This window comes from Rathayibacter sp. AY1C1 (assembly GCF_002932105.1).
Classification (GTDB): Bacteria; Actinomycetota; Actinomycetes; order Actinomycetales; family Microbacteriaceae; genus Rathayibacter.
This window is the reverse complement of record NZ_PSWH01000003.1, coordinates 57,056-169,956: the sequence shown is the minus strand read 5'-3', so window position 1 is coordinate 169,956 and position 112,901 is coordinate 57,056. Positions and strand designations below refer to the sequence as shown.

Sequence of the window (112,901 nt, the reverse complement as noted above, 5' to 3'; positions counted from 1 at the left end):
CGCCGAGCTCCTCGAGTGCGCCATCCGGATCGACCCCTCGGACCACGGCCGTCCGGCCTCCCCGGCATAGCCCGCCGATGCGTCACCCCCCGTTAAGCCCGCGCGCCCCGCTTCCTCTGGCACTGCCGTCACCCCGCCCGTAACCTGCGGATCGCCTGAGAATCGAAAGCTCGATTCGCCCGCACTCGAAGAGGGGTGGCGGGCCGGGGCGGATCCCCTCGGGCGATATCACGAGGGCCGATCCGCGCGCCAGCCCTCGCAGAGAGGGCAGACGGGGCGCTGAGAGGAACGCTATCCCGTGCGGCGCCGGAGCGCACGCACCACTTCGTTCGAGTGCTCTCAGGTCCAGTCGAGAGCGGAGCGCTCGGCCCAGTAGCGGACCGGATCCACGGCGAGCGCCGGGAGGTCCGGGAGCTCCCGGGGCTGCGCGCGCAGGTTGGCCCGCAGCTGCTCCGGAGTCGCCGCGCCGCTCAGCACGACGTCGGCCCAGGGCTGCGCGAGGACGGCCCCCAGGGCGACGGCGTCCGGCGCGGCGCCGGCGTGCTCGATCGGGTGCGCCACGAGCCTCCCGTTGGCGAGGGCCTCCTTGACCACCACCAGCCAGCCGTCGTCGTGCGCGGCGGCGAGCGCCCGGCCCGCGGACTGCTCGAGCGGGTTCCAGGTGCTCTGGACCGCGCTGAACGGCGACTCCGGGATCGCGCGGGCGAGCTCGATCACGCGCGCCTGCTCGGGTCCGCTGGTGGAGAGGCCGACGCGCACTCCGGAGCCGGCGAGGCCGCGCAGTCGGTCCAGCAGCGGGCGGTCGGTGAGGGCCGGGCTCTCGGGAGTGATCGAGTGGACGAGGTAGGAGTCGGGCGCCGAGCCGAGCGCGTCGAGCGTGAGCGGCCACTGGCGGTCGAGCATCGCGACCGAGTGCTCCTTGCGCTCGTGGACCGGCGCATCCATCGCCCACCCGCCGACGTACTCGTAGCCCCACTTCGACTCGATCGTGAGCGCCGCCCGCCGCTCCGGATGCCGGGCGAGCCAGCCGCCGAGGAACTCCTCCGCCCGCCCGTAGGAGCGCGCGGCGTCGAGGAAGCGGACGCCGGCGTCCCACGCCGCGTCGAGCAGCAGGTGCGTGCGCTCGCGCAGCGCGTCGACGCTCCGCTCGGCCGCGGGGCCGAGGTCGTCGTCGCGCCCTGCCGTGATGTACGCCGGCCGGCCCACGGCCGCCAGCCCGATCCCGAAGCGCTGCATCCCGCCCACGGTACGCCCGTCCCGGAGCTGCGGCAGCCGCTAGCGTCGAGCGGTGACCTCCGCCCTCGACCGCAGCATCCTCCGGCTCGCCGTCCCGGCGCTGGGCTCGCTGGTCGCCGAGCCGCTGTTCCTGCTCACCGACTCCGCCCTGGTCGGCCATCTCGGCGCCGTCCCGCTCGCCGGGCTCGCGCTGGGCGGCACGGTGCTGCAGACGATCGTCGGCCTGATGGTCTTCCTCGCGTACAGCACCACTCCGCGGGTCGGCCGGGCCCTCGGCGAGGGCGACGAGCGGAGGGCCGTGGCGGCCGGGATCGACGGCGGCTGGCTGGCCCTGCTCCTCGGCGCCGGCATCGCCGTGGTGGGCGCGCTGACCGCTCCGGCCGTCGTGGCGCTCTTCGGCGCGGAGCCGGCTGTGGCCGAGGCGGGCGTGCGGTACCTGGCGGTGAGCATGGCCGGGATCCCCGCCATGCTCGGCGTCTTCGCGCTCACCGGGCTCCTCCGCGGCTTCCAGGACACCCGCACTCCGCTGGTGATCGCCGCCGGCGGATTCGCTCTCAACGCCGCTCTCAACGCCGTGCTGATCTACCCGGCCGGCCTGGGGATAACCGGCTCCGCACTGGGGACGGTGATCGCGCAGTGGGCCATGCTCGCGGCCTACGCGGGAGTCGCGCTGCGGCTCGCCCGGAGGGTCGGCGCGCCGCTGCGGCCGCACCTCGCGGGCCTGGCCTCCTCCGCGGGATCCGGCGGCTGGATGCTGCTGCGCACAGCGAGCCTCCGCGCGGCGATCCTGCTCGCGGTCGCGACCGCCACCTCGCTCGGGGTGGAGGAGCTGGGCGCCTTCCAGGTGGCGATGACGCTGTTCTCGACGGTCGCCTTCGCCCTCGACGCGGTGGCGATCGCCGCGCAGGCGCTGCTGGGCCGCCTCCTCGGCGCGGGCGACGCCGAGCAGGCCCGAGCCGTCACGAAACGCTGTGTGACCTGGGGAATCGGTGCGGGTGTAGTGCTCGGAGCGCTGGTCACCGGTCTGAGCGGTGTCCTGCCGTACGTCTTCTCGAGCGACCCGGAGGTGCTGCGGCTGCTGCCCGCGGCGATCGCCGTCGTGGGCCTCACCGCTCCGCTCGGCGGCTACGTCTTCGTGCTCGACGGCGTGCTGATCGGCGCCGGCGACGGCCGCTACCTGGCGCTCAGCGGCCTCGCGAACCTCGCCGTCTTCGTCCCGCTCGCCCTGCTCGCCCCCGCCGCGCCCGCCGAATGGCGCCTCCTCGCGCTCTGGCTCGCCTTCGCCGTCGGCTTCCTCGGCGCCCGCGCGGTCACCCTCGGGCTCCGGGTCCGCAGCGACGTCTGGCTCCGCTGACCGCACTCCTCCCCTGTGGAGAAGCCTGTGGACAACTCCGGTCAGCGCGGCGGTGCGCTGGTGTTCCCGCGGTGGAAGACGGCGTGGAAGCAGACCGCCTCCGCCTCCTCGTCGGCCAGGAGCGCGACCGCGGCCCGTCCCGCCGCACGGCCCTTCTCGACCGCGGGCTGGGCCATCGTCGTGAGGTCGTACTCGGCCGCGAGACCGGGCACCTGCACGCCGTCGAAGCCGACCACCGAGAGGTCCTCGGGCACGCGCAGCCCGCGCTCCTCCGCCGCGAGGATCACGCCCGCGGCCAGCAGATCGCTCTGCGCGACGACCGCGGTCGGCGGCTCCGCCCCCTCGAGCAGCGTGCGGCCCGCGGCGACGCCCTCGTCGACGGAGCTCGCCGCGGCGGCGACGACCGACGCCTCCGGGAAGACGTCCTGCACGCCGAGGAGGCGGTCGACCGGAGTGATGCTGGGGCTCGAGCGCCAGCCGGCCGGGATCGCGCCGCGGCGGCGGTCCTTCGCGAACGGGAGCGCGACCACCGCGACCCGCTCGTGGCCGAGCTCGCGCAGGTGCTCCGCGAGGGTCCGGCTGGCCTCGCGGTTGTCGAGCGAGATCACGGCGCCGCCCAGCTCCGAGAGGCCCTCGACCACGACGACCGGCACCCCCCGGCGGCGCAGCACGGCGACGGAGTCGTCGACCGACGGGCTGCAGCCGACCAGGATCATCGCGTCGACCGGGGCCGTCGCCAGCAGGCCCGCGCCGTCGCCGGTCTCGGTGAGCAGCAGGATCCCGGCGTCGACCCCGCCGAGCACGTCGGCGATCCCGTCGAGCATGGCGATCTTGATCGGGTCGCGGAACGCGTGCAGCATCCGCTCGTCCACGACGACCCCCACGATCCCCGAGCGGCCGCGGCGGAGCGAGCGCGCCCGCGGGTCGGGGCCGGCGTAGTCGAGCTCGGACGCCGCGCGCAGCACCCGCTCCTTCGTGGCCTCCGAGACGGGGCCGGAGCCGCTGAAGACCAGCGAGGCGGTGGAGGGGGACACTCCGGCCCGGCTCGCGACGCGGGCGAGCGTCGGCCGGGGGCTCTTGCGGGGTTCCACGTTCCTCCTCGTGGGGGCGGCGCGCTCGTCGTCGGTTGACCGTCCCCGGGGTTCCGGATAGCTTAGACCGGCTCGCTTCGAATCGATTCGACCGTGCCTCTCGATCCGGTGTCCGGATCCCGCCCGCACCAGGAGAACCGCCATGACCTCGACGTCCGCGCTCACGCGCCCGCAGCTGGTCGCCTGGCGCAACGCCGTCTTCACGATCTTCGTCCTCAGCGGGATCTCGATCGCCACCTGGGTCTCGCGCACCCCCGCCATCCGCGACGAGCTCCAGCTCTCGACCGCCGGAGTGGGCCTGCTGATCCTCTCGATGTCGATCGGCGCGATCGTCGGACTCGCGTTCTCGACGCCGGTCATGGGCGCGATCGGCGCCCGGCGCGGCATGGCGCTCGGCCTCACCGTCTCGGCGGCGGGGCTCGCGGTGCTGGGCGTCTCGGCCGACGTCATCGGCGTCCTCCCCGCGGCCTTCGCCGGCATGGCGATGCTCGGCTTCGGCAACGGAGCGGTCGACGTGATGATGAACGTCGAGGGAGCGGCCAACGAGAAGGCCTTCGGCAAGACGCTCCTGCCGCTGTTCCACGCCTTCTTCAGCCTCGGCACCGTGGCCGGCGCGCTGATCGGCGCGGGCGCCTCCGCCCTGGCCGTGCCCGTCGCCGTCCACCTCGGCGCGATCGCCGTGGTGATCGCGGTGACCGCGGTGATCGCGATCCGCTTCGTCCCGGTCCGCGAGGAGCTCGACACCTCCGGCGCGGCGACCACCGTGAAGCCGCCGGTCCGCGAGCGCGTCGCCGCCTCCCTCGGCGTCTGGCGCGACGGCCGCCTCGTCCTCATCGGCCTGATCATGCTGGGCATGGCCTTCGCCGAGGGCTCCGCGAACGACTGGCTGACCCTGGCGATGGTCGACGGCCACGGCACCGACAAGACGACCGCCGCCGTCGTGTTCGGCGTGTTCGTCGCCGCCATGACCGTCGGACGCGTGATCGGCGGGCCCGTGCTCGACCGCTTCGGCCGCGTCCCGGTGCTGCGCGCCTCCGCCGGGCTCGCGATCGTCGGCATCCTGCTGTTCATCCTCGCCCCGGTCGACGCGCTCGTCGTCGTCGGCGCGGTCGCCTGGGGTCTGGGCTGCTCGCTCGGCTTCCCGGTGGGCATGTCGGCCGCGGCGGAGGGGCCGCACTCGGCCGCCCGCGTCAGCGCGGTGGCGATGCTCGGCTACGTCGCGTTCCTGGTCGGACCGCCGGCCATCGGCTTCCTCGGCGAGCACTACGGCCTGCTGAACGCCCTCTTCCTGGTGCTGGCCCTGGTGGTCGTCGCCGGGCTCGCCTCCCCCGCCGCCCGCAGCCGACGGAGCTGACCGCCCCGCTCCACGCGCCTCCGCAAGCCCCCGTGGGGCCCGGGCGCCCCGGCGCGCCTCCCCCTAGGCTTCCCAGGACGGCGGCGGAGGGGGAGCGGATGCGGTACCGAGCGCGCGACGGCGCCCTGCTCCACGTCGACGAGCACGGAGCCGGTCAGGGGCGGCCCCTGGTGGTCGTCCCCGGTGAGCCGGAGCGCCACCCCTCCTACCTCGGCTCGTTCGCCTCGATCGCCTGCACGCGCCGCGTCCTCGTGCTGCACCCGCGCGGAGTGGGCGGCTCCGCGGAGCTGCCTCCCGCTCCCCCGGCCACGACGGCCGCCGACGTGGAGGACCTGCGCCGCCACCTCGGCGTCGACGAGCTCGATCTCGCCGCGCACGACTCCGGCTGCCGCGCCGTCCTGCTCGCCGCCGTGGACGCGCCCGAGCGCGTCGCCCACCTGCTCCTGATCGCCCCCGGCACCGCCTGGCTCGGGATCGACGACCGGGCTGCCGGTCACACGACTCCCGCCGGCTCCGACGACACCGCGGCGATCCGCGACGCTCTGCAGCGCCTCGACTGCCCCGCGGTCGTCCTCGGCGGCGAGGACGATCCGGTGACGGGCGTCGCCGCTCTGGAGGCGCTCACCGCGCTCCTGCCGCAGGCGAGCCTGGCCGTCATCGAGTCGAGCGGCCACCACCCGTGGGCGGAGGCGCCGGCCGAGTTCGCGGTCGCGCTGCGCGCCTCGCTCTCGGTGCCGCCGCCCGCTCCTCCGCTCGGCCGCCGGCCTCCCGTCGCCGCGCGCTGAGCCGGGAGCCCGCCGGAGCCGCGCCGTCTATCCTCGACGGGTGCGTCTCGTCATCGCGCGCTGCTCCGTCGACTACACCGGCCGTCTCAGCGCCCACCTCCCGCTCGCCACCCGCCTCCTGCTCGTCAAGGCCGACGGGAGCGTCCTCATCCACTCCGACGGCGGCTCCTACAAGCCGCTGAACTGGATGAGCCCGCCCTGCACGCTGATCACGGGCGAGCCCGACGAGGAGGCGCGCGCCGCGGGAGTGACGCAGCAGTGGACCGTCGCGCACCGCAAGACCGGCGACGCTCTCGTCGTCTCGATCCACGAGGTGCTGCACGATTCGGCGCACGAGCTCGGCGTCGATCCGGGACTCGTGAAGGACGGAGTGGAGTCGCATCTCCAGCGCCTTCTCGCTGAGCAGATCGGCCTCCTCGGAGAGGGGCACACTCTCGTCCGGCGCGAGTACATGACCGCGATCGGCCCGGTCGACATCCTCGCCCGCGATTCCTCGGGAGCCGCCGTCGCCGTCGAGATCAAGCGCCGCGGCGAGATCGACGGAGTGGAGCAGCTCACCCGCTATCTCGAGCTGATGAATCGCGATCCGCACCTCTTCCCGGTGACGGGAGTCTTCGCCGCTCAGGAGATCAAGCCGCAGGCGCGGACTCTCGCCGAGGACCGCGGAATCCGCTGCGTGGTGCTCGACTACGAGGCCATGCGCGGCACCGACGACTCCCACACGCGCCTGTTCTGACAGACACGGCGACAGGCACGGCGAAGGCCCCCGCGATCGGATCACGGGGGCCTTCCGCTCACCGGGCGCGAGGCCCGGGAATGCGGCGTCTCACCGGGCCGAGAGCCCGGCGGCCGCTACTTGTGGGCGGCCTGGTAGGCGGCCTGGACCTCGGAGGGGATGCGTCCGCGGTCGGAGACGGGGTGGCCGTTGGCGTTCGCCCACTCGCGGATGGCCTTGAGCTGCTTGGGGTCGCTCTTGGAGGCGGTCGCGACGCTCGTGGCGGCCGCGGGGCGCGAGCCGACGCGGCGGGCGCTCGAGACGAACTTCTCGAGCGCCGAGTGGAGCTCGGCGATGTTGTCGGGGCCGAGATCGATCTCGTAGTTGGCGCCCTCGATGCTGAAGCGGACGGTACCGCCGTCACCGGAATCGATAAGGGTTCCGTCGATATCGTCGACAAGCGTGATCTTCTGGGCCACTTTTCCTCCTGGAGTTCGCGGGACCGGACTGTCTCGACCCGGACCGGAAGAGACATTACCCCCTTTCACAATCGAGTGCGCCATGAATGGCGCCATTCGTCCCTTTCTCGCGCCATGTCGAGGGGAATGTTCAGGATAAGCGGAGGCAATCAGGGCGGAATCGAGCTGTTCGCCACCAGCCGTCGAATAGAGGACACGGTGTCCGCAGACGGCCGTAACGATTCCGGACACCGATCGCGCGCATTCCCGGGAACCGGACCCGGCGATTCCGATCACGCCCCGGTCTTCGTTAGCGTGGAGTCATGGCACGACGAGGCGGACCCCCTGCACGCCCGGCGCGACCCGGTCCGTACCGCAATGCGGAGGCTCGGGAAGCACTGGAGGCGCTCGTCGCCGCTCCCACCGCCGAGGCCGTCGACCGGCTGCTCGAGGCCTGCCTCGACGGCTCCCTCGTGGTCGACGTCACGGGCTCCCAGCCCGGAGGCGTGCCGCACGTCCGCACCGTCGCGACGACCACCGGGGAGCAGGTCCTGCCGCTGTTCACCTCCACGGACGAGGTGCGCACCGCGGTCCCCCGGCAGCAGCATCCGCAGGTGCAGATGCTGGTCCTCCCCGGACGCGAGGCCTTCGCGCTGATCCGCACCGCCGACTTCGTCGCCGTGCAGCTCGACCCCGGCTCGATCGCCCAGGTCGTCACCCGTTCGTTCGTCGAACGGGCTCTGGACGCCGAACGGCCGTAGAGTGTGGCCCCCGGCGGGGCAGCGCCGGCGTCACCCCGTCCTCCGAGGTCAGGAGCCCGCCATGTCCGACACGACCCTCGCCGCCACCGGCCTCGACGCGCGCGCCGGCACCTGGTCCTGCATCCTCTTCGACCTCGACGGCACGATCACCGACTCGGCCCCCGGCATCACCGGCACCCTCGTCGAGACCTTCGTCGAGCTGGGCCGCCCCGTGCCCGCTCCGGCCGAGCTGCTGGCCTACGTCGGCCCTCCGCTGCTCGAGGCGTTCCGCGAGCTCGGCGGGATGACCGTCGAGGAGGCGCAGGCGGCGCTCGTGGTCTACCGCCGCCGCTACAACGCGGGCGGACTGTTCGACTCCTCGGTCTACCCGGGGCTGCCCGAGGTGCTCGCGCGCATCGCCGAGGCCGGCGTGCCGCTCTCGCTCGCGACCTCCAAGCCGGAGTCGGCGGCCACGCGCATCCTCGAGCACTACGGCCTGGCGCAGTACTTCACGGTGATCTGCGGCGCCTCCGAGGACGAGGTCCGCAGCGCCAAGGCCGACGTCGTGGAGGAGGCGCTGCGCCGGCTCCGCGAGCTCGGCGTCGACCTCTCGGCGCCGGTGATGGTGGGCGACCGCGAGCACGATGTGCAGGGCGCCGCCGCCCACGGCGTGCCGACGATCATGGTCGAGTGGGGCTACGGATCGCCGCTCGAGGCGGTCGGGACGATCGCGCTCGTGTCCGGTGCCGAGGAGCTCGCGGACCTCCTGCTCCCGTGACCTGCGTACGATGAGGGCATGACTGGTCTGGGCGTCGTCCTCTCGTTCGTGCTGTTCCTCGGCGGGATCCTCGTTCTCGGCAACTCGTTCCTGCTGCCCGACATCGCCGGATTCCTCTTCGTCGGCGGCATCCTGATGATCTCGGGATCGCTGGCCGTCGCGTTCCACGTCCTGCCGAAGTCGCAGTAGCCGGGTCGCTCCGGGCGACCGCCTCCGCGGCTCGCCGCTCCGCTCAGCCCAGCGTGCTCGCGTCGAGGTTGATGACTGCATTGATGTAGACCGCCTCGCCGGCTCCGGCGATCGTCGGGTTCATCCGGAGCAGCTGCTGCACCGGGATCCCGAAGCGCTGCGCGATGTCGAAGAACGTGTCGCCCTGCACCACGGTGTAGCTCACGATGTCCCCCTCCCCATCGCGGGTCGGCTCGCCGTTCGCCCCGGGGACCGCGCCGTTGTCGACCGCGAAGGCGGTCTCGGGGATGTCCGGCGTCGCGTTCGGCGTGAAGGTGACCGTCGCCTCGGGGACCGGTGCGAAGACCGTGGCCGTCGCCTGCGGGAGCGCCGCCGTGACGGTCGGGTCCGGCACCGGAGTCGGCGTCGCCGTGGCGAACACGGTGACCGTGACCGTCGGAGCCGGAGCGGGCGCCGAGCACCCCGCGAGCGCGAGCACCCCGGCCAGTGCCGTCGCTCCGATGACCGTCCTGCGCATGTCCCCCGCCCTCCGCACGCCCCGCGGCGCCCGCTCCACCCTAGGAGACGGGGCGGCCGGGGGCACGTGCGCTGTCGCAGGAGGCCGGTGCTGCGGATCCACCGTCGTGCAGGAAGCTCCGCGGTCGTCCGGGCCGGGTCGGCCTCACCGGGACCGGGTCAGGACGGGGGCTCGGGGAGCAGGCGCAGCCCGCCGCCGCTGTTCGCCGCGTCCATCAGGAGCTCGACCCAGGTCGGGTTGATCGTCGGCTGCCGGCTCCCCGCGAAGTGGAACTGCAGGGCGATGTTCGGGTTCATCCAGAAGGAGTGGCGGCCGCGCGCGCCCTCGGGCATCGAGTCGAGGGTGAGGCTGAAGCGCTCGTCGCGGCGGAACTTCGCGTAGATCACGATCTGGAGGTGGGCCAGGGTCCGGTCCTCGATCTCGATGACGGCGGGAGGAGTGCCGTAGAGGAATTGACCCATGCCGCCAGACTATAGGCCCCTCGGCTTATTACTAGTCCGTCTAGCTATTTCGCTGCGGAGGGTTCCGCGTCGTCCGCTTCGTCCGTATCGTGCCCGTCGCCGTGCTCCGCGTCGATCTCGTCGACGGCCGCGCTCATCCGGCGGAGGAAGTTGACGACGACCTCGGCCTCGGGGGCGTCCAGGTCCTCGGCGATCTCGAGCATCCGGCGGTGCATCTCCTGGAGCGTGGCGCGCACCTCGTCGTCGCTGTCGACGGTCGCCTCCACGACGATCCCGCGCCGGTCGGTCGGGTTGGGCTTGCGCACGAGGTGGCCGCTGCGGACCAGGCGGTCGATGAGGACCGTGGTCGACGCGGACGAGATGGAGAGGTGCGAGGCCAGGTCCTTGCCGGTCACCAGCTCGCCCTTGCGCTGCTGGCGGAGCAGGTACTGGATGGCGATCAGGTCCGTCTCGCCCATCGCCATCCGCTCGCGCGTGCGGCGGCGCATGGAGACCTCGGAGACGCGGTACGTGCGCATGGCGCTCAGCACCTCGACCGCACGCCGGGTGGACGACTCGTCCGGGTACCAGTACCCGGCGCCGCTCCGCAGGCTCGTGTCGCTCATCCGCACATCCTAGACCGGCTGATCACCAGGCCGTCTAGCGAGTCGCCCGCGCCTACGCTGGACCGGTGACCGCCACCCTCGTCGCCAAGGGCCTCTCCGGAGGCTATGCGCACCGCACCCTGTTCGACGGACTCGACCTGACGGTCGCCCCCGGGGACGTGGTGGGCGTCGTGGGGGCGAACGGAGCCGGCAAGTCGACTCTCCTGCGCATCCTCGCGGGCGAGACGGCTCCACTCGAGGGCTCCGTCGTGCTCGCGCCGGGCGACGCCTTCGTCGGCTGGCTGCCGCAGGAGCACGAGCGCCGCGAGGGCGAGACCGTGGCCGGCTACATCGCGCGCCGCACCGGCTGCGCCGAGGCCTCCGCCGAGCTCGACGCCGCCGCCTCCGCCCTGGCCGACCCCGATCCCGACGGCTCGATTGCCGACCGCTACGCCCTCGCGCTCGACCGCTGGCTCGCGAGCGGCGCGGCCGACCTCGACGAGCGCACCCCGGTCGTCCTGGCCGACCTGGGCCTGTCGCTCGGAGCCGCGGCCGCCTCCTCGACGATGACATCCCTCTCCGGCGGGCAGGCGGCGCGGGTGGGCCTCGCGGCACTGCTGCTCTCGCGCTTCGACGTGGTGCTGCTCGACGAGCCGACCAACGACCTCGACCTCGACGGCCTGGAGCGCCTGGAGGCCTTCGTCCGCGGACTCCGCGGCGGCGCGGTCCTCGTGAGCCACGACCGCGAGTTCCTCGCCCGCAGCGTCACCCGCGTGCTCGAGCTCGATCTCGCGCAGGGCACCAACCGGGTCTACGGAGGCGGCTACGACGCGTTCCTGGAGGAGCGCGAGACCGCGCGGCGCCAGCGCCGAGAGAAGTACGAGGACTTCGCCGAGCAGAAGGCCGACCTGGTCTCCCGCGCCCGCACCCAGCGGGAGTGGTCGAGCCAGGGCGTGCGCAACGCGATGAAGAAGGCCCCCGACAACGACAAGATCCGCCGCAAGGCCTCGGCGGAGTCGAGCGAGAAGCAGGCGCAGAAGGTGCGCCAGATGGAGAGCCGGATCGCGCGGCTCGAGGAGGTCGAGGAGCCGCGCAAGGAGTGGCAGCTCGCCTTCACGATCGGCAGCGCCCCGCGCTCGAGCTCGGTCGTCTCGACGCTGAACGGCGCGGTCGCCCGCCGCGGCGCCTTCACGCTCGGGCCGGTGTCGCTCCAGGTCGACGCGGGCGACCGGATCGGCATCACCGGGCCCAACGGCGCCGGCAAGTCGACGCTGCTGTCGCTCCTCCTCGGCCGCGCCGAGCCGGAGGAGGGCGGCGCCTCTCTCGGAGCGAGCGTGGCGATCGGCGAGATCGATCAGGCCCGCGGGATGCTCGCCGCCGACGTGCCGCTCGCGGACGCGTTCGAGGCGCTGGTGCCCGAGTGGCCGACCGCCGAGGTCCGCACGCTGCTGGCGAAGTTCGGGCTGAAGGCCGACCACGTCGGCCGCCGCGTCGGCGAGCTCTCGCCGGGCGAGCGGACCCGGGCCGCCCTGGCGCTCCTCCAGGCCCGCGGCACGAATCTCCTGGTGCTCGACGAGCCGACCAACCACCTCGACCTCGTCGCCATCGAGCAGCTGGAGGAGGCGCTCGAGGCGTACGAGGGCACCCTGCTGCTGGTCACCCACGACCGGCGGATGCTCGAGACGGTGCAGCTGACGCGGCACTGGCACGTCGAGGCGGGCGTCGTCACGGAGGCGTGACGCCCGCCGCCGCGTCAGTCCCCGGAGGCGCGCGCCGCCTCGTCCTCGCGCCAGCCGGCCTCCTTCTGCACGTACTCGTTGTCGGCGAACTCCGCGAAGTCGCTCTCGTCGGTGATCCGGCGCACTTCGAGGCGGTTGCCGGGCACCAGCGGGCAGCGCAGCGCCCACTCGCGGGCCTGCTCCTTGGAGTCGACCCCGATGATCCAGAAGCCGTTGAAGAGCGACTCGGTCGGGCCGTAGGCGCCGTCGACGACGGTCGGCGGCTCGGAGGAGAAGTCGACCACGAAGCCGGAGGAGGCGACGTCGTCGGCCAGGCCGTCGCCCGAGAGCAGCACGCCCGCCTCGATCATCGCCTCGTTGTACTGCCCCATCCGGGTGATGATCTCGTCGAACGGGATCGAGGCGTAGGCCTCCTTCGCCGCATCGGTCGCGCGCATGATCAGCATGTACTTCATCGGGTCTCCCTGGGGTCGGTGCGCGGGGGCGCAGGGCCTACTCTGGCCCATCCGGGGTGCCGGCGGAACGGTGGGTCCCGAGCGTCTGCGCCACGGGGGCGAGCGCGGAGCGACGGACCTTGCCCGCGTCGCTCCGAACGGGCTCGTGCACGATCCGGAGGGCCCGGAGGCGCCGCTCAGCGCCCAGCTCGGCGTTCGCCCGAGCGAGCAGACCGGCCGGGTCCACGCCCGCGTCGCCCACGTCGACGACTGCCTCCACCGCCTGCCCCAGCTCCGTGTCCGGCACGCCGAAGGCGACCGCCCCGCGGACTCCGGGCAGGGCCTCCAGCACCCGCTCGACCTCGGCCGGCCAGACGCTCACTCCGCCCCGGAGGATCAGATCGTCGGCGCGGTCGACCACCCAGAGCCACCCGTCCCCGTCGACGCGGCCGACGTCGCCGAGGGTGTCCCAGCCCTCCTCCGTCCGCCGCGAGCCCGCGCCGAGGTAGCGGTAGGCGGGGGCCTCGCCGCGGTGCAGCCAGATGCGGCCGAGCTCGCCGGTCGGAGCCTCCGTGCCGTCCTCCCGCAGGATGCGCAGGGTCGTCCCGCTGATCGGCCGTCCGACACTGCCCGGGTGCTCCAGCCACTCCCGGCCCGTGATCATCGTCAGTCCGTTCGACTCGCTGCCCGCATAGACCTCGACCACCCGCTCCGGGCCGAGCCAGCCGATCAGCGCCCGCTTGTCGGCGGGCGCGCAGGGCGCTCCGAGGTGCAGCACCGTCGCGAGCGAGGACACGTCCGCCCCCGACCGCTCGGGCGCAGCCAGCAGGCGGCGGATCGTGGTCGGGACGAGCAGGGTCCAGGTGACGCAGTGCTCCTCGATCGCCGCGAGGACCCGGGCGGCGTCGAACCGCGGCAGCAGCACCAGGCGCTGCCCGGTCATCAGCCCGCGGAAGGCGTAGGTGAAGGTCGCCGAGTGCATCAGCGGGCCGCTCACCAGCTGCACGCCCTCGCGCGGCAGGAACGGCGCGACCGGCGCGTCCGGATCCAGCAGCGCCGGGCCCGCGGCCAGCACCACCTTCGGCCGCCCCGTGCTGCCGGAGGAGGTGGGCGCCTTCCAGGACGAGGCCCACCGGTCCTCGAGCGAGCCGGCCGGCACCTCCGGCCCGGGCCGCCAGTCGCCCGCGCGCCACGGGACAGCGGAGGAGGAGGGCGCGCCGATGACGAGCGCCGGCCGCGCGATCCGCTCCACCTCGGCGCGCTCCGCCGCCGACAGCCCGGTCGAGACCGGCTGCGGCACGGCGCCCGCCTTCCAGACCGCCGCGCAGACGACGAGCGCGTCCAGCGAGTTCGAGAGCGAGACGGTGACGAGGTCGTCGGTCCGGACGCCGAGATCGCGGTAGGCGCGGGCGAGGCGGGTGCTCTCGCGGTCGAGCTCCCCCGCCGTCAGCGCGCCCTCGTCGGCCACGGCGACGATCCGGTCGGGATCGGCGTCGGCGAGACCGGTGACGATGCGCGAGATCGACCGGCGGGTCACCGGCGGCGCCCGATCGTGTCCAGGCGGCAGGACGGAGTCATCCGGGCACGCCTGCTCGCGCGGATCCCGGCCCGTCCGGAGGAGTTCCTCCTGAGCTCTGAACCGAGCCGTCGAGCACCCGCTCGTAGAACCGCAGATGCGCGGCCGCGACGTCGTCCCAGGAGTGCGAGGCGGCCAGGGCCCGGCCGTCCGGCGAGGGCAGCGTCAGGGCCTCCTCCAGCGCGTCGGCGAAGGAGGCGGGGTCCCGCCCGTAGCGGACCGCGTCCCCGAACACCTCGTGGATCACCGGCAGCTCCCGCGCCACGACCGGCACCCCCGCGGCGAGCGCCTCCATCGCCGCCAGCCCGAACCCCTCCTTCACCGAGACGAAGCCCAGCGCGGAGGCGCCGGCGACGAGCGGAGCGAGCCTCTCCTCCAAAACGGTGCCGAGGATCACCGGAGCGATCCCGAGCTCGGCCGCCCTCCGGTCGAAGGCAGCCCGGTACTCGCGGTAGTCGAACAGGGTCTCGCCGCCGCCGAACACCAGCGCGACGTCGTGGCCGCGCTCGCGCAGCAGAGCCCACGCCTCGAGCAGCTCGATGCTGCCCTTCCGCGGCTCGATGCCGCCGAGGGCGAGGAGGTACGGGCCGAGCTCGGCCCGCCACCCCCCGGTCAGCGGATCGTCGACGGCGGCCGCGAACCGCGCCGCGTCGACACCGTTCGGGATCACGTCGGGCAGCAGCCCCCAGCCGGCGCGCACCTCCTCGGCGACCGCAGCGGACACGCACAGCCGGGTCAGGGGGAGCCGGACGGCGCGGTCGTGGCAGGCGCGCAGCTCCGGGGTGGTGAAGTCGTCCAGGTGGTGGATCGTGCGGATCGGCGCGAGTCCGGCGGCGAGCGCCGCGTTGGCCGAGATGCAGTCCTGCGCGTGGACGACCGGGGCGTCCTCGCCCCGCAGGGCCTCGGCCATCGCGGCGATGGACCGGACGATGCGGGCGCCGACCGGCTCGCCCTCGCGGTGCGGAAAGGGCACCACCCGCACGGTCACGCACGGATCGACGGGGCGGAAGAAGGAGTCGTCGCCGCCCCGGGCGAGCGTGCGCACCGTGACGTCGTGTCCGGCGCGCGCGAGCGCCTCGGCGAGGGCGAGGGTGTGCACCACCCCGCCGCGCGGCCGGGTGGAGTAGGTCAGCAGGCAGATCCGCATCTCAGCTCCGGTAGGCGTGCTCCGCGCGGTCGCGGAGGTGGTGCATCGTGCGGCGGGCGCGGGCGACGGAGCCGGCGACGTCAGCGGAGGCGAGCGCGAGCCCGCCCTTCGCCCAGGTCTTCGCGATGATCTCTCCCGCCGGATCCACGACCTTCGCCTGCCCGAGGAACCGCAGGCCGCCGAGCACGCCGGTCTGGTTCGAGGAGACGAGGTAGACCTGGTTCTCGGCGGCGCGGGCGCAGTCGTAGAGATCGAACAGGTGGGCCTGGCGGTCGTTGCGGATCCGATCGGAGCGGTCGGTCACGCTCGCGGGCCACGCGCTGAGGCAGGCCAGCACCTCCGCGCCGTCGAGGGCCAGCGAGCGCGAGGACTCCGGGAAGGTCTTGTCGAAGTCGATCAGCATCCCCATCCTCCCGATCGGCGAGTCGAAGGCGGCGAAGCCGCGACCCGGCAGGTACGCCTCGGACTCGCCCAGCGGCAGGTGGACCTTGCGGTGCGTGCCGATCACGCGCCCGCCGTGCACGCAGACCGCGGTGTCGTAGCGGACCTCGCGACCGCCCTCGAGCGCGCGCTCCGCGATCCCGAAGCACACGGTGAGATCGCCCGCCAGCTCGGCCACGCGGGCGACCTCCGGCCCATCGAGCTCGAGGCTCGGCGGCAGGTCCGGCCCGGGGTGCTGGAGGTCGAGCAGGTAGCCGCCGAGGGTCGCGTCCGGGAGCACGAGCAGGTCGACCGAGCGCTCGCGGGCGTGAGCGATGATGCCGGCGAGCTTGGCGAGGGTGCGGTCGATGTCGCGACCGAAGTGCGCTGCGACCGCACCCATCACCGTCTCCGTCATGCGAGGAGGCTATCCGGCGAGATCCGGCTCGCGCTCCCGAGCGAAGCGCCCCGCCTCGCGCACTCGCCGGACCTCCTCCGCCAGGTGCCCCGCATCGCGGGCGATCGCCTCGAAGCGGCCGGACCCCCAGGTGTGCAGCCACGGCAGCCCGAGGAACGACAGGCCCGGCACGCTCGTCACTCCGCGCTGGTGGGTGGGATGGCCGGCGCCGTCGAACACGCCGATCTCGACCCAGCGATAGTCGGAGCGGAACCCGACCGCCCAGACGACGCTGCCGATGCGCGCGAGGTCAAGCCCGGTCGCCTCGGACTCCGGCCGCCAGACCGGACGGCAGCGGTCCTCCTCGGGAGCGTCGATGCCGTGCGCCGCGATGTAGCGGTCGATGTCGTCCTTGATCGACTCCGCGACCGAGTCCGCGTAGTCGAGCGACGCCTCCGCCGTGGGGGCGAAGCGCAGCCGGGACCCCTCCACCCCGGCCAGTCGGCCGTAGAGGTGCATCCCGTCGCGGGCGAAGGCGCGCAGGTCGATGTCCCGCCCGCCCCCGCGCCCCGTCACGTAGTGGTTGGTCGACTCCCGCTTGGTGAGCCCGCCGACCTGCGCGTGGACGGGCACGTCGTACACGCCCATGTCCTGGAGCCAGGCGACGCAGTCGCGGCCCCGGTAGAAGCGCGCCACCCGCGGCGCGCTGCCGAGGGCGAGGTGGACCTCGCGCCCGGCGAGGAAGAGGTCCTCGGCGATCTGCGCGCCCGACTGCCCGGAGCCGACGACGAGCACGCCGCCGGGCGGGAGCGCCTCCGGCGAGCGGTAGTCGGCGGAGTGGAGCTGCAGCACGTCCGACGGCAGCCGCGCGGCGACGGCGGGGAGGACCGGGCGGTGGTAGCCGCCGGTCGCCACGACGACCTGGTCGGCCGTGATCGCGCCCGCGCTCGTGATCAGCTCGAAACCTCCCCCGGCGCGCTCGCGGAGCCGGCTCACCTCCACGCCCTCGACCACGGGGGCGTCGAAGCTCTGCGCGTAGCGGCGCACCCACGCGTGCACCTCGTCGCGCGTCATGAATCCGTCCGGGTCCGGCCCGTCGTAGGGGTACCCGGGGAGGCGGCACTGCCAGTTCGGCGTGACGAGGGTGAAGGCGTCCCAGCGGCGGTCGATCCAGTCGTGGCCGATGGTCGCGCGCTCGAGCACGACGTGCTCGATGCCGTCGTCGACCAGGTGCCGGCTGATCGAGAGCCCGGCCTGCCCGCCTCCGACCACCGCGACCTCGACGTGGCGCCCGGGCTCGATAGCGGCGCTCACGGCCGCACCCGCTGCCCGGCCGGAGCGGGCGGCTCCATCGCGAGCACCCTGACCGTGCCGCCCTCGAAGCGCTGCGCCGTGCGGAGGATGTCGGACTCCTGCTGCATCGCGGAGGTGCAGGCGAACCCGAACCGCTCCCGCACCCGGTCCGACGCGATGCGCAGCGCCTCACTCGAACGGGCGACGAAGTCCTCGAGCGAGTAGGCGGTCCCGGTCCCGAGGAACTCGTGCACGACCAGGCTCGGCGAGTAGCAGCGCTCCTCCGAGCCGTCCGGCCAGCGGACGTGGAAGGTCATCTCAGGCATGGACGAGTCCTCCGTTCCAGACCCGGTCGATGTCGTAGGCGTCGGGCCGCCGGTCGCGCAGGTGGAACATCCCGCCGCGCATCGCCTCGAAGGCGCCGCGCACGTCGATGTCGGCGACGGCCATGCCTGCTCCGAGCAGCGTCGTCGCGAGCACGTTGCCGCCGGGATCGACGACCTTCGCGTTCCCGACGTAGCGGAGCGAGCCGAAGGTCCCCGACTGGTTCGAGGCGAGCCAGAACACCTGATTGTCGAGGGCGCGGGCGATGTCGAACTGATTGAACCGGTACGTCCAGCGGTCCTCCTGCAGGTTCTCGGCCGTCGCCGTCCGAGCGGCCGGCCACGCCGAGAGCGAGGCGATGATCTCGGCGCCGTCCAGCGCCATCGACCGCGCCGCCTCGGGGAACGCCTTGTCGTAGCAGATCTGCAGGCCCACCCGGCCGACCGGCGTCTCGAAGGTGCCGTAGCCCGGGCCCGGCGAGTACGAGAGGTGCTCGCCCAGCGGCTGGTGCACCTTCCGGTAGCTGCCGTAGACCTGCCCGCCGTCCAGGAGCGCGGCCGCGTTGTAGCGGGTCTCGCCGTCGTCGTCGAGCTCGCAGAAGCCGATCGCCACCACCAGGTCGCCGACGATCTCCTGCACCCGCCGCAGCTCCGGCCCGTCCAGGCGCACCGCCGGCGGGAGGGAGCGGCGGGTGGTGGCGACCGTGTCGCCGTGGTTGCCGAGCGAGGAGAGGTAGCCGCCGATCGCGGCCTCGGGGAGCACCAGGAAGCGCACTCCCCTCTCGCGGGCCTCCTCGGCCAGGGAGGCGATGAGCGCGTAGTTCTGATCCAGGTCGCGGGTGAAGTTCGCCGCGACCGATCCGACGAGGGTCATCGCGATCGCCTACAGGTTGTAGGTGGAGTTGATGATCGCGCCCTTGCGGGCGTAGTGGATGAGCGCGTCCTGCACGTCGAGCGGGTGGCAGGGGATGCAGCCCTCGATCAGGTCCTCCTCGCGGAGGCCGTGGAGCGCCATGCCGAACCGGCAGACGAAGACGCGGTTCCCCTCCTGGATGAAGGTCTCGATGGCGTTGTTGAGGTTCTGCTCGCCGGGGAATCCGGAGTCGCCGACCGTCGGGAAGCCGCGGGTGGCCATCGCGTTGATGGTGCCGGGCCCGTAGAAGTAGAGCGCGGACTCGTAGCCCTTCCGCGCCGCGCGGGTGGCCTGGAGCACTGCGACGAAGCTGACCGAGGACTCGTGGGCGATGCCGTGCACGAGGGTCAGGTACGACTCCCCGGGCTCGGCCTGGTAGTCGGGGAAGACCTTGGTGGAGCCGTAGAGGTTGCTGCCCTTCGGGAGCGCCGGGTGGGCGATCTCGGAGCGCGACATCTCGATGTTGGCGCTGACCTGGTCTTCGATCTCCTGGGAGACGGACATGGTTCCTCCTGGTGTCGGTCCGCCGAAGCGGCGTGCGAGTGCATGGCTCCGGCGGGATGCGCTGAGACGACGCGGGACGACGTCCGCCGGGGTGGAGCAGTGGTGCGGAGTGGAACGCGTCCAGTCAACGGCCGGGATGTTTCGGAGTGGTTTCCACCGGAAGAAGCTCCCGTGACGGCGGATCCGTAACGAGACCGCGTTCCTCCCGTCACGAGGGCGAAACACGAGGCGCCTTGACTGGGGGGTGAGACGACCGCACCGACATCCCGGCCGCCGCTGTGCGCGGCCCGTCCGGCCCGCTCCGCGGTGCCACGAAGGAGTCCTCGTGACCGATCTCCGCAGTCCCTCCCCCGCGTCCTCGCCGCCGGCAACCGGTGCGGCGCACCCGGCCGCCGGCCCGCACCCGGTCGGCGGGGCGCACTCCCCGGGCGGGGCGCACTCGACCGGGATCCGCCGCACCGGCCCCTCCGCCCTCCGCACTCGCGTCGACATCGCCCTGCAGGGCATCCGCGTCGAGGCACCGGTGCACCGCGAGGCCGGCGCCGGCCCGAGCGACGACGGGCACGTGATGCTCGGCGGCCTGGGCGCCGCGATCCCGGTGAACCCCGACAGCCCCTACGTGGTGAGCGGGAACCGCCTCCTGCTCGAGGGCGCCGACATCGGCCTGGACGTGACTCCCGTCCGCCGCCCGCGCTTCTACGATCTCGACACCGCCGACGGCGTCTCCTACGAGAAGATCGCCCGGCTGCACGGCCGTGACATCCTCGCGACCACCGTCGTCCAGACCTGCATGCGCTATGACGAGGCGGAGCGCTGCCGCTTCTGCGCGATCGAGGCCTCGCTCGAAGCCGGTGCGACCATCGCGGTCAAGACCCCGGCCCAGCTCGCCGAGGTCGCGGAGGCGGCGGTCCGCCTCGACGGCGTGCGCCAGATGGTGATGACCACCGGCACCTCCAAGGGCCGCGACCGCGGAGCGGCCCACCTCGCGCGCTGCGTCCGCGCGGTGCTCGCGGCGGTCCCCGGGCTGCCGATCCAGGTGCAGTGCGAGCCGCCCTCCGACGTCTCGGCGCTGCAGGCGCTGAAGGACGCGGGCGCCGTCTCGATCGGCATCCACGTGGAGTCGATGGACGACGCGGTGCGGCAGCGCTGGACCCCGGGCAAGGCGCGGGTCAGCCTGGACGAGTACCGCTGGGCGTGGCGCGAGGCAGTGCGGATCTTCGGCCGCAACCAGGTCTCGACCTACCTCCTGGTGGGCCTCGGCGAGGACCCGGACGAGCTGGTCACGAGCGCCCGCGAGCTGATCGGGATGGGGGTCTACCCCTTCGTGGTGCCCTTCCGTCCGCTGCGCGGGACCCTGGCGACCGAGGTCGACCACGTGCTCCCGCCGGCCGGGTCACTGCTGGAGCGGGTCAGCGCCGAGGTCGCCGCGCTCCTGATCGAGGCCGGGATGCTGAGCAGCGGGCAGAGTGCGGGCTGCGCGGCGTGCGGGGCCTGCGGCGTCCTGAAGACGGCCGGCGCCTGATGGTGGAGCTCTCGATCCTCGAGGGTGTTCGGGTCGCGCCTGCGTTCACGGTGGTGCGGGCGGAGGAGCGCGAGCTCGCCGCGCACCGGGCCCTGCGGCGCGAGGTCTTCGTCGCCGAGCAGGGGCTGTTCGCGGGCGACGACCACGACGACGCCGACGACGATCCGCGCTCGGTGGTGCTCGTCGCGGTGGCTCCGGACGGCGCGGTGCTCGGCGGGGTCCGGATCGCGCCTGTCGGCGGCGGACGCGATCTGGGCTGGTGGACCGGCAGCCGCCTGGTGGTGGCGCGCGAGGCGCGGGGCGGCTCCGGGATCGGTGCCGCCCTCGTGCGCGCGGCCTGCGCGGAGGCGGAGGCGCGCGGGGTGCTCCGCTTCGAGGCCTCGGTGCAGCTGCGCAACGAGGTGCTGTTCCGGCGGCTCGGCTGGCGGAGGATCGGCACGAGCACCGTCGCCCGAGTCGAGCACGCCCGGATGCGCTGGCCGGTCGACCGGCTCGACCGGGCGGCCACCGCGGCCAAGGCGGCCCTCGGCGCCCTTCTGGCTCCGCTGGCGGCCGAGGGGGGCCTCGGTGGGGCCGGCTTCGTCGGCGACGACGGAGCACCGGTCCCGGGCAGCGACCTGATCGCCGTCTGCGACGCGATCGTCCCGTCCATGGTGGAGCGCCACCCGGAGTGGGCGGGGTGGTGCTCGGTGCTGGTCAACGTCAACGACCTCACCGCGATGGGCGCGACCGGCATCGGGCTGATGGACGCGATCGGCGCTCGCGACGCGGCCGCCGCCGCGCGCATCGTGAGCGGTCTGCGGGCCGCCTCCGCCGCCTGGGGCGTCCCCGTGCTCGGCGGGCACACCCAGCTCGGAGTGCCGGCGGCCCTGAGCGTCACCGGTCTCGGCCGTACCGCGGCGCCGGTGCCGGGCGCGGCCGCTCCGGGCGACGAGCTCTCGCTGACGGCCGACCTCGGCGGCGGCTGGCGGCCCGGCTTCGCGGGCGCCCAGTGGGACTCGACGTCGTCCCGGCGCGCGGAGGAGCTCCGGGCGATGGCCGCCTCCGTCGGACTCGCGCGGCCGAGGGCGGCGAAGGACGTGAGCATGGCCGGGCTGGTGGGGACGGTCGGCATGCTCGCCGAGGCCAGCGGAGGAGGAGCGGTGATCGACCTCGCGGCGGTCCCCGTCCCCGAGGCGGCCGGCACCGCCGACTGGCTCGGCTGCTTCCCCGGCTTCGCGATGATCACCGCCGACCGGCGGGGGGAGTCGAGGATGGGCACACCCTGGACCGCGACGGCCGCGGTGGGGAGCGTCGTCACGGAGCCGGGCGTGCGGCTGCGCTGGCCGGACGGCGAGGAGACGACGGCGATCGCCGGTGCGGTGACGGGGCTCGGCGCAGCGGGCTGACGGGCCGGGCCGGAGGCGCATCGTCCTCGGCGCGGCCGTGAGACGCAACCCCGCGCAGATCCTCGCCGAGCGGCGGAGACTGGCGGCGGCCCGTTGCTCGACGGGCGCTCATCGACGGAAGGAACGACCCCATGGTGGATCTCGGAGGACTCGCGGACAAGGCGAAGAACGCCGTGAACAGCGACAAGGGCGAGGAGCTGACCGACAAGGGACTCGACAAGGCGGGCGACGCCGCCGACTCCGCGACCGGCGGGAAGTTCGCCGGCCAGGTCGACAAGGCCCAGGAGGCCGGCGACCAGCACGTCGGCAACGACTGACCGCCGGGCGGCCCTTCCGCGCTGTCGCGGAGGGCCGCCCGTCCGTCAGTCCCGGTCGCCGAGCCCGCGCAGCAGCGCCCGCACCACGGCGACGGAGCGATCGGCCGCGTCGTCGACGTGCGCCTCGAACTCGCCGGGGGCGCAGAGGTCCGAGATCCCGCGGACCGAGACGAACGGCAGCCCGTGCACGTGCGCCGTCTGCGCGAGGGAGACGGATTCCATGTCGGTGGCGAGCGCGCCGGGGAAGTCGTTCCGCACGCGGTCCACGTGGGCGCTCGAGACGAAGACGTCGCTCGAGACGATCAGGCCGCGGCGCACCGGCGGCCCCTCCAGCAGCTCGAGCTCCGCGGCGAGCGCCGCGTCGTCCCCGGAGTAACGGGCGGGCATCCCCGGGACCTGCCCGAGCGCGTAGCCGAACGCCCGCGCATCGGCGTCGGTCTGCACGTACTCGGCGCCGATCACGACCTCGCCCACGCGGACGTCGGCGCCCAGGCCGCCGGCGGTCCCCGCGCTCACCACGAGCGGCCGGGAGCCGCCCTCCTGCAGGATCGCTGCGGTGAGACCGCCGGCCGCGTTGACGAGGCCGATGCCGGTGCGGACGAGCAGCACCGCGCGGGAGTCGAGCTCGAGCTCCCACTGCAGCGCGTTGCCGACGGCGCGCGGCTCGGAGGCGCTGGACGCGGCGGCGAGGAACGGCGCGGCCTCCTCGTCCATCGCGACCAGGACGATCGCCGTGCTCACGCGGTGACCGTCTCCCACTCCGAGCGGTGCGCGAGGAACGTGCGCGCCGCCTCCTGCGCCCCCTCGAGGGAGTGGTTGGCGCCCCAGCCGCACTGGGTCTCGTTGGCGGCCGGGACCTCGTCGGCCTCGGTGATGTCCTGGAGCGTCGCCTCGACCAGGCCGAGCACCTCGGAGAGCTCGGGCTCGCCCGAGAGGAGCAGGTAGAAGCCGGTCTGGCAGCCCATCGGCGAGAAGTCGATCACGCGGTCGGAGTGGTTGCGGGACTTCTCGGCGAACAGGTGCTCGAGCGAGTGCACGGTGGGCATTTCGAGGTGCCCGCGGTTGGGCTGGGTGAAGCGCACGTCGTACTTGACGAGGTGGTCGCCTCCGGGCAGCGTCTTCGCGTCGGCGAGGCGCACGTACGGCGCTGCGACGGTGCGGTGGTCGAGGTTGAACGACTCGACGTTCATGCGCGGCTGATCCACGGTGGTCTCCTTCGCTGGGGGTCCCTCCATTGTCCTCCGCTCCGCGGAGCGGAGGCGGACCCCGGCGGATCCGGCTGCTTCTTCTCCGGGGCTGCGCCCGGATGCGAAGAGCTCCTCGCCGGCCACGACGAGGTACGCCGTGTCGAGCGCGATGATCACCAGGACCGCCCTGAACAGGCGCGCGGAGACCGTGCGGTCGTCCAGCGGGACCCCGCCGCCCAGACCCGCACGGAGGCGTGGAGCACCCCGGACAGCACCAGCGCGACGAGCGCCGTCACGCCGAGCACACTGTCCGGAACGACCACCGCCACCACCTCCTCCGTCGACGGGTCGAGCATGCCGTCGCGCCCGACGCGGCGGGGACCCGGGCCCCTGAGCGGTGGAGAACGGGCCGCTCCGATCCCTGGGGAGGAGCCTCGGCCGCTCCTCAGAACAGGTCCGAGAAGCCCATCGCGACGAGGTTCGCGTGCGAGGTCCGCAGGCAGTCGAGCGCGCTCCGCCCGTAGCGCTCGTCCTGCTCGACGAGGAGGTGGTCGACGCCGAGCGCGAGGCTCGTCCCGATGATCCCCGGGAAGTCGAGGTTTCCCTCCCCCACCTCGGCGAACTGCACGTTCGAGGTGAAGGCGTGCACGGACCACCCGCCGGACATGTCGGCGGGCGGCCCGACCCGGTAGTCCTTCAGGTGCACCAGGGCGACGCGCTCCCCGTACCGGCGCAGCGTCGTCACGGGATCGAGCCCGCCCCGCTGCACCCAGTGCACGTCGAGCTCGAGCCCCAGCAGCGGAGCCCGGTCGGCGACGACGTCGAGCAGGAGGCGGCCGCCGTGCCGCGCGAACTCGTGGTGGTGGTTGTGGAGCAGCAGCCGCAGCCCGTCGTCGCGGAGCCTCGCCGCGGCGGCCTGGCAGCGGTCGGCGAAGTCGAGCAGAGCGGCCGGCGAGGCCGCCGCGGAGGCGGGCAGCATGCCGATCCGGACCGTGCGCGTGCCGAGCGCGCGGGCGTCGGAGACGATCCCGGCGAGCCCGCCCTCGAGCGCGGCGCCCGGGGAGTCCCCCGGTGCCAGGCCCGCCGAGATCGCCGCGATCTCGACGCCGAGCTCGTCCCGCGCCCGCTGCAGCTCGGCCACGGTGGCCGCCGTCAGCGGGATCTGCGAGATCTCCACCGACCGGTAGCCGATCGCTCGGACCTCCCGGAGCGTCGCGAAGGCGCCCGCCGAGGCGAACGCGTCCTTCAGCATCATCGCCTGCACGCCGATCCTGGTCACGGCAGTCCTCCCGGTCGCGGTGGGGGCCGGCGTCTCCGCGGCCCGGAACGCCCCCGACGGTAGAGGCGCGCCTCCGCTCTTGTCAATCGGTTGCCAATACGCGTATGGTCGTGGCACGGCGGCGCTCCTGCCCGCCGGTTCCCGACGACGAGAACGAGGCACGCACCGTGACCACCGCACCCGCGACGACCGCATCCGAGAACCCCGCGCCCTGGACCCTCTCCGGCTTCGGCGACGAGATCGACCCCGACCCTGTCGTCCAGGTCGCCGTCCTCCGAGCGCTCGGCGCGCACAGCATCGAGGTGCGCAGCGCCTGGGGCCGGAACGTCGTCGACCTCGACGACGAGCGCCTCGCCCGCCTCGCCGCCGTGCTCGAGCGCGGCGGCCAGTCCGTCTCGGCCGTCGCCTCGCCCATCGGCAAGGTCGACGTCGCCCTCGACCCCGAGCTCGAGGTCGCGCGCCTCGACCGCGTCATCCACGTCGCGCACACCCTCGGCACACCGAGCATCCGCGTCTTCTCGTTCTACCGGGGCGAGGGAGTGCCGGTCGAGAGCATCCGCGACGACGTCCTGCTGCGCATGCGCAGGCTCGCCGATCGCGCCGAGCGCGAGGGCGTGGTGCTGCTGCACGAGAACGAGAAGGACATCTACGGCGACGTCCCCGCGCGGATCCTCGACCTGGTCGAGTCCGTCGGCTCGCCCGCCCTGCGCCTCGCCTGGGACAACGCGAACTTCGTGCAGTGCGGGGTGCGGCCCTTCGACGACGGCTGGACGGCGCTGCGGCCCTACGTCGACTACCTGCAGGTGAAGGACGCGGTGGCCGCGACCGGCACCGTGGTGCCCGCCGGCGAGGGCGACGGCCAGCTGCGCGAGACGCTCACCGCCCTGCGCGACGACGGCTGGACGGGCGTCGCCTCGCTGGAGCCGCACCTCGCGATCACGGACGCCCTCGGCGGATTCTCCGGCCCCGAGTCGTTCGGAGTGGCCGCTCGGGCCTTCCGGGGGCTCGCCTCCTCGCTCGGGATCGACCTGCGATGACCGTCCGCGCGGCGGTGATCGGCTGCGGCGACATCTCCTCCGTCCACCTCGCGGCGATCGGCACCGCACCCGGCGCGGAGCTGGTGGCGGTCTGCGACACCGACCCGGGCCGGCTCGCCGCGGCCGCCGAGAGGCACGCGGTGCCGGGCTTCCCCGAGGCGGTCCGGATGCTCGACTCCGTCCGCCCCGACGTCGTGCACGTCTGCACTCCGCACAGCACGCACGCCGCGCTGGCGGTCGCGGCCCTGGACCGCGGCGTCGCGGTGCTCCTCGAGAAGCCGCTCGCCTCCTCCGTCGCCGAGGGCGAGCAGGTGATCGCCGCGGCCGAGCGGGGCGGGGCGCGCATCGGCGTCTGCTTCCAGAACCGCTACAACCCGCCCGTGCAGCGCCTCCGCGAGCTGCTGGCGTCCGGCTCCCTGGGTGCCGTGACAGGTGCGGCCGCGACCGTGCTCTGGCACCGCGCTCCCGGCTACTACCTCGACCGCCCCTGGCGCGGGATGCGGGCCGAGGGCGGCGGCGGGATGCTGATGAACCAGGCGATCCACACCGTCGACCTCCTGCAGTGGCTCCTCGGCGAGGTGGTCGCGGTGAGCGGCTCCGCCTCCACGCGCCTGCTTCCGATCGAGGTCGAGGACACCGCCGACCTGGTGCTCACCCACGCCTCCGGCGCGCGCAGCGTCCTCTACGCGACCGTGGCGAACGCGTGGGACGAGCCGGTCGAGCTCCGCCTGCGCACCGAGCGCGCCACCGTCTCGTTGCGCGGTGCCCTCACCGTGCGGCGCGACGACGGATCCGTCGAGGTCGTCCCGGACACGGAGCGCCGATCCGGCGGGCGCTCGTACTGGGGCGCCTCGCACGAGGTGCTCGTGCACGACTTCTACGCCCGCCTCGGCGAGGACGAGCCCTTCTGGATCTCGCCCCGCGAGGCGGCGAGGTCGCTCGCGATCGTCCAGGCCGCCTACGCCCCGAGCGCGCCCGCGCGGATCCCCCACTCCACCCCGAACGAAGGACTCCTCCCATGACCACCGTCCGCCTCGGCATCATCGGATTCGGCGCCCAGGGCTCCTCCTACGCCCGCTTCCTCGCCGACGGCAGAGTGCGCGACCTCGTCGTCACCGCCGTCGCCGACGTCGACCCCGCCCGGGAGGCGGCGGCCGCCGCGCTCGCACCCGGAGCGTCCTTCCACGCCGACCACCGCTCCCTCCTCGCGAGCGGGGAGGTCGACGCCGTCGTCGTCTGCACTCCGCACTACCTCCACCCCGGGATCGGCATCGACGCTCTCGAGCACGGGCTGCACGTGCTGGTCGACAAGCCGGCGGGCGTCTACGCCGCGCAGGTCGCGGAGCTGAACGAGGCCGCCGCCGCCCGTCCCGGTCAGCGCTTCGCGATCATGTTCAACCAGCGGGCGAACCCGCTCTACCGCCGGCTCAAGGAGGTCGTCGACGAGGGCGGGATCGGCCGGATCCTGCGCTCGAACTGGATCATCACGACCTGGTGGCGGCCGCAGGCCTACTTCGACCAGAGCGCGTGGCGCGCGACCTGGGGAGGCGAGGGCGGAGGCGTCCTGGTCAACCAGGCGCCCCACCAGCTCGACCTGTGGCAGTGGCTGTGCGGAGTGCCGGAGTCGGTGGTCGCCAAGGCCGGCTACGGGCGGTGCCGCGACATCGCGGTGGAGGACGAGGTGACGGTGCTCGCCGACTTCGGCGGGGGCACGACCGGTGTGCTGGTCACCACGACGCACGACCCGATCGGCACCGACCGCCTCGAGATCATCGGCGACCGCGGCCGGATCGTCGTCGACGACTCCCGGGTCGCGACGATCACCCGGCTGAAAGCCCCCGAGCGCGAGGTCAGCGCCGCCCTCAGCGCCGAGGACGTGGGCCTCCTGCTCAGCGGTCGCTACGACACCGCGGGCCTCTCCACGACGGAGCGGATCGAGTCGGCGTCGGTCTGGGGCGAGCAGCACACGGCCGTCCTGCAGGACTTCGCGGACAGCATCCTGCACGGCACGCCGCTGCTCGCACCCGGGGCGGAGGGGATCCTCGGGGTCCGGCTCGCCAACGCCATCCACTACTCGAGCTGGACGGGACGCGAGGTACCGCTCGACCTCGACGAGGGCCTGTTCCTGGCGGCGCTCAACGAGCGCATCCGCGAGGAGGGGGCCTTCCCGGAGCGGAGCTGACGGGGCGGAGCCGCGCTGGACAGGACCGGAGCGGTGGGCGGCCGGCCGGCGACGGCGGCCTCCCGGAGCGCGGGCTCCCCGATCCGGCGCGACCCGGACGCGAGCGACGGGCCGGGCGGGCTTCTCGGCCCTGTGGCAGCATGGGCGGCGGACGGCGCCCCGTCCGCCGCCGTGCCCCTCGAGAGAAGACCGCGATCGTGCCCAGCGAAGACGCGCCCACCGGCCCCTCCGCCGGGAGACGCCGCGGCCGCTCCGCGACGACGATCTACGACGTCGCCCGACTCGCCGGCGTCGCCCCCTCCACCGTCTCCCGCGGGCTGAGCACGCCCGGACGGCTGAACGCCGCGACCGAGCAGCGGATCCGCGCCGCCGCGAAGGAGCTGGGCTACCGGCTCAACCCGATGGCGCGCGCGCTGCCGACGGGCCGCACCTCGACCCTCGGGCTGCTGGTGGCCGACATCACCAACCCGGCCTTCTTCCCCGCCGTGCGCGGAGCGGAGCGGGCGGCGTCGCTCCGCGGCTTCACGATGATCCTCGCCGAGTCGCAGGAGTCCGGGGAGCGCGAGGCCGAGGCGGCCGACCGCATCGCCGCCTCCACCGACGGGCTCGTCCTCGTCAGCACCCGCCTCAGCGACGAGGAGATCATCGCGCTGGCCGGGCGCATCCCGGTCGTCGTCCTCAACCGCGTGGTCCCCGGCGTCGCGGGGATCGTGCCCGATCTCGCCCCCGGGATCGACGCCGCGCTCGACCACCTCGCGGCCCTCGGCCACCGCTCCCTCGCCTTCATCGCCGGTCCGCCCGACTCGTGGATGAGCGCCGCGCGATGGGAGCTCCTCCTCGACCGCGCTCCGCAGCGGGGCATGACGGTCGTCGAGATCGGGCCGGGCGTCTCGACCCTCGAGGGCGGGAGGAGCGCGCTCGCGAGGGTGACCGCCTCCGGCGTCGGCGCGGTGATCGCCTACAACGACCTGGTCGCCATCGGACTGATGCGCGCGGCTCAGGAGTCGGGCGTCGCGATCCCGGAGCAGCTCAGCATCATCGGCTTCGACGACATCTTCGGCAGCGACTTCACCTCGCCGCCGCTGTCGACCATCAGCGCACCGCTGGGCCGGATGGGCGAGCGGGCGGTCCGCCGGGTGCTCGGCGACGAGGAGGCTCCGGAGCGGGCCGACGACCTGCCGACGGAGTTCGTCCCGCGCGCCTCGACGGGACCCCGCCGCGACTCCTGACCCCGGTCCGCGCTCCGGCGCGCCAACCGGTGCGACAGTCTTGGCAATCGGTTGACACTCCTCGGCACCCATACTTGGATGGCCCCGTGCCGACGAAGCTGCTGAACGATCCCGACCGACTCCTGCCGATCGACCCGACGACCCGGGCGATCGCCCGCGATCTCCACGCGAGCGTCGCCAACCTGCCGATCCTCTCCCCGCACGGGCACGTGGATCCGCGCCTCCTGCTCGAGGACCGCCCCTTCGCCGACGCGTCCGAGCTCTTCCTCCGGCACGACCACTACGTCACCCGGCTGCTCCACTCCGCCGGGATCGACCTCGGCGATCTCGGCATCCCCGGAGGCGAGCGCCTCGCCGGCCCGGAGGAGGTGTGGCGCACGTTCTGCGCGCACTGGCGGATCTTCGCGGGAACCGCCTCGGGCTACTGGCTCCAGTCGATCCTCGCCGAGCAGTTCGGCATCACCGAGCAGCCCGACGCCTCCACCGCCGACGCCCTCTTCGCGGCGATCGGGGCCCGGCTGTCGTCCGCCGCCTTCCGCCCGCGGGCGCTCTTCGAGCGGTTCGGGATCGAGGTGCTGGCGACGACCGACGATCCGCTGGACGACCTGGCCGTCCATCGGGCTCTGGCGGAGGATCCGGCGTTCCCGGGCCGCGTGCTGCCGACCTTCCGCCCCGACGCCTACCTCGATCCCTCCGCCCCCGGCTGGCCCGAGCGCGTCGCCGCCCTGGCCGCCGCCACCGGAACGAAGGAGTCCAGCTTCCCCGGATTCCTCGAGGCCCTCCGCGCCCGGCGCCGGCACTTCCTCGACCACGGCGCCGTCTCCGCCGACCACGGAGTGCTGGAGCCGCTGACCGTCGACCTCGACCCCGCCGAGGCGCAGTCCCTCTTCGCCCGCGCCCGCGCCGGCACGATCGACGCCGAGGGCAGCCGCGTCCTCGCCGCCCACCTGCTGCTGCAGTCCGCCCGCATGAGCGTCGACGACGGCCTGGTGATGACCGTCCACGCCGGCGTGCTGCGCAACCACGATCGGCCGACCTTCGAGCGCTTCGGTCCCGACACCGGCCACGACATCCCCGTCGCGACCCGGTTCGCCGAGCCCCTCCGCCCGCTGCTGCAGGAGCTCGGCAACGCACCGGGCTTCCACCTCGTCCTCTTCGGGATCGACGAGAGCACCCACTCGCGCGAGCTCGCTCCCCTCGCCGGCTACTACCCGTCGGTGTTCCTCGGAGCGCCGTGGTGGTTCCTCGACGCGCCCGACGCGGTGCTGCGCTTCCGCGCCGCCGTGACGGAGACCGCCGGCTTCTCGCGGAGCTCCGGCTTCATCGACGACACCCGCGCGTTCCTCTCCATCCCGGCCCGTCACGACATGGCTCGGAGGCTGGACGCCGCGTTCCTCGCGCGCCTGGTCGCCGAGGGGCGGATCGACTCCGAGACGGCGAGCGCCGTCATCCTGGACCTCGTCGACTCCCAGCCGCGGAAGGTCTTCAAGCTGTGAGCGGGCACGGCGGAGGAGGCGGTCTCGATCGCGCATCGACGGGCCTGCCGGCGGCTCCCGTCCGCATCGTCCACCTCGGCCTCGGCGCCTTCCACCGAGCGCATCAGGCCTGGTACACGCACGCCGTCGACGACGACCACGAGTGGGGCATCGCCGCATTCACCGGCCGGAGCCCCCGCGCGGCCGAGGAGCTCGCCGCGCAGGACGGCCTGTTCACGCTGATCGAGCGCGGACCGGAGGGCGACTCGGCGACGGTCGTGGGCAGCATCGTCGAGGCGGTCGACGGCGCGGACGTCGCGCGTCTCGTCGAGCTCGTCGCGGCTCCGGCGACGGCGATCGTCACGCTGACGATCACGGAGGCCGGGTACCGTCTCGCCGCGGACGGCGGCCCCGACCTGGACGGCCCCGCCGTCCGGAGCGACCTCGACGCCCTCCGATCGGGAGGAGCGCCGGCGACCGCACTCGGCCGCCTCCTCCTCGGCCTCGCGGCCCGGCGCGACGCGGGCTCCGGCCCGCTCGCCGTCGTCCCCTGCGACAACCTCTCCGGCAACGGCCCTCTCGTGCGCCGTGGACTGCTCCTGCTCGCCGAGCGGCTCGACCCGTCGCTCGCCGACTGGATCGACCGCACCGTCTCGTTCGTGTCGACCTCCGTCGACCGGATCACCCCGGCGACCACGGCGGCGGACCGGGAGGCGGCGGCCGAGCTCACCGGCATCAGCGACGCCGCGTCCGTCGTGACCGAGCCTTTCCGCGACTGGGTCCTCTGCGGCGGGTTCCCCGCCGGCCGACCCGCCTGGGAGCGCGCCGGAGCCCGCTTCGTGGACGACATCGAGCCCTTCGAGCGGCGCAAGCTGCGACTCCTCAACGGCGCGCACACGCTCCTCGCCGCCACCGGCCGCCGGCGGGGCCTCGCCACCGTCGCGGAGGCGATCGCCGACCCCGCCTGCCGGAGCGCCGTCGAGGCGTTCTGGGCGGAGGCGGCGGCCGGCCTCCCCGCCGGTCTCGACGCGGACGCCTACTGCGCCGCCCTCCTCGAGCGCTTCGGCAACCCCCGGATCGAGCACCGGCTCGAGCAGATCGGCGCCGACGCGACCGCCAAGCTCCGCATCCGGATCGTGCCCGTGCTCCTCGCCGAGCGCGCGGGCGGACACGGCGGAGCCGCCTCCCTCCGTGCCGTCGCCGACTGGATCGCACTGCTGCTCCAGGGCGACCGCCTGCCCGACGCGCAGCGCCCCGCCCTCGACCGCGCCCTCGGCTCCGCCCGGCCCCTCGAGGCGCTGCTGCGGCTCGTCGACCCGCGCCTCGTCGACGACCCGGCCCTCGTCGCCGCGGTCGCCGCTCAGGCGGCCTAGACCTCCACCCCGCCTCTCCGCGCGGTGCCTTCCGGCACCGTCGGCAACCGATTGCCACCTTCGCACCGTCTCGATGCGGCGCGGATCCCCGACGGGTCCGCGCCCGGATAAAGGAGCCCGCATGACCCCCCGCACCACCGCGCCCGGAGCGCCCGCCGCTGAGAAGCTCTCCAAGCTGAGCATCGTGGGCTACGGCGCCGGCGACACGGCGAACAACCTCGCCTTCACCACCGCCACGATGTTCCTGCTCGTCTACTACACCGACGTCGCCGGGATCTCCGCGGCCGCGGCGGGCACGCTGCTGCTCGTCGTGCGGATCTTCGACGCGTTCGCCGACGTCTTCGCCGGCCGGGTCGTGGACCGCACCTACAGCAGGCGCTTCGGCAAGTTCCGGCCCTTCCTGATGTTCGGGTCGGTTCCGCTCCTGCTGCTCTCGGCCGCGACCTTCTCCGTCCCGCAGATCGGCGAGAGCGGAACCCTGCTCTACGCCTACCTGAGCTATGCCGCGCTCGGCCTCGCCTACAGCCTCGTCAACATCCCCTACGGCTCACTCGCCGGAGCGATGACGCAGGTCGGCACCGAGCGCGCGAAGCTCGCCAGCGCCCGCGCCATCGGCGGCGCGATCGTGGGGGCCGGGCTCGGCACCTTCATGGCCCCGCTGGTCGTCCCCGGCGCCGATCTGCAGTCGCTCTTCTCGATCGTCACGCTGAGCTTCGTCGTCGTCGGCTCCGCGCTCTACCTCTTCACGATCCTGACCGCGAAGGAGCGCGTCCAGCGCGACGTCGCGCACGTCACGTTCCGTCAGAGCATGACGACCCTCCGCTCCAACCGGCCGCTGCTCTTCCTCTGCCTCAGCTCGTTCCTGTTCCTCACCGGGACGCTCGCGCTCCAGACCGTGCAGCTCTACTACCTGCGCGACGTGCTCGGATCGGTCCAGCTCTACGCCGCGATGTCGCTGATCCAGCTCGCCCTGACCTTCGGCCTGGCCGCCCTCGTCCCGACGATCGTGCGGCGGTTCGGCAAGCGCAACGCCTATATGGCCGGAGTCGGGGTCCTGATCAGCGGCGGAACGGTCGTCTTCCTCGCCCCGGGCGACGCGGTGGCGGTCGGCTTCGGCGGACTGGTCCTCGCCTACGTCGGCATCCAGCTCGTCAACATGCTCGTCTGGGCGATCGAGGCGGACACCGTCGAGTACGGGGAGTGGAAGACCGGCATCCGCTCCGAGGGCACGATCTACGCCCTGTTCTCCTTCACCCGCAAGACCGGCCAGGCGGTCGGAGGCGCCCTCGCCGCGTACGCGCTGGCCTGGGGCGGCTACGTGGCCGGGGCCGCAGAGCAGAGCGAGCACGCCGAGTGGGGCATCCGCGCCGCCGCCGGCCTCATCCCGGCCGTCGCGGCCCTGCTCGCGGTGCTGATCATGGCGTTCTACCCGCTGACCGACCGCCGGCACGCGCAGATCGTCGCCGAGATAGCCGAGCGCCGCGAGAGCACGGGACAGGCCGCGCCCGTGGCGCCCGGCCTCTCGACCGCCGCGTTCTCGATGGACCGCGCTCCCGGCCGGAACCCCTGACCCGATCCCCCACCACGAAAGGCACCCCATGAAGATCGACAAGGCCGAGGTCGTCGTCACCAGTCCCGACCGCAACTTCGTCACCCTCAAGCTCACGACCGACGACGGGCTGACCGGCCTCGGCGACGCGACCCTCAACGGCCGCGAGCTCGCCGTGGTCTCCTATCTCGCCGACCACGTCGTGCCGCTGCTCCTCGGCCGCGACGCCTCGCGCATCGAGGACACCTGGCAGTTCCTCTACCGGTCGTCCTACTGGCGCCGCGGGCCGGTCACGATGGCGGCGATCGCGGCGGTCGACACCGCCCTCTGGGACATCAAGGGCAAGGCCGCGGGCATGCCGCTCTACCAGCTGCTCGGAGGCGCGTCCCGCACCGGCCTGCTCGCCTACGGCCACGCGTCCGGGCGGACGGACGCGGAGCTGTTCGACAGCATCCGCGAGCACCAGGAGCAGGGGTACCGCGCGATCCGCGTGCAGACCGCGGTGCCGGGACTGACCTCGATCTACGGCATCGCCTCCAACGCCGTCCTCGAGGGCAACGCCGGTGTGCGCTACGACCACGAGCCGGCGCAGCGCGGCGGCCTGCCGACCGAGGAGGACTGGGACACCCGCGCCTACCTGCGCCACGTCCCCCGCGTCTTCGAGGCCGTCCGCAACGAGTTCGGACCGGGGCTCCCCCTCCTCCACGACGGCCACCACCGGATGACGCCGATCCAGGCCGCGGCCCTCGGCAAGTCCCTCGAGCCGTACGACCTCTTCTGGCTCGAGGACTGCACGCCCGCCGAGAACCAGGAGGCCCTCCGCCTCGTCCGGCAGCACACCACGACGCCCCTGGCGATCGGCGAGGTCTTCAACACCGTCTGGGACTACCAGCTCCTGATCCGCGAGCAGCTGATCGACTACATCCGCAGCGCGGTCACGCACACCGGAGGCGTCTCCCACCTCCGGAGGATCCTCGACCACGCCGCGCAGTACCAGATCAAGTCCGGGATGCACGGACCCACCGACGTCTCCCCGGTGGGCATGGCGGCCGCGATGCACCTGGGCCTGGCGATCCACAACTTCGGGATCCAGGAGTACATGAAGCACGGCGAGCGGACCGACAGCGTCTTCCAGCAGTCGTTCACCTGGAGCGAGGGACGGCTGCACCCGGGCGACGCCCCCGGTCTGGGCGTGGAGCTCGACGTCGACGCCGCCGGGAAGTACCCCTACGTGCGCGCGTACCTGCCCTTCAACCGACTCGCCGACGGCACCGTCCACGACTGGTGACCTGCCCCCCTCCGCCGAGGCGATCCCGGCCCGTCGAGGGAGCCACGGCCAGCGGGCCCCCTCGACGGTCCGGGGTTCCCCCGCTGAGCAGAGGCCGGTCAGGGCACGAAGCGGTAGCCCATGCCCGCCTCGGTCAGCAGGTGGCGCGGATGCGCGGGGTCGGGCTCGAGCTTCTTGCGCAGCTGCGCGAGGTAGAGGCGCAGGTAGCCGGTGTCGGTGACGTGCGCGGGGCCCCAGATCTCGGCCAGCAGCGAGCGACGGGTGACCAGCTTGCCGGCGTTGCGGATGAGGATCTCGAGCACCTGCCACTCCGTCGGAGTCAGCCGCACGGAGACGCCGTCCCGCGTCGCGCTCTTGGCCACCAGGTCCACGGTCACCTCGCCGATCACGACCAGCGGCTCGCCGTCGGCCGGCTGCACCCGCCGCGAGAGGGCCCGGATGCGCGCGAGCACCTCGTCCATCGAGAACGGCTTGGTGACGTAGTCGTCCGCGCCGGCGTCGAGCGCGCCCACCTTGTCGGCCGCGCCCGTCCGCCCCGACACCACCAGGATCGGCGCGCTCGTCCAGCCGCGCAGTCCGTGGATGACCTCCACCCCGTCGAGCCGGGGCATGCCGAGGTCGATCATGTAGAGGTCCGGATGCTCGTCCACCGCGCGGTTGATCGCCTCCGTGCCGTCGCCGGCCGTCACCACGTCGTATCCGCGGGCGGTGAGGGTGATGCGCAGGGCGCGCAGGATCTGCGGGTCGTCGTCGGCGATCAGGATCTTCATGCGGCTCCTCCGGAGTCCTCGTGCGGGGCGGCGCCCGACCCGCCGTCGTGCGGGACGGCAGGAGCGACGTGAGCCGCAGGAGCAGCGGCAGCAGTCTCCTTCGCCAGCGGCAGCGTCACCACCATCGTCAGCCCGCCCCCCGGAGTGTCCTCCGTCTCGAGCGTGCCGCCCATCCCCTCCGTGAACCCCTTGGAGAGCGCGAGGCCGAGGCCCAGGCCCGTGAGGTTGTCGTCGTCGCCGAGCCGCTGGAACGGCACGAAGATCTCGGCGCGCCGCTCCTCGGGCACCCCGGGGCCGTGGTCGACGATCCGCAGCTGCGCGCTCCCGCCGAAGGCGCTGGCGGCCACGCGCACCCGGGTGCCGGACGGCGCGTAGCGGACGGCGTTCGCGAGCAGGTTGACCACGACGCGCTGCAGCAGAACCGCGTCGGCGAGCAGCGCCGGGCCCTCCGGATCGAGGTCGAGGTCGACCTCGCCGGGACCGAGCCCGAGCTCGTCGAGCGCGGGGAGCACCACGTCGGCGGCGTCGAGCGGAGCGAGCGCCACGGCGAGCGCCCCCGCCTCCAGCCGCGTCACGTCGAGCAGGTCGGTGACCAGCGCGGCCAGCACGGTGAGGCTCTCGTCGGCGGTGGCGAGCAGCTCCTCCCGGTCGCGCTCGCTCCAGACCACCTCGGGCGAGCGCAGTCCGCTGACGGCCGCGGTGGCCGCGGCGAGGGGCCGGCGCAGGTCGTGGCTGACGGCCGAGAGCAGGGCGCTGCGCACCCGGTCGGTCTCGGCCAGCGGAGCGAGGGAGCTGGCCGTCTCGCTGAGGGCCGCGTTCTCGAGCACCGAGTCCAGCTGGGCGGCGACGACCTGGAGCAGCCGTCGCTCGCTCCCCTCCAGCTCGCGGCCGTGCAGCTCGAGCACGGCGCGCTCGCCCACCGCGATCCGCGCGGGATCGCCCTCCGGCTGCGGCTCGCCGTCGGCCGCGACGAGCTCGCCGCCGCGCAGCAGCCGCACGCCGGTCAGCCCGAACGCCTCGCGCGAGCGCTCGAGGATCGCCTGCAGCGCCCCCTGCCCGCGGATCACGCCGCCCGCGATCGTCGCCAGCAGCTCCGACTCCGCCCCCGACCGCTTGGCGGCCCGCGCCCGCCGGGCCGCGCGATCGACCACGGCGCTGACGAGCGCCGCGTTGAGCACGTAGAGCACCAGCGCCAGCGCGTGCAGAGGCTCGTCGACGGTGATCGTGTAGAGCGGATCGACGAAGAAGAAGTCGAGGGTCAGCCCCGAGAGCACGGCCGCGAAGAGGGCCGGCCAGAGCCCGCCGACCAGCGCGACCACCACCACCAGCAGCTGGTACGAGAGCACGTCGCTCGTGATCGACTCGTCGCTGCGGAGGCTCGAGAGCAGCCAGGTCACCAGCGGGCCGCCCACGAGGGCGAGTGCCAGTCCCAGGAGGCGGCGCCGCAGCGTCAGGGCGCCGTCGAGCCTCGGCAGCACCGCGGTGCGCCCGGCGGCGGAGTGGCTGACGATGTGCACGTCGATGTTGCCGGACTCGCGGATCACCGTCGACGCGGTGCCGGGCGTCAGCGCCGAGGCGAGGCGGCTCCGCCTGCTCACGCCGATCACCAGCTGCGTCGCGTTGACCGAGCGGGCGAACTCGACCAGCGTCCGCGGCACGTCCTCGCCGACCACCTGGTGGTAGCTGCCGCCGAGCTTCTCGACCAGCACCCGCTGCGCCTCGAGCACGTGCGGGCGCGGGGTGCGGAGGCCGTCGGGGGTCACCACGTGCACGGCGAGCAGGTCGCCCCCGGAGGCGCGGGCCGCGATCCGCGCGCCGCGCCGCAGCAGGGTCTCCCCCTCCGGCCCGCCGGTGAGGGTCACGACCACGCGCTCGCGCGCCTCCCAGGTGCTGTCGATGCCGTGCTCGACGCGGTAGTCGCGGAGCGCGCTGTCGACCTCGTCGGCGAGCCAGAGCAGCGCGAGCTCGCGCAGGGCGGTCAGGTTGCCGAGCCGGAAGTAGTTGGACAGCGCCGCGTCGATGCGCTCGGGCGGGTAGACCCGGCCGTCGGCGAGGCGGTCGCGCAGCGCCTGGGGCGCCAGGTCGACGACCTCGATCTGATCGGCGGCGCGGAGGACCGCGTCCGGGATCGTCTCGCGCTGCGGCGCTCCGGTGATCGCGTGCACCACGTCGTTGAGCGACTCGATGTGCTGGATGTTCACGGTCGAGAAGACGGTGATGCCGGCGTCGAGGAGCGTCCTGACGTCCTCCCAGCGCTTCTCGTGCCGGGAGCCGGGGGCGTTGGTGTGCGCGAGCTCGTCGACCAGCGCGACGTCGGGCCGGCGGGCGAGCACCGCGTCGAGGTCCATCTCGTCGAGCAGCACACCGCGGTGCTCGACGGCCCTCCTCGGCACGACCTCCAGCCCCTCGACCATCGCGGCGGTGGCGGAGCGGCCGTGCGTCTCGACCACGGCCACCACGACGTCGCGGCCCTCGGCGGCGAGCCGGCGGCCCTCCTCGAGCATCGTGTAGGTCTTGCCCACTCCGGGCGCGGCTCCGAGGAGCACGCGCAGGCGGCCCTTCGTCATGCTCGCGGCCTCCCCTCGTGCTCGCGGCTCCGGGGCGCCCCGGGCTCGCGGGACCGGCGTCGATCCGCTCGATCGGACGGTCGCGACGAGCCGATCGCGATTCTACGAGCCGGAGGCGCCACCGGAGCGGTCACAGCCGCGCGAGAGCGGCGTTGAGCTCGAGCACGTCCACCGTCGGCTCGCCGAGGTACCCGAGCTCGCGGCCGGCGGTGTGCTCCTCGACCAGCGCGCGCACGGCGCTCACGTCGAGCCCGCGGGCGGCGGCGACGCGGGGCGCCTGCAGCTGCGCGTAGGCGGGGCTGATCGCGGCGTCGAGCCCCGAGGCGGAGGCGGTCAACGCATCGGCCGGCACCGCGGCCGGGTCGACGCCCTCGAAGGCCGCGATCGCGGCCCGGCGCTCCTCGACGGACGCGACCAGGTCGGCGTTCTCGGGGCCGAGGTTGCTGCCGGTCGAGGCCGCGGCGTCGTAGCCCGCGGCGGAGGGACGCGACTGGAACCACTCCGGCAGGGGCGCTCCCTCGGCGTCCGTGAACGACTGGCCGATCAGCGACGAGCCGATCACCGCGCCGTCCTGGCGCAGCAGCGAGCCGTTCGCCTGGGCGGGCAGGGCGAGCTGCCCGATCCCGAGCACCGCGAGCGGGTACGCCGCTCCCAGCAGCACGGTGAGCACGATCATCGCGCGCAGCGCGACACCGTAGGGACGGAACATGGTCTCTTCTCTCTGTCTTCGGTGGTCGGGACGGGCGGGTCAGAAGCCGGGGATCGCAGCGACGATCAGGTCGACGAGCTTGATCCCGAGGAACGGAGCGATCACTCCGCCCAGCCCGTAGACCAGGAGGTTGCGGCTGAGGATGCGCGAGGCGGCGACCGGGCGGTACGCCACTCCCCGCAGCGCGAGCGGGATCAGCACGACGATCACCAGCGCGTTGAACACGATCGCCGAGAGGATCGCCGAGGCCGGCGAGTGCAGCTGCATCACGTTCAGCACCGCGAGCCCGGGGAAGACCCCCGCGAACATCGCCGGGATGATCGCGAAGTACTTCGCCACGTCGTTCGCGATCGAGAACGTGGTGAGCGCGCCGCGGGTGATCAGCAGCTGCTTGCCGATCCGCACGATGTCGATGAGCTTGGTGGGGTCGGAGTCGAGGTCGACCATGTTGCCCGCCTCCTTCGCCGCCGAGGTGCCGGTGTTCATCGCCACGCCCACGTCGGCCTGCGCGAGGGCCGGGGCGTCGTTGGTGCCGTCGCCGGTCATCGCGACCAGCGCGCCGCCCTTCTGCTCGCGCCGGATCAGGGCGAGCTTGTCCTCGGGGGTCGCCTCGGCGAGGTAGTCGTCGACTCCCGCCTCCGCCGCGATCGCCTTCGCGGTCAGCGGGTTGTCGCCCGTGATCATCACGGTGCGGATGCCCATCGCGCGCAGCTCCGAGAAGCGCTCGGCGAGCCCGTCCTTCACCACGTCCTTCAGGTGCACGACGCCGAGCAGGCGGGCGCCGTGGGCGTCCTTCACCGCGACGACCAGGGGCGTGCCGCCGCTCTCCGAGACACCGTCGACGAGCACCGTGAGGCGCGCCGCGACCGCAGACGGCAGCGGCCCCTCCTCCTCCACCCAGGCGCGCACGGCCGAGCCGGCGCCCTTGCGGATGGAGGAGCCGTCGGGGAGGTCGAGCCCGCTCATCCGGGTCTGCGCGGTGAACGGCACCACGGCGGCCTGAGCGGGCTCGACGGCGGGACGGCCCGAGTCGCCCGCGAGGTCGACGATCGACTTCCCCTCGGGTGTCGGGTCGCTGAGCGAGGAGGAGGCGGCCGCGTCGACGAGGGCGGCCTGCGCCACTCCGTCGAGCGGGAGGAACGCCACCGCGCGGCGGTTGCCGTAGGTGATGGTCCCCGTCTTGTCGAGCAGGAGCGTCGTGACGTCGCCCGCCGCCTCCACCGCCCGGCCGGACATCGCGAGCACGTTGCGCTGCACGAGCCGGTCCATGCCGGCGATGCCGATGGCCGAGAGGAGGGCGCCGATGGTGGTCGGGATGAGGCAGACGAGCAGGGCGACCAGCACCGGGACGCTCACGGAGGCTCCTGCGAACGAGGCGATCGGGTTCAGGGTCAGCACGACCACGACGAACACGATCGAGAGGCTCGCCAGGAGGATGTCGAGCGCGATCTCGTTCGGCGTCTTCTGCCGCGACGCGCCCTCGACCAGGCCGATCATCCGGTCGACGAAGGTCTCGCCCGGCCGCGAGGTGATGCGCACCACGATCCGGTCCGAGAGCACTCGCGTGCCGCCCGTCACCGCGCTGCGGTCGCCCCCGCTCTCGCGGACGACCGGCGCCGACTCGCCCGTGATCGCCGACTCGTCGATGGAGGCGATGCCCCAGACGATGTCGCCGTCGCCGGGGACGAGGTCGCCCGCCTCCGCCACGACCACGTCGCCCAGCTGCAGCTCGGCCGAGGAGACCTCGACCAGGCGGGCCGACAGGGCGGAGGGGTCCGCGGGGTCGTAGTCCGTCACGCGCCGGGCCGGAGTGCTGGTGCGGGTGGCGCGCAGGCTCTCGGCCTGCGCCTTGCCGCGGCCCTCGGCCACCGACTCCGCGAGGTTCGCGAACACCACGGTGAGCCAGAGCCAGATCGCGATGCCGGCCGTGAAGGTGCCGGGCACCGTCGATCCGCCCGACTCCTCCGGCCCGCCGAGGAACGGCTCGGCGATCGCCAGCACCGTGGTCAGCGCGGCGCCGACCTCGACGATGAACATCACGGGGTTGCGCCACATCAGGCGCGGATCGAGCTTGCGCAGCGCTCCGGGGAGGGCGGAGGCGAGCTGGCGCGGCCCGAGGGCGGCGCGGGTGGGGCGCGCGGGTTCCGCGGGGGCCTCGGTGAGTGCAGTGGTCATCGGAGTCGCAGTCCTTCCGCCAGGGGGCCCAGCGCGAGTACGGGGAAGTAGGTGAGCGCGGTCACGACGACCGTGACGCCCACGAGGAGGCCGACGAACTGCGGCCGGTGGGTGGGCAGCGTGCCGGCGCTGGAGGGCACCGGCGACTGCGCCGCGAGCGAGCCGGCCAGGGCGAGCACCAGCAGGATCGGGAGGAAGCGGCCGAGGAGCATCGCGACGCCGAGCGCCGTGTTGAGCCAGGGCGTGTTCGCCGTCAGCCCCGCGAACGCCGAGCCGTTGTTGTTGGACGCGGAGGTGAAGGCGTAGAGCACCTCCGAGAGCCCGTGCAGCCCGGGGTTCAGGATCGACGTGCTCTCCACGTCCTCCCGCACCGCCGGGATCGCGAAGCTCAGGGCCGTGCCGGCCAGCACGAGCGTCGGCGTCACGAGGATGTAGAGGCTCGCGAGCTTGATCTCGCGCGGGCCGAGCTTCTTTCCCAGGTACTCGGGCGTCCGGCCGACCAGCAGCCCGCCGACGAACACGGCCAGCACCGCGAGCACGAGCATCCCGTAGAGGCCCGAGCCGACGCCGCCGGGGGCGACCTCGCCGAGCATCATGTTGAGCATCGGCAGCATGCCGCCGAGCGCGGTGAAGGAGTCGTGCATCGCGTTGACGGCGCCGGTCGAGGTGAGCGTCGAGGCGGTCGCGTAGAGGGCGGAGCCGGCGATGCCGAAGCGCGTCTCCTTGCCCTCCATCGCAGCTCCGGCGGCCTGTGCCGCGGATCCGCCGCCCGCCGCCTCCAGCGCGGTGAGGGCCGCGAGCGACACGACGAAGATCGTCGCCATCGCCGCGAGGATCGCGCGGCCCTGCCGCACGTCGCCGACCATCCGGCCGAAGGTGCGCGGCAGCGAGAACGGGATCGCGAGGATCAGCACGATCTGCAGCAGCGACACCCACGCCGAGGGGTTCTCGAACGGGTGCGCGGAGTTGGCGTTGAAGTAGCCGCCGCCGTTGGTGCCGAGCAGCTTGATCGCCTCCTGCGAGGCCACCGCGCCGCCCGGGATGCTCTGCTCGCCGCCGGTGAGCGTGGTCACCGTCAGCGGGCCGTTCAGGTTCTGGATCACGCCGCCCGCGATCATCACGACCGCCGCCACCACCGCGAGGGGCAGCAGGAGGCGCAGCGTGCCGCGCACGAGGTCGACCCAGAAGTTGCCGAGCGTTCCGGAGGAGCGGCGCGCGAATCCGCGGATCAGCGCCACCGCCACGGCCAGGCCCACGGCCGCCGAGACGAAGTTCTGCACGGCGAGGCCGCCGAGCTGCACCGCGAAGCCGAGGGTCGCCTCCGGGGAGTAGGACTGCCAGTTGGTGTTGGTGACGAACGAGACGGCGGTGTTGAACGCCAGCCCCTCCGGCACCGCGGGCAGGCCGAGGGAGCCGGGCAGGACCGCCTGGAGGCGCTGCATCCCGTAGAGCAGGAGCACGCCGACGAGCGAGAAGGCCAGCACGGCCCGGAGGTAGGCGCGCCAGCTCTGCTCGCCCGCGGAGTCGACGCCGATGAGGCGGTAGACGCCGCGCTCGAGGGCGAGGTCGCGCGTCGAGGTGTAGACGCGGAACATGTGGTCGCCGAGGGGGCGGTGGAGGAGGGCGACGGCCAGGCCGACGGTCGCGACCTGGAGGACGGCGAGGAGCGGATCCATCAGAAGCGCTCCGGTCGGATCAGGGCCGCGACGAGGTAGACGACGGCGGCGAGCGCCAGCACGGCCGCCAGGGCGTCGAAGACGATCACCGGCCCGCCTCCTTCCCGCGGGTCCCGCGGGTCGCCGAGGGGGGCGGTCCGCCCAGCCGCTCGACCCCCTTCGCGGCGAGAGCGATGAGCGAGAAGAGGGCGAGCACGCCGAGGAGGTAGGCGAGGTCGAGCACGGAGGACTCCATCCGGGGAGCGGACGACGCCCGGGACCGGACGCCTGCCGGGAAGCGGCACAGGAAGCGATGCAACACCTCGCGGGGGCCCCTCGGAGCGGTCCTCACGGTTCCCCTACGGCCCGGCCCGGAGTCCTCGCGTTTCCCTCACGCGGACGGCGGCGGGCGCCCGGCGGAGGAGCGCGAGCCGGGCGGGAGCCGAGCGGTGAGAGCGTTCTCCCCCAGCAACGGCGGGGGTCGACGTCCCGAAGATCACATTTCGGCATCGCCTGGACAAATTCGCCGCCCGCGCTTTACTCGCCCCGATCGAAGGAATATGTTCTCTCCGTGGACAAAGCCCCTCGGGGCTCTCCCGCCCTCCCGGGCGACGACACGACGACGTGCGCCACACGTGCACGCCTCTTGTCGTCCTCTCCCTCGGACACTGCTTTCAGAGAGGAATGCACTCCATGAAGTTCTCCCGCGGCATCACCACGCTGGCCGCCGCCGGCATCATCTCCCTCGGCCTCGCGGCCTGTTCCGCGAGCCCCGCCAACTCCGGAGGCGCCGCTGCCGGCGCCGGCGCGGAAGGCGACTGCACCGTCGGCATCTCGATGCCCACGCGCAGCCTCGAGCGCTGGATCAACGACGGCGAAGGCCTCCAGTCGCAGCTCGAGGGCGACGGCTGCACCGTCGACCTCCAGTACGCCGACAACAAGACCGATCAGCAGATCTCGCAGATCCAGAACCAGATCGCCGGCGGCTCCAAGATCCTGGTCATCGCCGCGATCGACGGCGAGGCGCTCGCGCCCGTCCTCGCCGAGGCGAAGAAGCAGAACGCCACCGTCATCGCCTACGACCGTCTCATCAACGGCACCGCGGACGTCGACTACTACGCGACCTTCGACAACTACAAGGTCGGCCAGCTCCAGGGCCAGTACATCGAGTCGACCCTCGACCTGAAGAACGCCGCGGGTCCCTTCACCCTCGAGCCCTTCGCCGGCAGCCCCGACGACAACAACGCGAAGTTCTTCTTCTCCGGCGCGTGGGACGTCCTGCAGCCCTACATCGAGAGCGGCAAGCTCACCGTCCCCTCGGGCAAGTCGCCCGCGTCGGACGACGACTGGGCCTCGATCGGCATCCAGGGCTGGGCCTCCGACAAGGCGCAGTCCGAGATGGACAACCGCCTCTCGTCCTTCTACACCGGCGGCCAGAAGGTCGACGTCGTGCTCTCCCCCAACGACAGCCTGGCCATCGGCATCGAGGCCTCGCTGAAGTCGGCCGGCTACACCCCCGGCGCCGACTACCCGGTCATCACCGGCCAGGACGCCGACAAGGCCAACGTCAAGGCGATCCTCGCCGACGAGCAGTCCATGACGGTCTGGAAGGACACCCGCACCCTCGGCGACCGCGTCTTCCAGATGGTGCAGTCGATCGTCGCGGGCGAGGAGCCCGAGGTCAACGACACCGAGACCTACGACAACGGCGAGAAGGTCGTCCCGTCCTACCTGCTGGAGCCGCAGGTCGTCACGAAGGACGACGTGCAGTCGGTCCTCGTCGACTCCGGCTTCCTCAAGGCCGGCGACGTCGGACTCTGATCCGTCGGGCGGGGGCGGGGAGGAGCGATCCTCCCCGCCCCCGCCTCCCCGTCCGCACACCACTCCCCCCCAACGAAGTGAGGCCCTGTTGGCCAGTCCCATCCTCATCATGCGCGACATCGTCAAGGAGTTCGGCGGCGGCGTCCGCGCCCTCGACGGCGTCTCGCTCTCGGTCCAGCCCGGCGAGGTCCACGCCATCTGCGGCGAGAACGGCGCCGGCAAGTCGACCCTGATGAAAGTCCTCTCCGGCGTGTACCCGTACGGCAGCTTCGAGGGCACCATCGAGTTCGAGGGCGAGGAGGCGCAGTACCGGTCGATCAACGACAGCGAGGCCGACGGCATCGTGATCATCCACCAGGAGCTCGCCCTCAGCCCCTACCTCTCCATCGCCGAGAACATCTTCCTCGGCAACGAGAAGTCGACCCGCGGCGTCATCAACTGGAACGCGACCAACGCGGAGGCGGCCAAGCTGCTCGCCCGCGTCGGCCTCGCCGAGAGCCCCGCGACCAAGATCCTCGAGCTCGGCGTCGGCAAGCAGCAGCTCGTCGAGATCGCCAAGGCCCTCGCCAAGGAGGTGAAGCTCCTCATCCTCGACGAGCCCACCGCCGCCCTCAACGACGAGGACAGCGACCACCTGCTCGGCCTGATCGACCAGCTCCGCAAGCAGGGCATCACCTGCATCATCATCAGCCACAAGCTGAAGGAGATCCGCGCCATCGCGGACACCGTCACGATCATCCGCGACGGCCGCACCATCGAGAGCTTCCCGATGGCCGGCGAGGAGGCGTCCGAGAGCCGGATCATCCGCGCGATGGTCGGCCGCGACCTCAACAGCATGTTCCCGCCGCGCGACCCGCAGATCGGCGAGGAGAAGCTGCGCGTCGAGAACTGGACGGTCCACCACCCGGTCGACATCAACCGCGTGGTCGTCGACGACGCCTCCTTCACCGTCCGCGCCGGCGAGATCGTCGGCTTCGCGGGCCTGATGGGTGCCGGACGCACCGAGCTCGCGATGAGCATCTTCGGGAGGAGCTACGGCACCGGCATCTCCGGCCGCGTCTACAAGGACGGCAAGGAGATCCAGACCCGCACCGTCGACGAGGCGATCCGCAACGGCCTCGCCTACGCGACCGAGGACCGCAAGCGCTACGGGCTCAACCTCATCGGCGACATCACCGTCAACGTCTCGGCCGCCGCGCTCTCGCGCCTGGCCCGGCTCGGCGTGATCGACAAGCACCGCGAGTACAAGGTCGCCGACTCGTACCGATCGAAGATGAACATCAAGGCGCCGACCGTCTCGGCCGTCACGGGGAAGCTCTCCGGCGGCAACCAGCAGAAGGTCGTCCTCTCGAAGTGGATCTTCTCCGGTCCCGACGTGCTGATCCTCGACGAGCCCACCCGCGGCATCGACGTGGGAGCCAAGTACGAGATCTACGGGATCATCAACGAGCTCGCGGCCCAGGGCAAGGCGGTCGTCGTCATCTCGTCCGAGCTGCCCGAGCTGATCGGCCTCGCCGACCGCATCTACACCATCTCCGAGGGACGGATCACCGGCGAGATCGATCGCGCCGACGCCACCCAGGAGCACCTCATGCACTACATGACCGCCGGAAAGGAACAGGCCCGATGAGCGCCACGACCACCACAGCGCCGGCGGACACGCCCGCCAACACGCCCTCCACCCCGCCCAAGCGCTCGCGCCGGCTGAACATCAACCTCCGGCAGTACGGCATCCTCGCCGCGCTGGCCATCATCGTCCTGCTCTTCCAGGTGCTGACCGGCGGGCGCCTGCTCCTGCCCGGCAACGTCAACAACCTGATCCAGCAGAACGCCTACGTGCTGATCCTCGCGATCGGCATGGTGATGGTCATCATCGCCGGCCACATCGACCTCTCGGTCGGCTCGGTCGTGGCGATGGTCGGCGCCATCTCGGCGATCGCGATGAACAACTGGGGCCTGCCCTGGTGGGCGGCCGTCGTCGTCGCCCTCGTCACCGGCGCCGCCGTCGGAGCATGGCAGGGCTTCTGGGTCGCCTTCGTCGGCATACCGGCGTTCATCGTGACCCTCGCGGGCATGCTGATCTTCCGCGGCTTCACCCTCGTCCTCCTCACCGGCGGAACGATCAACGGCCTCCCCACCGAGTTCACCGCGATCGGCGCCGGCTGGCTGCCGGGCGTCCTCGGCGGCATCGCCGGGCGCGACGCGCTCACCCTGGTCCTCGGCCTGATCGTCTGCGTCGTCCTCGTGGCCCAGCAGCTCCGCAGCCGCGCGACCCTCCGCCGCCTCGAGCTGCCCCGCGAGCCCATCGGCTCGCTGGTCGCGAAGTCGGCCATCGCCGTCATCGCGATCATGGCCCTCTCCTGGCTGCTCGCCGGCTACAGCGGAACCCCGATCATCCTGATCGTGCTCGCCGTGCTGATCCTCGCCTACAGCTTCGTGCTGGGCCGGACGGTCTTCGGCCGCCACATCTACGCGATGGGCGGCAACCTGTTCGCCGCGATGATGTCCGGCGTCAAGACGAAGTGGGTCAACTTCTTCATCTTCGTCAACATGGGCGCACTGGCCGGAGTCGCGGGCATCGTCAGCACCGCCCGCGCCGGCGGTGCGGTCGCCTCGGCCGGACAGAACTACGAGCTGGACGCGATCGCCGCGGTCTTCATCGGCGGCGCCGCCGTCCAGGGAGGCGTGGGCACCGTCGTCGGAGCCGTCATCGGCGGACTCGTGATGGGCGTGCTCAACATGGGCCTGTCCATCCTCTCGGTCGACGCGGCCTGGCAGATGGCGATCAAGGGCTTCGTGCTCCTGCTCGCGGTGGCGTTCGACATCTTCAACAAGCGCCGCGCCGGCGGCCGCTAGACGAACGCCGGGCGCCGCCCAGCGGCGCTCCTCGTCCTTCTCTTCTACAGTTCTCGGGCGCGGCTTCTCCTCGGGGGAGCCGCGCCCGAGTGCATCCGAGACCCGTCGGGGTCCAGCGACAGGCAGGCGATCATGGCAGGAGCAGTCGGAGCCTCCAGCAACGCGCTGCTGCGCCGCACGAACCTCGCGAGCCTCGCGACCCTGGTGCACCGCTCCGGTCCCACCAGCCGCGCCGAGCTCGGCCGCCTCACCGGGCTGAACCGCTCCGCCGTCGCGAACCTCGTCGGCGAGCTGAGCGAGCTCGGCTGGGTGGCGGAGGAGACCACCGCGCCCGACGGCCGCATCGGCCGCCCCAGCGCCACCGTCGTCCCCGGCGACCGGTTCGCGGCCGTGGGCGTCCACCTCGACACCGACGCGATCATCGTCGGCCTGGTCGGGCTGCACGGCGAGCTGCTCCGCCGCGTCCGCTTCGACACCCCCAAGCCCGCGAGCCCGGCCACGGTGGTCCGCGTCGTCACCGGCATCGTCGAGGGCTTCCGCTCCGAGCGGGAGTCGCTCCGCACGCTGGTCGGCGCGGGCGTCGCCGTCCCCGGCCTCGTCCAGGCCGACTCCGGCTTCGTCCACCGCGCCCCGCACCTGGGCTGGCGCGACGTCGACCTCGCCACCCAGCTGAGCCGCGCCCTCGACCTCCCGGTCGCCGTCGGCAACGACGCGACCCTCGGCGCCATCGGCGAGTCCCTCTTCGGAGCCGCGCACGGCGTGGCCGACGTCGTCTACGTCACCGGCGGCGCGGGCGGCATCGGCGGAGGAGTCATCATCGGCGGCGTCCCGCTCCAGGGCTCCTCGGGGTTCGCGGCCGAGCTGGGCCACACCCTCGTCGCCACGAACGGCCGCCTCTGCGGCTGCGGCCGGCGCGGCTGCCTCGAGGCCGAGGTCCGGATGCGCTCCCTCCTCGACGTCCTCGGCGCCCGCGTCCTCGACCAGGACGAGCTCGACATCGCCCTGGGCACCTCCCGCGACCCCGCCGTCCTCGGCGAGGTCGCCCGCCAGGTCGACCTGCTCTCGGAGGGCCTGTCCACCTACATCAACCTCTTCAACCCCACCGCGGTCGTGCTCGGCGGCTTCCTCGGCTCGCTGCTCACCGTCGACCGCGAGCGCCTCGCCGCCCGCGTCTCCGCCCGGGCTCTGAGCGACCTCGCACGCGGCGTGCGGATCGAGCGGGCCGCCCTGCGCTCGAGGCTGGAACTCGTCGGCGCCGCGGAGCTACCCTGGCGGCGGGCGCTGGCGGATCCCGCCGCCGTCACCGCGGGCGCACAGCCGCCGGGTGGGAGCAGCAGCCGCGAGGACGCTCTGGGCGCCCGCGCCTGACCCCGGCACTCGAGTGCCGGCACCGCGTCGAGGAGGACGAGCATGGCCGACTGGAACGACACGATCATCGAGGAGTTCCGCGCGAACGGCGGGACCGTGACCACGGGCGGCTTCGGGAGGAGCCTCGTGCTGGTGCACCACCGCGGCGCCCGCTCCGGTGAGGAGCGCGTGACTCCGCTGATGGCGCTGCACCCCTCCGAGGACGTCTGGCTGCTCGCCGCGTCCGCGGCCGGTGCGCCGAAGCACCCCGCCTGGTTCCACAACACGATCGCCCACCCGGACCTGGCGATCGAGACCCCCGACGACGGCACCGTCGACGTCCGGGCGCGCGTCCTCGCCGGGGAGGAGCGCGACGCCGGCTGGGCCCGCTTCACCACCGCCTCCGCCGGCTTCCTCGACTACGAGAAGCGCACCACCCGCATCATCCCGGTCGTGGAGCTCACCCGCCGCTGACCGCGGCTCGTCAGCGCAGCAGCACGGGCACCGTGTCCGGCGTGCTCCAGCTCAGCGCGATCCGCTCGCGGAAGCCGCCGCTGCGCAGCTCCGCCTCGAGCGCGTCGATCACCACGGGGAGCAGCGCGCGCCGCTCGATCAGCAGGTCGAGCACGAGCCGGTCGCCGGCCGTCAGCAGCACCGGGCCCGATCCGGGCAGCACCGCGATCCACTGGCACTCCCCCACCTGCACGCTCCGGTGCCGGCGGAGGCGTCGGAGCAGCTCGGGCAGCGCCTGCGGATCGAGGGCGGACACGTCGGCACGGAGGGCGATCACCCCGCGAGCGTGCCCGCGCCGGACGACCTCGCGCCGACCTCCCGGTGAACACCGCCCCTCCGCGGGACGCCGTCCGCGAGAACGACACGACAGGAGCCCGCCCCGCGGCGCACCGCACCCGGGAACGGGAGAAGCCCCCGACCGGACATCCGATCGGGGGCTTCTCCTCTGGTTCTCTCGAACCCGGTTCTCTCGAACTCCGGTTCTCGTGAACTCTGGTGCGCGAGGGGGGAGTTGAACCCCCACGCCCTTTCGGGCACACGGACCTGAACCGTGCGCGTCTGCCTATTCCGCCACTCGCGCTCACCAGCGGCACCGAAGCGCCGACGAGAAATCGTAGCATCCCCCGGCCCCCGAGCCGAACCGGCGCTCACCGTCCCGGGCCGCCGCTCCCCCGGGAGCCGCCGCCGAGCCGCCCCGGTGAGAGCGCGCACACGGCAGTCCGGCCGCGAAACCACTGCGGAGGATCGCGCATCCAGACCATCCCAGTAACATGCCCGTAGCCGTGCGCGGCGCAGACCAAGAAGAGGAAGCGGCGACGGGCGCGCAGACATCTCGATCCGTGCGCGACCGCCGAGAAGGCGAAGAACCGGAAGATCGGAAGACTGTGGGCATACTGGACAACTTCGAGAAGGGACTCGAGCGCGTCGTCAACGGCGCGTTCGCGCGGACCTTCAAGTCGGGTCTGCAGCCGGTCGAGCTCGCCTCCGCCCTCCGCCGGGAGCTCGACACCTCCGCCGCCGTGGTCAGCCGCGACCGCATCCTCGTCCCCAACAGCCTCGTCCTGCGGATGTCCGCGACCGACCTCGACCGGATGCAGCGCCTCGGCGCCACGCTGATCGACGAGCTCACCACGGTCGCCACCGAGCACGCCACCAAGCAGGGCTTCCGCTTCCCCGGCCCGATCGACATCTCCCTCGCCGTCGATCCGGCGCTCAGCGACGGCATGGTCGAGGTCGACTCCCGCAGCGTGAAGGGCACCGTCGCCTACACGCCCGTCCTCGACATCGACGGCCGGCGCCACCCGATCACGAAGGCGCGCACCGTCATCGGCCGCGGCAGCGACGCCGACATCACCGTCGACGACTCGGGCACGTCCCGCAAGCACGTCGAGATCCTCTGGGACGGCTCCCGCGCCCAGGTGCACGACCTCGGGTCCACGAACGGCTCCAAGCTCGACGGCCGGCCCGTCACGCAGGCGCCCCTGGCCCCCGAGCAGACCATCACGATCGGGCGCACCTCGATCGTCTACCGCGTCGTGCAGGGCTCCGCGCCCGCACGCACCGACCGCCCGTCGTCCGGCAGGGCAGCCGGACGCGGTTCCGAGGGATTCTGGGACGACCGGCTATGAGCGAGCTCACTCTCTTCCTCCTGCGCATCGCGTTCCTCGCGCTGCTGTGGTTCTTCGTGTTCGGCATCGTCTACGCGCTGCGCTCCGACCTGTTCGGGCAGCGCGTGCGCAAGCTGCCGCCCGGCGCGCAGGCCGCGTCCCCCGAGGCCCCGTTCGTGACGGCGGCCCAGCCCGTGGTCGCCGCGGCCGCCGCGGCTCCCACGCCCGCGCAGCCCGCCTCTCCGTCGGCCCCCTCGGCCCGGAGGAGCCGAGAGGCCGCCGCCGAGCGCGCCGAGCAGGGAGGCGCCGCCACGGTCCACACGGCGCAGCGCCTCGTGATCACCTCGGGCCCCAAGCGGGGCACCGAGCTCGAGCTGACCGGCGACCCGCTGACGATCGGCCGCTCCGCGGAGTCGACGCTGGTCATCCGCGACGACTACACCTCGACCCACCACGCGCGCCTGCTCCTCTGGAACGACGAGTGGATGATCCAGGACCTCGACTCCACCAACGGCACCTTCCTCGACGGCCGCCGCGTCGGCGCGCCCACCAAGGTGCCGCTGGACACGCCCGTGAAGGTCGGCACCACCACCTTCGAACTGCGGCGGTCGTAGCGCGTGGCCCCCACTCCGGAGAGCGGCTCCGGCCACGGCGCGGTGCGCGAGAGCGCCGCCGTCTCGCACGTCGGCAGGATCCGCTCGAACAACCAGGACTCCGGCTACGCGGGCCGGCAGCTCTTCGTCGTCGCCGACGGCATGGGCGGTCACGCGGGCGGCGACGTCGCCTCCTCCATCGCGATCAAGCGCATCGCGGAGGCGGACCGCGTCTACGCCTCCACCTACGAGGCCGAGGACGAGCTCAAGCGCACCCTGCTGGCGGCCAACACCCTGCTGGCCGACGCCGTGGTCGACCACCCCGAGCTCACCGGCATGGGCACCACCGTCAGCGCGATCGCCCGCGTCGGCGAGTCGGTGGCGATCGCGCACATCGGCGACTCCCGCATCTACGTCCTCCGCGACGGCCGGCTCGAGCAGGTCACGACGGACCACACCTTCGTGCAGCGCCTCGTCGACTCCGGCCGCATCACGGAGGAGGAGGCGATGACGCATCCGCGCCGCTCCGTCCTGATGCGGGTCCTCGGCGACGTGCACACCAACCCCGAGATCGACACGCTCACGCTCGAGACCGAGCCGCACGACCGCTGGCTGATCTGCTCCGACGGCCTCTCCGGCGTCGTCCCGCACGACGAGATCCTCAAGGAGCTCAGCCGCGACGAGACCGCCCAGCAGGTGGCCGACCGCCTGATCCGCGACAGCCTCTCGCACGGCGCCCCGGACAACGTCACCGTCGTCGTCCTCGACATCCCCGGGGCGGGCGACACCGCGCGCATCCTCGCCCCCGTGGAGGAGCCGGTGGTCGTCGGATCCGCCGCCGCGCCCACGCCCTTCAGCACCGACGACTCGCAGAACCGCGTCCGGATCCCCGGCCTCCGCCTGCACACCCGGGCTCCCGCCGCGCAGGGCCCCACCCACTTCGAGCCCGCGTCCGAGGACTACCTCGACGAGCTGATCGAGGAGGACCGCCGCCGGCACCTGCGCCGCCGCATCACCTGGCTCGTCGGCCTGTCCCTCGTGCTCATCATCGGATTCCTCGGGATCCTCTTCGCCTACGACTGGACGCAGTCGCGCTTCTACGTCGGCACCGACGGGGACACCGTGATCATCTACCAGGGCATCCAGCAGTCGGTCGGCCCGCTCTCGCTCTCGGAGGTGAAGGAGGACACGGGAATCCCGCTCGACTCCCTCCGCGCCTACGACGTCGAGCAGCTGGAGCAGACGATCAGCGCCGACTCCTACGCCGGCGCGGTCGACATCGTCGAGCGCCTCACGGACGCGAACGGAGCACCATGACGGACGCCGCCACGGCCACCGCCCGCCCCGCCCCCGAGCGGCAGGGCTTCTTCCGCCAGAAGCTGCGCAATCTCGAGCTCCTGCTCCTGATCGGCGCATGCCTCATCGACGCCGGCGCGATCGTGCTCGTGCAGCTCGGCGCCCTCGGCTCGATCGACACCACGCTGGTCTCGCTGGGCGCCGGCCTCTCGGCGCTCGTGCTCGCCGTGCACGTCGTGCTGCGCTTCGCGGCCCCGGCGGCCGACCCCTTCCTCCTCCCGATCGCCACCGTGCTGAACGGCCTGGGCGTCGCCGAGATCTACCGGATCGACATCGCCGACGGCGCGACCGGCTGGGAGTCGGTGGCGGTGCGGCAGATCTTCTGGAGCGCCCTGGCCGTCGTGGCGGCGATCGTGGTGCTGCTGGTCATCCGCAACCACCGCGTGCTGTTCCGCTACACCTACGTCGCCGGGTTCGCGGCGATCGTGCTGCTCCTGCTGCCGCTCCTGCCCTTCATCGGCCGCGAGGTCAGCGGCGCGCGTGTGTGGATCGGGATCGGCGACGTGGCGAGCTTCCAGCCCGGCGAGATCGCCAAGATCGCCCTCGCGGTCTTCTTCGCCGGCTACCTCGTGCGCAACCGCGACTCCCTCTCGATGGTGGGCCGCACCGTCCTCGGGATGCGCTTCCCGCGCCTGCGCGACCTCGGCCCGATCCTGGTGGTCTGGGCGGTCACGATGGGCGTCATCGTCTTCCAGCGCGACCTGGGGACGGCGCTGCTCTACTTCGGCCTGTTCCTGGTCATGCTCTACGTCGCGACCGGCCGCACCAGCTGGGTCCTCATCGGCGTCGGCCTGTTCCTCGGCGGCGCGCTGCTGGCGAGCCAGACGCTCGACTACGTGGGCAACCGCTTCGCCAACTGGCTCGAGCCCTTCAGCGCCGAGCGCTACGGGGCGGATCCGGGCGGCAGCTACCAGCTCGTGCAGGGCCTCTTCGGCCTCGCGCACGGCGGGCTGCTCGGCACGGGCCTCGGCCAGGGGATGCCGGATCTCACGCCGGTCCCGCAGTCCGACTACATCATCGCCAGCCTCGGCGAGGAGCTGGGCCTCGCCGGGCTCTTCGCGATCTTCGGCCTCTACCTCCTGCTGGTCTCGCGCGGGTTCCGCATCGGCTTCGCCGGGCAGGACGACTTCGGGCGCCTCCTGGGAGTCGGCCTCTCGTTCGTGATCGCCCTGCAGTGCTTCATCGTCATCGGAGGCGTCACCCGTGTCATCCCGCTGACCGGCCTGACCACGCCGTTCCTCGCCGCCGGCGGCTCCTCCCTCGTGGCGAACTGGATGATCGTGGCGGTGCTGCTGCGCCTGTCCGACACAGTCCGCAGTCAGCCTCGTCTGGTGGTGTGATCCGTCGATGAACCGAGAACTCAAACGGGTGAGCCTCGTCGTGCTGACGATGTTCGTGGCCCTCTTCCTCTCCACGACCACCATCCAGGTGATCCAGGCCGACTCCCTCGACGAGGACGGCCGCAACACGCGGACCCTCTACGAGAGCTTCTCGACCGAGCGCGGCGCGATCCTCGCCGGCGGTCAGCCGATCGCCTCCTCGACGCCGTCGGACGACCTCTACAAGTTCCAGCGGCAGTACGCGAACGGCCCGCTCTACTCCGCCGTGACCGGCTACTTCACTCTGAACCAGGGCACCACCGGCATCGAGCGCACGCTCAACGACTACCTCTCGGGCACCTCGAACTCGCAGTTCTTCGACGAGATCAACAACCTCGTCACGGGCCAGGACCCGAAGGGAGCGTCGGTCGAGCTCTCGATCGACCCGGTCGCCCAGCAGGCCGCCTTCGACGCGCTCGGCGACTACACGGGGGCCGTCGTCGTGACCGAGCCGGCCACCGGCCGCATCCTCGCGATGGTCTCGAAGCCCACCTTCGACCCCACCGCGCTCGCCTCCCACGACACCGACGACGTCCTCGCCGCCTACCGGGCGCTGAACGACGACTCCTCCGAGCCCCTCGTGAACCGTGCGATCGGCGGCTCGCTCAACCCGCCCGGCTCCGTCTTCAAGCTCGTCGTGGCCTCGGCCGCCCTCGAGTCCGGCCGCTTCACCGCCGACTCGAGCTTCCCCAACGTCGAGTCGTACACGCTGCCCGGCTCCTCGTCGCAGGTGATCAACTCCGGAGGCGGTCTCTGCGGCTCCGGAGAGACGGTCACGCTGGCCACCGCCGTCTCGCTCTCCTGCAACGTCCCGATGGCCGAGATGGGCGTGCAGCTCGGAGCAGACGCGATCCGCTCGCAGGCCGAGAAGTTCGGCTTCGACACCGAGCTCGAGATCCCGATGTCGGTCGAGGCGAGCACCTACCCGACGAAGACGGACGACGCCCAGACGGCCCTCACCGCCTTCGGGCAGTACGAGGTGCGCGCGACGCCGCTGCAGATCGCCATGGTCTCCGCGGCGATCGCGAACGGCGGCGAGGTGATGCAGCCGAACCTGGTCGACTCGATCCGCTCGCAGGACCTCAGCGTGCTGCAGCAGTTCCAGGAGAAGTCGCTCGGCCGGGCGGTGAGCACGCAGACCGCGGACGCCGTCAAGGCGATGATGGTCGCCAGCGTCCAGGGCGGCGCGGCGACGAATGCAACAATAGGGGGCGTCACTGTGGCCGGTAAGACCGGTACCGCCGAGAACGGCGGGGACGACCCGTACACCCTCTGGTTCACCGGCTTCGCGCCTGCGGACGACCCGCAGTACGCCATCACCGTGCTCGTGGAGAACGGTGGAGGGCTCGGCCAGACCGGGTACGGCAACCTGATCGCCGCACCCATCGGACAACAGGTACTAGAGGCGGTGCTGAACAAATGAGACCCACGACAGGCCTCACCTTCGGGGGACGCTACGAGCTGCAGTCCCGGATCGCCATCGGCGGCATGGGAGAGGTGTGGCAGGCGACCGATCTGGTCATCGGCCGCACCATCGCGATCAAGATCCTGAAGGACGAGTACCTCGGCGACCCCGGCTTCCTCGAGCGCTTCCGCGCCGAGGCCCGCCACGCGGCGCTGGTCAACCACGAGGGCATCGCCAACGTCTACGACTACGGCGAGGAGGACGGCTCGGCCTACCTGGTCATGGAGCTCGTCCCCGGCGAGGCGCTCTCGACCGTCCTCGAGCGCGAGCGCGTCCTCTCGACCGACAAGGTCCTCGACATCGTCGCGCAGACCGCGCTCGCCCTGCACGCCGCGCACGCCGCGGGCCTCGTGCACCGCGATGTGAAGCCGGGCAACCTGCTCATCACGCCGGACGGCCGCGTCAAGATCACCGACTTCGGCATCGCGCGCATCGCCGACCAGGTCCCGCTGACGGCGACAGGGCAGGTCATGGGCACGGTCCAGTACCTGTCCCCGGAGCAGGCGAGCGGCCAGCCCGCCTCCCCCGCCACCGACATCTACTCGCTGGGCATCGTCGCCTACGAGTGCCTGGCCGGGCGCCGCCCCTTCACAGGCGAGTCGCAGGTCGCCATCGCGATGGCGCAGATCAACGACACCCCGCCGGAGCTGCCGGTCACGGTCGCGGAGCCGGTGCGCAATCTCGTCTACTCCTGCATCGCCAAGAAGCCGGCCGACCGCCCCGCCACCGCCGCGCACCTCGCACGGGCGGCCCAGGCGCTGCGCTCGGGCGACGTGCGCGGAGCGGCGCTGGCCGTCCCCGCGGTCCTCAGCGACCTGCCCGCGACGCAGGCGACCACGGTCCTCCCCTCCAACCAGGGCGCGACGCAGGCGACCACGGTGCTCCCCTCCGGCGCGCCCGCGGCCGCGGCCGCCGCTCCGTTCGTGCCGATCGAGGAGCCGCTCGAGGCCTCCGAGGAGCCGCGCAGGCGCAGCCCCTGGACCTGGCCGCTGATCGCCCTCATCGTGATCCTCGCCGTCGTCATCGCGGGCACGATCTTCGCCCTGACGACCGGCGGGAGCAGCGACCCGGCCGCCTCCCCCACCGCGACGACCAGCACTGCCCCGTCGCCGACGCCGTCCGAGACTCCGAGTCCCACGCCGACGCCGACCTCGAACACGGTCGTCATCGACAAGGCCGACTACGTCGGGCGCTCCTTCGACGACGTCGAGACCGAGCTCGAGGCCCTGGGCATGGGCGTCCGCCGCGCGGACGGTCCGAGCGCCCCCACCGCCGAGCAGGTCGGACTCGTCGAGGACGTGAACCCCACCGCGAACGTGGTGAAGGGCACGACCATCGAGGTCTCCGTCTTCACCGAGGTCGCGACCCCGGACGCACCGACCGCCGTGCCGACCGTCACCCCCGCCGCCTCCAGCGTCGAGGCGGGCGCGACGTTCAACGTCACCTGGAGCAACTACAACCAGTGCCCGAGCGGAACCTCCGTGAGCGGTTACCGGGTGACCGCGACCGGTGAGGGCGCGAGCGTGACGAGCACCAACCCGTCGAACTCGACGACCGCGACGATCCAGGCCGGCACCACGGCGGGCACGATCGACGTCACGTACACCGTGCTCTGCGGCGAGTCGGAGTCGGCGGCCTCGCCCACCCTCTCCGTCACCGTCGAGGAACCGGCTCCGACCCCGGCGCCGACCCCCACCTCGAAGGCCACCTCGACGCCCACCCCCTCCGAGTAGCGGCGGCGCGCCGGGCCGGGGCACCGCTCCGGCCCGGCGCCTCGCGGCCGTCGCGTCGCGCCCCCGCCCGGAACACCAGGGGCCCATAGGTACACTTGCCGTGGCTCCTCGGGGCCGCACCACACGGAAGTACAGGGCGGGAGCGTGCGCGTGACGGATGAGGGTCGCCTGATCGCGGGACGGTACCAGGTCGGGCCCCGGCTCGGCCGCGGCGGGATGTCCGAGGTGTACCTCGGCACCGACACCCGGCTCGGCCGCACCGTCGCCATCAAGGAGCTGAAGCTCTCCCTCTCCTCCGACTCCGCCTTCCGCCTGCGGTTCCGCCAGGAGGCGCAGTCCGCGTCGCGCATGTCGCATCCCACGATCGTCCGGGTCTTCGACGCGGGCGAGGAGGTCTCGCTCGACGACAACGGCGCCGAATCGCGCCGGCCCTTCATCGTCATGGAGCACATCGAGGGCCGCCTCCTCAAGGACCTGATCGCCGAGGGCCCCCTCGACGTGGACGAGGCCGTCCGCATCACGGAGGGCATCCTCACCGCCCTCGAGTACTCGCACCGCGCAGGCGTCGTCCACCGCGACATCAAGCCCGGCAACATCATGCTGACCCCGTCGGGCCAGGTGAAGGTGATGGACTTCGGGATCGCCCGCGCCGTCTCCGACTCCGCCGCCACGGTCGCTCAGACCACGGCGATCCTCGGCACCGCGGCCTACTTCTCCCCCGAGCAGGCGAAGGGCGAGCAGGTCGACGCCCGCAGCGACCTCTACTCCGCCGGCATCGTGCTCTTCGAGCTCCTCACCGGCCGTGCGCCCTTCCGCGGCGACACCCCGGTGGCCGTCGCCTACCAGCACGTCAGCGAGACGCCGCCGGCGCCGAGCTCCATCAACCCGGCCGTCACCCCCGCACTCGACGCGGTCGTCGCCCGAGCACTCTCGAAGGACCGCTACGAGCGCTTCCAGGGAGCTGCGGAGTTCCGCGACGACCTGCGCGACGCCGCCGCCGGACGCCTCCCCGACCACCGCCCGATCGACGAGCTGACCACCTCGCTCTTCGCGGCCCGCAGCCAGGGTGGAGTCAACGACTCCGAGCTCGCCCTCCGCCAGCTGGCCGAGGACAACTCGATCGTCCGCACCCAGCGCCGCCCGCCGGTCCTCTGGATCTGGTCCTCGATCGTCGTGCTGGCCGTGATCGTCGCCGCACTCGTGATCTGGGTGCTGACGCTCCAGCCCGCGTCCACGCTGCCGTCGCAGTCGCGCGAGGTCCCCACCCTCACCGAGACCACCTACGACAGCGCCCAGTCGACCCTGACCGAGCTCGATCTCGTGCCGAGCCAGGTCGCGGAGTACAGCTCGACCGTCCCCGAGGGCGAGGTGATCCGCACGGATCCGGGCTCGGGCACGATCGTCGCACCCGAGACGGTCATCCGCATCGTCGTGTCCCAGGGCCCGCAGCCCGTCGCCGTGCCGGACACCGTCGGGCAGAGCCTCGCCGAGGCCATCGACGCGCTCACCGCCGTCGGCTTCGTCGAGGGCTCCCAGACCCGCGAGAACTCGCCGACCGTCCCGGGCGACGTCGTGCTCTCCGCCTCCCCCGGAGCGGGACAGCAGGTCGCCCCGGGCACGCCGGTCGACCTCACCGTCTCCTCCGGCCAGGTCACGCTCCCCGACCTCGTCGGGACGTCCCTCAGCAGCGCACTGGCCACCCTCGCCTCCGAGAAGCTGCAGCTCGTGGGGGTCGAGGTCCCGGACGAGACCTGCGACGCGACCCGGGCGAACCCGCCCATCACGACCCAGTCCCTGGCTCCGGGCGACGTCCCGCAGGGATCGACCGTCCAGCTCGGATACTGCGCGGGCTGACCCGCCCTGCAGCCCGCTGCGGCTGCGGCGTCGGCCGACGGTGCCCGGTGGAGGCCGGGTCGCTGCTCTGCGCGCCGAGAAGGGCTCGTCCGGACGTTGCTCGTCGGGTTCGATGCTCCACGGGGGCCGACGGCCCCGAGCTGAACGGCTAGGCCCTGCGCGCGTCGGCGAGCGGGGGCTGGAGCCGCACGACCTCGCCGGCTGCCGATCCATCGGCGGGGCGCGCGATCCTGCCGCGGATGTCGCTCGGGGTGAGCCCCTCGCGGCGCTTGAGCGCACGGCGGAGGTGGTCCGCCGAGGAGAATCCGGACGCGGCGGCGATCGCCTCGAGCGGGACCTCCCGCGGGCGGCGGCGCAGGAGCTCCACGGCGCTGGCGACCCGGGATCGCTCGATCTCGCTCGCGACCGTGGTGCCCGCATCCTCGAAGAGCCGCTGGAGGGAGCGGGTGGACACGTTGACCGCGTCGGCCACCGCCTCCGGAGTGCAGCGCGGCGTGCGGTGCGTCCGGTCGATGACCGTGCGCGCGCGCCCGAGCGTGGCGGCTCGCACGCTCGTGGTGCCGGGCTGCGAGCTCGCCGCCGCGAGGAACGCGCTGGTGAGGAGCTGCTTGACCACGTGGGCGAAGCCGGTGACCTCGCCCTCGCCGGGCAGCCCCGTCCCCGACTCCGCCGCGAGGGCGAAGGCGGTCGTGAAGGCGTACGCGGCGCGGGTGGACCGGGCGTCGGGGTCGAGCGCGTAGACCGGGGCCGACGTGTCGAAGCCGTAGCGGCGCATCTCGTCGGCGCGCAGCGAGAGGTGGAGGATCGTGGCCGGAGTCGTCGACTCGGTCGTGAACGTCGTCGTCCCCTGCTGGTACGAGATCGAGCCCGGACGCAGCAGCACCGTTCGGTCCGGGGCGACCATGCGCACGAAGCCGTCGATGAGGAAGCTGAAAGTGAGGAAGGAGGTGTCGTCGGCCGGCCACGTCCCGCGGAGGACGCGCAGCGGCGAGACCGTCATCAGCACGACGCTCAGATCGGCGGTGCCGAATCCCGAACCGGTGATGCTCGGAACGGTGCCGGGTTTGACGACGATGCGCGGTCCGAGATTCTCGAGCTCTCGGATTCCCGAGAAAGCCCAGGAGATCGATGCGACCATCTGGTCCCCCCGGACTTCTCTTGTGGCGCCGACCCCCTGTCGACGCCCTCTGATTATGCAGCGAAAAGGGGCCGCATCCTCCGCCGGGAGCCCGTCAAATCCCGCCACCTGATCGGGGGGTGCGCAAGGGGGTGGACAAGGTCACGCTCATACCCTGTCGCGGCGTTCTCCTCCGCCCGCCGTCATTTAGCCGTCAGATGGCGGATTTCTACGTGAGAACGCACTCAGGGCGGCATCCCCGTTCGGGGGACGGTGGTCGCTGATCATTCTCAATGCTCTCGACTCGATAACGAGCCCGATAAGCCCGGCGAATTCCAATTCATCGAGCCGGGATCGAGAGTCCGGGCGTGTCGTCGGCCGATACGGACGCTCCGCCCGGCCTCACCTCGCGCAGCCAGTTCTCGAGAAGGCGCCGCCCGTCCTCGGTGAGGACCGACTCCGGATGGAACTGCACGCCCACGAGCGGAGCACTCCGGTGCCGGACGGCCATGACCACTCCCTCAGGTGTCCGCGCCGTCACCCGCAGCTCCTCGGGAAGGCTCTCACCGTCGACCGCGAGCGAGTGGTACCGCATCGCGGCGAATCCGGAGGGCAGGCCGTCGAAGAGCGGATCTCCGTCGTGGAGGACCGCGGACGTCCGGCCGTGCAGCAGCTCCGGCGCCTCCGTGACGCGGGCGCCGAGAGCGTGGGCGAGCACCTGGTGGCCGAGGCAGACTCCGAGCAGCGGCCGCCCGGTCGCCTCCGCCCGCTGCACGAGCGCCGTCGACGCGGGGACGTCCCCGGGACGGCCCGGCCCGGGTGAGACCAGGACTCCGTCCGCCTCCTCCGCGCGAGCCAGGAGCGCCGTCGTGCCGAGGTCGTCGCCCTCGACCACGTCGACCTCGGCACCGAGCTCGCGGAGATACGAGACGAGCGTGAAGACGAAGCTGTCGTGGTGGTCGACGACCAGGATCCGCGGGGCCGCGCCGCCGGTCACGAGCCGACGGTCACGTTCCGGTCGAGCACGAGCGACTGCACCCAGGGGAACACCCACTCGTCGAGCGCGACCAGGACCGCCGCGACGAGGACGAGGACGATCAGGAGCCGGACCCACCACGGCCCGGGCAGAAGCCGCCACAGCGCTGCGTACACGGTCAGCCCTCCTGAGCCAGCGAGGCGGCGATCTCGGCGGGGGCGCCCGCGGACCGCGGCTGGAACGAGTCGAAGACGCCGTACGCGATGATCCGCTCGGCCGTCGAGTAGAGCGGGTTGCAGCTCGTCAGCGTGATCAGGCGGTCGGTCGGAGCCGCGTCCGGAGTCCACGGGACCGGGTCGATCACCTGGACGTCGGAGGGCTGGACGTACTCGAGGTTGCGGAAGCGGTAGGTGTACCAGCCGTCCGCCGTCTCGATGTAGATCGGGTCGCCGAGCTGGAGCTCGTCGATCAAGTGCATGCCTCCGCCGTACGCGCTGCGGTGCGCGGCGAGCGCGAAGTTGCCGGCCTGGCCGGGCATCTGCGTCCCGGGGTAGTGGCCGATGCTCCCCTCGTCGAGCACGTTCTCGGCGTCGATGCCCTCGGCGATCGTGCGCACCCACCCCTCGCCGTAGCGGGGGATGTAGAGGTTGCCGAAGGAGGTGTCGAGGGCGGCGACCGACGCGACGACCGGCTCCGCCGGGGCGGCCTCGGTCGGCTGCGGGGCCGGAGAGGAGTCGCCCCAGGTCTCGCGGAGCTCCGCCGCCTGCGTCGTCTGCCGGCCCGCGATCACCGCGTCGTTCCACCAGAGCTGCCAGGCCAGGAAGAGCAGGACCAGGACGCCGGCGGTCATCAGGAGCTCGCCGACGACTCCGAAGAACGAGAGTCGTCGGACCGGGCGGGCCCTCCGTCGCTTCGCTCGCGGCCGCAGAGCCGCCCCGTCGGGGTTCTGGGCGGTCATGCGACGAGTCTAGGCGCGAGCCGTGACCGGCTGTGGCGCATGATCCGGACCTGTGGAGAGCCCTCCCGAGTCGCCGCCTGAGGAGGGCCGATGGGACCACTCGAGCGCCTGCACCGGCCGCTCCGCGAGTCCGCACAGCACCCGCGCAGCCCCAGTGCTCCCGGCCCGGAGCCTCCGCCAGGTACAGTGGTCGGCATGGCACGAGCGACGAAGAGCCCGAAGCCCGAGCGCGACGAGGCCCGGACCGGCGAGAACGCACCGAATCCGGTCTGGTTCAAGCCGGTGATGTTCGGCTTCATGCTGCTCGGACTCGCCTGGATCATCGTCTTCTACGTGAGCCAGGGCACCCTGCCGATCCCCGATCTCGGCAACCTCAACATCCTGATCGGCTTCGGCATCGCGTTCATCGGCTTCCTGATGACGACGCGCTGGCGCTGAGCCTCCCCCAGTCGTGAACGACGCCCCGTCCGGTCCGCCGACGGGGCGTTCGTCGTCGGTGGAGCGTCTGCGCACCGCCGGCTGCGTCTTCGCCGAGGAGGAGGCGGGCCTGCTCGAGGAGGCCGCCGACTCCTCCTCCGACCTCGAGCTGCTGCTCCGCCGCCGCGAGACGGGCGAGCCCCTCGAGCAGATCCTCGGCTGGGTCGCCTTCCGCGGCCTGCGCGTCCCCGTCGCACCCGGCGTCTTCGTGCCCCGCGTGCGCACCGAGTGGCTGGTCGACTGCGCCCTGGAGATCCTCCCGGAGGGCGCCGTGGTGCTCGACCTCTGCTGCGGATCCGGCGCCCTCGCCCGGTCGATCTCCGAGGAGCGGCCGGACGTCCGCCTGCTCGCGGCCGACCTCTCCCCCGCCGCCGTCGCCTGCGCGCGCCGCACGCTCGCAGGCCGCGCCGACGTCCACGAGGGCGACCTCTTCGACGCGCTCCCCGGGAGTGAGCGCGGGCGGATCGACGTCGTCGTCGTCAACGCCCCCTACGTCCCCACCGCCGCGATCGCGCTCATGCCGCCGGAGGCCCGGGTGCACGAGCCGATGCTCACGCTCGACGGCGGGTCGGACGGGCTCGCCCTGCACCGCCGCATCGCTCAGGAGGCGGGAGCGTGGCTCGCACCCCACGGCGTCGTCGTGATCGAGGTCGCCGCGGATCAGGCCGCGGCGAGTGCCTCCGCGTTCCAGGCGGCCGGGTTCGCCACCTCGGTGCACCGCGACGACGACCGTGAGGCGACCGCCCTGGTGGCCGTCCGCCGAAGAACTACACCGCTGTAATTATCCCCAGCTGTGGAATCTCCTGTGGAGAACTCCGCGGTCCCCTCCGCGCTGGCCTGCTCGAGGCGAGGAGGGCCCCGATCGGCACCAGTCCGCCGGTCCTCGGACGCGCCGCCGTCCCGGGATCGTCCTCCCGAGGAGGACACCCGGGACGTTCTCCCCAGTGTTAACAACTCTGTGGATAACTTCCTCCCCACCTGTTGAGAGCACCTGTGGACAGCGGTGGAGACGGTCGCCGCGGGAACGACGAAGCGGCGGGCCCGGGAGTGCGCGAGGCACTGCCGGACCCGCCGCTGCGGGAGGGGACGGGATCAGCCGAGGACGTAGGCGCCCGCGGTGATCGCCACCAGTCCGACTCCGATGAGCCCGACGAGGAGGTTCTGCGTGCGCCGCTGGGCGCGCTGCCGGGTCTTCGTGAAGACCAGCCCGATGAGCGCGCCGGCCACCAGACCGCCGACGTGCGCCTGCCACGCCACGTTCATCCCGGGCAGGAAGCCGATGACGAGGTTCAGTCCGACCAGCACCAGCAGCTGCGACGCCTGACCGCCCAGGTGCCGGAGGATCACCAGGTACGCGCCCATCAGCCCGAAGATCGCACCGGAGGCGCCGATCACCGGGGTCAGCGGGTTCGCGAGGAGCAGGACGCCCACCGACCCGGCGAAACCGCTCAGGAGGAAGAGGGTGAGGTACCGCCCGCGGCCCAGCATCCGCTCGAGCACCATGCCGAACACCCACAGCGTGTACATGTTCAGCACCAGGTGGAACGGGATGACGATGAAGAGCGACGTGCTGTGGAGGAACACCGAGGTGAGCATCCGCCACGGCTCGAAGCCGGCGCCGAAGCCGGGGAGCGTGTAGGCGGGGGCGTACAGGAGCGCGTTGACCGCCGGCCCGCCGACGAAGGGAAGGATCTCGACGATCCACAGCACGATGCAGAGCGCGATGATCGCGTAGGTCACCGTCGGCTGGTCGGCACGGGTCATGGCCCGCACGCGGGAGAGGAGGGGACCGCGGGTGCGCGGTGCGGTGGCGCGCTGCTGCGCCATGTCGTCCGGGCAGATCACGCCGACCGGAGCCGGCGTCTGGCACTCGCCGCAGATGGTGCGGCCGCACCGCTGGCAGCGCACGAAGCTCTGCCGGTCGGGGTGTCGGTAGCAGGAGTAGGTGCTGCTCGGCGGGACCTGGGTCACGGACGTGCCTCCGGGGAGAACGAGGGCCGGGCCCTGACGGACCCGGCCCTCGAATGAGTGGTGGATGAGGCGATCAGACCTCGGTGATCTCGACGCTCTCGATCACGACGTCCTCGAGCGGCTTGTCACGGCCGTCGGTGGGAACAGCCGAGAGCGACTGCACGAGCTTCTTCGACTCCTCGTCGGCGACGGCGCCGAAGATGGTGTGCTTGCCCTGGAGCCAGGTGGTCGGCGCCACGGTGATGAAGAACTGCGAGCCGTTGGTGCCGCGGCCCGCCTGCTTGCCGGCGTTCGCCATCGCGAGGATGTAGGGCTGGGTGAAGTCGAGCTCCGAGTTGATCTCGTCGTCGAACTGGTACCCCGGGCCGCCGATGCCCTGACCGAGCGGGTCGCCGCCCTGGAGCATGAAGTCGGGGATGATGCGGTGGAAGACGGTGCCGTTGTAGAGCGGCTCCTTCGTCTTCGCACCCGTGGCGGGGTGGGTCCACTCGATGTCGCCGGTCGCGAGACCGACGAAGTTGCGGACCGTCTTGGGAGCGTGGTTCCCGTAGAGGTTGACGACGATGTCGCCCTTGTTGGTGTGGAACGTCGCGACTGCGGTGTGCAAAGGCATGCTCGGATTCTCGCACAGCGCGTCTGTAGGCCCCTGCAACGCCCGGTGTCAATGCGCTGGGTGCGCGATGCGGACGCCGATCGATGAGTGGCAGTATTGAGGCGTTCGCTGCTCGTAGCCGATGGAGGACCAACATGGGTCTGTCACGTAAGCACAAGAAGGACCTCAAGCGTCTTCGCAAGAACGCCGAGGCGGTCTGGGGCGAGCAGCAGGAGGTGCTGGCGCACGCGGCCTCCGTGCTCGAGAAGAGCCGCCGCCACGCGTCGAAGTACGCCAAGAAGGAGCTCGTCCCCTTCGTCAAGGACACGTACGACTCGCGCGTCAAGCCGGTCTACGACAACGGCGTCTCGGCCGTCGAGGGCACGTACTCCTCGGCCCGCCACGCCTACAAGCACAAGGTCGTCCCGACCTTCGCCGCTGTGGGCGGCACGGCCGCCGCCGCCTTCGAGGCCGCCAAGGACTCGAAGAACCGCGCGAAGCTCGCCGAGATCTCGAAGGCGCGCTGGGAGGAGCTCACCACTCCCCCGAAGAAGAAGAGCAAGGTCGGCACGGTCTTCGCGATCGGCGCCGCGCTGGTTGCCGTCGGCGGCATCGGCTACGCCGTCTGGCAGACGTTCCGCGCCGACGACGAGCTGTGGGTCGCCGAGGACGAGCCGCAGAGCGCCGCGCAGAACGCGGCCTCGACCGCTTCCTGACGTTCTCGTCGCTGGAGCCGGGCCCCTCAAGGGGTCCGGCTCCTTCGCATGCCCGGGTTAGGCTTCTGCGGTGGACATCCGGGTCGCCGCGTACGGCGTGATCATCGACGGTGAGCGGATGCTGCTCGCGCACTGGAGCCAGGGCCCCTGGTCGGCCTGGACGCTTCCGGGCGGCGGGATCGACGAGGGCGAGTCGCCCGCCGACGCCGCGGTCCGCGAGATCTTCGAGGAGACGGGCTACCGTGCCGAGCTCGAGGCCCTCATCGGCGTGGACTCGCACGTGATCCCCGCGCACCGCCGCAGCGACCCCGAGGCCGGCCCCCTGCACGCCATCCGCGTCGTGTACCGCGCCCGCATCGTGGGCGGGGAGCTCACGCACGAGGTGGACGGCTCCACGGACGCCGCCGCCTGGTTCCCCCTGAGCGACGTCGAGGAGCTGGAGCGCGTCGAGCTCGTCGACGCGGCCCTCACCATGAACGAGGCCTGGCTCCTCCGCTGACGGTGCCCGGGAATCCCCGGCCGCGCCCCGGCGTTCCCTTCGTCGTGATCGTCGAGCTCTACACCTCCGCCTTCTGCGGCGCCTGCCATGCCGCGCGCTCGGTGCTGGAGCGCGCCGCGGAGCTCGTCCCCGCCGCCGAGATCCGCGAGCGCGACGTGGCCTTCCACCCCGTCGAGGCCGAGGCCGCCGGCATCCGCTCGACCCCCACGGTCGTCGTGCGGGACACGGCCGGAGAGGTGGTCTTCCGAGCGGAGGGCGCTCCCTCCCTTCCGCAGGCTCTCGCCGCTCTGGCCCTCGCCCTGCCCGCGTAGGGTGGCCGCGGGAGGACCCATGCACCGTCGCGCCGCGCTCGCGAGCACCGTCGTTCTGCTCGGCAACCTCGCGCTCTCGGGGTGCGCCTCCGAGGAGCCGGTGACCACGGCCGCGGTCGGGCTCGGACGGGGCGGCGAGCGAGGCGAGGTCCTCGGGGTCGTCGTCGTGTGCTCGGGGTCCGTCGACGGCCTCGACCTCGCCGCCTCCGACTCCGCCCCCCTGACCATCGGCGACGGGCTGCGGAGGGTCACCCGCTGGGTCTCCCCGTCCCCGGTCACGCAGCTGGGCGCGACCGACCTCTCCGGATCCACGGTCTGGCCGGCCGACACGGTGATCGAGCGGTTCCCGCTCGGCGTCGACCTCGCGCTGGGCGCCTACGCGACCGACCGCTCCGTGCTCGCCCGCCCGGTCGTCTTCACGGCCGAGCAGTTCGACACGCTCTCCGTCGGTGAGATCATCGTCGGCGACATCCGCGACGGCACGTCCGAGACCCTCTCGGTCCAGCAGTTCCTCGGCCTCGCCTGCGTGGACCGCTGAGCGGGCGGCTCGGCCGTCCGAGTGGCGACCTCGATCGCACGACCCCGCGGTCGGCGACAGGAGAGCCCGCCGGCGATCACGCTGACGAGAGTGCCGACACGCGGGACCACCCCGGATGTCGGCCGGTGGACCAGAAGGGCCGGCGAAGGGGAAGCACCCGCGAGAGGGAGGAAGTGTGGAGCCTAGGAGATTCGAACTCCTGACATCCTGCTTGCAAAGCAGGCGCTCTACCAACTGAGCTAAGGCCCCGGGCCGGAGACGGGGCGATCCGTCTCCGAGAGTCGAACGGCCCGCCACCGCGAGGTGACGGGCCGTTCGGACCGGGTGGGGGTACCAGGACTTGAACCTGGGACCTCTTCATTATCAGTGAAGCGCTCTAACCGCCTGAGCTATACCCCCGGAATGGCCAGAGGAGACTCTACCCGACATCGAGCAGGAATCCCAATCGGCCGGACCGTGCGCCCTACTGGTTGGTGAAGCCCACCAGGAGGCCGCCGGTGATCTTGACGCTGAGGTTGTACAGCAGCGCCACGATCGCGCCGAGCGCGGTGGTGACGATGGTGTTCAGCACCGCGACGACGATCGCGAAGCCCATGACCTGCGGCAGCGAGATGATCGTGTTGAGGTCGAACGCCTCGGCGCCGGCGATGTCCTGCACGAGGCCGTTGACCTCGTCGAACACGCCCGTCTGGGCCAGGACCGTGTAGACCAGGTAGACGACGACGATCGTGATGATCGCGAGCGTCAGGCCCAGCAGGAACGAGAGCTTCACGGCCGACCAGAAGTCGACGTAGACGAGCTTCAGGCGGACCTGCTTCGCCGCCGGGCTCTTCGCGGACTTCCTGGCGAGCTTCTCGGCGACGGTGCTACTCATCTACGGACCCATCCTCCTCCGACACCGGAGCGGACTCGGCCGGCGCCGCGGCGTCGGGATCCTCGTCCTGGGCGTCGAGATTGCGTTCGGTGTTCTTGGCGAGTGCGATGATGCGGTCGTCCTCAGCGAATCGTGCGAAGACGACTCCCATGGTGTCGCGACCCTTGGCCGGTACCTCGGCCACCGCAGAGCGTACCACCTTGCCGCTGGCGAGCACGACGAGCACCTCGTCGTCCTCTCCGGTGATGATGGCACCCACGAGGTCGCCGCGCTTCTCCTCCAGCTTGGCCACCTTGATGCCCAGCCCGCCGCGTCCCTGGAGGCGGTACTGGTCGACCGCGGTGCGCTTGGCGTAGCCGCCCTCGGTGACCACGAACACGAAGCCCTCGTCGCTGACGACGTTCGCGTCGAGGAGGCGGTCCTCCCCGCGGAACGACATGCCGCGGACTCCGGAGGTGGAGCGGCCCATCGGACGCAGCGCCTCGTCGGACGCGGTGAAGCGGATCGACATGCCCTTGCGGGAGACCAGCAGCACGTCGCTGTCCTCCTCGACCAGGAGCGCCGAGACGAGCTCGTCGCCGTCGCGCAGCTTGATCGCGATGATGCCGCCGGAGCGGTTCGTGTCGTACTCCGAGAGGGCCGTCTTCTTCACGAGGCCGTCGCGCGTGGCGAGCACCAGATAGCGGGCCGCCTCGTAGTCGCGGATGTCGAGGATCTGCGCGATCTGCTCCCCCGGCTCGAGCGCGAGCAGGTTCGCGATGTGCTGGCCCTTGGCGTCGCGGCCGGCCTCCTGCAGCTCGTAGGTCTTGGCGCGGTACACGCGACCGGTGTTCGTGAAGAACAGCAGCCAGTGGTGCGTGGTGGTGACGAAGAAGTGCTCGACGATGTCGTCGGCCTTCAGCTGCGCGCCGCGCACGCCGCGGCCGCCGCGGTGCTGGGCCCGGTAGGAGTCGCTCCGGGTGCGCTTGAGGTAACCGCCTCGGGTGACGGTGACGACCATCTCCTCCTCGGGGATCAGGTCCTCGACGCTCATGTCTCCGTCGAACCCGAAGAGGATCTCGGTGCGGCGGTCGTCGCCGAAGCGGTCGACGATCTCGTCGAGCTCGTCCGAGATGATCGTGCGCTGGCGCTCGGGGCTCGCGAGGATCGACTTGTAGTCCTCGATCTCGGCCTGGATCCGGTCGTGCTCGTCGATGATCTTCTGGCGCTCGAGGGCCGCGAGGCGGCGCAGCTGCATGTCGAGGATGGCGCGGGACTGCACCTCGTCGATGTCGAGCAGCTCCATCAGACCGTCGCGCGCCTCCTCCACGGTGGGGGAGCGGCGGATGAGGGCGATGACCTCGTCGAGCGCGTCGAGCGCCTTGAGGTAGCCGCGCAGGATGTGGATCCGCGCCTCCGCCTCGTCGAGGAGGTACTGGGTGCGGCGCACGATGACCTCGACCTGGTGGTCGACCCAGGCGCGGATGAAGCCGTCGAGCGAGAGGGTGCGCGGGATGCCGTCGACGATCGCGAGCATGTTCGCGCCGAAGTTCTCCTGAAGCGGCGTGTGCTTGTAGAGGTTGTTCAGCACCACCTTCGCCACGGCGTCGCGCTTGAGGACGACGACGAGGCGCTGGCCGGTGCGACCGGAGGTCTCGTCGCGGATGTCCGCGATGCCCGAGACGCGCCCGTCCTTGACCAGCTCGGCGATCTTGATCGCCAGGTTGTCCGGGTTCACCTGGTACGGCAGCTCGGTGACGACGAGGCAGGTGCGGCCCTGGATCTCCTCGATGGAGACGACGGCGCGCATCGTGATCGAGCCGCGGCCGGTGCGGTACGCGTCCTGGATGCCGCGGACGCCGAGGATCTGCGCACCGGTGGGGAAGTCGGGTCCCTTGATCCGCTGCAGCAGCGCCTCGAGGAGCTCCTCGCGCGTCGCGTCCGGGTTCTCGAGCGCCCACTTCGCGCCGGCGGCGACCTCGCGCAGGTTGTGCGGCGGGATGTTGGTCGCCATGCCGACCGCGATGCCGACGGAGCCGTTGACGAGCAGGTTCGGGAACCGGGCCGGCAGGATCGCCGGCTCGCGCGTGCGGCCGTCGTAGTTGTCCTGGAAGTCGACGGTGTTCTTGTCGATGTCGCGGACCATCTCGAGCGCGAGCGGCGCCATCTTGGTCTCGGTGTACCGGGGGGCGGCGGCGCCGTCGTTGCCGGGGGAGCCGAAGTTGCCCTGCCCGAGCGCGAGCGGGTAGCGGAGGCTCCACGGCTGCACCAGGCGGACCAGCGCGTCGTAGATCGCGGAGTCGCCGTGCGGGTGGAACTGGCCCATCACGTCGCCGACGACGCGCGAGCACTTCGAGAACGCCTTGTCGGGACGGTAGCCGCCGTCGTACATGGCGTAGATCACGCGGCGGTGCACGGGCTTCAGGCCGTCGCGCACCTCCGGCAGGGCTCGCCCGACGATGACGCTCATCGCGTAGTCGAGGTAGGAGCGCTGCATCTCGAGCTGCAGGTCGACCGGCTCGATCTTGTCGTGACCGTGGATCACCACACCGGTCTCGGTGACGATGTCGTCGCTCTCGTCCGGGCCGGTGGGGGTGGTGGATTCTTCTGCCATGATCTCTGGTCTCTCAGGTGGGTCCGTGCCCCGGAGAAGCGGGGGCGGCGGTCGCGCTGGGTGTCAGGTGTGTCGTCGGTGTGCGGGCCGGTGAGGGCCTCTGTCGTGTTCTGGTCGAGGATGCGGCCCATCGAGGGCCGCCGTCACGTGTTCGAAGTGGTCGCGAGGACGGTCCACTGGACCGCCCGGCCGCCGTCTTTCGAAGGACGTCCGCTTCCTCGACCACTAGATGTCGAGGAAGCGCACGTCCTTCGCATTCTTCTGGATGAAGGAACGGCGGGACTCGACGTCCTCGCCCATGAGAGTGGAGAAGATCTCGTCGGCCGCGGCCGCGTCGTCGAGCGTGACCTGGAGGAGGGTCCGCGTGGCGGGGTCCATCGTGGTCTCCCACAGCTCCTTGTAGTCCATCTCGCCGAGGCCCTTGTAGCGCTGGATGCCGTTCTCCTTGGGCATGCGCTTGTTGGTCGCCGAGCCGTGCGCGATCAGGGCGTCGCGCTCGCGGTCGCTGTAGACGTACTCGTGCGGGGAGTTCGACCACTTGAGGCGGTACAGCGGCGGCTGCGCGAGGTACACGTAGCCGAGGTCGATCAGCGGGCGCATGTAGCGGAAGAGGAGCGTCAGCAGCAGCGTCGTGATGTGCTGGCCGTCGACGTCGGCGTCGGCCATCAGGATGATCTTGTGGTACCGCGCCTTGTCGGGGTTGAAGTCCTCGCCGATGCCGGCGCCGAACGCCGTGATCATCGCCTGAACCTCGTTGTTGCCGAGAGCGCGGTCGAGCCGCGCCTTCTCGACGTTGAGGATCTTGCCGCGGAGGGGGAGGATCGCCTGCGTCTCGGGATTGCGGCCCTGCACCGCGGATCCTCCCGCCGAGTCGCCCTCGACGATGAAGATCTCGGAGATCGACGGGTCCTTGGACTGGCAGTCCTTGAGCTTGCCCGGCATGCCGCCGCCCTCGAGCAGGCCCTTGCGGCGGGCGGTCTCGCGCGCCTTGCGCGCCGCCATGCGGGCCGAGGCCGCCTGGATCGCCTTGCGGATGATGTCCTTGGCCTGGCTCGGGTTGCGGTCGAACCAGTCGGCCAGCTGCTCGCCGGCCACGCGCTGCACGAACGCCTTCGCCTCGGTGTTGCCGAGCTTCGTCTTGGTCTGGCCCTCGAACTGCGGCTCGCCGAGCTTGATCGACACGACGGCGGTGAGGCCCTCGCGGATGTCGTCGCCCGAGAGGTTCTCGTCCTTCTCCTTGAGCAGGTTGTTCGCGCGCGCGTAGCGGTTGACCAGAGTGGTCAGCGCGGCGCGGAAGCCCTCCTCGTGGGTGCCGCCCTCGTGGGTGTTGATGGTGTTCGCGTAGGTGTGGACGCTCTCGGTGTAGGCCGTGGTCCACTGCATCGCGACCTCGAGCGAGATGCGGCGCTCGGTGTCCTCGGACTCGAAGTCGATGATCTCGGAGTGCACGAGGTCCGACTTCTTCAGCGAGTTGATGTACTCGACGTAGTCGACGAGGCCCTTCTCGTAGTGGAAGACGTCGGTCCGGTCGCCCTCGGTCTCGTTCTCGCCCTCCCCCTCGAACTCGACCTCGTTCTGGTCGGTCAGCGCGATGCGCAGGCCCTTGTTGAGGAACGCCATCTGCTGGAAGCGCGCGCGCAGGGTCTCGTAGTCGAACTCGACCGTCTCGAAGATGCCGGCGTTGGGCCAGAAGGTGATCGTCGTGCCGGTCTCGTCGCTGGCCTCGCCCTTCTCGAGCGGGGCGTCCGGCACTCCGTCGGTGAAGCTCATCCGGTACACGGCGCCCTGGCGCTTGACCTCGACGTCGAGGCGCGTCGAGAGCGCGTTGACCACGGAGGAGCCGACGCCGTGCAGGCCGCCGGAGACCGCGTAGCCGCCTCCGCCGAACTTGCCGCCGGCGTGGAGCACGGTGAGGACCAGCTCGACCGTGGAGATGCCCTCGGTCGGGTGCATGTCGACCGGGATGCCGCGGCCGTTGTCGGAGACGGTGACGCCTCCGTCGGCGCGCATCAGGATCTCGATGTTGTCGCAGTAGCCCGCGAGCGCCTCGTCGACGGCGTTGTCGACGATCTCGTAGACCAGGTGGTGCAGACCGCGCGGACCCGTGGATCCGATGTACATGCCGGGGCGCTTGCGGACCGCCTCGAGGCCCTCGAGGACCTGGATCTGGTTCGCGCCGTAGTCACCGGACGACTTGGTCGACATGCTCTCGTGCGGAGCGGAGGGGGCTGCTGAGCCGTTCGCGTCCAGGTCGTTCGCTGCGGGTGACGTGGAGTCGTTCGGCTCGTGAGTCATAGCTGTGGAGTTCTCCTCTGACGGTCCGTCGCGACGCGCACGGTGATCTGGAGATCGCCCGCACGGCGGCGTCACTGCGGTTCGGCGGCCCTCCATTCTACCGCGTGCCGGGTCGATCCGAAGCGCTGGACGGCGATCTGAGGCGCGAAAGATCGGCGGTCGACCGAAAATGCGTCCTCAGCCGTAGGTGTCGCGCGGACCACGCCCTGGAATCGACCTGGGACCCTTTTTCCAGTTCGGGACGTCCGGGCCCTGGAAACGGATCGACGCGATGCCCGCGTCGGGGAAGTTCACGGCGATGTGGTTCATGATCTCGATCCGCATCAGCCGGAGCTGCGTCGACCACGCCGTGGACTCGCACGCGACCGTCAGCACGCCGTCGACGACGCCCACCGGAGTCGAGTGCTTCGCGGTCTCCTCGCCGGCGATCGCCGTCCACGACGACATCAGGTCGCCCTGCGCCAGCGGCGCCGTCCAGCCGAGCTTCACGGTGAGGGAGTCGAGGACGTCGCCGAGGTCGTGCGGGTCGCGGCCCTTGCCGAACGGGATCGCGTCGCCCTTGGGCTCGGCGCGCTCGACGGTCTTCCGGATGCGGCGCGGGCCGTCGGCGCCGAACACCTCCTTGAGGTGGCGGTAGACGCGGGCGGCCTCGGAGTCGGGTGCGGGGGCTCCGCGGCGGGGGGAGTCAGCCATCGGCCGGCGCCGACGGGGCGGGGGCGGGCGGCTCCGGGGACGCGGGCGCTGGGAACGCGGGCTCCGCGGCGGAGGAGACGGCGCCAGGAGAAGGGGAGTCGGACGAGACCGGACCGGGAGGAGAGGAGTGGGAGGACTCGGGACCGGGAGGAGGGGCGTCGGAGGACGCCGGATCGGACGAAGCGGAGTCGGGTGCGGTCGGCTCCGGCACGGCGATCGGCGCGGCGGCGGCGCCCGTGCCGACGATCCGGCCGGCCTCGATCCGCACGGTGTGCGCGGCCAGCGCCTCCGGGACGTCGTCGAAGACGGCCGCGGTGATCAGGACCTGCTCGTAGTCGGCGACCACCGAGGCGAGGCGCTCGCGCCGGCGCGCGTCCAGCTCGGCGAAGACGTCGTCGAGCATCAGCACCGGATCGCCCATGGGGGAGTCGCGCCGGAGCAGCTCCGCAGCGCCCAGCTTCAGCGCCAGGGCGAACGACCAGCTCTCGCCGTGGCTGGCGTAGCCCTTGGCCGGCAGCGCGTTCAGCTCGAACTGCACGTCGTCGCGGTGCGGGCCGACGAGGGAGACGCCCCGGTCGAGCTCGCGGCGTCGCACCCCGGCCAGCGCGGACGCGAACGCCTCCGCCAGTCCCTCGCCCGCCGCCGGTGACGCGGCGCCCGGCTGCTCCACGGGCTCGCCGTCGTCGTCGACCGCGCCCTCGATGCTCAGGCGGGAGCGGAGCACCGGACGCTGGTCGGCACCGGCGACCGCCTCGTACGCGGCGCGCACGGGTCCGCTCAGCTCCTCCACCAGGGTGAGGCGCGACTGCATGATCTCGGTCCCGAGCGCGATCAGGCGCTCGTCCCAGATGTCGAGGGTGCCGAGCTTCGACGGGTCGCGGACGCCGCTCGCGCGCGCCGACTTGAGCAGCGAGTTGCGCTGGCGCAGCACCCGCTCGTAGTCGGCCTGGACGGCGCTCATCCGCGGGGAGCGGAGGATCACCAGCTGGTCGAGGAAGCGGCGGCGGGCCGACGGGTCGCCGCGGATGAGGAGGAGGTCCTCCGGGGCGAAGAGGACGCTGGAGAAGAAGCGGGGGAGCTCGCGCGGCTTGATCCCGCCGCGGTTGATCTGCGCGCGGTTGGGGGAGGAGCGGTTGATCTGCACCTCGGCCAGCAGGTCGCGCTCGCCGTTGCGGAGGCGGGCGCGCACCACGGCGCTGTCCCGGCCGGCGCGGATGAGCGCCTGGTCGCTCGACACGCGGTGCGAGCCCAGGGTGGAGAGGTAGCCGAGCGATTCGACGAGGTTCGTCTTGCCCTGGCCGTTGCGGCCGACGAAGAGGTTCGGTCCGGGCACGAGCTCGACGTCGACCGACTCGTAGTTCCGGAAGTCGCTGAGCGCCAGCTGCGTCACCTGCACGTCGCGCTCCTCTCCTCCACCCGTCGTCGCGGGCCTTCCCTGCACCCCTGCGGGCTCCTCGCCCGTCCCGATCGGCCGATCCACCCGCTCCGGCGCCTGCGGTCCGCTCTCCCCCTGCCGGCCTGGCCTGCGCCCCCGGTCTCGACACACCCCTGCGGGCTACTCGACCGACACGGCGGCGGAACCGTCCGGGACGCGGATCCCGATACGCCCCTCCGGGGCCACTACTCGCTCACCATGATCGGCCGAGCCCCGTCCCCGCCCGTGAAGGCGGCCGCAGGCTCGCCGCCCGACGTCGGTAGCAAGGTGGAGGCGGCCGGAGGCCCGCCGCCCCCGTGAGAGCATCCCTGCCTCACGGGGGCGGCGGGCCGCAGTCCGCCGTCCGTCACCGGCCCTGCGGAACGCGCCCCCCTCCGGAAGCCGACCGCCGTGAGGACTGCCGGAGGCAGTCCTCACCAGCCGACTCAGTCGACGGCCTTGACGGAGTGCCCGCCGAACTGGTTGCGGAGCGCTGCGACGGCCTTCATCGCGGGGGAGTCCTCCTGGCGGGAGACGAAGCGGGCGAAGATCGAGGCGCTGATCGTGGGCACCGGGACGGCGTTGTTGATGGCCTCCTCGATGGTCCAGCGGCCCTCGCCCGAGTCCTGCACGTAGCCCTCGATGTTCTTGAAGTCCGGGTCCTGCTCGAGGGCGCGGACGAGGAGCTCGAGCAGCCAGGAGCGCACGACCGTGCCGCGCTGCCAGGCCTTGAAGGTGCCGGTGACGTCCTTGATGATGTCGCTGCGGGTCTCGAGCAGCTCGTAGCCCTCGGCGAACGCCTGCATCAGGGCGTACTCGATGCCGTTGTGGACCATCTTCGCGTAGTGGCCGGCGCCGACCTCGCCGACGTGGACGAAGCCCTCCTCGCGGGGGCCCTCGGGGCGCAGCGCGTCGAAGACGGGCATGGCGTACTCGACGAGCTCCTTCGGGCCGCCGACCATCAGGCCGTAGCCGTTCTGGAGTCCCCAGACGCCGCCGGAGACGCCCGCGTCGATGTAGTGGATGCCCTTGGGCTTCAGCAGCGCGTCGTGCTTGAAGTCCTCGGTGAAGCGGGAGTTGCCGCCGTCGATGACGAGGTCGCCCTCGCTGAGCTTCTCCGACAGGTCCTTGACGACCGCGTCGGTGATCTCGCCGGCCGGCACCATCACCCAGACGATGCGGGGCGAGGGGAGTGCGGCGATCATCTCGTCGAGAGAGGCCGCGTCCGAGACGTCGGGATTGCGGTCGTAGCCGGTGACCTCGAGCCCCTTGGAGCGGAGGCGGGAGCGCATGTTGTCGCCCATCTTGCCGAGGCCGACGAGTCCGATGTGCATGGTGAACCTTCCTGGATTCGTTGTCCGGCGGGCGGGCGCTCGTCGGGAGCGGGGCGGTCGCGGCTCTGCGATCCGGGGAGTGGTCAGCGCAGCAGCAGGTTGGGCTGGAGCAGGTAGCGGTAGCTGTCGCTGCCGGGCTGCTCCCGCGAGGTCTGCGCGGTGATCAGGACGGGGCCGGGCTTGTTGGGGTTCTCGGTCTTCGTGAACGCGATGCGCACGAACTCCGAGTGGACGGCGGCGAGGCCGTCGAGCAGGAACTGCGGCTTGAGCGAGACGACCACGTCGTCGCCGGTCACGATCGCGTCGATGCTCTCGGACGCCTGCGCCTGCTCGGAGCCGATGGCCTCGAGGGTGAGGCCGTCGCTGCTGAAGCTGAAGCGGAGGGCCGCCTCGCGCTCGAGCACGAGCGAGACGCGGCGGGTGGCCTCGATGAGGTCGCTGGTCGACATGACCGCGTAGTTCTCGACGGAGGCGGGGAAGAGGCGCTTCACGGGCGGGAAGTTGCCCTTGATCAGCAGCGACGTGACGGTCTTGCGGTCCGCGGTGAAGGCGATCAGCTCGCGCTCGTCGCGGTTGGTGATCGCGACGGAGACGGTGCCGGAGTGGCCGAAGGTCTTGCCGACCTCCTGCAGCGTGCGCGCGGGCACGAGGGCGGTGAGCGGCTGGGTGGGCGCGGGGTTGTCCCCGTTGTCCCAGTCGATCTCGCGGACGGCGACGCGGTAGCGGTCCGTCGCGACGAGGCCGATCGTGTTCTCGGTGATCTCGAGCTGCACGCCGGTGATGACGGGGGTCACGTCGTCGCGGGAGGCGGCTACCGCCACCTGCGAGACGGCGGCCGCGAAGGCGTCGGCCGGGACGAGGCCGGTGGAGGCGTCGATCTCGGGGATGCTCGGGTACTCCTCCACGGGCATCTGCAGGAGCGTGAAGTGCGCCGAGCCGGCCGAGACCGAGACGCGCGACTCCTCCGTGGCGATGCGCACGGGAGCGTTGGGGAGGCGGTTCGCGATGTCGGCGAGCAGACGGCCCGAGACGAGCACGGTCCCCGTCTCCTCCACGTCGGCCGCGATCTGCGTCTGCGCGGACACCTCGTAGTCGAAGGAGGACAGCGTCAGACCCTCGGAGGTCGCCTCGATGAGGACTCCGGAGAGGATCGGCAGGGTCGTGCGCTGCGGAAGCAGCTTGACCGCGAAGGACACCGCCTCGCTGAAGACATCGCGGTTGGCTTGGAACCTCACGAGTACACCCCTGACGAGTCGCGGACGAAGACCGTCGCCCATCGTACCCGCCGGGCTCGACGAGCTCGGAAGGGGGTGGACCGCCGAGCACTCCCGAGCCGCTGTGGAGAGGTTGCCGGTCGAGGCTTCATTAAAGAGAGAACTGCGTTAACAGTGTTAACACGTGTGGAAACTGTGGAAAACGCTTCGGACCCCTACTCCTGGGTGGGCTCGGAGGGACCCGCCCCTGTGGAGGGAGTGTGAGCGGGCCCGTGGACGCCCTGTGGAGCGATCCGGGCCGACCTGTCGCCCTCCACAGGCGGGCTCTCCCGGCGCACAGTCCCGAGGCGGTTGTCCACAGTTATCCACAGGTTCCTCACACTGTGGAAATCGGCCCTCCGAGGCGCGCGAGGCGGCGTGTCCGAGGCCCGCCTGGTGGGTCGAGGAGTCCGTCGACGACGTCTCCGGGTCACGACGGAGACCGTCGAACGCGGCTCGCGCCGTCCGAGCGGCGCGCAAGACGATGCGCGCTCCCTCTCCCCTGCGCTGCTCTCCTGGCCGTCGCACGGCGGATCGACACCGTCCGATCGCACGCCGGCCGCTCAGCCGCTCACCCGGACCCCTTGAGCACGTGCGGTTCATGCTGGTCGAGTAGCCCCAGCGAGCCGTATCGAGACCCCCGCCAGCGCCTTCGCCCGATCTCGACGCGCGCCGACACCGACGCCCTGCTGCTCGCGCCGCGATCCCCGTCGCCTCCCCTCACACGAAGAGAGGGGAGCGACTACCCGACCACCGCGCACGGACGCCGATGGACCCCCGGACACGTCACCCGGGACAGGTGGTCCCGGGGACCGTACGACTACCGACTAGCGGTTCGTCTTGATGCGGGTGGTCAGCTCGGTGACCTGGTTGTAGATGCTGCGGCGCTCCTTCATGAGCTCCGAGATCTTCTTGTTCGCGTACATGACCGTGGTGTGGTCGCGGTTCCCGAACAGCTGGCCGATCTTGGGCAGCGAGAGGTTCGTCAGCTCGCGGCACAGGTACATGGCGATCTGGCGCGCGGTGGCGACGGCCTGCGAGCGCGACGAGCCGTAGAGGTCGTCGACCGTGAGCTTGAAGTAGTCCGCGGTGTGGTTGATGATGTCGACCGGCGAGATGACGTTGTCCTCGTCGAGCGTGATCAGGTCCTTCAGCACGGTCTGCACGAGCGACATGTCGACCGGCGTGCGGTTCAGGCTCGCGAACGCGGTGACGCGGATGAGCGTCCCCTCGAGCTCGCGGATGTTGCTCGACACCTTCGACGCCATGAACTCGAGGATGTCGTCGGGCACGAGCAGCTTCTCGCTGACCGCCTTCTTGCGGAGGATCGCGATGCGGGTCTCGAGGTCGGGAGCCTGCACATCGGTGATGAGGCCCCACTCGAAGCGCGAGCGCATCCGGTCCTCGAAGCCCGTCAGGGCCTTCGGCGGCAGATCGGACGTGATCACGACCTGCTTGTTGTGGTCGTGCAGCTGGTTGAAGGTGTGGAAGAACGCCTCCTGCGTCTCCGCCTTCCCCTGCAGGAACTGGATGTCGTCGATCAGGAGGATGTCGACGTTGCGGTAGCGGCCGTGGAAGGCGTTGCCCCGGTTGTTCGCGATCGAGTTGATGAAGTCGTTCGTGAACTCCTCGCTCGAGACGTACCGCACGCGGATCCCCGGGTAGAGGCTCATCGCGTAGTGGCCGATGGCGTGGAGGAGGTGCGTCTTGCCGAGCCCGGAGTCGCCGTAGACGAAGAGCGGGTTGTAGGCCTTGGCGGGAGCCTCGGCGACGGCGACGGCCGCGGCGTGCGCGAACCGGTTGGAGCCTCCGATGACGAAGTTGTCGAAGCTGTACTTCGGGTTCAGCCGGGTGTCGGTCGCCGGCACGGTCCGCAGCTCCTCGACCCCGCGGGTGGGCGCGACCGTCGCCGAGGAGGCGGTGATCGGCTCGAACGGGTTCATCGACTCCTGCGACGACGGGGAGCTGAGGGGCTCGTGCTCGATGTCGGGGTTCACCACGAAGGCGAACGTCGTGACGCCGAAGGAGTCGTCGAGCGTCCCGATCGCGCTGAGCAGGGGCACGCGCACGCGCTGCTCGAGCATCCCGCGGGTGAACTCGTTCGGGACTTCCAGGTAGAAGGTGCCCGCCATGATGCCCTTGGGCTCCACGAGCGAGACGAACCCGTAGAGGGGAGCGGTGATCCGCTCGTCCTGGGACAGTGCGCCGAGGATCACGTTCCACGCGTCGACCATCGACGTGTCGTCTGCCATCTGTCTCCGGTCCTGGGTGCTGTCGCTGTGAAGTCGCTGCGGGATCGCCGTCTCCGCCGGACCCGTCGCCGCCCGCTGCAGGGGCGTCGCGGACCGGGCGCGGAGCCGGGTCTCGAGTGCCGCTCTCTCCACAGGGTTGTCCACCGGCCTCGAGCGATGCCTGTGCGGGCGCGGGAGGACGCGGATCCCACCTGTGGATAACTGCGGCTCAACACCGTAACGAACGGAGCCGACGGGAGACAAATCCACCACAGCGACACCCGCGTGTCAATGCGCGGAACCCCGTGTCCCGTGTGCATGATCGAGGTTTCGCGCCGTCCACATTTGACCGGTGGCGGAACAGGCCGTAGTTTAAATCAGTTGACGCCTGCCCGGTGTCGTCCGTGCGGCCCTCGCAGGCCGAGCGGATTCCGCAGCCGGGCACCCCTTCTTCCCGGAGGATCCGAGTCTCCGCCCGAGCGGGTGGTGCCGGTTCGCGCCGCGGAACACGTACGTGGAGATCTGATTATGAGCAAGCGAACCTTCCAGCCGAACAACCGTCGTCGCGCCAAGGTGCACGGCTTCCGTCTGCGCATGCGCACCCGTGCCGGCCGCGGCATCCTCAGCGCGCGCCGCGCCAAGGGGCGCACCGAGCTCTCCGCCTAGCAGCGAGCGGTACCGACCAGCGGTGCTGGCCAGAGCCAATCGCATCGTCCACGGAGGCGAGTACCGGACAGTCGTCCGTCGCGGTGTGCGGTCCACAGGACCGCACACCGTCACGTATGTCCGCCGGTCCTCCGCGGGCGATCCGGCGCGGTTCGGGTTCATCGTCGCCAAGACGGTCGGCACCGCGGTGACGCGCAACACCGTCCGCCGCCGGCTCAAGGCCGTGGCGTTCGAGCTCGTCCCCGAGATCGACCCCGGCACCCAGGTCGTCGTCCGCGCGCTGCCCGGCAGCGCCGACGCCCCCTGGTCGGAGCTGCGCTCCGAGGTGTGGTCCGCGATGGCGCGAGCCGCGCGGAAGAGCGGGGCGTCCTCGTGACCGCCGTGCTCCCCCGCCGCGAGGCGCCGTTCGCCCGGCTCGGGTGGGCGATCCTCCTGCTGCCGCGGAACATCGGCGTCCTGCTCCTGATCGTCTACCGGGCGGTCGTGTCCCCTCTCTACGGGGACGTCTGCCGTTACTACCCCTCGTGCTCCGCGTACGCGCTCCAGGCGGTCCAGCTCCACGGGCTCGTCCTCGGCTCCGTCCTCGCGGCCCGCCGTCTGCTCCGCTGCCACCCGTGGGCGGCCGGCGGCATCGACGACGTCCCGACCTCGATCCCCCTGCACCGACCGGCTTCCGGCCGGACCCGCTTCGCCGTGACGCGAGCCGGGTTCGTCGTGGGCCCTCGAAAGGACTGACCCCACTCCATGGACCTCCTCGGCACGATCCTCTGGCCCCTCAAGTGGGTGGTCGAGCTGCTCCTCGTCGCCTTCCACCAGCTGCTGACCTTCACCGGCATGGAGGCGGCCGCGGGAATCACCTGGGTCCTCTCGATCGTCGGCCTGGTCATCGTCATCCGCGCCGCGCTCATCCCGATCTTCGTCAAGCAGATCAAGAGCCAGCGTCGGATGCTCGAGGTCGCACCCCAGCTCAAGAAGATCCAGGACAAGTACAAGGGCAAGCGCGACCAGCTGTCCCGTGAGGCGATGTCCCGCGAGACCATGGAGCTCTACAAGAAGACGGGCACCAACCCGCTCGCCTCCTGCCTGCCCCTGCTGATCCAGATGCCGATCTTCTTCAGCCTGTTCTCGGTGCTTAACGCGGCGCAGCACAGCCAGAAGGGCGTGGGCCCGCTCGACGAGACGCTCGCCCGCCAGTTCGGCGAGGCGAACCTCTTCGGCGTCGCACCGCTGCACCAGTCGATCCAGGGCGCACTCGCCGAGGGCGGCCAGGAGCCGGTCATTATCATCGCGGTGATCATGGTCGTCCTGATGACGGCGTCGCAGTTCATCACGCAGCTGCAGATCGTCTCGAAGAACATGTCGCCCGAGGCGAAGGCCTCGCCGACGTTCAAGCAGCAGCGGATCCTGCTCTACATCCTCCCCCTCGTCTTCGCCTTCTCGGGCTTCGCGTTCCCCCTCGGCGTCATGTTCTACTGGCTGACCTCGAACATCTGGACGATGATCCAGCAGTTCATCGTCATCCGGAACATGCCGACCCCGGGCAGCGAGGCCGCCAAGGCCCGCGAGGAGCGCCTGCGCCGCAAGGGCAAGCTGGTCGAGGAGACCACGGCCGCCGGCGACGTCACCCTCGTCGAGAAGAAGGCCGTGCAGCGCACGCAGCCCGTGAGCAAGAACCGCTCCAAGAAGCAAGCCGGAAAGAAGTAGAGCCGCCATGACCGATCCGATGCAGACCATCACCGACGACGCGTCCGCACCCGCGGACGTGGACGCGTCCGCCGTCGACGAGGCGCCCGAGTCCACGCTCTCGCAGCTCGAGGACGAGGGCGACGTCGCCGCCGACTACATCGAGGAGTTCCTCGACATCTGCGACCTCGACGGCGACATCGACATCGAGGTCCGCAACGGCCGCGCCTACCTCTCGGTCACCGCCTCCGGCGACACGAACCTCCGGGTGCTCTCCCGCCCCGACGCCGTCCAGGCACTGCAGGAGCTGACGCGCCTGGCGGTCCAGACGAAGACCGGCGCGTTCTCCCGCCTCATCCTCGACATCGGCGGCTCCCGCGACGCCCGCGAGGCGGAGCTCGCCCAGCTGGTCGACCGCGCGATCGAGCGGATCGAGGACGGCGCCACGTCGGCCTCGCTCCCGCCCATGTCGTCGTACGAGCGCAAGCTGGTCCACGACATGGTGGGCGAGCGCGGCTTCGTGTCGGAGTCGCGCGGCGAGGCGCGCGAGCGCCACACCGTCATCACCCGCGGCTGAACGGCGTGGAGTCGACCCTCGAGGCCGAGCCCGCAGCCGCTGCGGCGATCGCCGGCGATCGCCTGCCCCTCCTGCGGCGGTTCACGGAGGCTCTCGCTGACCAGGGTGAGGAGCGCGGCCTGATCGGGCCCTTGGAGCTCCCCCGTCTCTGGACGCGGCACGTGCTCAACAGCGCCCTGGTGGCCCCTCTCCTGCGTCCGGGACTGGTGGGTGATGTCGGCAGTGGCGCGGGCCTTCCCGGGCTCGTCCTGGCCATCGTGCGGCCCGACGTCCGCTTCGTGCTCATCGAGCCGATGGAGCGTCGCGTCGTCTGGCTTCAGGAGCAGGTGGACGGACTCGGACTCGAGAATGTCTCAATTCTTCGAGTCCGTGCTGAAGAGGCGGAGCTCGCTGAGCCTCTCGACCAGGTGACCGCTCGGGCGGTCAGCGCCCTCTCGAAGCTGATCCCGCTGACCGCGCCGCTGCTGCGGCCCGGAGGCGAGCTGGTCCTGCTGAAGGGCATCAACGCCGAGAAGGAGATCGAGGCGGCGGCCAAGCAGATCCGTCGTTTCCGGCTCTCCCCGCCCGAGGTCGTCGTGCTCGGCGACGGCGTGCTCTCCGAGGTGACGAGGGTCGTCCGGGCTACAGTGGGTTGATCGCCACGACGCCGCAGTGAGCCCCCGACTCCTCGTCCGTCGACTCCTCGGTGCTGATGTCCGTCCCACTCGCTGAGCGAAGGTTTCACGTGAAACAAACCGATTCCGCCGGTCTGACCGGAGGCTTCGATTCCTCGACTCCTCTGGCCCGGGAGATCGCGGACATGACCCGCCGGCGCGCACTGCTGAACGCCCAGCCGCTGCCCAAGCCCGAGTCGACGCGCGTCATCACGATCTCGAACCAGAAGGGCGGCGTCGGCAAGACGACGACGACCGTCAACCTCGCCGCCGGGCTCGCCCGCGGTGAGGCGAAGGTGCTCGTCATCGACCTCGATCCGCAGGGAAACGCGTCGACGGCCCTGGGCATCGAGCACCGCGCCGAGACGGCCAGCGTGTACGACGTGATCGTCAACGACACTCCCCTCGCGGACGTCGTGCAGAAGAGCCCGGAGTTCGCCTCGCTCTACGGTGTGCCGGCGACCATCCACCTGGCCGGCGCCGAGATCGAGCTGGTCTCGCTCGTCGCGCGCGAGCAGCGTCTCCGCCGTGCGCTCGACCGCATGCTCGACACCATGGACGAGCCGTTCGACTACGTCTTCATCGACTGCCCGCCGTCGCTCGGTCTGCTGACCATCAACGCGTTCGTCGCCGCTCGCGAGGTGCTCATCCCGATCCAGTGCGAGTACTACGCGCTCGAGGGGCTCAGCCAGCTGCTCAAGAACATCGACTTGATCGAGCGGCACCTCAACCCGAACCTCGGTGTCTCGACGATCCTCCTGACGATGTACGACGGCCGCACGAACCTCTCCCAGCAGGTGGCAGCGGATGTCCGAGAGCATTTCCCGAAGGAGGTGCTGCGCGCGGTGATCCCGCGCAACGTGAGGATCTCGGAGGCGCCGAGCTACGGACAGAGCGTGATCAGCTACGACCCGCAGTCGTCCGGTTCGCTGGCGTATCTGGAGGCGGCCGCGGAGATCGCACGACGCGGAGCCCGGAAGACACCCGAGACGGCACACGAAGGAGAGGCACGCTGATGGCGACCAAGCGCACGGGACTCGGCCGGGGGATCGGCTCGCTCATCCCGACCAGCGACGAGTCGCGCTCCCGTCCCGTCGACGTCTTCTTCCCTGATCAGGTCGGCGATTCGGCCCGCGCCGAGGAGCTCCTCGAGGTCCCCGGAGCGCGCTTGGCGCGACTCCCCCTCGCCGACATCACCCCCAACACGGCGCAGCCGCGGTCGGTGTTCGACGAGGACGACCTCGCGGAACTCGTCCACAGCATCCGCGAGTTCGGAGTGCTGCAGCCGATCGTCGTCCGGCCCGTGACGGCTCGCGGCGGAGCGAAGTACGAGCTCGTCATGGGTGAGCGCCGGTTCCGCGCCTCGAAGGCCGCGGGACTGACCACCATCCCCGCGGTCGTCAAGGACACGGCCGACGAGAACATGCTCCGCGACGCGCTGCTGGAGAACCTGCACCGCGCCGACCTCAACCCGCTCGAGGAGGCGTCCGCCTACCAGCAGCTCCTCAGCGACTTCGGGATCACCCAGGAGGCCCTGGCGACGCGGCTCGGACGTTCGCGGCCGCAGATCTCGAACACGCTCCGTCTCCTGCGGCTCCCGGCCGATGTACAGGCCCGCGTCGCTGCCGGCGTCCTGACCGCAGGACACGCGCGTGCGGTTCTGTCCCTCGACGACGTCGAGATGATGCGCCGCCTGGCCGACAAGATCGTCAACGAGGACCTGTCCGTCCGCGCCGCCGAGGCCGCCGCGGCGCAGATGAAGGCGCCGCGGACGACCACGCGTCCCGTGGTGGAGGAGCAGGGCGGGCACTCCGGACACCTCTCGTCGATCGCGGATCACCTCGGCGACCGGTTGAACACGCGCGTCAAGGTCACCCTGGGCGCACGTAAGGGCCAGATGGTCATCGACTTCGCCACCATCCAGGACTTGAACCGCATCCTCGCCGAGATCGGGGAGCCGACCGAGGTGTCGCTCGCTCCGTAGAGGGCCGGCATAGCGGCCGCTACTGATCAACCGTGGGGTGGCGAGGGCGCGCTCTTGCTATGGTCTAGGCAGTAATGGCCGATGAGGCGGTATCTGCTCCCCTCGTCGGCATCACGATCACAGAGATCAGCACGCTTGAGGTGACCGACGAGCTGCCGTGCGAGCTCGGCACTCTCGGTCGTCGCCATTTCTCTGATTGATAAGCCCTTATGACCGGTAGAGCCTGATGAGGTGGCCCCAGGATCTGCGAGGCCCTGCTGACTCCGGGCTTGGTCGCGAATACGGTCGGTATTGCCGATTGGCGATGATCGTCGGGGATCTGGGGCATCGATCTCTAGATTGAGTAGCCCACGATGCGCCTATTGCGGTCGATCAGGCGTGGAGCGGCATATCTAGGATTGGCGGAGTTCAGACATCGTCGGTCTCCGTAGTTCAAGCCGCGTTCAGTGGCTCGCTGGCGGGCGCAGGGCTGGCACTTGGACTGGTCGTTCTCGGTGCGGCTCTCCTCTGCCAGGGGCGACCGCCCTCATCGCCGATAGTCGGCGTGAGCAATGTTTCACGTGAAACAGCCGTTCATTCGCCGCTGAGATGAGGACTACCTTGGCTGACCGTGCACCCCATGTTCCTCGGGAGGAGCGCTTCCTGGGCCTCCAGGCATTGGCCGGCGGGCGGGCAAGTAAGACGAAATGCAGTATCCCCCCATTTTCGCGGATCGACGCCGATGTGATGAGTGGGTTCGCCGATGTCTTACGGAGGACCCCGTCGGCGGTCGCCCCCAGAAAGCACTGAAAGACACAAGGGAAAGGCCGTTTCACGTGAAACGGTGCGCTCTAGGGCGGCCTGGCCATTGACGAGCTACGAACTCGTCAGGCCAATCAGGAGGCCCTCGCCGGCTTGACTCGCTCGACAGGGCGCAACTTTTCCGATTGAAGTTGCTCAACGGCCGCGGAAGCGTTTCACGTGAAACGCCCCTGCCGAGAACCTTGGACGCACGTGCGGATCATCGTGGGACGGACTTCGACCGCAGTGTTCGAACGAGATCGCTCGCCTGACCAACGAAATTCAGGCACCACCCCCCGAGGCGGAGTTGAGGTCAGAGAACCAAGCGAGAGGGGTCCCTTCGGGCCGCGGGTCTCGATACGTCGCGTTGTGGCTACTCGACCAGCATGGCGACGGGGGCTGGCGTCGATCAGCGTCGATAGAACAGGTCGTTTCCCAGAAATGGCGCGGGTGGCGATTGTGGTGAGCCTCGATTCGACGCATTAGTGCGCTTCGCCGGTATGTCTGCGGATATAGGGAAACGATTGGCGTGGATATCTTGCCCCAGGCAATGCCTCACCTGGTACCCACCAAGGGCGTCCGGGTCTCGATACGCAGCAATGCGGTTCCTCGACCAGCCTGACGACGAGGACCAGGTGCCGATGGAAGCCCATGAGCCAGGTCGATTCCTGGTGGGTTTAGCGCGGCGAGGGGGTCTCACCACGCCGATCTACGGATACTCGACCGGCGCGGCCATGGATGTCTGGCGTTGTGGGAGTCGAGACGCGGCCTCGGCTTCCCTCGAGTCGGCACTACTGGTCTTCTGATGAATACCAAGACACGGTGTTGGGCGGCTACTCGACCCATGTCATAGGAGAAGGGGGCGATCGCGGGTCTCGATATGCCGCGATCCGGCTACTCGTCTGGCATGGTTTCGCGCACTTGTTCACAACGCCGCAGCCTCGCGACCAGGAGCGGACGCGCAGCGGACCGTTTCACGTGAAACGGTATGGAGTCAGGAGGCGGCGAGCTTCGCGAGGGTGGAGTAGACGTCGCCGAGGTAGCGGCCGGATGCCTCGATGGCCTGGGGAACGAGTGAGGTCTCGGTCATTCCGGGAAGGACGTTCGCGTCGAAGAACCAGGGGAGTCCGGCGTCGTCGATGATGAAGTCGAGCCGCGACAGGTGGCGGAGCCCCAGCAGCTCGTGGATCGCGACGGCCACACGGGACACTTCCTCCGTGATCTCCGGCGAGATCCGGGCCGGCGTGTAGAAGTGCGTCTCCCCCGCGTTGTAGCGCGCCTCGAATGTGTACTGGCCCGCGACGGGTGCGATCTCGACAGGCGGCAGGGCGAAAGGACCGTCACCGAGGTCGAGAACACCGACGGAGATCTCGGTCCCCTGGATCTGCTGTTCGATGAGCACGACGTCGCCATAGGTGTACGCCTCGACCATCGCTCGCGGGAGCTGCGACGACTCCGTCACGATGCTGACGCCCTGGGCCGAACCGCCCTGAGCGGGCTTCACCACGAGGGAGCCCGGCAGGTGCGCCTCGACCTGCTCCAGGATCCCGGCGGCTCCGAGCTCGCGGAAGGTCTCGCGAGGGAGGGTGACGGATCGCGGGGTCGAGAAGCCCGCGCGAGCGACGAGCGTCTTCGCGGTCGGCTTGAACCAGGCCAGCCGCGCCGCGTCCGTCTGGGAGCCGACGTAGGCGAAGCCCGCCGCCTCGAGGAGCCCGAGGAGCGCACCGTCCTCACCGCTCGCCCCGTGCACCGCGGGCCAGACGACGTCGGGACGCTTCTGCAGGAGCGTCGAGAGGAGGCCGGCGTCCGGTTCGTGCAGGGAGACGCGGTGGCCCATCGCGGAGAGACGATCCGCCACGCGTCGGCCCGACCGCAGGGAGACGTCGCGCTCGTGGCTGATGCCACCGCTGATGACGACGATGTCGAGAGTACGGTCGAACACAGAGAAATCGGTCATGACCAGGGCTTTCTTATCGAAGGAGCGGTGTCAGGAGACGTTCGGCGGCAGGACGGCGTCGCGCTTGCTCGCGTCGGCGCTGCTCAGCCGGCCCGTGCCCGCGAAGGTCGACAGCAGATCGAGCTCCCCGTTGATGACCGTGGCAAGGCGGCGGATGCCGTCACCGATGCGCTCCGGCGTCGGGTAGCAGAACGAGAGGCGGATGTTCTGACGTCCGTCTCCGTTGCCGTAGAACGCAGTGCCCGGCGTGTACGCGACGAGCTCCTTCACCGCGCGCGGCAGCATCGCCTTGGAGTCGAGCTCCGCGGGCAGCGTGACCCAGACGTAGAAGCCGCCGTTCGGGTTCGTCCAGCTGAGGCCGGGCAGATGGGTCTGCAGGCCCTTCAGCATCGCTTCCTTCCGCTCGCGGTAGACGCCGCGGAAGGTGTCGATCTGTCCGCGCCAGTCGGCCGTCTCGAGGTACTTCGAGATGACCAGCTGGCTGAAGGACGACGGACTGAGGACGGCCGCCTCGTTGGCGAGGATCAGCCGCTCGCGGATCGCGTGCGGAGCGAGAGCCCAGCCCACCCGGAAGCCGGGAGCGAGCGTCTTCGAGAACGTCCCGAGGTAGATCACCCCGTCCTCCTCCAGCGAGCGCATCGCCTTCGGCGGGACGTCCTCGAAGTAGAGGAGGCCGTACGGGTTGTCCTCGAGCACGAGGATTCCCTCGGACTTGCAGATCTCGAGGATCTCGACGCGGCGCTCCCAGCTGAGGGTCACGCCCGCGGGGTTGTGGAAGGTGGGGATCGTGTACAGGAACTTGATCGTCTTGCCGGCGGCGCGCACGCGGGCGATGTGCTCGCGGAGGGCGGCGGGGATGAGCCCGTGCTCGTCCATCGGGACGTGCTCGACCCCGGCCTGGTACGACCGGAAGATGACCATCGCCGTGACGTAGCTGGGGCCCTCGGAGAGGACGACGTCCCCCGGGTCCAGGAACAGCTTGGAGACGAGCTCCAGGGCGTGCTGAGAGCCCGTGGTGACCACGATGTCGTCCGCGCTGGCGGAGATGCCCTCGAGGGCCATGACATCGAGGATCTGCTCGCGCAGGACGGGGACGCCCTGGCCCGACCCGTACTGCAGCGCGACGGGTCCCTGCTCCCGCATCACGGTGTCGATGGCGCCGGTCACCAGGTCCTGGGGGAGCGCGGACACGAACGGCATGCCGCCGGCGAGCGAGACCACTTCGGGGCGTGACGCGACGGCGAACAGGGCTCGGACCTCGCTGGCGGCCAGACCGGCCGTGCGCTCCGCATAGGAGTTGTACCAGGGGTCGAGGTTGGTGCCGCGGTTGGTCACGATGGTTCCGCTTCGCTCGGTGGACAGTGTCTCTCCGGCCGGAGCCGGGTGGATCCACAGTACCGGCCGGTCCTGTGCTGCGGCGGGGCGGTCGGGCGCCACCGCAGGGATCGTGGCCTGCGCCCCAGCGGGTCTGTTTCACGTGAAACAGCCCCGGGAACGAGGAGAGCCCCCGTCACGACGTGACAGGGGCTCTCGGAGACCGCAGAGGGCGGTCAGGGGTGCGAACTCAGAGGAACGCGGCCAGGTCGGCCTCGAGGGCCGGCTTCGGCTTGGCGCCGATGACAGTCTTCACGACCTCGCCCTTCTGGTAGACCTTCATCGCCGGGATCGACGTGATCTGGTACTTCGCAGCGGTCTGCGGGTTCTCGTCGACGTTCAGCTTGACGATCTCGATCTTGTCGCCGTGCTCGGCCGAGATCTGGTCGAGGATCGGCGCGACCATGCGGCAGGGGCCGCACCACTCGGCCCAGAAGTCGACCAGGACGGTCTTCTCGGAGTCGAGGACGTCGGACTGGAACGATGCGTCGGTGACGCTCTTCGCGGTGGACATGGTGTTCTCTCCTTCACGAGTCGGCGGGCTGCCGGCTCCGATGTGCGATGACCGGACGGTCAGCGGGTGATGAGCTCGGCCCGGGGTGAGCCTTCGGTGTGGGCGGTGCCATCGGCGAGCGAAGCGAGGTAGTGCTCCGCGTCGAGGGCGGCGACCGTTCCGGATGCCGCGGCGGTGACGGCCTGACGGTAGGTCGGGTCGATCACGTCGCCGGCGGCGAAGACGCCGGGAACGGAGGTCTGGGAGGAGCGGCCGACCACCGAGATGGTGCCCTCGGTGGTGAGGTCGAGCTTGCCGTGCACGACGTGCGTGCGCGGGTCGTTGCCGATCGCGATGAACAGGCCGTCGAGGTCGAGGTGGGACTCGGTGCCGTCGACCGTGTCGCGCAGCTTCACGCCGTCGACGTGGTTCTCGCCGGTGATGCCGGTGACCTCGGCGTTCCAGATGAACTCGATCCTCTCGTTGTCGAAGGCGCGCTTCTGCATGACCTTCGAGGCGCGGAGCGAGTCCTTGCGGTGGATCACGTAGACCTTCGCGGCGTGCTTGGTGAGGAAGGTCGCCTCCTCCATGGCGGAGTCGCCCCCGCCGACGACGGCGATGGTCTTGCCCTTGAAGAAGAATCCGTCGCAGGTGGCGCACCACGAGACACCATGTCCCGACAGGCGGTCCTCATCGTGAAGGCCCAGCTTGCGGTACGCGGATCCGGTCGCGACGACGACGGTCTTCGCCTCGATGCTCTCGCCGGAGCCGAGGTGGACGGTCTTGACCTCGCCCTCGAGATCGAGGGAGGTGACGTCGTCGTAGAAGGTCTCGGCGCCGAACTTCTCGGCCTGCGCCTGCATCGAGGTCATCAGCTCGGGGCCGAGGACGCCGTCGGGGAAGCCGGGGAAGTTCTCGACGTCCGTCGTGTTCATCAGGTCGCCGCCGATCTCGACCGACGAGGCCACGACCACCGGGTGCAGTTCGGCGCGCGCCGCGTAGATGGCGGCGGTCCAGCCGGCGGGGCCGGATCCGATGATGACGATGTCGCGCACGGCAACTCCTCGGGGTCTGTACGAGCGGTGACGGGTGGGGCGGGAGCCGAGCACCCGGAGCCGGTCGCTCGAATCGTTCCGCGGCTCCGTGGGCTACAACACATCCTAGGCGGGCACTATTCCGCGGGCCCGGGAGTGCCGGTCGTGCCACGCGCCGCTCGATGCAGCAGCCCAGGAAATGCGATCTGACCAGGCTTTTACCGGAGCAGCATCAGCGGCCGAGTCGGCGGAGCACCGGAGCCAGGACGGCGCGCAGCTCCGGCACCCGGAGGAACCAGAGGACCGCGAAGTAGACGAGCGCCATCACGGTGCCGATCGCGGCCATCGAGAGCAGCGGCTCCACGTAGTTCGAGACGGCGAAACCGCCCGCGCGCGTGCCGCCGAGGGCGACCAGGACGCCGTAGCCGGCGGCGGCCGAGGGCACCGCGGCGAGGACGAACTGCGCGAGCCTCACGAGGATCCGCCTGCCTCCGCGGCCGCCGAGCCGGCGGCGCAGGAGGAGGGCCGCCACGAGGGCCTGCACGCAGATGCCGAGCGAGGTCGCAGCAGCGATGCCGACAGCGGTGCGGTCGGCGGGGAGCCGGAGCACGATCAGGTACCCGGCGACCGCCACGACGACCTGCACCAGGGTGAACAGGAACGGCCGCGCTCCGTCGCTCAGGGCGTAGAACGCGCGCTGCATGATGGCGATCGAGGAGAACAGCGGCAGGGCGATCACGTAGGCCACGGCGATCGCTCCGATGGCCTGCGCGTCCGCGAACGAGTCGGTGAAGACGGAGCCGAACGGCACTGCGACCACGACGATCGCGGCGGCGGCGAAGACGAGCATCATCAGCACCAGGCGGAGCGAGGTGGAGACGTCCGAGCGGAACTCCTTCATCTCCCCCCGTGCGGTGTGGCCGCTCATCTTGGTGAAGTAGGCCATGGCGATCGAGATCGCGATGACCGAGTGGGGCAGCATGAAGATCAGCCACGCCTTCTGCAGCGCCGCGGCCGAGGGCCCCTCGCCGGACGCGGTGGAGGAGACCTGGCTCTCGACGATGCCGGCGACGATGGTCAGCAGCACCGTGGCGAACGACCACAGCGACATCCGCCCGGCCGTGCCGAGGCCGACGCCCCGGAAGCGGAAGTCGGGGCGGTAGCTGAGGCCGACCCTCCGCCAGAAGAGCATCAGGAACAGCGACTGGACGACGATGCCCAGCGTCGCGCTCCCGCCGAGGAGGGTGACCATCGCCGGGGACCACGAGTCGACCGGACGGTTCCCCTCCGGATCGGCGCCGAACAGCACCATGAAGGCGACGAGCCCGGCGATCACCACGACGTTGTTCAGCACGGGCGCCCAGGTGAAGGGGCCGAACGAGCCGCGGGCGTTGAGCACCTCGCCGAGGATGGTGAAGAGACCGTAGAAGAAGACCTGCGGCAGGCACCAGAACGCGAAGGCGACGGCCAGCTGGTACTGCTCCGGTCCGTAGCCGGGCGCGTAGAGGCGCACGAGCAGGGGAGCGAGGACCGTGGCGGCGATCGTGGTCACCAGGAGCAGGCCGAGCGCCAGGGTCAGCAGGCGGTTGATGTAGCCGCGGCCGCCGTCGGCGTCGAGGCCCGCCCGCACGATCTGCGGGACGAGGACGGCGTTCAGAGCGCCGCCCGCGATGATCGAGTAGATCGTGTTGGGGAGCAGGTTCGCCGTCGTGAAGGCGTCCGCGCCCGGCGCGACCGCGGCTCCGATCGTGTTCGCCATGACGATCGACATGATGAAGCCGAGGATCCGCGAGACCATCGTGCCGGAGGCGAGGACGGCGCTCGCGCGTCCGAGGGAGAAGCTAGCCACGCGGGTCCGATCGCTGGTCGTCGAGGTCGGGCTGGACCTCGAGCACGGCGTTCGGGTCCTCCTCGTCCTCAGGGGTGTCGCCTCGACGGCGACGGCGGATGTTGCGGAGGATGCCGGCTCCGAAGACGACGACGAGCGCGATCCCGATGACCAGGGTGCCGACGGTCTCCCAGTCGGCGCGGACGCTGGTCGTCATGCCCGTGGGGGTGCCGATGGGGACACCCTGCGCCGAGGTCAGCTGCAGGCCGAGGCTCGTCTCGCCGTTGCCGACCCGGGCCTTCACGGGGATGAGGACGCGGCCCTGCGAGCGGGCGTCGATCTCGGTGGTCTCGATCGCCTCCTCGTCGATGTCGAGGACGGCGTTCGAGGTCGAGGCCTGGATGCGGACGGCGATCGGCCAGGGGAGCTCGTTGCGGACGTACACGGGGATGCTCGAGTCGCGGGAGACCTGCAGGATGCTGCCGGTCGCGTCGATCGACACCAGCGAGAGCGTCCGGTCGGCCTCGGTCATGGCCGCGCCGATGGCGTCGCCCCAGCCGCTGCCGTCTCCGCGCCAGGTCACCGAGAGCAGCGCCAGCACGTCGTTGCGGCTCTTGCCCGACAGCAGCTCCGGCTCCTGCAGCACGGAGGAGAACGCCTCGACCTCGGAGCCGGCGTCGAGCACGTCGCGCACCCGGTCGAGCCGCGACTCCGACTCCGGGGAGTCGACGACGCTCGCGCCCTCGGTCGCGGGGACGGCGAGGGCGGTGGAGAGGGCGACTCCGCGGGCCCAGGGCAGCGACTCGATCGCGTCGAGGGTCTCGGAGAGGCGTGCGGCGCCGATCGCCGAGCCGCGCCCGAGGGTGAGCACGACGTCCGGCGCGGTCCCCTCCTCCTGCACCTCGGCGAGATCGGTGGCGATCTCGGACATGCGGGCGCGCCACTCGGTGTCGTCGGTGGCGGTGGCGGCCGCGTCGAACGCCTCGGTGAGTCGCGAGTCGGCCACGACCAGGTCCGAGTCGCCGACGGTGGCGCGCGAGGTGGTGGTCACCTCCTCCGGCAGCAGGAGACCGGAGGAGGGGACGACCGTGCGGTTCACTCCGCTGGCCGCGTAGACGTCGAGGTCCGACCCGCGGAGAGTGCCCTCGTCGGGCCAGGCGACGCTGCCGAGGGAGGTGCTCCAGTCGGAGGCGAGCAGCGACTCGGTGCTCGGACGCGCCGGCAGGTCCTCGGCCGGCTGGTCGGAGTCGACGGCGACCGTGGGCGCCGGGCTGGCGGTGCCGGGGACCGCGGCGAAGCGGGTGTCGTCGATCGCGTACTCGAAGGAGGTGGGAGAGAGGAGCGCGGAGAGCCCGGCCTGAGCCTGGGCCGAGACGTCGGCGTCGGCGTACGGCAATGCGAAGCGCTCGTTCGGCACGGACTGCAGCCGGTCGAGCCAGTCGAGGGCCGACTCCGGAGCGGCGCTGCCGAGGATCCGGATCGAGGCGAGGATGCGCGGGTCGACCCCGATCGTGACGCCCTTCCCCGCGACCGCGTCGAGCTGCCGGGTGAGGGTCCCCGTGCCGTCGGTGTAGTCGGCGAGGGCCTCGGCCGAGAGCAGGCCGTCGGCCGTGTCCGGGACGGTGAGCGGGACGAGGACGCTGACCCCGGTCTCTCGCTCCGGGACCGCCGCGTCGTCGGTCAGCTCGACGGCCGTGCGGGCGGTCGAGACGACACCACCCGGACCGGTGACCGTGACGAGGACGGCGTGGGTGCCGAGCGCGGTCCGGTCGTTGGAGAAGGGGATCTGGTCGACCGGCACGGTGAGGCCGGCCTCGGCGGTGCTGGAGGGCAGCAGGCGCAGCTGGGCGGTCGCACGGACCGGGTCGGTGTCGTTGTCGGCCTCGGCGTCGAGCCAGTCGTGCAGCTCCGCGCGGGTGTCGAGGGTGGCGTAGGAGAGGGCGACCGTCACGTCGGCGCTGTCGATCGCCTCGGTGGTGCCGTTGCGCACGGCGATCGAGAGCTCGAGGTCCTGGCCGGGCCGCAGGACGCCGTCGCTGCCGGCCCCGGCGGTCGTGGTGACGGTGCCGGGAGCGGGCGTCGAGGTCGCCGTCGCGGCGGCGACCGGGGCCGCGAGGGCGGGGGAGGCCACGCCGGTCAGGCCGAGCGCGAGGGCGGCAGCACCTGCCGAGCGGAGCAGGAGGAGGGCCGCCCGCGAGCGGCGGGAGCGGAGGGAGGGGTCGCGCCGATGCATCGGACTCACTCGGCCTCCATGCGGGTGATTCTACGGGCAGCCCTCCTCGGGGCAGGCGGTGCGTCCGCTGTGCAGGCGGTTCCCCCCCGTAACCCCCTGGCACGGTCACCCGCTGCCGGGACACCCCCCGCCACTAGGATCGTGCGAATGCACAGCGTCCAGACCGCTCTCGAGACCCTCCGCGCGCTCGCGGGGACGCCCACGGTGACGCGGCTGGCGGAGTCGTTCGCGGCCCAGGGCCACGAGCTCGCGCTGGTCGGCGGCCCGGTCCGCGACGCCTTCCTCGGCCACGGCGTGCACGACCTCGACTTCACCACCTCCGCACGCCCCGACGACATCGTGCGGATCGTCGCTCCGATCGCCGAGGCGCACTGGGACATCGGCCGGGCCTTCGGCACGATCGGCGCTCGCGTGGCCGGCGAGACGGTCGAGATCACGACCTACCGCAGCGACAGCTACGACGGGGTGAGCCGCAAGCCCGAGGTCGAGTTCGGCGACTCGCTCGAGGGCGACCTGGTGCGGCGCGACTTCACGGTCAACGCGATGGCGCTGCGGCTCCCGGAGGTCGTCCTCGTCGATCCCTCGGGAGGAGTGGAGGACCTGCTCGCCGGCCGGCTGCGCACCCCCTCCCCCGCCGACCTCTCCTTCGGCGACGATCCGCTCCGGATGCTCCGCGGCGCGCGCTTCACCTCGCAGCTCGGATTCCGCACCACCGACGAGGTCGAGTGGGCGATGGCCGAGCTCGCCGGCCGGATCGACGACGTCTCGGCGGAGCGCGTGCAGGAGGAGCTGCGGAAGCTCCTCGCGACCGCCTCGCCCCGTGCCGGCCTGGAGCTGCTCGTCGACACCGGTCTGGCCGGTCGCTTCCTCCCGGAGCTGCCCGCGCTGCGCCTGGAGCAGGACGAGCACCACCACCACAAGGACGTCTACACCCACAGCCTCACCGTGCTGGAGCAGGCGATCGCGCTGGAGGAGTCGCGGCACCCCGGAGCCGCGCCCGACGTCGTGCTGCGGCTCGCCGCCCTCCTGCACGACATCGGGAAGCCGGCCACGCGGCGGCTCGAGCCGGGCGGAGCGGTGAGCTTCCACCACCACGACCTGGTCGGCTCCAAGCTCGCGATCAAGCGGATGCGCGCACTGAAGTTCGACAACCAGACGATGAAGGACGTGGCCCGCCTCATCGAGCTGCACCTGCGCTTCTTCGGGTACACGGACGGCGCGTGGACCGATTCCGCGGTGCGCCGCTACGTGACCGACGCGGGGCCGCTGCTCGAGCGTCTGCACATCCTCACCCGCGCCGACGTGACCACGCGCAACCGCCGCAAGGCCGACCGGCTCGCGCACGCCTACGACGACCTCGAGGCGCGCATAGCCGAGCTCGCCGAGAAGGAGGAGCTCGCCTCCAAGCGCCCCGACCTCGACGGCACGCGGATCATGGAGATCCTCGGCCTCGCCCCGGGCCCCGAGGTCGGGCAGGCGTACCGGTTCCTGCTGGAGCTGCGGCTCGAGGAGGGTCCGCTCGGCGAGGAGGTCGCGACGCAGCGGCTCCGCGAGTGGTGGGCGTCGCGCTGAGGCGCTGAGCCGGGCCCCGTGCCCGCCTCGCCGTGCGCCCGGGATGGTGCGCCTCGAGCGGATCCGTCCGGCGCGTCGCGGCGGTCCTGTTGTAGTCTGTACAGGTTGTCCACGACCAGACGCACTCGCGTCCGCGGGAGTGGGCAGATGCTACATACCCTCCTGTCACGGAAATACCGTGGCCGTTCAGTCCGAAGGAGGTGGGTTAGTGACGCATCAGTACGAGATCATGGTCATCCTGGACCCCGAGATCGATGAGCGCACCGTCGCTCCGAGTCTCGACAAGTTCCTCAACGTCATCCGCACCGATGGTGGATCCATCGACAAGGTCGACGTCTGGGGCCGCCGTCGTCTGGCGTACGAGATCAACAAGAAGTCCGAGGGCATCTACGCCGTCGTCGACTTCACGTCGACCTCCGCCGCAGCGAACGAGCTCGACCGTCAGCTGAAGCTGTCCGAGGCCGTCATGCGCACCAAGGTGCTGCGGGCCGAAGAGGGCATCGCCCAGGTCGCTGCCGCCGCGAAGCTCGCCGACGAGAAGGCCGCCCGCAAGGCTGCCAAGGCCTCGGCCGCTCCCAAGGCGTAGCGCTCATGGCCGGCGAGACGATCATCACCGTGGTGGGGAACCTCACCGCCGACCCCGAGCTGCGCTACACGCAGGGCGGGCTCGCGGTCGCGAACTTCACCATCGCCTCCACGCCGCGCACCTTCGACCGTCAGGCGAACGACTGGAAGGACGGCGAAGCGCTGTTCCTCCGCGCCTCCGTCTGGCGCGAGTTCGCCGAGAACGTCGCAGGAACGCTGACCAAGGGCAGCCGCGTCATCGCGACCGGCCGCCTGAAGCAGCGCTCCTACGAGACGAAGGAAGGCGAGAAGCGCACCAGCATCGAGCTCGAGATCGACGAGATCGGGCCCTCGCTGCGCTACGCGACCGCGCAGGTCACGCGCGCCTCCGGTGGAGGCGGACGCGGCCAGGCCGGTGGCGGCCAGGGCAACGGCGGTCAGATCGGCGGCGGCCAGGGCGGCTTCGGCAGCGGCGGTCAGGGGGGCTCCGGCAACGCCGGCGGCAACCGTGGCGGTCAGGCCGAGGAGCCGTGGGCGCCGAGCGCTCCCGCCGGTGGCGACGTGTGGAGCACGCCGGGCAGCTACAACGACGAGACGCCGTTCTGAGCCTCGGCTCGGACGCTCTCCTCACCTGAATCACGCCTCCCCCGCACCGCGATCGCTCGCGGCGGGGCAGGGGCGAACCAGAATCTAAGGAAACCACTATGGCTGGAAAGAGCAGCGGCGACCGCCGCAAGCCGATCCGCGGCAAGGGCGCGAAGAACGCGGCCCCCGCGAAGTCGGTCCGCGTGGGTGTCATCGACTACAAGGACGTCGCGACCCTCCGCAAGTTCATCTCGGAGCGCGGGAAGATCCGCGCCCGTCGTATCACCGGCGTCTCCGTTCAGGAGCAGCGCCTCATCGCCCGTGCCGTCAAGAACGCCCGCGAGATGGCGCTCCTGCCCTACGCCGGCAGCGGAAGGTAGGTAACGGTATGTCCAAGGTCATCCTGACCCACGAGGTCGACGGACTCGGCTCGGCCGGCGACGTCGTCGACGTGAAGAACGGGTTCGCCCGCAACTACCTCATCCCGCAGGGCTTCGGCGTCGCGTGGACCCGCGGTGGCGAGAAGCAGGTCGAGCAGATCAAGTCGGCGCGAGCCGCTCGTGAGCACAAGACCATCGAAGAGGCCCAGCACACCAAGCAGGTCCTCGAGGCCAACCGCGTGAAGCTGACGGTCAAGGCCGGCAAGGACGGCCGCCTGTTCGGCTCGGTGAAGACCTCCGATATCGCGAACGCGGTGGCGGCGGCCGGATTCGGCGAGCTCGACAAGCGCAAGATCGTCATCTCGAACGCGATCAAGCACGTCGGCGAGCACGAGGCCGTGGTGCGTCTGCGCGACGACATCCAGGCCACTGTGAAGCTGCAGGTGGTCGCGGCCAAGTAAGGCCGCGAGAACGCCGCCGAGGGCGGTGCGACGGGACTTCCGAGTCCCCTCGCACCGCCCTTCGTCGTTCCCGTTTTCCACAGCTCCATCCACATACACCCTCCGGCGGGACCAACCTTCACTGTGGTCTTGAGACTCTTTTCCCCACACACCTGTGGAAAGCAGGAAATGCCTGGTCAAGAGCCGGAAAAAACTTGTCGAGGGCCGCTGATCCCACAGGGTTGTCCACACGTTGCCCACAGTGGGCCCGGCGTTTCCCCTCGGTTCTGCACAGCTCTCTCCACAGGGCGGTTTGCGTGCCGCGGGCGGCGGTCCGTAGGGTGGCGCAGCGCCCCGCGAGGGGTGCGGGCAGGCGCCCGTGCGCCGCTGTCGGAGGTCGCTGGTAGACCGGATCCCGGCACCGGCTCGACCGGACGCGCAGCACCCGACAGGAGGAGGCGAAGGCATGACGATCGCGCACCTGGCGGTACCCGGCTCGGACGGACGGGACGGTCGCGGAGACCGCGGCGAGTCACGCGGGAACGAGCGGACCCCTCCGCACGACCTCCTCGCCGAGCAGTCGGCGCTGGGCGGCATGCTGCTCTCGAAGGACGCGGTCGCCGATGTCGTCGAGAGCGTCAAGGGCACCGACTTCTACATCCCCAAGCACGAGATCGTCTTCGACGCGATCCTCGCCCTCTACTCGCACGGCGAGCCGACCGACGTCATCGCGGTCACCGACGAGCTCACGAAGCAGGGCGAGCTGCAGCGGGCCGGCGGCGCCGACTACCTGCACACGCTCACCTCGATGGTCCCCACCGCGGCCAACGCCGGGTACTACGCCTCCATCGTCGCCGAGCGCGCTCTGCTGCGCCGCCTCGTCGAGGCGGGCACCCGCATCGCGCAGATGGGCTACCAGGGCGAGGGCGAGGTGCTCGACCTGGTCAACACGGCGCAGGCCGAGATCTACAACGTCACCGGCTCCGAGACGGCGGAGGACTACGTCCCGCTGACCGATGCGGTGACCGTCGCGATCGACGAGATCGAGGCGGCCGCTCACAAGGACGGCAGCTTCACCGGCGTCCCCACCGGCTTCGCCGACCTCGACGACCTGACCAACGGCTTCCACGCCGGGCAGATGATCATCGTCGCCGCGCGCCCCGCGCTCGGAAAGTCGACGCTGGCGCTCGATTTCGCCCGCGCCGCCGCGATCAAGCACAACATGGCCACGATCTTCTTCTCCCTCGAGATGGGGCGCAGCGAGATCGCGATGCGCCTCCTCTCGGCCGAGGCGTCCGTGCCGCTGCAGCACATGCGCAAGGGCACGGTCGACCAGCGCGACTGGACGACCATCGCCTCAACCCGTGGCCGGATCAACGACGCGCCGCTCTACATCGACGACTCGCCCAACATGACTCTCGTCGAGATCCGGGCGAAGTGCCGCCGACTCAAGCAGCGGGTCGGGCTCAAGATGGTCGTCATCGACTACCTGCAGCTGATGACCTCCGGCAAGAAGGTCGAGAGCCGCCAGCAGGAGGTCTCGGAGTTCTCGCGTGCCCTCAAGCTCCTCGCGAAGGAGCTGCAGGTGCCGGTCATCGCGCTCTCGCAGCTGAACCGAGGCCCCGAGCAGCGCGCCGACAAGCTCCCCGCCATCTCGGACCTCCGCGAGTCCGGCTCGATCGAGCAGGACGCCGACATGGTGATCCTCCTGCACCGCGAGAGCGCCTACGAGAAGGACAACCCGCGCGCGGGCGAGGCCGACCTTATCGTCGCCAAGCACCGCAACGGCCCGACCCGCACGGTGACCGTCGGCTTCCACGGCCACTTCTCGCGCTTCGCCGACATCCCGGCGGTCTGACGTGACAGGCGCCGCTGCCGTCCCCGAGCCCGTCGACGTCCCGCTGGGCGGCGGGTCGATCCGCCTGGGCCAGTTCCTCAAGTTCGCGGGGATCCTCTCGGGCGGCGAGGCCAAGGAGGCGGTCGCCGAGGGGATGGTGACCGTCAACGGCGAAGTCGATCTGCGCCGCGGGCGCCAGCTCGCCGTCGGCGACGTCGTCGGGTTCGACCGGAACCGCTTCCGCGTCTGCGAGTGAGCGCGGCCGCGCCTCGACGGGTGCGATCGGCCGAGACGCCGCGGAATGGATGAGACGCCGCTCAGAGGCGGGCGCGTCGGCGTGTTGAGCGGTGGCTCGGCGCACACTGGCTCCTGGACATCCCGGGACGACAGGAGACGCGCGTGCAGCTCGGCATTCACTTCATGGACTTCACCCTTCCGGGCGGGAGCGCGGGGATCGCGCCGATCATCGGAGCGACCGCGCGGACGGCCGAGGACGTCGGCTGCGCCTGGTTCACGCTGATGGACCACTACTTCCAGATGGAGCACTTCGCGACGAGCGAGGATCCGATGCTCGAGGGCTACACCTCGCTCGGCTTCGTCGCCGGCCGGACGGAGCGGATGCGGCTGGGTCTCCTCGTCACTGGCGTGACGTACCGCCATCCGGGACTGCTCGCGAAGATCGTCACCACCCTCGACGTGCTCTCCGGCGGGCGCGCGATGCTCGGCATCGGCGCCGCCTGGTACGAGCGCGAGCACCTCGGGCTCGGCGTGCCGTACCCGCCGCTGAAGGAGCGGTTCGAGCGGCTGGAGGAGACGCTGCGGATCTGCCGTCAGATGTGGAGCGACGACGACGGGCCGTTCGAGGGGACGCACTACCGGCTGGCCGAGACGCTGAACCACCCGGCGCCGATCCAGCAGCCCGGCCCGCCCATCCTCATCGGCGGCGGCGGAGAGAGGAAGACGCTGCGGCTGGTCGCGCAGTACGGCGACGCCTGCAACCTGTTCGGCACCGGCGCGGACGACGTGGCGCACAAGCTCGACGTGCTGAAGCGGCACTGCGACGACCTCGGGCGCGACTACGCGACGATCACGAAGACCATCACGGGGGGCGGCGATCCGATCGGCGACCCCGACGGCTTCGTCCGCGCGATGGAGGAGTACGCAGCGCTGGGGATCGACCACGTGCAGCTGGCGCCGGCCGGGCCGGATCCGGAGGGGTACGTCGCCCGGCTGGGCGAGGGCGTGATCGAGCGGCTGGCGGCTCTCGGCTGAGGGCTCCCGGGACGCACAGCATTCCGCCCGGTTCGGGTGCCGCGGGCGTCGCCGCTGATCCGCTCCGCCGGCCGTGTCCGCCGTCACCGGCGCGAGGACTCCGGTGGCGAGGATGTCCCGGGTCGGGGGACGTCGTCGGCGGATCCTGCCCCCCGTCAGGGTCGCGGCGTAGACGCGGGCGAGGAGCGCGACCCACGGTTCGAGCCTCCCACCTCGGGTTATTGAGCTCACGCTGACGTGGGCAGATCGCTGGCCTCATGCCGCACGTGTCCTCTCGCACCTCGCTCCGCCGTCATCGGCAGAACCGCAGAAGAGGGGCGATCGGGACGGGTGTCGTCCTCGCCGTCGTCGGCGCCGCGCTCTTCGCCGGCGTCTCGGCGCAGGCGGCCACTGCTCCCGACCTCGGCACGGCGGAGGACTACTCGGTCCTGGCCGCGTCGACCGTGACGAACACGGGGTCGAGCGTCCTCGACCAGAACGTCGGGGTCAGCCCGCTGACCGCCGTCACCGGGTTCCCGCCCGGGCGGACGGACGGAGTGATCCATCGCGGAGACGCGGAGGCGGCGCAGGCCCAGGCCGACGTGGGCACCGCCTACGGACAGCTCGCCTCGCAGGCGACGACGGCGCAGATCGGCGCCGAGATCGGCGGCCGGACGCTGAAACCCGGGGTCTACACCGCGGCCGGACCGGTCGGAGTGACAGGGACGCTCACGCTCGACACCGAGGGCGTCAACGAGGCGGTCTTCGTGATCCGCGCCGCGTCGACGCTGACGACGGCCTCGTCGAGCACGGTGGCCCTGATCAACGGAGCGCAGGCCTGCAACGTCTACTGGCAGATCGGCAGCTCCGCGACGCTCGGCACCGACTCGGACTTCGTGGGCTCCGTGCTCGCCTCGGCCTCGATCACGGTGACGACGGGCGTCTCCGTCGAGGGCCGCGCACTGGCCCGCACGGGAGCGGTCACGCTCGATTCCAACGACTTCACCGAGCCGGGCTGCGAGCCCTCCGACGGCGGACCGTCGCCGACGGCTACGCCGACCGTGACGCCGACGGTCACGCCGACCGTGACGCCGACCGTGACCCCGACGGCACGCCGACCGTGACGCCGACCGTGACCCCGACGGTCACGCCCACCGTGACGCCGACGGTCACGCCCACCGTGACGCCGACGGTCACGCCGACAGTCACACCGACCGTGACGCCCACGGTCACGCCGACGGTGACCCCGACCATCACGCCGACCGTGACCCCGACGGTGACCCCCACCGTCACGCCGACCGTGACCCCCACCGTCACGCCGACCGTGACGCCGACGGTCACACCCACTGTCACGCCGACCGTGACTCCCACCGTCACCCCGACGGTGACTCCCACCGTCGTGCCGACGGTGACTCCGACGGTGACTCCCACCGTCGTGCCGACGGTGACTCCGACGGTGACTCCGACGATCGCGCCCACCGTCACTCCGACGGTGACTCCGACGATCGCGCCCACCGTGGCTCCGACGGTCACGCCGACGACCACGCCGACGGCGACCCCGACCGTGGCTCCGACGGCGACCCCCACCCCCACGCCGACCGCGACGCCCACGGCCTCGCCCACTCCGACCGCGACCACAGCGCCGCGACCGGCGCCCTCCCACGCCGCGGTCGTTCCCGTGTCCGGGTCGAACGGTCCCCGCGGTCCGGCTCTCGCCTCGACCGGAGTGGACGCCGCAGCGACGGCGACCGCCGGAGTGCTGGGCCTGCTCGCCCTGCTCGGCGGCGGTCTGATGCTCCTCACCCTCCGACGCCGCGGTGAACGCACCGGGAGCTGATCCCGGCTGATCACCGGCAGCTGATCACCGCCAGGCCGTGCGCCGGACTCCCGAGGGGTCCGGCGCACGTCTGTGCCCACGATCGCGCTCCGCCCGTCCCTCCGGTGTCCTCGCCGATGCGCGCTGGCCCGCTCGTGCGTCGAGACGCCGCTCCGAGCGTCGGGACACCGCTGAGCAGGCGGTGTCCTCCGCGTTCTCGCGGAGGGCGGGGGCGTCAGCCGGAGGACTCCCGCGGCACGAAGCGGACGGGCATGGCCTGCACGCCCGCGGTCGGACGTCCGTGGATCGCGTTCGAGAGCTCCTCCGCGGCGGCGCGGCCGAGCGTGTCGAGCATCATGTCGATGCTCGAGAGCGGCGGGCGGGCGGCCTCGACGAGGAGGTCCCAGTTGTCGAAGCCGACGACGGCCACGTCCTGCGGCACCTGCCGGCGGGTCTCGCGCAGGTGGTCGAGGGTGCCGCGGGCGATCTGGTCGCTCGCGCAGATGATCGCGTCGAGGTCCGGATGCGCGCGCAGCAGCGACTCGGCGCACTGGCGGCCCCAGCTCTCGGACCACTGCCCGAAGAGGACGCCGCCGCCGACCAGCGGCAATCCCGCCTCCGTCAGCGCCTGCTCGACGCCCCGGGCACGGTCGTGTGCGGCGGTGTAGCTCGGCTCGCCGTTGACGAGGGCGATCCTCGTCCGTCCGCGCTCGATCAGGTGGCGGGCGGCGAGGACGCCGGCCTGCACGTTGTCGGGCGTGAAGGAGGAGTCGCGCGGATCCTCCGAGGGCGCGTAGGCGTAGACGACCGGCACCGGGATGGTGCGGGTGATCGAGGGGCGCGGGTTCGTCGTCCGGCCGAGCACCACGATCCCGTCGACGCGCTTGGCGAGCAGGTTCTTGATGTGGTGCTGCTCGCGGATCGAGTCGCCGCGGGCGTCGCAGAGGAGCACCGACGTCGATCCGGCGCCGAACGCGTCCTCGGCGCCGAGCAGCACGGGGAGCACGAAGCGGTTGTCGAGGTCGTTGGTGAGCATCCCGATGGTGCCCGTGCGCCGGGAGTTGAGGGCCTGCGCGAACGGGTTCGGGGTGAAGGAGAGGGCCTCGGCGGCGTCCAGCACGCGCTGGCGGGTCTCGGCGCGCACCTGGTCGCGGCCGTTGAGCGCCTTGGAGGCGGTGGCGATCGAGACGCCGGCGGCGGCCGCCACGTCGGTGAGCGTGATGGTGCCGGTGGGCTTGCGTGGTGGCACCGCGCCTCCGTTCCGGGCCCGGCGGGCCGCCGCGTCGATCCTCGCACGACTCCGGCGAAAAACCGAAAAGACCGAAAAGGTCGCATCTCTTGACGCGCTGACCGCCCCTGCCTAGGTTTACCCGACAGAAAGTAGTTTCGGCCCGGCGTAGACGATCGGGACGACTGCCGAGGAATCCGTCAACGACGAAGGGATCATCCGTGAAGACGAGGAAGCACGCTCGGGGCCTCGCCGCCGCCGTCCTGCTGGGGACGGCCGCCGCCGCACTGACCGGCTGCGCGAGCGGCTCCGGGGGAGACTCCGGCTCCGCCGCGGGAGGCAGCTACACGTTCTGGGACCCGTACCCCCAGTTCGACGAGTCGTCCGACTGGGCGAAGCTCATCGACTCCTGCGGGACCGAGGCCGGCGTCACCGTCGAGCGCACCGGCTACGACACCACCGACCTGACCAACAAGGCGCTGCTCGCCGGTCAGCAGGGCAACTCGCCCGACCTCCTGCTCGTCGACAACCCCGTTGTCTCGACGCTCGCGGAGTCGGGCATCCTGACCACGACCGCCGAGTCCGGGCTCTCCACCGAGGGGATCGACGCGAACATCCTCGCGGCCGGCCAGACCGGCAGCGACACCTTCGGCGTGCCGATCGGCGCCAACACGCTCGCGTTGTACTACAACAAGGCCGTGCTCGAGAAGGCCGGCGTGGACGCCGCCTCCATCACCGACTGGGCCGGGCTGACCGACGCGCTCGAGAAGGTCACCGCCTCCGGCGGCAAGGGCATCACGTTCTCCGGCATCGGCACGGAGGAGGGGACCTTCCAGTTCCTGCCGTGGTTCTGGGGCTCCGGCGCCGAGCTGACCGACCTCGACTCGCCCGCCGCGGTCGACGCCGTCTCGCTCTGGAGCGACTGGCTCGAGAAGGGCTACGCGCCCAACTCCGTGATCGGCAACACGCAGACCACGAGCTGGCAGGAGTTCGAGACCGGCGAGTACGCCTTCGGCGAGAACGGCACCTGGCAGCTGGCCAACGCGAAGGCCTCGGGCATCGACTACGGCGTCCTGACCATCCCGTCGAAGGACGGCGGAGCGGCCCCCGCACCGACCGGAGGCGAGTTCCTCACCCTCCCGGTGCAGTCGGACACGGCGCGCTACGAGACCTCGAAGCAGATCGCCGAGTGCCTGACCTCGACGGAGAGCCTGGTCACGACCGACAACACGCTCTCGTACATCGCGCCGACGGCCGAGGCGCAGCAGGAGCAGGTCGCCGGCAACGCCGACCTCGAGCCGTGGGTCACCGCCGTGCAGGCCGCGAAGGGCCGCACCTCGGACGACCTCGGCACGAAGTACCCGAAGATCTCGGAGCAGCTGTGGGGCGCGGTGCAGACCGTGCTCAGCGGCTCGCAGTCTCCCGAGGACGCCCTGAAGGCCGCCCAGTCGGCCGCCGAATCCGCCACGAAGTAGGACGACCGGGGGCTCCCGCTCCCCGAACGAGGTCCCCCCGGCCGGTGCTCCGCGCACCGGCCGGGGGGACGGGAGAGACCATGACCACTGCCACCGAGACCGCCCGCCTCCTGCGGCGCGGCACCGAGCCGCCGGCCCCGCCCGCCCCGGCCGCCGAGAGCCGTCGGCGCCGTTGGCGCCCCGAGGGCGGCCGTCTGGTCGCGTGGGCGTTCCTCGCCCCGCTCGTCGCCTACCTGCTCGTCTTCTACGCGTTCCCGCTCTACCGCAACCTCGAGCTGAGCCTGAAGGACTACACGGTCCGCTCGTTCGTGCAGGGGAACGCGCCCTTCGTCTGGTTCGACAACTACGTCCAGGTGTTCCAGGACGCGACCTTCGGCCCGGCGCTGCTGCACACGGCGGTCTTCACCGGCGTCTCGCTCCTCTTCCAGTTCACGCTGGGGCTGGCGCTCGCCGTGTTCTTCTACCGCCGCTTCCCGCTGGCGAGCACGCTCCGGGCGCTGTTCCTGGTGCCGTGGCTCCTGCCGCTGATCGTCTCGGCGTCGACCTGGTCGTGGATGCTCAACAGCGACTCCGGCATCGTGAACGCGTTCCTGGAGTCGTTCGGGATCGGCCAGATCAACTGGCTCACCTCGCCGACCACCTCGCTGATCGCGGTCCTGATCGCGAACATCTGGATCGGCATCCCGTTCAACCTGGTGATCCTCTACTCCGGCCTGCAGAACATCTCGCAGGACCTCTACGAGGCGGCCTCGCTCGACGGCGCGACCGGCGCCCAGCAGTTCTGGCGGATCACGCTGCCGCTGCTGCGGCCGGTGTCGGCGATCACGATCCTGCTCGGCCTCGTCTACACGCTGAAGGTGTTCGACATCATCTGGATCATGACGAAGGGCGGCCCCGCCGACTCCTCGACCACGCTCGCCACCTGGACGTACCAGCTCGGCTTCGGCTCGATGCTGCCCGATTTCGGACCGGCCGCGGCCGTCGGCAACCTGCTGATCATCCTGGCCCTCGTCTTCGGTCTCGTGTACATCCGGGTCCAGCGGAAGCAGGCCGACTCGTGACCGCCCGACGCCCCTGGTACCTGACGGTGGTCGGGATCGCCCTCACGGCGGTCATGCTGTTCCCCGTCTACTGGATGATCAACGTCTCCCTCACTCCGACCGGCTCGATGCGGAAGGATCCGCCGGACTGGTTCCCGTTCTCGCCCACGTTCACCGGCTACCAGGCGGTGCTGAGCGAGCAGCTGCCCTACCTGGGCACCAGCCTCGTCGTCGGCCTCGGCACGGTGCTGCTGACCGTGGCGATCGCCGCTCCCGCCGCCTACTCGCTGGCGAAGCTGCGGCCCCGCGGCGGGCAGGCGCTCTCGTTCGTGCTGCTGATCGCGCAGATGATCCCGGCGATCATCATGGCGATGGGCTTCTACGCCATCTACCTCAACCTGGGACTGCTCAACTCGATCCCGGGCCTGATCGTGGCCGACTCCACCATCGCGGTGCCGTTCGGCGTGCTGATCTTCACGGCCTTCATGTCGGGGATCCCCGACGAGCTCACCCAGGCGGCCCGGATGGACGGAGCGAGCGCCTGGCGCACCTTCACCTCGGTGATCATGCCGATCAGCCGCAACTCCGTCGTCACCGTCTCGCTGTTCGCGTTCCTCTGGGCCTGGTCGGACTTCATCTTCGCCTCGACGCTCGACAGCGGCGGGAAGCTCCAGCCGATCACCCTCGGCATCTACAAGTACATCGGCAACAACAACCAGGAGTGGAACTCGATCATGGCGACCGCCGTGGTCGCCTCGCTCCCGGCCGCCGTCCTCCTCGTCGTCGCCCAGCGGTACGTCTCGGCGGGAGTCACCGCCGGCGCCGTCAAGGACTGACCCGTCCCTCCAAGGAGACACCGTGACCCTCACCGCCCCCACCGCCACCGCCCTCGGCGGCCCGGTCGCCCCCTCGCGGAGCGTGCTCCGGCCGCTGCGCCAGGACGAGATCCGCCTCACCGGCGGCTTCTGGAAGCACTACCAGGACCTCAACTCCTCCGCCGTCATCGAGCACTGCCGCTCGTGGATCGAGCGCGTCGGCTGGGCCGGCAACTTCGACCGCGCTGCCGACGGCTCGATCTCGTCCGCCGAGAGCGGCGACGCGCACGCGGGCATCGAGTTCGTGGACTCCGAGGTCTACAAGCTCCTCGAGGCCATGGCGTGGGAGCTCGGCCGGAGCGACGACGCCGGGCTGCAGGAGCGGTACGACGACCTCGTCGCGCGGGTCGCCTCCGCCCAGGACCCGGACGGCTACCTGCACACGAGCTTCGGCCGGCCCGGCCAGCGTGCGCGCTACTCCGACCTGGAGTGGGGCCACGAGCTGTACAGCTTCGGGCACCTGATCCAGGCCGCCGTGGCGCGGCTGCGCACCGGTCACGACGACCTCCTGCCGCAGGTCGCCCGGCGCCTCGCCGACCACGTGCATCGCGAGTTCGGGCCCGAGGGGAGGGTCGCCGTGTGCGGCCACCCCGAGATCGAGCCGGCGCTCGCCGAGCTGGCGCGGGCGACGGGGGAGGAGCGCTACCTCGAGCTGGCCCGCCTCTTCGTGGAGCGGCGCGGGACGGGGACGCTGAAGCCGATCGCGTTCGGCGCCGAGTACTTCCAGGACGACGTGCCCGTGCGCGACGCGGAGGTGCTGCGCGGCCACGCGGTGCGGGCCCTCTACCTCGCCTCCGGGGCTCTCGATGTCGCGGTCGAGACCGGCGACGCCGAGCTGGAGGAGGCGGTCCGCCGCCAGTGGGAGGCGACCGTCGAGCGGCGCACCTACGTCACGGGCGGGATGGGCTCGCACCACCAGGACGAGGCGTTCGGCACCGACTACGAGCTGCCGCCGGATCGCGCCTATGCCGAGACCTGCGCGGCGATCGGCTCCACGATGCTCAGCTGGCGGCTCCTGCTCGGCTCGAACGAGCACCGCTACGCGGACCTGATGGAGCGGACGCTGCTGAACGCGGTGCTCCCCGCCACCCGCGACGACGGCCGCGCCTTCTTCTACACGAACACGCTGCAGCAGCGCGTCGACGGAGTGGCGCCGGACGAGTCGCGCGAGACCGACCGCGCGCAGTCCAGCCTCCGCGCGCCGTGGTTCTGGGTCTCGTGCTGCCCGACCAACACCGCCCGCACCCTCGCGAGCGTCGAGCTCGGCTTCGCGACCGCCACCGACGACGGGGTGCAGCTGCACCAGTACGGCGCGTACGAGGTGCGCACCGGAGGCGTCGCGCTGGGCGTCGAGACGGAGTACCCGGCCGACGGCGAGATCGTCGTGCGGATCCTCGAGGACGCGGAGTTCGCGTTGACGCTGCGGGTGCCGCCGTTCGCGCGGGGCTCGGCGCTGCTCGACGGCGAGCCGGTCTCGACGCCGACCGTCACCGTCCGCCGGGCGTTCTCCGCCGGCGACACCGTGCGGCTCTCGCTGCCGATGACGGCCCGCTTCGTCGCCCCGCACCCCCGGATCGACGCGGTGCGCGGCCAGGTCGCCCTCGAGCGCGGGCCGTTCGTGCTCGCGATCGAGTCGCTCGACCTGCCCGAGGGCCTGGACACCGAGCACATCGCGGTCGACGCGTCGGTGCCGCCCGTCGTGACGGCGGAGGGAGCGCGCGTGTCCCTCGTGGCGCGGGAGGCGGCATCCGGCTGGCCCTACGGCTCCGTGCCTGTGGAGGAGGGGCGCCGCTTCGAGGCGGAGTTCCGGCCGTACCACCGCTGGGCGAACCGCGGACCGTCGACGATGCGGATCTGGACGCCGACGGCCTGACGGGCACCGCTCGCGAGAACGCAGAAGTCGTCGCACTCGAGCGCGAGTGCGACGACTCCTGCGGAGTGGCTGCCGTTGCGGCGCCTGCGCTCAGATCCAGCCGCGCTCGCGGGCCTCGATGACCGCGCGCTGGCGGGTGTCGACGTCGAGCTTGCGCAGGATCGACGAGACGTGGTTGCGGACGGTGCCGGAGGAGAGGTGCAGCGCCGCGCCGATCTCGCCGATCGTCTCGCCGCGGGAGCCGGCGCTGAGCACGTCGAGCTCGCGGTCGGTCAGCGGGCTGCGCGTGCTCGCCAGGGCGTCGGCGGCGATCTCCGGATCGACGTAGCGGCGTCCGCTCGCGACCTGGCGGATCACCTCGGCGACGTCCTCGACCCGGCGCGACTTCGGCAGGAAGCCGCTGACGCCCGCTCCGAGCGCTCGCCGCAGGACCCCCGGCCGCGCGTGCCGGGTGACGACCACGACGCGCGTCGCCGAGACCCGGCGCAGCCGCTCCGCCGCCTCGATCCCGTCGAGCCCGGGCATCTCGACGTCGAACAGGCACACGTCGGGCTGCAGGCGCAGCGCCTCCGCGACCGCCTGCTCGCCGTCGCGGCACTCGCCCACGATCTCGAGGTCCTCCTCGAGGCGGAGGAGCGCGGCCAGCGCCGTGCGGATCATGTCCTCGTCGTCGGCGATCAGCACCCGGATCACGAGTCGCTCCCCACCGGCAGGCGCGCGTCCAGCTCGAAGGAGCGGCGGACCGCCCCGGCGCGCAGCGTCCCGCCCGCCCGCTCGACCCGCTCCGCCATGCCGAGGACGCCCGAGCCGGTCCCGTCCGCCTCCTCCGCGTCCGGTGCCAGGTCGTTCACCGCCTCGAACCGCCACTCGTCCCGCTCCCGCGCGAGCCGCAGCCGCGCGCTGGAGCCGCCGCCGTGCTTGAGGATGTTCGTCGTCGTCTCGCGGACCACCGGCCCGAGCGTCTCGGCCGGCGCGTGAGCCGCCGCCGGGTCGACCTCGAGCTCGACGCGGAGCCCGGCCGAGCGGAGCAGGTCGGCGGCGTTGGCCAGCTCGTCGGCGAGCGGGACGCTGCGGAAGCGCGTCGCCAGCTCGCGGGTGCCGGTGCGGGCGCCGTCGACCGAGCGCTGGGCGGCGCGCAGCTGCTCGAGAGCGGCCTCGGGGTCGCTGCCGAGGAGGCGCTCGGCGAGCTCGAGCTGCAGCGCGATGACCTGGAGGTGGTGGCCCTGGAGGTCGTGCACGTCGCCGGCGAGCAGCAGGCGCTCCTGCGCGGCGGCGAGCCGGCCCTCGGCGGCGCGCGCCCGGTCGAGCTCGCGGACGATGTCCCACCACCACAGCGCGCTGACGACCGTCAGGGGCAGCAGTGTCGCGAACAGCAGGAGGGTCGAGAGCGCGGCCGACGCGTCCGGCGCCGCGCGCGTCTGCTCGAGCACCGCCGCGACCGCGAGGACGATCGTGCAGAGCACCATCACCCGGAGCCGCACGCCGCTCTGCCAGGGCAGCACGGCGACCAGGGTCGCGGCGAGCGAGAGCCCGAGCGCGAGGCTCCCGGCGGCCGTGCCGGTGAGCGCGGCGGCCGCCACTCCGAGGCAGAAGACCAGGGTCGGCGCGGCCCGGAGGCGCACCGGGCCCTCGCGGTCGGCGCGCCGGTACGCGAGCGCGGTCGGCGAGAACACCGCGACCCAGGCGGCCGCGCCCAGGAAGTAGGCGGCCTTCCGCCACTCCTCGGCCTCGGCGCTCAGCACCGCCACGGACCAGACGGCCAGGACGACCACCACGAAGGAGGCGGCCGACGCGAGGGTGTACCACCAGGTCACGGCGACGCCGCGGCCTGCGCGCACGGGCGGATCCGCCTCGGTCGTGTTCACCATGCGGCCCAGGCTACGACCATGACACTTGTCACCCCTCGGGCCGTCGATCCTCCCGGGACGCGGTGATCCGGCGGCACTGCCGCAGCGGGCGCGGACACGGTCGGATGGAGGAGTCCCGAGAGCCGGGGCCACGTACCGGAAGGCACGACCATGACGATCATCAGCGACGCGATCCTCGGATTCCAGGACCTGATCGGCCGCGTTCCCGAGCTCGTGCAGCCCCTCGTCGTCGCCGCGGCCGGGGCCGTCCCCTTCATCGAGGGCGAGGGAGCGGCGAGCATCGGGATCATCGGCGGCATCCACCCGGTCGTCGCCGGGCTTGCGGGGGCGATCGGCAACTTCGTCTGCGTGGCGCTGCTCGTGCTGCTGGGCACCGGCGTCCGCTCGGCGATCACGGGCCGCTCGGAGGCGAAGCGGACGACTCCGCGGCGCGAGAAGTTCCAGCGGGCCTTCACCCGCTACGGCGTCCCGGGCGTGAGCCTGCTGGGGCCGCTGCTGCTCCCGACGCACTTCACCGCGGTGATGCTGGCGGGCGCCGGAGTCGGCCGAGGGCGGATCCTGCTCTGGCAGGGCGTCGCGATCGCGCTGTGGACGACGGTGCTGACGGTGATCGTCGGGCTCGCGGTCTCGGGCGCGACGCAGGCGGGCTGAGCGGGCCGGACACGGTCCTGAAGCGTGCGACCCCGGTGGCGCAGAGGCGTCCGCGCCATCGGTCAGCGCCGGATGCGCCGTCCCGGTCCGCCGTCCGGGTCCGCCGGG

The 112,901-nt window shown here is 71.6% G+C and carries 110 protein-coding genes and 3 tRNA genes (1 of these 113 cut by a window edge); 60 read left to right on the top strand and 53 right to left on the bottom strand.

The window, feature by feature from the left end:
- Window positions 1–339: 339 nt before the first annotated feature.
- Window positions 340–1,236 carry an aldo/keto reductase gene (locus C5C71_RS02905; RefSeq protein WP_104333203.1) on the bottom strand — a complete coding sequence of 299 codons (897 nt, stop codon included), beginning with the start codon at window positions 1,234–1,236 and terminating at the stop codon, window positions 340–342.
- Between the two features lie 52 nt (window positions 1,237–1,288).
- Between C5C71_RS02905 and C5C71_RS02900 the strand changes: the two genes are divergently transcribed.
- The gene (locus tag C5C71_RS02900) at window positions 1,289–2,590 is read left to right on the top strand and encodes an MATE family efflux transporter (RefSeq protein WP_104337115.1); all 1,302 of its coding nucleotides are present in this window, start codon (window positions 1,289–1,291) and stop codon (window positions 2,588–2,590) included.
- Between the two features lie 41 nt (window positions 2,591–2,631).
- Here C5C71_RS02900 and C5C71_RS02895 read toward each other — a convergent pair whose 3' ends face one another.
- Window positions 2,632–3,681, bottom strand: coding sequence for a LacI family DNA-binding transcriptional regulator (locus C5C71_RS02895; protein WP_104335426.1), 1,050 nt, complete (start codon window positions 3,679–3,681; stop codon window positions 2,632–2,634).
- A 142-nt stretch (window positions 3,682–3,823) separates the two neighbouring features.
- Between C5C71_RS02895 and C5C71_RS02890 the strand changes: the two genes are divergently transcribed.
- The 3 genes from C5C71_RS02890 to nucS all read left to right on the top strand — a co-directional run bounded on the left by C5C71_RS02890 (window position 3,824) and on the right by nucS (window position 6,556).
- Window positions 3,824–5,035, top strand: coding sequence for an MFS transporter (locus C5C71_RS02890; RefSeq protein WP_104225755.1), 1,212 nt, complete (start codon window positions 3,824–3,826; stop codon window positions 5,033–5,035).
- Window positions 5,036–5,133: 98 nt separating this feature from the next.
- Complete coding sequence (locus C5C71_RS02885) at window positions 5,134–5,820, top strand: alpha/beta fold hydrolase (RefSeq protein WP_104308166.1); 687 nt, start codon at window positions 5,134–5,136, stop codon at window positions 5,818–5,820.
- A gap of 40 nt (window positions 5,821–5,860) precedes the next feature.
- A complete protein-coding gene (gene nucS, locus C5C71_RS02880) occupies window positions 5,861–6,556 on the top strand; it encodes an endonuclease NucS (protein ID WP_104222623.1) in 696 nt (231 codons plus the stop codon).
- A gap of 116 nt (window positions 6,557–6,672) precedes the next feature.
- On the opposite strand, the gene C5C71_RS02875 is transcribed toward nucS, so the two are convergent.
- On the bottom strand, window positions 6,673–7,014 hold the full coding sequence (locus C5C71_RS02875; RefSeq protein WP_104222624.1) for an Lsr2 family protein: 342 nt from the start codon (window positions 7,012–7,014) through the stop codon (window positions 6,673–6,675).
- Between the two features lie 302 nt (window positions 7,015–7,316).
- Here C5C71_RS02875 and C5C71_RS02870 point away from each other — a divergent pair, with 302 nt between their 5' ends.
- From C5C71_RS02870 to C5C71_RS17450, 3 genes are all read left to right on the top strand, one after another.
- Window positions 7,317–7,754 (top strand): SseB family protein, encoded by a 438-nt coding sequence (locus tag C5C71_RS02870; protein ID WP_104262595.1) that lies wholly within the window; start codon window positions 7,317–7,319, stop codon window positions 7,752–7,754.
- 61 nt (window positions 7,755–7,815) lie between these two features.
- A complete protein-coding gene (locus tag C5C71_RS02865; protein WP_104222626.1) occupies window positions 7,816–8,511 on the top strand; it encodes an HAD hydrolase-like protein in 696 nt (231 codons plus the stop codon).
- Between the two features lie 18 nt (window positions 8,512–8,529).
- Window positions 8,530–8,700, top strand: a complete 171-nt coding sequence (locus C5C71_RS17450; RefSeq protein ID WP_159911733.1) for a hypothetical protein — start codon at window positions 8,530–8,532, stop codon at window positions 8,698–8,700.
- Window positions 8,701–8,743: 43 nt separating this feature from the next.
- On the opposite strand, the gene C5C71_RS02860 is transcribed toward C5C71_RS17450, so the two are convergent.
- The 3 genes from C5C71_RS02860 to C5C71_RS02850 all read right to left on the bottom strand — a co-directional run bounded on the left by C5C71_RS02860 (window position 8,744) and on the right by C5C71_RS02850 (window position 10,283).
- Window positions 8,744–9,217: a LysM domain-containing protein gene (locus C5C71_RS02860; RefSeq protein ID WP_104222627.1), complete on the bottom strand. Its 474-nt coding sequence runs from the start codon at window positions 9,215–9,217 to the stop codon at window positions 8,744–8,746.
- A gap of 158 nt (window positions 9,218–9,375) precedes the next feature.
- Window positions 9,376–9,678: an ATP-dependent DNA ligase gene (locus C5C71_RS02855; protein ID WP_104225758.1), complete on the bottom strand. Its 303-nt coding sequence runs from the start codon at window positions 9,676–9,678 to the stop codon at window positions 9,376–9,378.
- A gap of 44 nt (window positions 9,679–9,722) precedes the next feature.
- Window positions 9,723–10,283, bottom strand: a complete 561-nt coding sequence (locus C5C71_RS02850) for a MarR family winged helix-turn-helix transcriptional regulator (protein WP_104250276.1) — start codon at window positions 10,281–10,283, stop codon at window positions 9,723–9,725.
- Window positions 10,284–10,348: 65 nt separating this feature from the next.
- Here C5C71_RS02850 and C5C71_RS02845 point away from each other — a divergent pair, with 65 nt between their 5' ends.
- Window positions 10,349–12,001 (top strand): ABC-F family ATP-binding cassette domain-containing protein, encoded by a 1,653-nt coding sequence (locus C5C71_RS02845; protein WP_104337114.1) that lies wholly within the window; start codon window positions 10,349–10,351, stop codon window positions 11,999–12,001.
- A gap of 14 nt (window positions 12,002–12,015) precedes the next feature.
- Here C5C71_RS02845 and C5C71_RS02840 read toward each other — a convergent pair whose 3' ends face one another.
- Genes C5C71_RS02840 through C5C71_RS02805 form a run of 8 tightly spaced genes read right to left on the bottom strand, consistent with a single transcriptional unit; the run spans window position 12,016 to window position 19,008 of the window.
- Window positions 12,016–12,456, bottom strand: coding sequence for a YciI family protein (locus tag C5C71_RS02840; protein ID WP_104222630.1), 441 nt, complete (start codon window positions 12,454–12,456; stop codon window positions 12,016–12,018).
- Window positions 12,457–12,493: 37 nt separating this feature from the next.
- Complete coding sequence (locus tag C5C71_RS02835; RefSeq protein WP_104337113.1) at window positions 12,494–13,972, bottom strand: AMP-binding protein; 1,479 nt, start codon at window positions 13,970–13,972, stop codon at window positions 12,494–12,496.
- Window positions 13,973–14,009: 37 nt separating this feature from the next.
- A complete protein-coding gene (locus C5C71_RS02830) occupies window positions 14,010–15,158 on the bottom strand; it encodes an MSMEG_0565 family glycosyltransferase (protein ID WP_104337112.1) in 1,149 nt (382 codons plus the stop codon).
- A 1-nt stretch (window position 15,159) separates the two neighbouring features.
- Window positions 15,160–15,996, bottom strand: a complete 837-nt coding sequence (locus tag C5C71_RS02825) for a carbon-nitrogen hydrolase family protein (protein WP_104222633.1) — start codon at window positions 15,994–15,996, stop codon at window positions 15,160–15,162.
- Window positions 15,997–16,005: 9 nt separating this feature from the next.
- Entirely contained in the window at window positions 16,006–17,289 is a 1,284-nt protein-coding gene (locus C5C71_RS02820) for an MSMEG_0569 family flavin-dependent oxidoreductase (protein ID WP_219812201.1), read from the bottom strand.
- Window positions 17,286–17,594, bottom strand: a complete 309-nt coding sequence (locus C5C71_RS02815) for an MSMEG_0570 family nitrogen starvation response protein (protein ID WP_104222634.1) — start codon at window positions 17,592–17,594, stop codon at window positions 17,286–17,288. The genes C5C71_RS02820 and C5C71_RS02815 overlap by 4 nt, the downstream gene beginning before the upstream one ends.
- Window positions 17,587–18,465, bottom strand: a complete 879-nt coding sequence (locus tag C5C71_RS02810) for a carbon-nitrogen hydrolase family protein (RefSeq protein WP_104222635.1) — start codon at window positions 18,463–18,465, stop codon at window positions 17,587–17,589. Before C5C71_RS02810 ends, C5C71_RS02815 begins: the two co-directional genes overlap by 8 nt.
- A gap of 9 nt (window positions 18,466–18,474) precedes the next feature.
- Window positions 18,475–19,008, bottom strand: coding sequence for an MSMEG_0572/Sll0783 family nitrogen starvation response protein (locus C5C71_RS02805; RefSeq protein ID WP_104222636.1), 534 nt, complete (start codon window positions 19,006–19,008; stop codon window positions 18,475–18,477).
- Between the two features lie 325 nt (window positions 19,009–19,333).
- On the opposite strand from C5C71_RS02805, the gene C5C71_RS02800 reads away from it, so the two are divergent.
- The 3 genes from C5C71_RS02800 (at window position 19,334) to C5C71_RS02790 (ending at window position 22,235) form a co-directional block, all read left to right on the top strand.
- On the top strand, window positions 19,334–20,530 hold the full coding sequence (locus tag C5C71_RS02800; RefSeq protein WP_258059779.1) for an MSMEG_0568 family radical SAM protein: 1,197 nt from the start codon (window positions 19,334–19,336) through the stop codon (window positions 20,528–20,530).
- Window positions 20,530–21,918, top strand: a complete 1,389-nt coding sequence (locus C5C71_RS02795) for an MSMEG_0567/sll0787 family protein (RefSeq protein WP_104250269.1) — start codon at window positions 20,530–20,532, stop codon at window positions 21,916–21,918. The genes C5C71_RS02800 and C5C71_RS02795 overlap by 1 nt, the downstream gene beginning before the upstream one ends.
- A 131-nt stretch (window positions 21,919–22,049) precedes the next feature.
- Window positions 22,050–22,235: an antitoxin gene (locus tag C5C71_RS02790; RefSeq protein WP_104222638.1), complete on the top strand. Its 186-nt coding sequence runs from the start codon at window positions 22,050–22,052 to the stop codon at window positions 22,233–22,235.
- Window positions 22,236–22,280: 45 nt separating this feature from the next.
- Here the strand turns inward: C5C71_RS02790 and mtnN are convergent, their stop codons facing one another.
- The 3 genes from mtnN to C5C71_RS02770 all read right to left on the bottom strand — a co-directional run bounded on the left by mtnN (window position 22,281) and on the right by C5C71_RS02770 (window position 24,701).
- Window positions 22,281–22,976, bottom strand: coding sequence for a 5'-methylthioadenosine/S-adenosylhomocysteine nucleosidase (gene mtnN, locus C5C71_RS02785; protein WP_258065683.1), 696 nt, complete (start codon window positions 22,974–22,976; stop codon window positions 22,281–22,283).
- A complete protein-coding gene (locus tag C5C71_RS02780) occupies window positions 22,973–23,470 on the bottom strand; it encodes an S-ribosylhomocysteine lyase (protein ID WP_308470742.1) in 498 nt (165 codons plus the stop codon). The genes mtnN and C5C71_RS02780 overlap by 4 nt, the downstream gene beginning before the upstream one ends.
- Window positions 23,471–23,867: 397 nt before the next feature.
- The gene (locus tag C5C71_RS02770; RefSeq protein WP_258066382.1) at window positions 23,868–24,701 is read right to left on the bottom strand and encodes a sugar phosphate isomerase/epimerase; all 834 of its coding nucleotides are present in this window, start codon (window positions 24,699–24,701) and stop codon (window positions 23,868–23,870) included.
- Window positions 24,702–24,868: 167 nt separating this feature from the next.
- On the opposite strand from C5C71_RS02770, the gene C5C71_RS02765 reads away from it, so the two are divergent.
- From C5C71_RS02765 to manD, 8 genes are all read left to right on the top strand, one after another.
- Window positions 24,869–25,738 carry a sugar phosphate isomerase/epimerase gene (locus C5C71_RS02765; protein ID WP_258068616.1) on the top strand — a complete coding sequence of 290 codons (870 nt, stop codon included), beginning with the start codon at window positions 24,869–24,871 and terminating at the stop codon, window positions 25,736–25,738.
- Window positions 25,735–26,760, top strand: coding sequence for a Gfo/Idh/MocA family protein (locus C5C71_RS02760; protein WP_104309321.1), 1,026 nt, complete (start codon window positions 25,735–25,737; stop codon window positions 26,758–26,760). Before C5C71_RS02765 ends, C5C71_RS02760 begins: the two co-directional genes overlap by 4 nt.
- Window positions 26,757–27,920, top strand: a complete 1,164-nt coding sequence (locus tag C5C71_RS02755) for a Gfo/Idh/MocA family protein (protein WP_104337110.1) — start codon at window positions 26,757–26,759, stop codon at window positions 27,918–27,920. Before C5C71_RS02760 ends, C5C71_RS02755 begins: the two co-directional genes overlap by 4 nt.
- 197 nt (window positions 27,921–28,117) lie before the next feature.
- Entirely contained in the window at window positions 28,118–29,149 is a 1,032-nt protein-coding gene (locus tag C5C71_RS02750; RefSeq protein WP_181065637.1) for a LacI family DNA-binding transcriptional regulator, read from the top strand.
- A gap of 86 nt (window positions 29,150–29,235) precedes the next feature.
- Complete coding sequence (uxaC, locus tag C5C71_RS02745; RefSeq protein ID WP_104337108.1) at window positions 29,236–30,645, top strand: glucuronate isomerase; 1,410 nt, start codon at window positions 29,236–29,238, stop codon at window positions 30,643–30,645.
- Window positions 30,642–31,997, top strand: a complete 1,356-nt coding sequence (locus C5C71_RS02740) for a mannitol dehydrogenase family protein (protein ID WP_258068611.1) — start codon at window positions 30,642–30,644, stop codon at window positions 31,995–31,997. The genes uxaC and C5C71_RS02740 overlap by 4 nt, the downstream gene beginning before the upstream one ends.
- Before the next feature lie 121 nt (window positions 31,998–32,118).
- Window positions 32,119–33,567: a glucuronide transporter gene (uidB, locus tag C5C71_RS02735; protein ID WP_104257955.1), complete on the top strand. Its 1,449-nt coding sequence runs from the start codon at window positions 32,119–32,121 to the stop codon at window positions 33,565–33,567.
- Between the two features lie 28 nt (window positions 33,568–33,595).
- Entirely contained in the window at window positions 33,596–34,834 is a 1,239-nt protein-coding gene (manD, locus tag C5C71_RS02730; RefSeq protein ID WP_104222646.1) for a D-mannonate dehydratase ManD, read from the top strand.
- Between the two features lie 98 nt (window positions 34,835–34,932).
- Here manD and C5C71_RS02725 read toward each other — a convergent pair whose 3' ends face one another.
- The 7 genes from C5C71_RS02725 to C5C71_RS17445 form a co-directional block, all read right to left on the bottom strand.
- Window positions 34,933–35,604 carry a response regulator gene (locus C5C71_RS02725; RefSeq protein WP_104222647.1) on the bottom strand — a complete coding sequence of 224 codons (672 nt, stop codon included), beginning with the start codon at window positions 35,602–35,604 and terminating at the stop codon, window positions 34,933–34,935.
- Window positions 35,601–38,171, bottom strand: a complete 2,571-nt coding sequence (locus tag C5C71_RS02720; RefSeq protein ID WP_104337107.1) for an ATP-binding protein — start codon at window positions 38,169–38,171, stop codon at window positions 35,601–35,603. Before C5C71_RS02720 ends, C5C71_RS02725 begins: the two co-directional genes overlap by 4 nt.
- A gap of 130 nt (window positions 38,172–38,301) precedes the next feature.
- Window positions 38,302–38,880, bottom strand: a complete 579-nt coding sequence (kdpC, locus tag C5C71_RS02715; RefSeq protein WP_104337106.1) for a K(+)-transporting ATPase subunit C — start codon at window positions 38,878–38,880, stop codon at window positions 38,302–38,304.
- A gap of 39 nt (window positions 38,881–38,919) precedes the next feature.
- Window positions 38,920–41,055, bottom strand: a complete 2,136-nt coding sequence (gene kdpB / locus C5C71_RS02710) for a potassium-transporting ATPase subunit KdpB (protein ID WP_104337105.1) — start codon at window positions 41,053–41,055, stop codon at window positions 38,920–38,922.
- A complete protein-coding gene (gene kdpA / locus C5C71_RS02705) occupies window positions 41,052–42,731 on the bottom strand; it encodes a potassium-transporting ATPase subunit KdpA (RefSeq protein WP_104222651.1) in 1,680 nt (559 codons plus the stop codon). Before kdpA ends, kdpB begins: the two co-directional genes overlap by 4 nt.
- Window positions 42,731–42,820, bottom strand: a complete 90-nt coding sequence (kdpF, locus tag C5C71_RS02700; RefSeq protein ID WP_068209492.1) for a K(+)-transporting ATPase subunit F — start codon at window positions 42,818–42,820, stop codon at window positions 42,731–42,733. Before kdpF ends, kdpA begins: the two co-directional genes overlap by 1 nt.
- Window positions 42,817–42,966, bottom strand: coding sequence for a hypothetical protein (locus C5C71_RS17445; RefSeq protein ID WP_181065636.1), 150 nt, complete (start codon window positions 42,964–42,966; stop codon window positions 42,817–42,819). The genes kdpF and C5C71_RS17445 overlap by 4 nt, the downstream gene beginning before the upstream one ends.
- A gap of 437 nt (window positions 42,967–43,403) precedes the next feature.
- On the opposite strand from C5C71_RS17445, the gene chvE reads away from it, so the two are divergent.
- From chvE to C5C71_RS02675, 5 genes are all read left to right on the top strand, one after another.
- The gene (gene chvE / locus C5C71_RS02695) at window positions 43,404–44,531 is read left to right on the top strand and encodes a multiple monosaccharide ABC transporter substrate-binding protein (protein WP_374952918.1); all 1,128 of its coding nucleotides are present in this window, start codon (window positions 43,404–43,406) and stop codon (window positions 44,529–44,531) included.
- Window positions 44,532–44,640: 109 nt separating this feature from the next.
- A complete protein-coding gene (mmsA, locus tag C5C71_RS02690; protein WP_104255654.1) occupies window positions 44,641–46,161 on the top strand; it encodes a multiple monosaccharide ABC transporter ATP-binding protein in 1,521 nt (506 codons plus the stop codon).
- Window positions 46,158–47,387: a multiple monosaccharide ABC transporter permease gene (mmsB, locus tag C5C71_RS02685; RefSeq protein ID WP_104291955.1), complete on the top strand. Its 1,230-nt coding sequence runs from the start codon at window positions 46,158–46,160 to the stop codon at window positions 47,385–47,387. The genes mmsA and mmsB overlap by 4 nt, the downstream gene beginning before the upstream one ends.
- A gap of 132 nt (window positions 47,388–47,519) precedes the next feature.
- Window positions 47,520–48,755: an ROK family transcriptional regulator gene (locus C5C71_RS02680; protein WP_104233002.1), complete on the top strand. Its 1,236-nt coding sequence runs from the start codon at window positions 47,520–47,522 to the stop codon at window positions 48,753–48,755.
- A 42-nt stretch (window positions 48,756–48,797) separates the two neighbouring features.
- Window positions 48,798–49,208 (top strand): nitroreductase/quinone reductase family protein, encoded by a 411-nt coding sequence (locus C5C71_RS02675; RefSeq protein WP_104255652.1) that lies wholly within the window; start codon window positions 48,798–48,800, stop codon window positions 49,206–49,208.
- A 10-nt stretch (window positions 49,209–49,218) separates the two neighbouring features.
- On the opposite strand, the gene C5C71_RS02670 is transcribed toward C5C71_RS02675, so the two are convergent.
- Both C5C71_RS02670 and C5C71_RS02665 read right to left on the bottom strand, forming a co-directional pair.
- On the bottom strand, window positions 49,219–49,524 hold the full coding sequence (locus tag C5C71_RS02670; RefSeq protein ID WP_104247543.1) for a hypothetical protein: 306 nt from the start codon (window positions 49,522–49,524) through the stop codon (window positions 49,219–49,221).
- A gap of 216 nt (window positions 49,525–49,740) precedes the next feature.
- A tRNA-Leu gene (locus C5C71_RS02665) sits at window positions 49,741–49,827 on the bottom strand.
- Between the two features lie 304 nt (window positions 49,828–50,131).
- On the opposite strand from C5C71_RS02665, the gene C5C71_RS02660 reads away from it, so the two are divergent.
- The 7 genes from C5C71_RS02660 to pknB all read left to right on the top strand — a co-directional run bounded on the left by C5C71_RS02660 (window position 50,132) and on the right by pknB (window position 59,234).
- Complete coding sequence (locus C5C71_RS02660) at window positions 50,132–50,875, top strand: DUF3662 and FHA domain-containing protein (RefSeq protein WP_104225775.1); 744 nt, start codon at window positions 50,132–50,134, stop codon at window positions 50,873–50,875.
- Window positions 50,872–51,468, top strand: coding sequence for an FHA domain-containing protein (locus C5C71_RS02655; protein ID WP_104222659.1), 597 nt, complete (start codon window positions 50,872–50,874; stop codon window positions 51,466–51,468). Before C5C71_RS02660 ends, C5C71_RS02655 begins: the two co-directional genes overlap by 4 nt.
- 3 nt (window positions 51,469–51,471) lie before the next feature.
- Window positions 51,472–52,764 (top strand): Stp1/IreP family PP2C-type Ser/Thr phosphatase, encoded by a 1,293-nt coding sequence (locus tag C5C71_RS02650; RefSeq protein WP_244229533.1) that lies wholly within the window; start codon window positions 51,472–51,474, stop codon window positions 52,762–52,764.
- A complete protein-coding gene (locus C5C71_RS02645; protein ID WP_104225777.1) occupies window positions 52,761–54,143 on the top strand; it encodes an FtsW/RodA/SpoVE family cell cycle protein in 1,383 nt (460 codons plus the stop codon). The genes C5C71_RS02650 and C5C71_RS02645 overlap by 4 nt, the downstream gene beginning before the upstream one ends.
- 7 nt (window positions 54,144–54,150) lie before the next feature.
- Window positions 54,151–55,605, top strand: a complete 1,455-nt coding sequence (locus C5C71_RS02640; protein ID WP_104232999.1) for a penicillin-binding protein 2 — start codon at window positions 54,151–54,153, stop codon at window positions 55,603–55,605.
- Window positions 55,602–57,380: a protein kinase gene (locus C5C71_RS02635; protein WP_104273226.1), complete on the top strand. Its 1,779-nt coding sequence runs from the start codon at window positions 55,602–55,604 to the stop codon at window positions 57,378–57,380. The genes C5C71_RS02640 and C5C71_RS02635 overlap by 4 nt, the downstream gene beginning before the upstream one ends.
- A gap of 150 nt (window positions 57,381–57,530) precedes the next feature.
- A complete protein-coding gene (gene pknB / locus C5C71_RS02630; protein WP_104222663.1) occupies window positions 57,531–59,234 on the top strand; it encodes a Stk1 family PASTA domain-containing Ser/Thr kinase in 1,704 nt (567 codons plus the stop codon).
- A 148-nt stretch (window positions 59,235–59,382) separates the two neighbouring features.
- Here pknB and C5C71_RS02625 read toward each other — a convergent pair whose 3' ends face one another.
- The 4 genes from C5C71_RS02625 to C5C71_RS02615 all read right to left on the bottom strand — a co-directional run bounded on the left by C5C71_RS02625 (window position 59,383) and on the right by C5C71_RS02615 (window position 62,285).
- Window positions 59,383–60,372 carry a helix-turn-helix domain-containing protein gene (locus tag C5C71_RS02625; RefSeq protein ID WP_104222664.1) on the bottom strand — a complete coding sequence of 330 codons (990 nt, stop codon included), beginning with the start codon at window positions 60,370–60,372 and terminating at the stop codon, window positions 59,383–59,385.
- A 319-nt stretch (window positions 60,373–60,691) separates the two neighbouring features.
- Window positions 60,692–61,348: an aminodeoxychorismate/anthranilate synthase component II gene (locus C5C71_RS02620; RefSeq protein ID WP_104337104.1), complete on the bottom strand. Its 657-nt coding sequence runs from the start codon at window positions 61,346–61,348 to the stop codon at window positions 60,692–60,694.
- On the bottom strand, window positions 61,345–61,503 hold the full coding sequence (locus C5C71_RS17440) for a hypothetical protein (RefSeq protein ID WP_167299010.1): 159 nt from the start codon (window positions 61,501–61,503) through the stop codon (window positions 61,345–61,347). The genes C5C71_RS02620 and C5C71_RS17440 overlap by 4 nt, the downstream gene beginning before the upstream one ends.
- A gap of 2 nt (window positions 61,504–61,505) precedes the next feature.
- Window positions 61,506–62,285 carry a class E sortase gene (locus C5C71_RS02615; protein ID WP_104232997.1) on the bottom strand — a complete coding sequence of 260 codons (780 nt, stop codon included), beginning with the start codon at window positions 62,283–62,285 and terminating at the stop codon, window positions 61,506–61,508.
- Window positions 62,286–62,480: 195 nt separating this feature from the next.
- Here C5C71_RS02615 and C5C71_RS02610 point away from each other — a divergent pair, with 195 nt between their 5' ends.
- Window positions 62,481–62,723: a cell division protein CrgA gene (locus tag C5C71_RS02610; RefSeq protein ID WP_104222667.1), complete on the top strand. Its 243-nt coding sequence runs from the start codon at window positions 62,481–62,483 to the stop codon at window positions 62,721–62,723.
- 13 nt (window positions 62,724–62,736) lie between these two features.
- Complete coding sequence (locus tag C5C71_RS02605; protein ID WP_181065635.1) at window positions 62,737–63,543, top strand: putative protein N(5)-glutamine methyltransferase; 807 nt, start codon at window positions 62,737–62,739, stop codon at window positions 63,541–63,543.
- Window positions 63,544–63,854: 311 nt separating this feature from the next.
- Here the strand turns inward: C5C71_RS02605 and C5C71_RS02600 are convergent, their stop codons facing one another.
- Window positions 63,855–64,733, bottom strand: a complete 879-nt coding sequence (locus C5C71_RS02600; RefSeq protein ID WP_104222668.1) for a rhomboid family intramembrane serine protease — start codon at window positions 64,731–64,733, stop codon at window positions 63,855–63,857.
- Between the two features lie 73 nt (window positions 64,734–64,806).
- Window positions 64,807–65,346, bottom strand: coding sequence for a peptidylprolyl isomerase (locus C5C71_RS02595; RefSeq protein WP_104222669.1), 540 nt, complete (start codon window positions 65,344–65,346; stop codon window positions 64,807–64,809).
- Window positions 65,347–65,480: 134 nt separating this feature from the next.
- Between C5C71_RS02595 and C5C71_RS02590 the strand changes: the two genes are divergently transcribed.
- From C5C71_RS02590 to C5C71_RS02575, 4 genes are all read left to right on the top strand, one after another.
- Window positions 65,481–66,041, top strand: coding sequence for a hypothetical protein (locus tag C5C71_RS02590; RefSeq protein ID WP_104247539.1), 561 nt, complete (start codon window positions 65,481–65,483; stop codon window positions 66,039–66,041).
- A 70-nt stretch (window positions 66,042–66,111) separates the two neighbouring features.
- Window positions 66,112–66,540, top strand: coding sequence for an NUDIX hydrolase (locus tag C5C71_RS02585; protein ID WP_104222671.1), 429 nt, complete (start codon window positions 66,112–66,114; stop codon window positions 66,538–66,540).
- Window positions 66,541–66,584: 44 nt separating this feature from the next.
- The gene (locus C5C71_RS02580; RefSeq protein ID WP_104222728.1) at window positions 66,585–66,851 is read left to right on the top strand and encodes a thioredoxin family protein; all 267 of its coding nucleotides are present in this window, start codon (window positions 66,585–66,587) and stop codon (window positions 66,849–66,851) included.
- 19 nt (window positions 66,852–66,870) lie between these two features.
- A complete protein-coding gene (locus C5C71_RS02575) occupies window positions 66,871–67,389 on the top strand; it encodes a hypothetical protein (protein ID WP_104268819.1) in 519 nt (172 codons plus the stop codon).
- Window positions 67,390–67,565: 176 nt separating this feature from the next.
- Here C5C71_RS02575 and C5C71_RS02570 read toward each other — a convergent pair.
- The 10 genes from C5C71_RS02570 to dnaA all read right to left on the bottom strand — a co-directional run bounded on the left by C5C71_RS02570 (window position 67,566) and on the right by dnaA (window position 79,977).
- Window positions 67,566–67,638 (bottom strand) — tRNA-Ala (locus C5C71_RS02570).
- 76 nt (window positions 67,639–67,714) lie between these two features.
- Window positions 67,715–67,788 (bottom strand) — tRNA-Ile (locus tag C5C71_RS02565).
- A gap of 64 nt (window positions 67,789–67,852) precedes the next feature.
- A complete protein-coding gene (locus C5C71_RS02560; protein WP_104222673.1) occupies window positions 67,853–68,263 on the bottom strand; it encodes a DUF3566 domain-containing protein in 411 nt (136 codons plus the stop codon).
- Window positions 68,256–70,856 carry a DNA gyrase subunit A gene (gene gyrA, locus C5C71_RS02555; RefSeq protein ID WP_104337102.1) on the bottom strand — a complete coding sequence of 867 codons (2,601 nt, stop codon included), beginning with the start codon at window positions 70,854–70,856 and terminating at the stop codon, window positions 68,256–68,258. The genes C5C71_RS02560 and gyrA overlap by 8 nt, the downstream gene beginning before the upstream one ends.
- A gap of 225 nt (window positions 70,857–71,081) precedes the next feature.
- On the bottom strand, window positions 71,082–73,061 hold the full coding sequence (gene gyrB, locus C5C71_RS02550) for a DNA topoisomerase (ATP-hydrolyzing) subunit B (protein ID WP_208543372.1): 1,980 nt from the start codon (window positions 73,059–73,061) through the stop codon (window positions 71,082–71,084).
- A gap of 267 nt (window positions 73,062–73,328) precedes the next feature.
- Complete coding sequence (locus C5C71_RS02545; protein ID WP_104237766.1) at window positions 73,329–73,844, bottom strand: DUF721 domain-containing protein; 516 nt, start codon at window positions 73,842–73,844, stop codon at window positions 73,329–73,331.
- Complete coding sequence (recF, locus tag C5C71_RS02540) at window positions 73,837–75,240, bottom strand: DNA replication/repair protein RecF (protein WP_104337101.1); 1,404 nt, start codon at window positions 75,238–75,240, stop codon at window positions 73,837–73,839. Before recF ends, C5C71_RS02545 begins: the two co-directional genes overlap by 8 nt.
- A gap of 464 nt (window positions 75,241–75,704) precedes the next feature.
- Window positions 75,705–76,592, bottom strand: a complete 888-nt coding sequence (gene gnd, locus C5C71_RS02535; RefSeq protein ID WP_104222677.1) for a phosphogluconate dehydrogenase (NAD(+)-dependent, decarboxylating) — start codon at window positions 76,590–76,592, stop codon at window positions 75,705–75,707.
- A gap of 83 nt (window positions 76,593–76,675) precedes the next feature.
- Window positions 76,676–77,827 carry a DNA polymerase III subunit beta gene (dnaN, locus tag C5C71_RS02530; RefSeq protein WP_104222678.1) on the bottom strand — a complete coding sequence of 384 codons (1,152 nt, stop codon included), beginning with the start codon at window positions 77,825–77,827 and terminating at the stop codon, window positions 76,676–76,678.
- Window positions 77,828–78,672: 845 nt separating this feature from the next.
- A complete protein-coding gene (gene dnaA / locus C5C71_RS02525; RefSeq protein ID WP_374952921.1) occupies window positions 78,673–79,977 on the bottom strand; it encodes a chromosomal replication initiator protein DnaA in 1,305 nt (434 codons plus the stop codon).
- A gap of 627 nt (window positions 79,978–80,604) precedes the next feature.
- Between dnaA and rpmH the strand changes: the two genes are divergently transcribed.
- The 9 genes from rpmH to C5C71_RS17840 all read left to right on the top strand — a co-directional run bounded on the left by rpmH (window position 80,605) and on the right by C5C71_RS17840 (window position 85,839).
- A complete protein-coding gene (rpmH, locus tag C5C71_RS02520) occupies window positions 80,605–80,742 on the top strand; it encodes a 50S ribosomal protein L34 (protein ID WP_055784512.1) in 138 nt (45 codons plus the stop codon).
- Between the two features lie 22 nt (window positions 80,743–80,764).
- A complete protein-coding gene (gene rnpA / locus C5C71_RS02515) occupies window positions 80,765–81,118 on the top strand; it encodes a ribonuclease P protein component (RefSeq protein ID WP_104222680.1) in 354 nt (117 codons plus the stop codon).
- 5 nt (window positions 81,119–81,123) lie between these two features.
- Window positions 81,124–81,477, top strand: coding sequence for a membrane protein insertion efficiency factor YidD (gene yidD, locus C5C71_RS02510; RefSeq protein WP_244230695.1), 354 nt, complete (start codon window positions 81,124–81,126; stop codon window positions 81,475–81,477).
- 9 nt (window positions 81,478–81,486) lie between these two features.
- Complete coding sequence (gene yidC, locus C5C71_RS02505; RefSeq protein WP_104222681.1) at window positions 81,487–82,446, top strand: membrane protein insertase YidC; 960 nt, start codon at window positions 81,487–81,489, stop codon at window positions 82,444–82,446.
- A gap of 7 nt (window positions 82,447–82,453) precedes the next feature.
- Entirely contained in the window at window positions 82,454–83,002 is a 549-nt protein-coding gene (locus C5C71_RS02500) for a R3H domain-containing nucleic acid-binding protein (protein ID WP_244229531.1), read from the top strand.
- A 5-nt stretch (window positions 83,003–83,007) separates the two neighbouring features.
- Entirely contained in the window at window positions 83,008–83,637 is a 630-nt protein-coding gene (gene rsmG, locus C5C71_RS02495; protein WP_181065634.1) for a 16S rRNA (guanine(527)-N(7))-methyltransferase RsmG, read from the top strand.
- Window positions 83,638–83,801: 164 nt separating this feature from the next.
- Window positions 83,802–84,671: a ParA family protein gene (locus C5C71_RS02490; RefSeq protein WP_104247021.1), complete on the top strand. Its 870-nt coding sequence runs from the start codon at window positions 83,802–83,804 to the stop codon at window positions 84,669–84,671.
- A complete protein-coding gene (locus tag C5C71_RS02485) occupies window positions 84,671–85,639 on the top strand; it encodes a ParB/RepB/Spo0J family partition protein (protein ID WP_104222684.1) in 969 nt (322 codons plus the stop codon). The genes C5C71_RS02490 and C5C71_RS02485 overlap by 1 nt, the downstream gene beginning before the upstream one ends.
- A 74-nt stretch (window positions 85,640–85,713) precedes the next feature.
- A complete protein-coding gene (locus C5C71_RS17840; protein WP_258066351.1) occupies window positions 85,714–85,839 on the top strand; it encodes a hypothetical protein in 126 nt (41 codons plus the stop codon).
- Window positions 85,840–87,413: 1,574 nt separating this feature from the next.
- On the opposite strand, the gene C5C71_RS02480 is transcribed toward C5C71_RS17840, so the two are convergent.
- The 6 genes from C5C71_RS02480 to C5C71_RS02455 all read right to left on the bottom strand — a co-directional run bounded on the left by C5C71_RS02480 (window position 87,414) and on the right by C5C71_RS02455 (window position 95,338).
- Entirely contained in the window at window positions 87,414–88,376 is a 963-nt protein-coding gene (locus tag C5C71_RS02480) for an ATP-grasp domain-containing protein (RefSeq protein ID WP_104337100.1), read from the bottom strand.
- A 30-nt stretch (window positions 88,377–88,406) separates the two neighbouring features.
- Entirely contained in the window at window positions 88,407–89,711 is a 1,305-nt protein-coding gene (locus tag C5C71_RS02475) for a PLP-dependent aminotransferase family protein (RefSeq protein WP_104337099.1), read from the bottom strand.
- A gap of 229 nt (window positions 89,712–89,940) precedes the next feature.
- A complete protein-coding gene (trxA, locus tag C5C71_RS02470; protein WP_104222687.1) occupies window positions 89,941–90,264 on the bottom strand; it encodes a thioredoxin in 324 nt (107 codons plus the stop codon).
- Between the two features lie 59 nt (window positions 90,265–90,323).
- Window positions 90,324–91,298: a thioredoxin-disulfide reductase gene (gene trxB / locus C5C71_RS02465; RefSeq protein ID WP_104225794.1), complete on the bottom strand. Its 975-nt coding sequence runs from the start codon at window positions 91,296–91,298 to the stop codon at window positions 90,324–90,326.
- A 211-nt stretch (window positions 91,299–91,509) separates the two neighbouring features.
- Window positions 91,510–93,126: a murein biosynthesis integral membrane protein MurJ gene (gene murJ, locus C5C71_RS02460; RefSeq protein ID WP_258062842.1), complete on the bottom strand. Its 1,617-nt coding sequence runs from the start codon at window positions 93,124–93,126 to the stop codon at window positions 91,510–91,512.
- Window positions 93,119–95,338: a DUF6049 family protein gene (locus C5C71_RS02455; RefSeq protein ID WP_104337098.1), complete on the bottom strand. Its 2,220-nt coding sequence runs from the start codon at window positions 95,336–95,338 to the stop codon at window positions 93,119–93,121. Before C5C71_RS02455 ends, murJ begins: the two co-directional genes overlap by 8 nt.
- A 147-nt stretch (window positions 95,339–95,485) precedes the next feature.
- Between C5C71_RS02455 and C5C71_RS02450 the strand changes: the two genes are divergently transcribed.
- From C5C71_RS02450 to C5C71_RS02410, 9 genes are all read left to right on the top strand, one after another.
- On the top strand, window positions 95,486–96,910 hold the full coding sequence (locus tag C5C71_RS02450) for a CCA tRNA nucleotidyltransferase (protein WP_104337097.1): 1,425 nt from the start codon (window positions 95,486–95,488) through the stop codon (window positions 96,908–96,910).
- A gap of 208 nt (window positions 96,911–97,118) precedes the next feature.
- Complete coding sequence (gene rpsF / locus C5C71_RS02445) at window positions 97,119–97,496, top strand: 30S ribosomal protein S6 (protein WP_068207796.1); 378 nt, start codon at window positions 97,119–97,121, stop codon at window positions 97,494–97,496.
- A gap of 5 nt (window positions 97,497–97,501) precedes the next feature.
- Window positions 97,502–98,080, top strand: a complete 579-nt coding sequence (locus tag C5C71_RS02440) for a single-stranded DNA-binding protein (RefSeq protein WP_104268810.1) — start codon at window positions 97,502–97,504, stop codon at window positions 98,078–98,080.
- Window positions 98,081–98,178: 98 nt separating this feature from the next.
- On the top strand, window positions 98,179–98,439 hold the full coding sequence (gene rpsR / locus C5C71_RS02435; protein ID WP_055784551.1) for a 30S ribosomal protein S18: 261 nt from the start codon (window positions 98,179–98,181) through the stop codon (window positions 98,437–98,439).
- A gap of 8 nt (window positions 98,440–98,447) precedes the next feature.
- Window positions 98,448–98,900, top strand: coding sequence for a 50S ribosomal protein L9 (rplI, locus tag C5C71_RS02430; RefSeq protein ID WP_104222692.1), 453 nt, complete (start codon window positions 98,448–98,450; stop codon window positions 98,898–98,900).
- A gap of 445 nt (window positions 98,901–99,345) precedes the next feature.
- Window positions 99,346–100,737 (top strand): replicative DNA helicase, encoded by a 1,392-nt coding sequence (dnaB, locus tag C5C71_RS02425; RefSeq protein WP_104225797.1) that lies wholly within the window; start codon window positions 99,346–99,348, stop codon window positions 100,735–100,737.
- Window position 100,738: 1 nt separating this feature from the next.
- On the top strand, window positions 100,739–100,972 hold the full coding sequence (locus C5C71_RS02420) for an RNA-binding S4 domain-containing protein (RefSeq protein WP_104247028.1): 234 nt from the start codon (window positions 100,739–100,741) through the stop codon (window positions 100,970–100,972).
- Window positions 100,973–101,115: 143 nt separating this feature from the next.
- On the top strand, window positions 101,116–101,988 hold the full coding sequence (locus C5C71_RS02415; RefSeq protein ID WP_181065633.1) for an LLM class F420-dependent oxidoreductase: 873 nt from the start codon (window positions 101,116–101,118) through the stop codon (window positions 101,986–101,988).
- Between the two features lie 266 nt (window positions 101,989–102,254).
- Window positions 102,255–103,091: an ice-binding family protein gene (locus C5C71_RS02410; protein ID WP_219814145.1), complete on the top strand. Its 837-nt coding sequence runs from the start codon at window positions 102,255–102,257 to the stop codon at window positions 103,089–103,091.
- Here C5C71_RS02410 and C5C71_RS17435 read toward each other — a convergent pair.
- On the bottom strand, window positions 103,042–103,605 hold the full coding sequence (locus tag C5C71_RS17435; RefSeq protein WP_181065632.1) for a hypothetical protein: 564 nt from the start codon (window positions 103,603–103,605) through the stop codon (window positions 103,042–103,044). The two genes, C5C71_RS02410 and C5C71_RS17435, sit on opposite strands and share 50 nt — an antisense overlap.
- Before the next feature lie 413 nt (window positions 103,606–104,018).
- Window positions 104,019–105,032 (bottom strand): LacI family DNA-binding transcriptional regulator, encoded by a 1,014-nt coding sequence (locus C5C71_RS02400; RefSeq protein ID WP_104337095.1) that lies wholly within the window; start codon window positions 105,030–105,032, stop codon window positions 104,019–104,021.
- 200 nt (window positions 105,033–105,232) lie between these two features.
- Between C5C71_RS02400 and C5C71_RS02395 the strand changes: the two genes are divergently transcribed.
- The 4 genes from C5C71_RS02395 to C5C71_RS02380 all read left to right on the top strand — a co-directional run bounded on the left by C5C71_RS02395 (window position 105,233) and on the right by C5C71_RS02380 (window position 110,274).
- Complete coding sequence (locus C5C71_RS02395) at window positions 105,233–106,486, top strand: extracellular solute-binding protein (RefSeq protein WP_104247031.1); 1,254 nt, start codon at window positions 105,233–105,235, stop codon at window positions 106,484–106,486.
- An 80-nt stretch (window positions 106,487–106,566) separates the two neighbouring features.
- A complete protein-coding gene (locus C5C71_RS02390) occupies window positions 106,567–107,547 on the top strand; it encodes a carbohydrate ABC transporter permease (RefSeq protein ID WP_104225802.1) in 981 nt (326 codons plus the stop codon).
- The gene (locus tag C5C71_RS02385; RefSeq protein WP_104222699.1) at window positions 107,544–108,362 is read left to right on the top strand and encodes a carbohydrate ABC transporter permease; all 819 of its coding nucleotides are present in this window, start codon (window positions 107,544–107,546) and stop codon (window positions 108,360–108,362) included. The genes C5C71_RS02390 and C5C71_RS02385 overlap by 4 nt, the downstream gene beginning before the upstream one ends.
- A 22-nt stretch (window positions 108,363–108,384) precedes the next feature.
- Window positions 108,385–110,274 (top strand): glycoside hydrolase family 127 protein, encoded by a 1,890-nt coding sequence (locus C5C71_RS02380; protein ID WP_104337094.1) that lies wholly within the window; start codon window positions 108,385–108,387, stop codon window positions 110,272–110,274.
- 90 nt (window positions 110,275–110,364) lie between these two features.
- Here the strand turns inward: C5C71_RS02380 and C5C71_RS02375 are convergent, their stop codons facing one another.
- Window positions 110,365–110,967 carry a response regulator transcription factor gene (locus C5C71_RS02375; protein WP_104222701.1) on the bottom strand — a complete coding sequence of 201 codons (603 nt, stop codon included), beginning with the start codon at window positions 110,965–110,967 and terminating at the stop codon, window positions 110,365–110,367.
- Entirely contained in the window at window positions 110,964–112,142 is a 1,179-nt protein-coding gene (locus tag C5C71_RS02370; protein WP_104268801.1) for a sensor histidine kinase, read from the bottom strand. Before C5C71_RS02370 ends, C5C71_RS02375 begins: the two co-directional genes overlap by 4 nt.
- Window positions 112,143–112,292: 150 nt before the next feature.
- On the opposite strand from C5C71_RS02370, the gene C5C71_RS02365 reads away from it, so the two are divergent.
- Window positions 112,293–112,793, top strand: a complete 501-nt coding sequence (locus C5C71_RS02365; protein ID WP_104225805.1) for a small multidrug efflux protein — start codon at window positions 112,293–112,295, stop codon at window positions 112,791–112,793.
- Between the two features lie 62 nt (window positions 112,794–112,855).
- Here C5C71_RS02365 and C5C71_RS02360 read toward each other — a convergent pair whose 3' ends face one another.
- On the bottom strand, window positions 112,856–112,901 hold the 3' portion of the coding sequence (locus tag C5C71_RS02360; protein WP_258068622.1) for a sigma-70 family RNA polymerase sigma factor. Its footprint extends 566 nt past the window's final position; 46 of the gene's 612 nt are visible here — the last part of the coding sequence; its start codon lies off the right edge, out of view — the gene reads right to left on this strand; it ends in the stop codon at window positions 112,856–112,858.

Coding starts and splice junctions, on each gene's coding strand:
- uidB (WP_104257955.1), top strand. CDS start 32,119: ATGACCCCCCGCACCACCGCGCCCGGAGCGCCCGCCGCTGAGAAGCTC.
- C5C71_RS02680 (WP_104233002.1), top strand. CDS start 47,520: ATGGCAGGAGCAGTCGGAGCCTCCAGCAACGCGCTGCTGCGCCGCACG.
- C5C71_RS02890 (WP_104225755.1), top strand. CDS start 3,824: ATGACCTCGACGTCCGCGCTCACGCGCCCGCAGCTGGTCGCCTGGCGC.
- C5C71_RS02780 (WP_308470742.1), bottom strand. CDS start 23,470: ATGGAGGGACCCCCAGCGAAGGAGACCACCGTGGATCAGCCGCGCATG.
- C5C71_RS02645 (WP_104225777.1), top strand. CDS start 52,761: ATGACGGACGCCGCCACGGCCACCGCCCGCCCCGCCCCCGAGCGGCAG.
- C5C71_RS02825 (WP_104222633.1), bottom strand. CDS start 15,996: ATGACGGAGACGGTGATGGGTGCGGTCGCAGCGCACTTCGGTCGCGAC.
- dnaB (WP_104225797.1), top strand. CDS start 99,346: ATGACGATCGCGCACCTGGCGGTACCCGGCTCGGACGGACGGGACGGT.
- C5C71_RS02855 (WP_104225758.1), bottom strand. CDS start 9,678: ATGGGTCAATTCCTCTACGGCACTCCTCCCGCCGTCATCGAGATCGAG.
- C5C71_RS02575 (WP_104268819.1), top strand. CDS start 66,871: ATGCACCGTCGCGCCGCGCTCGCGAGCACCGTCGTTCTGCTCGGCAAC.
- C5C71_RS02860 (WP_104222627.1), bottom strand. CDS start 9,217: ATGCGCAGGACGGTCATCGGAGCGACGGCACTGGCCGGGGTGCTCGCG.
- C5C71_RS02370 (WP_104268801.1), bottom strand. CDS start 112,142: ATGGTGAACACGACCGAGGCGGATCCGCCCGTGCGCGCAGGCCGCGGC.
- C5C71_RS02815 (WP_104222634.1), bottom strand. CDS start 17,594: ATGCCTGAGATGACCTTCCACGTCCGCTGGCCGGACGGCTCGGAGGAG.
- C5C71_RS02760 (WP_104309321.1), top strand. CDS start 25,735: ATGACCGTCCGCGCGGCGGTGATCGGCTGCGGCGACATCTCCTCCGTC.
- C5C71_RS02810 (WP_104222635.1), bottom strand. CDS start 18,465: ATGACCCTCGTCGGATCGGTCGCGGCGAACTTCACCCGCGACCTGGAT.
- C5C71_RS02635 (WP_104273226.1), top strand. CDS start 55,602: ATGAGACCCACGACAGGCCTCACCTTCGGGGGACGCTACGAGCTGCAG.
- gyrA (WP_104337102.1), bottom strand. CDS start 70,856: ATGGCAGAAGAATCCACCACCCCCACCGGCCCGGACGAGAGCGACGAC.
- rplI (WP_104222692.1), top strand. CDS start 98,448: ATGTCCAAGGTCATCCTGACCCACGAGGTCGACGGACTCGGCTCGGCC.
- C5C71_RS02805 (WP_104222636.1), bottom strand. CDS start 19,008: ATGTCCGTCTCCCAGGAGATCGAAGACCAGGTCAGCGCCAACATCGAG.
- C5C71_RS02560 (WP_104222673.1), bottom strand. CDS start 68,263: ATGAGTAGCACCGTCGCCGAGAAGCTCGCCAGGAAGTCCGCGAAGAGC.
- rpmH (WP_055784512.1), top strand. CDS start 80,605: ATGAGCAAGCGAACCTTCCAGCCGAACAACCGTCGTCGCGCCAAGGTG.
- mmsA (WP_104255654.1), top strand. CDS start 44,641: ATGCGCGACATCGTCAAGGAGTTCGGCGGCGGCGTCCGCGCCCTCGAC.
- C5C71_RS17445 (WP_181065636.1), bottom strand. CDS start 42,966: ATGGAGTCCTCCGTGCTCGACCTCGCCTACCTCCTCGGCGTGCTCGCC.
- C5C71_RS02885 (WP_104308166.1), top strand. CDS start 5,134: ATGCGGTACCGAGCGCGCGACGGCGCCCTGCTCCACGTCGACGAGCAC.
- C5C71_RS02610 (WP_104222667.1), top strand. CDS start 62,481: ATGGCACGAGCGACGAAGAGCCCGAAGCCCGAGCGCGACGAGGCCCGG.
- trxA (WP_104222687.1), bottom strand. CDS start 90,264: ATGTCCACCGCGAAGAGCGTCACCGACGCATCGTTCCAGTCCGACGTC.
- C5C71_RS02500 (WP_244229531.1), top strand. CDS start 82,454: ATGACCGATCCGATGCAGACCATCACCGACGACGCGTCCGCACCCGCG.
- C5C71_RS02490 (WP_104247021.1), top strand. CDS start 83,802: ATGACCCGCCGGCGCGCACTGCTGAACGCCCAGCCGCTGCCCAAGCCC.
- C5C71_RS02590 (WP_104247539.1), top strand. CDS start 65,481: ATGGGTCTGTCACGTAAGCACAAGAAGGACCTCAAGCGTCTTCGCAAG.
- C5C71_RS02450 (WP_104337097.1), top strand. CDS start 95,486: ATGCACAGCGTCCAGACCGCTCTCGAGACCCTCCGCGCGCTCGCGGGG.
- manD (WP_104222646.1), top strand. CDS start 33,596: ATGAAGATCGACAAGGCCGAGGTCGTCGTCACCAGTCCCGACCGCAAC.
- gnd (WP_104222677.1), bottom strand. CDS start 76,592: ATGCACATCGGACTCGTCGGCCTCGGCAAGATGGGCGACAACATGCGC.
- C5C71_RS02545 (WP_104237766.1), bottom strand. CDS start 73,844: ATGGCTGACTCCCCCCGCCGCGGAGCCCCCGCACCCGACTCCGAGGCC.
- C5C71_RS02840 (WP_104222630.1), bottom strand. CDS start 12,456: ATGAAGTACATGCTGATCATGCGCGCGACCGATGCGGCGAAGGAGGCC.
- C5C71_RS02830 (WP_104337112.1), bottom strand. CDS start 15,158: ATGCGGATCTGCCTGCTGACCTACTCCACCCGGCCGCGCGGCGGGGTG.
- kdpA (WP_104222651.1), bottom strand. CDS start 42,731: ATGGATCCGCTCCTCGCCGTCCTCCAGGTCGCGACCGTCGGCCTGGCC.
- C5C71_RS02755 (WP_104337110.1), top strand. CDS start 26,757: ATGACCACCGTCCGCCTCGGCATCATCGGATTCGGCGCCCAGGGCTCC.
- C5C71_RS02790 (WP_104222638.1), top strand. CDS start 22,050: ATGGTGGATCTCGGAGGACTCGCGGACAAGGCGAAGAACGCCGTGAAC.
- C5C71_RS17450 (WP_159911733.1), top strand. CDS start 8,530: ATGACTGGTCTGGGCGTCGTCCTCTCGTTCGTGCTGTTCCTCGGCGGG.
- C5C71_RS02725 (WP_104222647.1), bottom strand. CDS start 35,604: ATGAAGATCCTGATCGCCGACGACGACCCGCAGATCCTGCGCGCCCTG.
- C5C71_RS02720 (WP_104337107.1), bottom strand. CDS start 38,171: ATGACGAAGGGCCGCCTGCGCGTGCTCCTCGGAGCCGCGCCCGGAGTG.
- C5C71_RS02625 (WP_104222664.1), bottom strand. CDS start 60,372: ATGGTCGCATCGATCTCCTGGGCTTTCTCGGGAATCCGAGAGCTCGAG.
- C5C71_RS02675 (WP_104255652.1), top strand. CDS start 48,798: ATGGCCGACTGGAACGACACGATCATCGAGGAGTTCCGCGCGAACGGC.
- mmsB (WP_104291955.1), top strand. CDS start 46,158: ATGAGCGCCACGACCACCACAGCGCCGGCGGACACGCCCGCCAACACG.
- C5C71_RS02390 (WP_104225802.1), top strand. CDS start 106,567: ATGACCACTGCCACCGAGACCGCCCGCCTCCTGCGGCGCGGCACCGAG.
- C5C71_RS02795 (WP_104250269.1), top strand. CDS start 20,530: ATGGTGGAGCTCTCGATCCTCGAGGGTGTTCGGGTCGCGCCTGCGTTC.
- C5C71_RS02440 (WP_104268810.1), top strand. CDS start 97,502: ATGGCCGGCGAGACGATCATCACCGTGGTGGGGAACCTCACCGCCGAC.
- C5C71_RS02640 (WP_104232999.1), top strand. CDS start 54,151: ATGAACCGAGAACTCAAACGGGTGAGCCTCGTCGTGCTGACGATGTTC.
- C5C71_RS02595 (WP_104222669.1), bottom strand. CDS start 65,346: ATGCCTTTGCACACCGCAGTCGCGACGTTCCACACCAACAAGGGCGAC.
- dnaA (WP_374952921.1), bottom strand. CDS start 79,977: ATGGCGGGCACCTTCTACCTGGAAGTCCCGAACGAGTTCACCCGCGGG.
- kdpB (WP_104337105.1), bottom strand. CDS start 41,055: ATGACCACTGCACTCACCGAGGCCCCCGCGGAACCCGCGCGCCCCACC.
- C5C71_RS02905 (WP_104333203.1), bottom strand. CDS start 1,236: ATGCAGCGCTTCGGGATCGGGCTGGCGGCCGTGGGCCGGCCGGCGTAC.
- C5C71_RS02480 (WP_104337100.1), bottom strand. CDS start 88,376: ATGACCGATTTCTCTGTGTTCGACCGTACTCTCGACATCGTCGTCATC.
- C5C71_RS02865 (WP_104222626.1), top strand. CDS start 7,816: ATGTCCGACACGACCCTCGCCGCCACCGGCCTCGACGCGCGCGCCGGC.
- C5C71_RS17840 (WP_258066351.1), top strand. CDS start 85,714: ATGGCCGATGAGGCGGTATCTGCTCCCCTCGTCGGCATCACGATCACA.
- chvE (WP_374952918.1), top strand. CDS start 43,404: ATGAAGTTCTCCCGCGGCATCACCACGCTGGCCGCCGCCGGCATCATC.
- C5C71_RS02655 (WP_104222659.1), top strand. CDS start 50,872: ATGAGCGAGCTCACTCTCTTCCTCCTGCGCATCGCGTTCCTCGCGCTG.
- C5C71_RS02365 (WP_104225805.1), top strand. CDS start 112,293: ATGACGATCATCAGCGACGCGATCCTCGGATTCCAGGACCTGATCGGC.
- C5C71_RS02485 (WP_104222684.1), top strand. CDS start 84,671: ATGGCGACCAAGCGCACGGGACTCGGCCGGGGGATCGGCTCGCTCATC.
- kdpC (WP_104337106.1), bottom strand. CDS start 38,880: ATGTTCCGTCCCTACGGTGTCGCGCTGCGCGCGATGATCGTGCTCACC.
- C5C71_RS02615 (WP_104232997.1), bottom strand. CDS start 62,285: ATGACCGCCCAGAACCCCGACGGGGCGGCTCTGCGGCCGCGAGCGAAG.
- gyrB (WP_208543372.1), bottom strand. CDS start 73,061: ATGTCGACCAAGTCGTCCGGTGACTACGGCGCGAACCAGATCCAGGTC.
- rpsR (WP_055784551.1), top strand. CDS start 98,179: ATGGCTGGAAAGAGCAGCGGCGACCGCCGCAAGCCGATCCGCGGCAAG.
- C5C71_RS02455 (WP_104337098.1), bottom strand. CDS start 95,338: ATGCATCGGCGCGACCCCTCCCTCCGCTCCCGCCGCTCGCGGGCGGCC.
- C5C71_RS02850 (WP_104250276.1), bottom strand. CDS start 10,283: ATGAGCGACACGAGCCTGCGGAGCGGCGCCGGGTACTGGTACCCGGAC.
- C5C71_RS02870 (WP_104262595.1), top strand. CDS start 7,317: ATGGCACGACGAGGCGGACCCCCTGCACGCCCGGCGCGACCCGGTCCG.
- yidC (WP_104222681.1), top strand. CDS start 81,487: ATGGACCTCCTCGGCACGATCCTCTGGCCCCTCAAGTGGGTGGTCGAG.